The organism is Rudaeicoccus suwonensis (assembly GCF_007829035.1).
GTDB classification, from domain to species: domain Bacteria; phylum Actinomycetota; class Actinomycetes; order Actinomycetales; family Dermatophilaceae; genus Rudaeicoccus; species Rudaeicoccus suwonensis.
Map to the genome: position 1 here is coordinate 1 of NZ_VIVQ01000006.1, position 92,474 is coordinate 92,474.

Below are 92,474 nucleotides of genomic sequence, written 5' to 3' on the forward strand. Positions count from 1 at the left end.
GGCGACCGTGACACCACGCCCGTCGTATCCCTGCTGCAGTTCACTGTCGACGCCGTAGGCGCCGCGGATCTGTGCGGGCTTGTAACCGCAGACCGCGTAGCTCATCGGGTTCTGCACCAGCTTCGGCAGCGTGGAAGCCTTCTTCTGACCGTAGTACGCCGAGCACGGACCGGCGTTCACGAAGGCTGCCGGAGGGCCGGGCAGCGTGGTGTCTGATGTCGCTTTGGCCGGGGCGACGGTGCTCGAACCGGTCCGCAACTGAGCAGTGCTGGTGACCCCGGTCGTGGACGTCGGCGTCGCCTTCTGCGTCGAGTCCAGCCCGACCACACCGGCGACAAGTGACGAAATCGACTGCGGCACAGTCAGAGTCGAGTTCGGTGCAGTCTGTGCGGCGCCATCGAGAGAATACGTCGACATCGTCGTGTGGAACGCGCTGTTGATCTCAGACGTCGTCGCCATCACCTGCAGGTAGCGATGGTTGGCCGGGGTGGACAGGACTTTGATGCCCTGACTCCGCAGCCATCCGCTGACCTGGCTGACCTGCTGATTGGTCGGAGCGAACTCCGAACGCCACTTGGCCGCCGTGACGTACTTACCGTAGGACGGGCTTGACGGGTCGGACACAGCATTGGCAAGCGCCTCGGCACCGGCCTCGTTGCGCATGTTGAGAACGATGCTGAAAGTGTGCTGCTGACCGGCCGCGACGGCGCCACGCTTGAGAGCGTGCGACGTCCAGGTCGGTGTCGCGTTGACGACGTCGCGGCCGCTGCTGGCCGCGTGCGCGGTGCCCGCGCCGACACCGGCGAAGGCGATCGCGAGGCCGCCGGTGGCGGTCAGCGCGATCAGACGAGTTGTATGGCGCATTGTGAAAGGACTCCCCTTCTGAATGGCCTGGCTCCATGCCCGGCTACGGGCATCCTGCCAACAATGTGGAGAGCCGTGGTGGTTTTCTGCAGAAGATCTTCCGAGACGAGTGTCATTGGGTTGTGAGTGGCCTGTGGGGCGGTCGCGGGCTGTGCGCGATCCGTCGCCGACGGCGCAGACGCCGCCATGATCGTCGGCGGCTCTCCGGGACCAGTGCCACCAGCAGCCTCGAACACGATGCGCTCACTGCGCAGCTTCTACGTGGCATTGGGCAATCCCGTATTCCTGCCGAACTCACCTGTTCCACAACAGATTCCAGACGCAAAACGCCTCCAGTCCGACGTGGCCGCGGCTCTGCAACTGGTGACCCCGTGGTTGTTTCGGGCGACACGCTCATAGGCCGTACCTGCGTCAGCGCAGACCGCTGATCTCCGGCCGGAGCACGAACGTCAGACACAGCACCGACATACAGGCCCCGAAGACCAGTGTCGCCGTCGTCACGGACGCATGTCCGGCGAGCGCGCCGAAGACGGGTGTCATCACCGGGATCAACAGCAGGTCGCCGAGCTGACTGACGGAGGACACCCTGCCCAGGTGACTCGGGGCGACGACGCGCAGGAAGCACCCGCTCAGCCACACCGAGGCGAGACCGGAGGTGACGCCGATCAGGAGCATTCCGATTACCAGCGTCGCGCGAAGATCCACACCCACCAGGCCCAGACCCACACCTTGGGTGACCAGGGTCCAGAACGCCCGCCGCGCCAGGAATTGACCCTGCCATCTGATGCCGAGGATGCTGCCGCCGATCGCGCCGCAGGCGAGGGTCGCCTCGGCGATGCCCAGCCATGAGGAACCCCATCCGGAGTGAGACACCCGCAAGGCGACACCCAGCGCTTCGACCGGAGACACGAACACGTTGAGCGCGGCGAGTCCGAGCACGAAGGTGCGCGTCACCGGGGTGCTCCAGATGTAGCGCAGCCCCTCCCCGAGCGTCTTGCGCCACGGCTCGTGGCCGGCCTTCTGCAACCGGAAGCGAGGACGTACGACGAAGATCAGCACGATTGCGACTCCGACGAAACTGACCGCATCCACGGTCATCGAACCGGCCATACCCCCTGCTGCGACGATTCCGGCTCCCAGCGGCGCACCCATCAACCGGGACAGCCGACTGCCGACCTGGAACCACCCGCCGACAGTGACCAGGTCGTCAGCCTGCACCAGTTGCCGCACCAGCGTCGCTGACGCCGGGGCACTGAGGCCGCTGGCGGTGCCGAATCCGATGGCGACCGCGAAAAGCACCACGCCAGAATGGAATCCGCCGCACCAGGCGACAAGTGCCGCAGCAAGCACTCCCACGCGCAGGGCAAGACCGAGCAACATGACTCGCCGGGTGTCGAATCTGTCGGCGATGACACCACCGGCCAGGGTCAGCGCCGCCTGGGGCAGCATGTCCACCCCGACGACGAGACCGGCGAGCACCGGCGACAGCAGGTGCACTGCCGTCCACGCCAGGCCGATCGTGAAAACCGTGTCTCCGCAGTTGGAGACAACACTCGCCAGCAGATAGCCCTGTATGACGCGGTCACGGCCCAGGGCGGGGGGTTCATTGCCGATGAGTTCTGGCCCATCGGCCCCTGATCCGGTGGGCTCTGATCCGATGGCCCTGGGATCATCTACGTCGGGTTCGTTGACGTCAGCTTCGTCGACGTCGGGTTCACTGACTTCGCGGCCACGCATTTCTTCGAGAGACCCCCCGCGATCTCGGCGTAGCTCGACCACTTCTGAATCCGACGAGGTCGACGTCGCACCGGGGCCGGTCACGACGTGCCGCCCGGCTCGCTCGGAAACGCTCTGACGAGAACGCGCACCGAGCGCCTGGGCGCCTCCGGATTCAGTTGCGCATCCTCGCGCACGGCATCGGACCACTCTTGCGTCACCTGCTGCAAACGCTCGGAAAGTTCGCCGAACTGCTCCGGCGTCGCCCGGACCAGGTTGTCGTCGCTGAGTCCGAGATCACGCCATTCCGGTGGCAGGTTCTCCCGCCCACTGATCCACGCGGTGACCGCCCGAGTGTGATGGTCCAGGTTCGCCCACTCCGCGAGTTCTGCCACAGCGCGGGCACCGGATCCCTCGGCATACGCTCTCGTCGACCACGACAGCCGGCGACGCAGCCCGCGCCACCACGACTCGCGGGTGTCGCGTGCCAACTCAGGAGCCGGCTCCACGAAGCCGGCCCTGTGCAGCACCTTGAGGTGATGGCTGACCGATCCCGGCGCCACACCCAGACACGCCGCGAGTACGCCCACCGTCGTCGGATCGTCCTGGGTCAACATCTCGTACAACCGACGGCGGACAGGGTGGTGCAGGGCGACGAGCGCGTCGACAAGTGCGGTGCCCTCGGGTGGCCATACCAGATCGTCGGCGGGGGCGGAGTCGGTGTGCCGCTCTGCGGCGGTTCTGCGTGGCATGCCGTCAAGCCTCGCGGCACCCTGCGTCATACACAAGGGTCCTTGTATAACTCCACCGACTGCGCCCCGTCCGATGCACGAGTCACGGCAACCCCAGGTATGACGAAGGGCCTCAGCCCCGCTGTCGCGGCGCCGAGGCCCTTCGGATCAAGCTGACTTCCTAGCGGAAGCCGTCAGTTCACTTGATGATCTTGGTGACGCGGCCTGCACCGACGGTGCGGCCACCCTCACGGATCGCGAACTTCAGGCCCTCCTCCATGGCGATGGGCTGAATCAGCTCCACCGTCATGTCGGTGTTGTCGCCCGGCATGACCATCTCGGTGCCCTCGGGGAGGTGCACGACGCCGGTCACGTCGGTGGTGCGGAAGTAGAACTGCGGACGGTAGTTGTCGTAGAACGGCGTGTGACGGCCACCCTCGTCCTTGGACAGGATGTAGACCTGACCTTCGAAGTCCGTGTGCGGGGTGATCGAACCCGGCTTCACGATGACCTGACCGCGCTCGACGTCCTCACGCTTGGTGCCACGCAGGAGCAGACCGACGTTCTCACCGGCGCGACCCTCGTCGAGCAGCTTGCGGAACATCTCGATGCCGGTGACCGTGGTCTTGGCCGGCGGGCCGTCGTGGATACCGACGATCTCGATTTCCTCGTTGACGTTCAGAATGCCGCGCTCGATACGACCGGTGACGACGGTGCCGCGACCGGTGATCGTGAAGACGTCCTCGACGGGCATCAGGAACGGTTTGTCGATCTCGCGCTCCGGCTCCGGGATGTTGTCATCCACGGCGTCCATGAGCTCGAGGACCGTCTGGCCCCACTTCTCGTCGCCCTCGAGCGCCTTCAGCGCCGAGACCTTGACGACCGGCAGGTCGTCGCCCGGGAAGTCGTAGGAGGACAGCAGTTCGCGGACCTCCATCTCGACCAGTTCCATGATTTCTTCATCGTCGACCATGTCGGCCTTGTTCAGCGCGACGACGATGTAGGGAACGCCCACCTGGCGAGCCAGGAGCACGTGCTCCTTGGTCTGCGGCATCGGACCATCGGTCGCAGCCACAACCAGGATGGCGCCGTCCATCTGCGCCGCACCGGTGATCATGTTCTTGACGTAGTCAGCGTGACCGGGGCAGTCGACGTGCGCGTAGTGACGCTTCTCGGTCTGGTACTCGATGTGCGCGATCGAGATCGTGATACCGCGCTGCTTCTCTTCAGGAGCCTTGTCGATGTCATCGAACGCGAACTGCGGGTTCAGGTCCGGGTACTTGTCGTGCAGCACCTTGGAGATGGCTGCCGTCAGCGTCGTCTTACCGTGGTCGATGTGACCGATGGTGCCGATGTTGACGTGCGGCTTGGTCCGCTCGAACTTGGCCTTAGCCACTTTGAGGTCCTCCTTCAAGGACGAATTGCTGACGCCGGGGCGGCGTCGGTTTCATTGAATTGCTTCTTTAAACCGGGCTGACTCGCGGCCGTCATCCAAACACATATGCAGGGATGACGGCCAATCGAATCACTCGCCCCGGATCTTCTTGATGATCTCCTCCGCGACGTTCCGGGGAACCTCGGCGTAGGAGTCGAACTGCATCGTGTAGTTGGCGCGACCCTGCGTCTTGGAACGCAGGTCACCGACATACCCGAACATTTCGGACAACGGCACGACCGCTCGCACGACCTTGGCACCGCTGATGTCCTCCATGGCCTGGATCTGGCCACGGCGGGAGTTGAGGTCGCCGATCACGTCACCCATGTAGTCCTCAGGGGTGCGCACCTCGACGGCCATCATCGGCTCGAGCAGCGCCGGGTCGGCCTTGCGGGCCATCTCCTTCAGCGCCATCGAACCGGCGATCTTGAACGCCATTTCCGAGGAGTCGACGTCGTGGTAGGCACCGTCGAGCAGCGTCGCCTTGACGCCGACCAGCGGGTACCCGGCCAGGATGCCGAGCTGCATGGCTTCCTGGATGCCCTGGTCGACCGAGGGGATGTACTCGCGCGGCACGCGACCACCGGTGACCTTGTTCTCGAACTCGTAGAGCTCGCCCTCGTCGGTCGTCAGCGGCTCGATCGACAACTGCACCTTCGCGAACTGGCCGGAACCACCGGTCTGCTTCTTGTGGGTGTAGTCGTACTTCTCGACGGCGCGACGGATCGTCTCGCGGTAGGCGACCTGCGGGGCGCCGACGTTTGCCTCGACCTTGAACTCGCGCTTCATGCGGTCCACCAGGATGTCCAGGTGCAACTCGCCCATACCGCCGATGACGGTCTGGCCGGTCTCCTCGTCCAGGTGCACCGAGAAGGTCGGGTCCTCCTGGGCGAGCTTCTGGATCGCGGTCGACAGCTTCTCCTGGTCGCCCTTGGTCTTGGGCTCGATCGCCACGTGGATGACCGGCTCCGGGAACGACATGGACTCCAGAACGATCTGGTCGTTGGGGTCACACAGCGTGTCGCCGGTCGTGGTGTCCTTCAGACCGATGGCCGCGTAGATGTGACCGGCGACAGCCTCGTCGACCGGGTTCTCCTTGTTGGCGTGCATCTGGAAGAGCTTGCCGACGCGCTCCTTCTTGCCCTTGGTCGAGTTGGCGACCGGGCTACCCGCGGCGATACGGCCGGAGTAGACGCGGATGAAGGTCAGCGTCCCGAAGAACGGGTGCGCGGCGACCTTGAACGCCAGCGCCGAGAACGGCTCGTCAGCACTCGGCGCGCGGGTGATCTCGGCGTCCTCGTCGTTCGGCTTGTGGCCGATCATCGGGGGGACATCCAACGGGGAGGGCAGGAAGTCGACGACCGCGTCGAGCATCGGCTGCACACCGCGGTTCTTGAACGCCGAGCCACACAGAATCGGGTAGAGCTCGGAGTTGACCGTCAGCTTGCGGATGCCGGCCTTGAGCTCGGCGACCGTGAGCTCGGCACCTTCGAGGTACTTCTCCATCAGCGCGTCGTCGGCCTCGGCGACACGCTCGACGAGTGCCTGGCGGTACTCGTTGGCCTTGTCGACCAGATCGGCCGGGATCTCCTGGATCTCGTACTTCGCGCCCATGGTCACGTCACCCTTGGCGTCACCGGGCCACACCAGCGCGCGCATCTCGACCAGGTCGACGACGCCGACGAAGTCGGACTCGGCACCGATCGGCAACTGCAGCACGAGCGGCTCGGCGCCCAGGCGGTCTTTGACCGTCTGCACGGTGAAGTAGAAGTCGGCGCCCATCTTGTCCATCTTGTTGACGAACGCGATACGGGGGACGTCGTACTTGTCAGCCTGACGCCACACGGTCTCGGACTGCGGCTCGACGCCTTCCTTGCCGTCGAAGACGGCGACGGCGCCATCGAGCACGCGCAGCGAGCGCTCCACCTCGACGGTGAAGTCGACGTGGCCGGGGGTGTCGATGATGTTGATCTGGTTGTTGTTCCAGAAGCTGGTGACAGCAGCGGAGGTGATGGTGATGCCCCGCTCCTTCTCCTGCTCCATCCAGTCGGTCGTGGAGGCACCGTCGTGGGTCTCACCGATCTTGTGGTTCACACCGGTGTAGAAGAGGATGCGCTCGGTCGTCGTGGTCTTACCGGCATCGATGTGCGCCATGATGCCGATGTTGCGGACCTTTTTCAGGTCGGTCAGCACGTCCTGTGCCACGGTCTCTGCCTCGTCTCGCAGTCGTCGAACTCGTCGTGTTTCTTAAAAGGTGCTTCGTCGTGCCTGTGCTGTATGTCGCAACCGGCTGCCCGGAGACAGTCGGCTGCGACATACAGCGCTGTGGGAGTCGGGCACGCGGGCGATGTCGCAACGACACCCTTACCCGCGCGACCCGGCGATCACCAGCGGTAGTGTGCGAAGGCCCGGTTGGACTCGGCCATCTTGTGGGTGTCTTCGCGGCGCTTCACAGCGGCACCGAGGCCGTTGCTCGCGTCGAGGATCTCGTTCATGAGGCGCTCGGTCATCGTCTTCTCACGACGCTGACGCGAGTAGCCGACCAGCCACCGCAGCGACAAGGTCGTCGCGCGGCCCGGCTTGACCTCGATCGGCACCTGATAGGTCGCGCCACCGACACGGCGGCTCTTGACCTCGAGGCTCGGCTTGACGTTGTCCAGCGCGCGCTTCAGCGTGACGACCGGGTCGGTGCCGGTCTTCTCACGGCAACCCTCGAGGGCGCCGTAGACGATGCGCTCGGCGATGGACTTCTTGCCGTCGAGCAGAATCTTGTTGACCAGCTGAGTGACCAGCGGGGAGCCGTAGACCGGGTCGACGACCAGGGGGCGCTTCGGAGCGGGGCCCTTGCGAGGCATTACTTCTTCTCCTTCTTCGCGCCGTAACGGGAACGGGACTGCTGACGGCCCTTGACACCCTGGGTGTCGAGCGAGCCGCGGATGATCTTGTAACGCACACCCGGCAGGTCCCTCACACGACCGCCACGCACGAGCACGATCGAGTGCTCCTGCAGGTTGTGGCCGACGCCCGGGATGTATGCCGTGACCTCGATGCCCGAGGTGAGCTTCACGCGAGCGACCTTGCGCAGCGCGGAGTTCGGCTTCTTGGGTGTGGTGGTGTAGACGCGGGTGCACACACCGCGTCGCTGGGGGCTGCCCTTCAGAGCCGGCGTCGAGACCTTGCTGGTCTTGTCCTGCCGACCCTTGCGGACGAGCTGGTTGATTGTAGGCAACCTACTGTCTCCGTAACTGGTCGAATCTGCATCGTTGGCAACGGTTTCGACGCCGCTGCGCAACTCCTTGGGATTGTCCGGGGTCTCGACCCCCGCGGTCGGGAGTGTCGCACCGGCGCCCTCCCCCGCACTTCCACGAAATGAACCTGTCGATGTCGACCGGCCGGCATGCTCGTGACTGCCCGGCGAGAGCGTGTGGTGGTCTGGTGCCACGCCTCCGCTCACGTGGATCGGACTGGCGGGCAGGGCAGAGCCCACGCACGATCCTCAAGTCTACCGGCCGTACACAGAGCCGCAAAATCGGCCAGCGCAGGGTTCCGGAGCTCTGAGCGACTTGGACGACGACGTGGCAGATGCGGGAGCCACCGGCCTGCGCGAGGTGCCCGTAATACGATCCGAGCCGGGCCCGTGAACCGCGCTCGACCATGCTCCCGCTGATACCGAAGGCCGTTCACCAGTGTCGCATCAGACCGCCGAGTCCGACGGCCCGCTGCGCGACGGTGCACGCGGTGGGGTGCTCTCGCCACGGCGATGGTCGCCCGATGCGTGGCTCGCGTTCAGCGTGCTCGCGGTGCTGATGACATTCTGCGGGTACGCGGTCGTCACCGGCCTCCCGTTTGCGGCACTCGTGCGCCTCGGCGTCGTCGCGGTCGTGGTGCAGTGGCTGCCCGGTGTCCTGATCTGGCGCTGTCTGCGACCCTCTCACGGCTGGTTGATGGAAGATCTCGCGTGCGGATTCGCGTGCGGGTTCGCCCTCAGCATTCCGGCCCAGGTGGTCGGAGGTCTGGCGGACAGCGCCGTCCTCAGCGCGGCGATCCCCCTGGTGACCACCGCGATTCTGCTGGGAGTGCGGTCGACGCGTGCGCGGATCCTGGCCGCGCGCTGGTCGCCCACCCCGCGGTGGCTCAGTGCGCTGATCGTCGTGGGTGCGGCGGCCACGGGCCGCGACCTGTTCAGCTTCTTCCGCCAGAACAAGCTGCACTGGCCCGTCGGCACCGCCGGGAAACCGCACGTCGATCAGTACTTCCAGATCGCCATGACCAACGAGTTGCGCTTCCGCGGACCGGTCAACTGGCCGATGATCGCCGGTGAGTCGTTCGACTACCACTGGTTCGCGCACGCCTGGATGGCTCAACTGTCATCGGTTGCGAACGTCTCAGCGACGGACGTCGTGCTGCGCTTCGCCCCGGCCTTTCTGCCGGTCGTGGCGGTCGCCGCGATCGCCGCGGTCGCGCTGCGCATGACCGGCAGCGCGTTTGCGGCAGGCGCATCGGCGCTCATCGCCATGTGGGGCGGCTATGTGGATCTGTGGAACACCGGCCGGGTCGCTGCTCCGTTGACCCCTCTCTCGCCGACGCTCGCGCCGAGCCTGGTGGCACTCATGGCCTTGGCGTCCCTCGTCACGATCCGCCTGCGCGGCGACCGACGGTGGGGCGGCGCTGTTGCTCTGTGCGTCTTTGCCATCGTGGCCGCCGGCGCCAAAGGATCGGCCACCCCGCTCCTGGTGGCAGGACTCGCCCTGGCAGCCGTCGCGGCGCTGCTGTGGAATCGCCGGATGCTGCGCCCACTGCTGGTCGACACCGCCTGCGTGGCGGCGGGGTTGCTGATCTCGATCAAGGTGATCTTCAACGGCTCGACCGATGCCCTGACCTTCGATCCGCCGCAGGCCTTGCAGAGCAGTTGGCCGATCGCCGCGATCGGCGGCACTCACTCCTTCTGGCTGCTCGTCGCGGGCGGCGTGGTCATGGTGTTCTGGGGTATCAGTAAAGCCGTGCTCGGCCTCCCCCTGCTGATGCGACGCGACCACCTGCTCGGTCGCGCAGACCCGGTGGTCTGGGTGCTGCTCGGTGGCGCCGTGGCCGGGGCGTTCGGCCCGGCGCTGTTCGTGCAACCCGGAGTCAGCCAGAACTACTTCCGGATCCAGGCGATCCCGCTGGCCGCGGTGCTCAGTGGAGCAGGAGCCTTCATCTGGCTGCGCGAGCGACGGTGGCCGCAGACCGGGACAGCCCTCCTGGTCGTGGCGATCGCGTCCGTTCTGGCCTATGCCGTGCCGGTCCGACTCATCGCCATACAGCACGGGCACAGCGCAGGTCCCTACCTGGTGTTGTTGATCGGCGCGCTCATCTGCCTCACTGGCGGGGTCGCCGTGGCCCTGTCGTCGCCGACCCGGCGTCGGCAACTCGTGGCCTTCGGGACGATGGCCGTCCTGCTCGGCACCGGGGTTCCCTCGACGGTCGTGGGTCTGTGGCAGTCCGGTGTCGCGAAATTCGGCCCGGTCTCACCCACTTCCGAGGGCGCAGTGACCCAGGGGCAGCTCGACGCGGCGATGTACATCGGGGCACACTCCGCGCCGGACGCGGTGGTGATGACGAATCGCCATTGCACGACACCCCGACCGGTGCATGGGATGTGCGACAGCCGCTGGTTCCTGGTGTCGGCATACAGCGGGCGGCAGGTGCTGGTCGAAGGGTGGGGCTACTCCCCGACGATCACCGCGAGGTACGTGCGCGGCAGCACCTCACTGACGGCGCCGTTCTTCGATCAGCCTCTGCTGCGCCTGAACGACGGCTTCTACACGTCTCCGACCGAGGCGGCAGCACGCGAACTGTGGCAGCGAGGTGTTCGCTGGATCTACGTCGACGCTTTGACAACGCCAGGGGTCGACCTGCGCGGTTATGCGGTCCTCGAATACGACAACCCCGCAGCGTCCGTTTGGCGGCTGAACCGACCCTGACACCAGCGCCTTCCGCAGCCTGTCGCCATCCAGCGAACGCCGAAAGAGCGCACTGTTTGCCCTGATAACCTCCGCGGCGTGAATGCAGCAACCGCCGGAACGGGGTTCGACGGTTTGATCATCGCCGCGATCGTCCCGTGCTACAACGAAGAAGTCGCCGTCCCCCAAGTGGTGACCGACCTGCTCGCGGCGGTCGACGACATCACCGTCTACGTCTACGACAACAACTCCAACGACCGCACCGCCGAAGTTGCGGCCGCAGCCGGAGCAATCGTGCGCACCGAGACGCGCAAAGGCAAGGGCAACGTCGTCCGCCGCGCATTCGCCGACATCGATGCGGACATCTATCTGCTCATCGACGGCGACGACACGTATGACGCATCCGCAGCCCCGCTCATGATCGAGACGCTGCTGTCCGGCCCCTACGACCACGTTCTCGGCGTGCGGACCGAGGAGTCCGACGAGTCGGCATACCGACCGGGCCACGAGGCCGGAAACCGGATGTTCAACAGGCTGATCAGCCACCTGTTCGGTGAGGACGTCACCGACATGCTCTCGGGCTACCGGGTGTTTTCCCGTCGATTCGTGAAGTCGTTCCCGGCACTGTCACGAGAGTTCGAGATCGAGACCGAGCTCACCGTGCACGCGGTCAATCTGCGACTCCCGCAGGTGGAGGTGCCCGTCGGATTCAAGGACCGCCCCGAGGGCAGCGAATCCAAACTGCGGACCTACCACGACGGTTTCCGCATCCTGCGGCTGATCGGGAGCCTGCTGCAGCACGAGCGCCCGCTGGCGCTGTTCTCCACCATCGGCGCGTTCTTCATGGTCGTTGCCGTCATTCTCGGCATACCTCTGTTCTTCACGTATGCCGAGACCCACGCGGTGCCGCGACTTCCGACCGCGGTGTTGGCGACAGGCGTCATGCTCGCCGGGATCATGAGCTTCGTCGTCGGGTTGGTGCTGAACGGCATCCAACGGCAACGGCGTGAGAGCGCGCGACTGAGCTACCTGCGCCTGCCGTCCGTGGCTCGCCCGGACCGCCCCACCAACTCGTGAGCTCCATCGCAGCCGGCCAGGATCCCGGTCACGGCCGAACCACCATCCGCAGGTTCGTTTCGGTCCTGCGTTCTCGCCCGGTGGCGTCTGTGGCATCCGTGCTGCTCGTCATACTGCTCGGAAACGCGTTGTATCTGCTGCAGATTCGCAACAACGACCCGATCATCTACAGCAGCGGACTCGGCACCGCCGCGCGGGGGATCCTCGCCGGCAAGCACACGATCGATCCCAACGACGGCTGGACCGCGCAGGCTCTCGGGCGGCTGGCAGCCGAGTCCTGGGCACACGGTCACGTGCCGCTGTGGAACACCTTCGAGGGTCTGGGTCAGCCGCTCGCCGGTGAGATGCAGTCGGCCGCGCTCTTCGTGCCGTTCATCTTCTTGCAGTTGCTGCCCAACGGCGTCTTCCTGATGCATGTGGCTCTCGAACTCGTCGCGGGGTTGAGCACGTTGGGGTTCCTGCGCACGCTCAAACTGTCGTGGGTCGCAGCGGTGTGCGGCGGGTGCCTGTTCGGACTGAACGGCACCTTCGCGGTGATGACGAACGCGCCGTTCAACCCGATCGCCTTCCTGCCGATGGCGCTGTGGGGTGTCGAGCTGCTGATCGGGGCGGCCCGCAGCGGGCGTCGTCCACGCGCCGGGCTGTGGTTCACTGCGCTCGCAATTGCGTTCATGCTCTTCGCGGGCTTCCCTGAGACCGCCCTGCTCGAAGGCGTCTTCGTCGCGTTGTGGTTGCTGGTCCGCCTCATCGCCATACCGGGACACCGTCGGTCGGCACTCGTCTGGGGCGCGGTCAGTGCGCTTGCAGGGCTGGCGATCGCAGCGCCGATCCTGGTGTGCTTCAAGGACTTCCTCGGATTCGGCTATCTCGCCTACCATGGAGACGCCGTCAACTCGTTGTCGTATCCGTTGCGCCAGGTCAGCTCGCTGTTGTTGCCGTTCGGCTCCGGCGGCCCGGGCAACCCGGTCTTCGGTCTGCAGGCCGGCTACCTGACGCTCCCGGCCGCTTTCATGGCGATCATCGGGTTTGCCGGGCAGCGCGCTCGCTCGGTCAAGATCCTGCTCGCCGCGATCCTCGCGGTGCTGCTGCTGAACATGTTCGGGTTCGAGCCGGTCAAGGTCGTGCTGGACGCCACGCCCGGCCTGCGCAGCATCCTGATCTACAAGTACGGGCTGGCCCTGATCGAATTCGCGGTGGTGATCCTCGCCGCGTTCGGCGTCGACGATCTGCTGCACTCCCGCGTCCGGCGCCGGTCAGCGATCGTCGCGCTGGTGCTCGTCGCCGGCTACCTGCTCGTCAATCTGGGATACCTGCACCACGAGGGCCTGTTGAAGAACTGGTCATGGTCGGCGATCGTGATCGGCTGGACGGTGCTCGGCCTGATCGTGCTCGGGCTGGTGACTCTGCGATCGGGTGTGGCCGGCCGAGCCGCCGTGCTGTCCGCAATCGCGATGGTGGTCGTCGTCGCGGACTGTGCCGGCACCTATGTCGTGCCCCAGCTCGCTGCCAGTTCGCGCACGAGTGTCGATCTGGGTTCGGTGCGCTACCTGCAGCAGCACCTGGGCGCCTCGCGCTTCTACACGCTCGGGCCGATCCAGCCCAACTACGGGTCCTATTGGCAGATCGCGCAACTGAACGCCAACGACCTGCCGGTGCCGCAAAAATACGCGACCTTCGTGATGGGCACCTTGCGCCCTGCGAAGGGGACATCCACCCGTGCGCAGGTGGCCGATCAGTTTGCGGCATACCAACTGGTGCCCTTCGACCCCGACATCTCGCAGCAGCAGGAACTGCTCACGGCATACGGCCAGCGGCAGAGTGCGTTCCGACAGGCCGCGGTGAGGTATGTCGTGACCGCCCCCGGCGTCGCCTCGACGAAACAGGCAGCGCGCTACGGTCTGCGGTTGGTCTATCAGGACAGCAAGACGAACATCTTCGAGGACCCTCGCGCCGACAGCCTCTACTCCACCTCCGGCGCCGACTGCCGCATCCTGGCGCAGGCACCATCGTCGGTGCGTCTGGACTGCACCCGCCCGGCAACACTCGTGCGCCGCAGCCTGACGGCTCCCGGATGGACAGCGACAACCGACGGACGGTCGTTGTCACTGAGCGCAACTCCGAACAGGCTCTACCAGCAGGTGACCGTCCCGGCCGGCACCTCCACGGTGACCTTCGATTACCGTCCGGCATTCTTCGAAACCGCCACCATCGCCTCCCTGGTGGTCGTGGTCGTGATGGTCGTCGACGTCGCTGTCGTCATCCTGCTGCGCCGGCGCAGAGCCACCGACGTCCGGGTCTGAGCGCGCCGATCAACTCCCACGGGACGTTGCTGCTGCCCTGTTATGGTCTGCGGCGTGAATGCGCAGTCCGGGGGCCATGATTCACCGTTCGCCCGGCTGATCCGCAGTCACAGCTTCCGCTCGTTCGCCTGCGTGACCGTTGTCGTGCTCCTGGCGAATGCGGTCTTCCTGCTCGGCATCCGCAGCAACGACGCGTTGTTGTACTTCTCCGGCCTCGGATCACCGGGCAAGGGGTTCTCCGCCGGAGCGCACACCCTCGACGGCAACCAGGGCTGGACCGCCCAGGCCCTCGGCCACTACGCCGCACAGACCTGGCTGCACGGCCACGTCCCGTTGTGGACGAACTTCGAGGGTCTCGGCCAGCCTCTCGCCGGTGAGATGCAGTCCGCCGCGTTCTTCCTGCCGTTCGTTCTGGTGCAGGCTCTGCCCAACGGGTTGTTCCTCATGCAGGTCCTGCTCGAGTTGGTCGCGGGCTTCGGAACGCTGATGTTCCTGCGGTCACTCCGGTTGTCCTGGGTCGCCGCGACCACCGGAGCCTGCCTGTTCGCCGTCAACGGCACGTTCTCGGTGATGCAGAACGCCCCGTTCGCTCCGCTGGCCTTCCTGCCGGTCGCACTCTGGGGCGTCGAACTGATCGCCGAGGGCGCCCGTGACGGCCGTCGATCTCGCGCGGGCCTCTGGGTGACAGCGTGGGCCGTGGCATTCATGATCTTTGCGGGATTCCCCGAAACCGCTTATATGGAGGGGCTGTTCATCCTCGGATGGGCTGTGTTGCGCTTCGTCGGTCTGCGGTCCGGGCGGCGACGGTTCACCGCGCTGTTGTGCGGCGGCGGTGTGCTGGGACTGCTGATCGCCGCGCCCGTGCTCGTCGCGTTCAAGGCCTTCCTCGATTTCGCCGACGTCGCCTACCACGTGGGCGCCACGAACGACTTCTCGTATTCGTTCCGCAAGGTCACCGCCTTCGCGCTGCCGTATGGCGTGGGCCCGATGAACAATGCCGTCTTCGGCGGGATGGCCGGATACCTGACCCTGCCTGCGGTGCTGGTCGGACTCGTCGGCTTTCTGGGACGGCGCCGTCGCGGACTGCAGTTGGTGCTCGGCGTGATCGTCGCCGCGCTGGTGCTGAACATGTTCGGGGTCCACCCGGTCAAGGCCGTCTTCAACATCACGCCCGGCCTGCGGGAGACCCTGGTGGCCAAGTACGGCATCGGGATCATCGAGTTCGCCGTGGTCATCTGCGTCGCGTTCGGCATCGACGATCTGCGCCGCGCCCGTGTCCGCCGGGCCGCGGCCATCGCGGCGGTCGTCGTGGTCGCCGGCTATCTGCTCGCCTCCGTCGTATACGCCGATCGCCGCGGGTTCCTGACCGATCCCACCTGGACCGCCACGGTCGTCGCCTGGACCGCGCTGGCGTGCGGTGGGCTCGCCGCGGTTTTGTTCGCCTTGCGACACCAGCCGCGGCGGGCGAGGCTGCTCGCGACGATCGCCGCAGTCATCGTCATACTCGACGGCGCGGGCACCTACGCCATCCCCCAACTGTCGGCGAGCCCGAGCAGCCCCGTCAACACCGGGCCGGTGCGCTACCTGCAGGACAACCTCGGCACCGCACGCTTCATCACGGCCGGTCCCATCCAGCCGAACTACGGCACGTACTACGGTCTGGCTCAGCTCAACGTCAACGATCTGCCGGTGCCGTCGAAGATGTCCGATCTCATCGCCGAGCTCGCCCCGAGGCCCGGCACGGCAGCGGCTCGTGCGACCAGCCACTCGTTCCGGTCCTACTGGTTCGGCCCCTACGGCGGCTTGGTGAACCAGCGCGGCATGCTGACGGCCTACGTGCAGAAGCAGTCGTCGTACCGCTCGGCGAGCGTGAAGTACGTCGTCCTGCGACGTGACCGCGCCAGTGAGGCGATCCTGACGCGCGCCGGGCTGTCCCGCGTCTACCAGGACGCCACCGTCGAGATCTGGCAGGACCCCAAGGCGGGTCCGGTGTTCTCGACCGCCTCGAGCGCGTGCACCGTGACGCCCCGCACCTTCAACGTGGTCGCCCTCGACTGCCCGGAGGCCACGACGCTGACGCGGCGCACCATCGCCACACCGGGCTGGAGCGTGACGATCGACGGGTCACGTCATACGGTCGCGGTTCCGCCTGCGGGTTACTACCAGCGCGTGGCGGTGCCGGCCGGCAGGTATGACGTGACCTTCGCCTATCAGCCACGGTTCTTCGTGGCCGCGACGGTCGTGTCCTTCGCCGTCGGCGCCCTGATGGTCGCCGACCTGCTGGTGCCACTGGTGCGATGCCGCCACAGCAGGGATCGCCGGCCGGTCGCGTCGGCCTGAGGCACGACGATGCCGGGCGTGGCGTTTGCGAACGAGCGCTGAATCAAGCAGGCCCGCTGTTACCGTTCTGCGTTGTGCAAGCCGACGCGACCGCAGTACTTTCCTTTCCGCAGCGATTGCGTCGGGTCGCCCCGCAACTCAGTCGTTTTGCCGCGATCGGCGGGGTCGGCTTCCTGGTCGACGTCGGCGGGTTCAACCTGCTGCGGTATGCCGGATCAGACGGTCACGGCCCCCTGTACAGCTATGTGCTGGGCGCGAAGCTGATATCGAGCACACTCGGAGTGATCGTCGCGTGGCTGGGCAACCGGTACTGGGTCTTCCGCCATGAACGTCGCGACGAGCTGCACCACGAATTCGCGATGTTCACCATCGTGAGCCTCGTCGGCATCGGCATCGCGCTGGCCTGCCTCTGGTTCTCGCACTACGCGCTCGGGCTGACCAGCCAGTTGAACGACAACATCTCGGCCAATGTCGTCGGCCTTGGCCTGGCGACAGTGTTCCGGTTCTGGGGCTACAAGCGCTTGGTGTTCATCTCCGGTCGTCGCTGACCGGTCAGCGCGCGCCGCGGATCTTGTCGCGTTTCAGCCACATCCGGCCGGTCATCCCCATCATCTCCAGACCGAGTGGAATGGTCTTGCGCAGATCCCCGGTCACCGACGACTCCCCCACGCGCGGCCGGTAGTTGACCGGGACCTGCACCATTCGCGCCCGGGTGATGACGCTGATGAGGAGCATCTCCAGCCCATAGGCCGAACCGTCGAGGGTGGAGCGAGCCAGGATCTCGTCGGCCTGCTGACGGGTCATCACCCGGAACGTGCAGCCGACATCCGACAAACAGGAGGTGTTGTACATCACCTCGATCATCTTGGCGACGGCCCAGTTGCCCCAGCGCAGGAACCACCCCATGTTCGCGCCGTCCCAGATGAAGGTGTTCACCGTCCGGGAACCCACCACCAGATCGCACTCGGGCATGAACGCGAGCAACTTGCGCAGGTCGTCCGGATCGAACGTGCCATCCGGCTCGCACACGACGATGAGGTCGGTCTTCGCTTCCCGCAATCCGCGCTGGATTGCAGCGCCATACCCCTGGGTGGTCTCGATCACCTCACGAGCACTGGTGCCGGCGACCTCCTCGGAGGTTCCGTCCGCCGCGTTGTTGTTGACGACGATGATCTCGTCGACTTCCGAGATCTCCTCGAACGCGCGGATGCAGGCGGCGATGCTGTCCTTCTCGTTGTATGTCGGAAGCACCACGGCAACTGTCTTGTCCTGAATCATGCGCACTTTCCTGGGGTAGCGGCGGCGGGCAACCAGCCGACGAGCGGTTTGATCGATGAGCGTGCTGATCGGAGACGGGCGATGTCACGACACCTGAGGTGGCGCTGACAGTAACACCGTCGGACCGCGAGGCGTTCAGCTAACTCGGGGACAGTCAAATACACTGCCGGACGGCCATCCACCAAGCCGAACCGAGGAATCTGTGTCGACCACGACCGCGTCCCATCCTGTGGCACACCATCCCACGATCTTCCGGCGGATGTCCGGCAGCGTCGCCAATGTCGCGGTGCTGACTGCGCTCCTGTTTTTCCTCGGGTATGTCATTGCCGCCGGCTTGCCGTTCTCCCATGCGGTGCTCGCCACTCTCGCTGTCCTGGTCACCCAGGTCTTCCCGGGCGTGTTGATCTGGCGTTCCATTCGGCCGCGCGACGGGTGGCTGCTGGAAGATCTCGGTATGGGCTTCGCCATGGGCGTGTGCGTCGCGGTGCCCGTACAGGTGGTCGCCGGGCTCATGCACAGCCGTATCCCGGCGATCGTTCTGCCGCTGGTGCTGGCCGCGGTGCTGCTGGCAGTGCCGGTGACTCGGCACCGTATCCGGGAGGCACGCTGGTCGCCGTTGCCCTGGTGGCTCGGGGTCGGAATCGCCCTGAGTTCGGCGGTCTTCCTTGCCCCCCTCATCAACTACTGCCGCACCAACCGCCTGTCGTGGAGCGGCGGCCCCGGCGCGCCATACGTCGACACCTACCTGCACCTTGCTCTTGCGTCCGAGCTCCTCACCCGCGGCCCGGTGGAGTGGCCCACGGTCAAGGGCGCAACCCTGGGATATCAGTGGTTCGCGCATGCCTGGATCGCGCACGTCACAGCTACCTCGAACGTGGGCCTCGATCAGGTGCTGATGCGCTTCATGCCGGCCATCCTGCCGATTGTCGCCGTCGTGACGATCGGGATGCTGGGGCTGCGGTTGTCCGGTAGCCCCGTGGTGGCCCTGGTCGGTGTCATCGGCTCGACCGTGTTCGCCTCCGGAAACCCGTTCGCCATACCGACCATGGCCCTCCCGCTCACTCCGCTGTCACCGACGCTGGGGATGGGCATCCCGACCCTGATGGCGTTGCTGAGCGTTCTTGCGATGCGCTGGCGTGGGCAGACGCTCCCCGGTGCAGTGGTTCTGGTTCCCGTCCTGACCATCATCGCTACCGGCACCAAGGGATCCACCTCGCCGGTGGTGGTCGCCGGTCTGGGTCTTGCGATCCTCGCGATGCTCATGTGGAACCGCAAGATGCTGTTGCCGGTGATCATCGACATCCTGATCATCGGTGTCTCACTCGGCGCGACCATGATCGTCGTCTTCCACGGGTCAGCCGCGGGGCTGACGCTCAACCCGCCGGAAGCCGCCACCCAGACGTTCCTGGCGGGGGCCCTCGGTGGCGCGTCGTCGGCCAAGGTGCAGATCGCGGCACTCGCCCTGGCGGCCGGCACCGGTATGACGCGGTCGTTGTTCGCCTTCGTGCTGCCCTTCCGACGCGACGACCGCAAGGACCCGATGACGTGGGTCCTCATCGGCGGAACGATCGCCGGGTCCTCTGCCGTCGCGTTGTTCTACCACCCGGGCGCGAGTCAGTACTACTTCCAGGCGACCGCGATTCCGATGGCTGCGATCGGCTCAGCGCTCGGCGCGCAACGGCTGTACCACGCGCTGTCGAAGCGCGGACGCCTCGTGATCCTGGGGATCGGCATCGTCGGCGGTGCGCTGTTCTTCACCGGCCCGGCTCGCCTGACCGGTGGCATGGTGCACCATGGCGAGTTCCGGCATGCGATGGAGATCGTGCTGGTCGGGGTGGCGATCGCCCTGATCGGCGGAGTGATCGCCGGCGCGCTGAACCCGTCCCGCCGCATACCCACAGCCGTCGCCACCGTTGCCGCCATCGTGCTGCTGGCCGGACCCTTCGCCTTCATCAAGTCCTACAAACACGACCCCGTCGTCGCGATACCCAAGCCCATCGGGCTGAACCAGGTCGATGCTGTGAGCAACGGCGAACTTGCGGCTGCACGCTACATCCGTGCGCACTCCGGTGTGGAGGACCTGGTGATGACCAATCGTCACTGCACAACGCCGATCGCACCGAACCACTGCGACAACCGGCGCTGGCTGGTGACCGCGTTCACCGAGCGACAGTCGTTCATCGAGGGCTGGACTGCGACGCCGGAGGCCACCGATATCGCACCGCACGGTCGCGACTCGGTGTTCCTCAACTACTGGAAGCCGCAGCTTCTTGCGTTGAACGACGACTTCTACATCACCCCTACCGCGGCTGCGCAACGGGAATTGTGGAACCAGGGTGTGCGGTGGATCTACATGGAGAACACCATGCCGCACGCTGCGACCCTCGCGCCGTACGCGACCTTGCGGTTCTCCGACCCCGACGCGTCGGCCTGGCAACTCAACAAGCCGTAAGCACTTGTATGGCGGTGCTACCACGGCACCGCCATACAAACCCATACCGCTCTCCGGGCAGCGACACCCGCGTCCGGTTCCGCCCGTGACCGCACGATGCTGAGAGTCGACCCCTCGCACACTTCGTCGGCGGACAGCACGCCATGCGCCCCACAGGGGACGGGTGAACTCCGTGTGCGTCGACGAACTCGGCCGGATGAATGAGATCGGCCCCGGCCACGCTTTCGCGTGGCCGGGGCCGATCTCTAGGTGCCGCGTGTCAGGACTCGAAGCCCAGCGAGGCGTCGTCCAGGCGGACGGCCTCACCCGAACCCGGGCCGAAGACCGGGTAGTCGTAGGGCTGGTAGTCCGGCAGGGCGTACAAGGCAGCCTTGGCTTCCTCGGTGGGCTCCACCTTGACGTTGCGGTAGCGCGGCAGGCCGGTCCCGGCGGGGATCAACTTACCGAGGATGACGTTCTCCTTCAGGCCGAGCAGCGGGTCGCTCTTGGCGTGCATCGCAGCCTCGGTGAGCACGCGGGTGGTCTCCTGGAAGGAGGCCGCCGACAGCCACGAGTCGGTTGCGAGCGACGCCTTGGTGATACCCATCAGCTCGGGGCGACCCGATGCCGGGCGGCCACCTTCCGCCAGTGCCCGACGCGAGGCGTCCTCGAACCGGCCACGCTCGGCCAGTTCGCCGGGCAGCAGGTCGGTGTCGCCGGCCTCGATGATGGTCACGCGACGCAGCATCTGACGGACGATGACTTCGATGTGCTTGTCGTGGATCGACACACCCTGCTGGCGGTAGACGTTCTGGACCTCGTCGACGAGGTGCTTCTGCACATCGCGCGCGCCCTGGATACGCAACACCTGCTTGGGGTCGATGGCACCCTGCACGAGCAGCGTGCCGACCTCGACGTGCTCCCCGTCGGCGACCAGCAGACGACCGCGCTTGCTCACCGGGTAGGCGTGCTCCTCGGAGCCGTCGTCCGGGGTGAGCAGGATGCGGCGCGTCTTGTCGGTCTCCTCGATCTGCACGCGGCCGGCGGCCTCGGCGATCGGCGCGACACCCTTGGGCGTACGCGCTTCGAAGAGCTCCACCACACGCGGCAGACCCTGGGTGATGTCGTCACCCGCAGCACCACCGGTGTGGAACGTGCGCATCGTCAACTGCGTGCCAGGCTCACCGATGGACTGGGCCGCGATGATGCCGACTGCTTCACCGATGTCGACGAGCTTGCCGGTGGCCAACGAACGGCCGTAGCACATCGCGCAGGTGCCGACGCGGGACTCACAGGTGAGCACCGAGCGGACCTTGACCTCCCGCACGCCTGCGGCGAGCAGCTTGTCGAGGTTGACGTCACCGAGGTCGGAACCGGCTGCGGCCAGCACGACACCGTCGACCTCCACGTCGACCGCGAGGTTGCGGGCGTAGACCGAGGTCTCGACGTTGTCGTCCTCGACGAGTTCGCCGTTGCTGCCGACCTGGGCGATCGGCAGGGTCAGACCGCGGTCGGTGCCGCAGTTGTCCTCGCGGATGATGACGTCCTGCGACACGTCGACCAGACGACGGGTCAGGTAGCCCGAGTCAGCGGTACGAAGTGCGGTGTCCGCCAGACCCTTTCGCGCACCGTGCGTGGAGATGAAGAACTCCAGCACCGACAGGCCCTCTCGGAAGTTGGCCTTGATCGGACGCGGGATGATCTCGCCCTTCGGGTTGGCCATGAGGCCGCGCGCACCGGCGATCTGACGCACCTGGAACCAGTTACCACCTGCGCCCGAGGACACCATCCGGTAGATGGGGTTCATCGGGTCGAAGTTGTGCTGCATCTCGGTGGCGACCTCGTTGGTCGCCTGCGTCCAGATCTCGACAAGCTCCTGACGGCGCTCGTCGTCGGTGATCAGACCACGGTCGAACTGGCTCTGGATCTTGGCGGCCTTGTCTTCGTGGCCGGCCAGGATCTCCCACTTGCGGGACGGCGTCTGCACGTCGCTGATCGCGACGGTGCAACCGGACCGGGTCGCCCAGTAGAAACCGGCTTCCTTCAACGCGTCCAGCGACGCCGCGACCTGCACCTTGGGATACCGCTCGGCCAGGTCGTTGACCACTGCGGACAACGCCTTCTTGTCGATGTCCTTGTTGAGGAACGGGTAGTCCTCCGGCAACGTCTGGTTGAACAGCACCCGACCAAGGGTGGTGTCGAGCTGGAAGGTCGCCAGGCGACCAAGCTCGTCGGCCTCGACACCCTCAGGTGCTTCGAAACCGGCGGGCGGAACCTGCTCGGTCAGGCGCATGCTGACCAGCGAGCCCAACTTGATCTCGCCACGGTCGAACGCCATACGAGCCTCGGCCGGGGACGAGAACGAGCGCAGCTTGCCCTCGGCGACCTCGGCCACCCCGAACTGGCTGGTGAGGAAGTACAGGCCGGTGATCATGTCCTGGCTCGGCATCGTGACCGGTCGGCCGTCGGCCGGCTTCAGCACGTTGTTCGAGGACAGCATCAGGATGCGGGCCTCGGCCTGCGCCTCGGTGGACAGCGGCACGTGGACCGCCATCTGGTCACCGTCGAAGTCGGCGTTGAAGGCGGTGCAGACCAGCGGGTGGATCTGGATCGCCTTGCCCTCGACCAGTTGCGGTTCGAAGGCCTGGATGCCGAGGCGGTGCAGCGTGGGTGCGCGGTTCAGCAGCACCGGGTGCTCGGTGATGACCTCTTCGAGGACGTCCCACACGACCGGACGAGCACGCTCGACCATCCGCTTGGCGGACTTGATGTTCTGCGCGTGGTCGAGGTCGACCAGGCGCTTCATCACGAACGGCTTGAACAGCTCCAGCGCCATCTGCTTGGGCAGACCGCACTGGTGCAGCTTCAGCTGCGGACCGACGACGATGACCGAACGGCCGGAGTAGTCGACGCGCTTGCCGAGCAGGTTCTGGCGGAAGCGGCCCTGCTTGCCCTTGAGCATGTCGGACAGCGACTTCAGCGGACGGTTGCCGGGGCCCGTGACCGGGCGACCACGACGGCCGTTGTCGAAGAGGCTGTCGACAGCCTCCTGCAACATGCGCTTCTCGTTGTTGACGATGATCTCGGGGGCGCCGAGGTCGAGCAGTCGCTTCAGGCGGTTGTTGCGGTTGATGACGCGACGGTAGAGGTCGTTCAGGTCGGAGGTCGCGAAGCGGCCACCGTCGAGCTGCACCATCGGACGCAGGTCCGGCGGGATGACCGGCACGCAGTCCAGAACCATGCCCTCGGGGTGGTTCTTGGTCTGCTGGAAGGCCGTCACGACCCGCAGACGCTTCAGCGCCCGGGTCTTGCGCTGGCCCTTGCCGGTGGCGATGATCTCGCGCAGCAACTCGGCCTCGGCGTCGAGGTCGAAGGTCTGCAGACGCTTCTGCAGCGCCTGCGCACCCATGCCGCCCTCGAAGTACAGACCGAAACGGTCACGCATCTCGCGGTAGAGCACCTCGTCGCCCTCGAGGTCCTGGACCTTGAGGTTCTTGAAGCGGTCCCAGACCTGCTCCAAGCGCTCGATCTGCTGATCGGCGCGCTTGCGGATCTGGTTCATCTCGCGCTCGGCGGACTCGCGCACCTTGCGGCGGACGTCAGCCTTGGCGCCCTCCTTCTCCAGCTCGGCCAGGTCGGCCTCGAGCTTGGCGGCGCGGACGTTGACGTCGTTGTCGCGGGAGTTCTCGAGTTCCTTCTTCTCGACCTCGATCTGCGCCTCGAGCGAGGGCAGGTCCTTGTGACGCTGGTCGGTGTCGACCGAGGTGATCATGTAGGCCGCGAAGTAGATGACCTTCTCGAGGTCCTTCGGGGCAAGGTCGAGCAGGTAACCCAGGCGGGACGGGACACCCTTGAAGTACCAGATGTGGGTGACCGGCGCGGCGAGCTCGATGTGGCCCATACGCTCGCGACGCACGCTGCTGCGGGTCACCTCGACGCCGCAGCGCTCACAGATGATGCCCTTGAAGCGGACGCGCTTGTACTTGCCGCAGTAGCACTCCCAGTCGCGGGTCGGTCCGAAGATCTTCTCGCAGAAGAGGCCGTCCTTCTCCGGCTTGAGGGTGCGGTAGTTGATGGTCTCGGGCTTCTTCACCTCGCCGTGGCTCCACTGGCGGATGTCCTCCGCGGTGGCCAGGCCGATACGCAGTTCGTCGAAGAAGTTGACGTCCAGCACGTTATGCCTTCCTTCGTTACAGCTTAAAAGTCTGAGTCGAAATTCCGTTGTGTGTCAGTTGGTTTCGTATGTCGGCTGACCCGTTCTGTATGCCGGTGCGTCCCGTGGGAGCACCGCCATACAGAACGAAACGGTCATCAGACTTCTTCGACCGAACTCGGCTCGCGCCGGGACAGGTCGATACCGAGTTCCTCCGCGGCGCGGAAGACCTCCTGGTCGGAGTCACGCAGGTCGATCAGTGAGCCGTCGCTGGAGAGCACCTCGACGTTGAGGCACAGCGACTGCATCTCCTTGATGAGCACCTTGAACGACTCCGGGATGCCCGGCTCGGGGATGTTCTCGCCCTTGACGATGGCCTCGTAGACCTTCACGCGGCCGGTGACGTCGTCGGACTTGATGGTGAGCAGCTCCTGCAGCGCGTATGCCGCGCCGTAGGCCTCCAGTGCCCAGACCTCCATCTCACCGAAGCGCTGGCCACCGAACTGGGCCTTACCGCCGAGCGGCTGCTGGGTGATCATCGAGTAGGGACCGGTGGAGCGGGCGTGGATCTTGTCGTCGACCAGGTGGTGCAACTTCAGGATGTACATGTAGCCCACGGAGACCGGCTCCGGGTACGGCTCGCCGGAACGGCCGTCGAACAGCTGCGTCTTGCCGCTGCGGTCGACCAGACGGACGCCGTCGCGCGTCTTGCGCGTGGAGTCCAGCAGACCAGTGATGACGTCCTCGGACGCACCGTCGAAGACCGGCGAGGCGACACGGGATCCCGGCGGGGCCGAGTGGGCGTCGGGCGCGATCTGCGCCTTCCACTCCGGGTCGCCCTCGATCTCCCAGCCGCGCGAGGCGGCCCAGCCCAGGTGCAGCTCCAGGATCTGGCCGAGGTTCATACGACGCGGCACACCGTGCGGGTTGAGCACGACGTCGACCGGCGTGCCGTCCTCCAGGAACGGCATGTCCTCGACGGGCAGGATCTTGGAGATGACGCCCTTGTTGCCGTGACGGCCGGCGAGCTTGTCACCGTCGGTGATCTTGCGCTTGTTGGCGACGTAGACGCGCACCAGTTGGTTGACGCCCGGGGGAAGCTCGTCACCCTCCTCGCGGTCGAAGACCTTGACGCCGATGACCGTGCCGGTCTCGCCGTGCGGGACCTTCATCGAGGTGTCACGCACCTCGCGCGCCTTCTCACCGAAGATCGCGCGGAGCAGGCGCTCCTCCGGGGTCAGCTCGGTCTCACCCTTGGGCGTGACCTTGCCGACCAGCAGGTCGCCGTCACGCACCTCGGCACCGATGCGGATGATGCCGCGCTCGTCGAGGTCGGCGAGGACCTCCTCGCTGACGTTGGGGATGTCGCGGGTGATCTCCTCCGGACCCAGCTTGGTGTCGCGGGCGTCGATCTCGTGCTCTTCGATGTGGATCGAGGAGAGCACGTCGTCCTGCACCAGACGCTGCGACAGGATGATGGCGTCCTCGAAGTTGTGACCCTCCCAGGACATGAACGCCACGAGCAGGTTCTTGCCGAGCGCCATCTCGCCGCCATCGGTGGCGGGACCGTCGGCGATGACCGAACCCACCTCGAGGCGCTCGCCGCCTTCGACCAGCACACGGTGGTTGTAGCAGTTGCCCGCGTTGGAGCGGGTGAACTTGCTGATCCGGTATGACGTCTGGGTGCCGTCGTCGTTCATCACGACGACCAGGTCGGCGGAGACCTCGGTCACGACGCCGGCCTTCTCGGCACGCACGACGTCACCGGAGTCGAGCGCGGCGCGGTATTCCATGCCGGTGCCGACCAGCGGCGCCTCGGAGCGGACCAACGGCACGGCCTGACGCTGCATGTTGGCGCCCATGAGTGCGCGCGAGGTGTCGTCGTGCTCGAGGAACGGGATCAACGCGGTCGCGGCGGACACCATCTGACGAGCAGAGACATCCATGTAGTCGACCTCGTCGGCCGGGACGTCGCTTGCCTCGCCACCCTTGGTGCGCACCAGGACGCGGTCTTCGGCGAACAGGTTGTCCTCGGTCAGGGCCGCATTGGCCTGCGCGATGACGAACTCGTCCTCCTCGTCGGCCGACAGGTAGTGGACCTCGTCGGTGACATGGCCGTTCTCGACCTTGCGGTAGGGCGTCTCGACGAAGCCGAACGGGTTGATGCGACCGTAGGACGCGAGCGAGCCGATCAGACCGATGTTCGGGCCTTCCGGGGTCTCGATCGGGCACATGCGGCCGTAGTGGCTCGGGTGGACGTCGCGAACCTCCATGCCGGCACGGTCACGGGACAGACCACCGGGGCCCAGCGCGGACAGACGACGCTTGTGCGTCAGGCCCGACAACGGGTTGTTCTGGTCCATGAACTGCGACAGCTGGCTGGTGCCGAAGAACTCCTTGATGGAGGCGACGACCGGCCGGATGTTGATCAGGGTCTGCGGGGTGATCGCCTCGACGTCCTGCGTCGTCATACGTTCGCGGACGACGCGCTCCATACGGGACAGACCGGTGCGGACCTGGTTCTGGATCAGCTCGCCGACGTTGCGCAGACGACGGTTGCCGAAGTGGTCGATGTCGTCGACCTCGACGCGCAGGTCGACTTCCTGGCCGTCGCGGTAGCCCTTCATCGTGGTCTCGCCGGCGTGCAGCATGACGAGGTACTTGATGGTGGCGACGATGTCCTCGGTCGACAGGGTCGAGTTGTTCAGCGCGGCCTGCAGACCGAGCTTCTTGTCGACCTTGTAACGACCGACCTTGGCCAGGTCGTAGCGCTTGCCGTTGAAGTAGAGGTTGTCCAGAAGGTTCTGGGCGGCCTCACGGGTCGGCGGTTCGCCCGGACGCAACTTGCGGTAGATGTCCAGCAGCGCCTCGTCCTGCGTGGCGGTGTGGTCCTTCTCCAGCGTCTGGCGCATGGATTCGTACTCGCCGAACTCTTCGAGGATCTGCGCCTCGCTCCAGCCCAGCGCCTTCAGCAGCACGGTCACCGACTGCTTGCGCTTGCGGTCGACGCGCACGCCGACGGTGTCGCGCTTGTCGATCTCGAACTCCAGCCATGCACCGCGGCTGGGGATGATCTTGGCGGTGTAGACGTCCTTGTCGGAGGTCTTGTCGAGGCTGCGCTCGAAGTAGACGCCCGGGCTGCGGACCAACTGCGACACGACGACACGCTCGGTGCCGTTGATGATGAAGGTGCCCCGGTCGGTCATCAGCGGGAAGTCGCCCATGAAGACCGTCTGGCTCTTGATCTCACCGGTGCCGGAGTTCATGAACTCCGCGGTGACGAACAGCGGCGCGGCATACGTCATGTCGCGCTCTTTGCACTCGTCGATGGAGTACTTGACTTCCTCGAACCGGTGGTCGCGGAAGGACAGGCTCATCGAGCCGGAGAAGTCCTCGATCGGGGAGATCTCCTCGAAGATGTCTTCGAGGCCGGAGCGGTCCGGGACGTCGACGCGGCCGGCCGCCTTGGCCTCGGCCACGCGTGCCTGCCAGCGCTCGTTGCCGAGCAGCCAGTCGAAGCTGTCGGTCTGCAGAGCCAGCAGATCAGGGATTTCCAGGGGTTCGCGGATCTTCGCGAACGACAGACGACCGGAGGCCGTCTTTGCCGAGGAGAGGGATTGGGTCGCAATGCGCGAGGCAGCCAAGGATGGGTCCTTCCACAGGCCTTCAAAGCGGGCGTTCGGTCGACGGCTCGATCTCCGGCCACATCCACCGGTCATCCGCTTCGCCGGCACGAGGACGTGCCGATCTGACTCTCGCCTCGCAAACGACGACCTGCGCCGGGGCATGCGAACTGAGGGCGGACAAATGGTGAAGTGGCTGGATACGGGCAGCGCAAAGCAACAATGTACCCGAAAGATGGCCGCATGTCCACACGCAGCAGCGATCGAACCGCGGACGGCTCCCCATGCCATCGGATTCGACGCCATGAGAGTGCACCCTGAAAGCGCCCGGGTCAAGCAATACCCGTAGGTAACACCCGTGCGTGTCGCGCACGAGCGCTTCGAGGTGCGACCGCGCAGCGGCCAGATCCAGGGTGCGATCCCAGCTGAGTGTGCGCCCTTCTCCGCCCGACGAAGGACAAACCTCACCAGATGTCGCGATTCGTCGCGATACCTCGAGCTATCCGGCAGATCCCGACATCTCGCACGAATGGCCCCACGCGAAACCGGCACATCCCGACACCTCGCACGAACGGCCCCACGCGAAACCGGCGGATCGCGACACCTCGCGAGTGCAGTCTTGATCCGCCCGTGTTCACAGGGACGCGCCGAACAGGTGGTTGTCCCCAACCGGCCGCATCAGGACTCCGCCACTCGCCCCGCATCGCCGATCGTGGCGTCATGGCGCGTCAACCCGGACAACTTCCTCCGACCCTCGGTGCTGCCTTCACCCGGTCCGAGGCCCACGACCACGGAGTGACCGACCGGCGGCTGCGTGCGGGCGACTTGTTCGCGCCCACGTCCGGAGTCCGTATGACACGAGACCCTGGACGCGTCGACGCTGCTCGGGTCTACGGCGACCGCACGCCGGCACCGTCAGCGCGTGACCTGGCAGCGGTGTGCAGAGCGATCTCGCTGGTGTTACCCGGCGATGCTGCGTTCAGTCATCAGACCGCGGCAGAGCTTCTCGGCCTACCCCTGCCCCGACGGCTGCAGTGTGGCGGTTTCGCGACACCCGAGAATGGCGCCGTGCACGTCGTCACGAGCGGCGTGAACATCGTGCGTCGCCATACGGTCATTGGGCATCGCGGGCTCGAAAACCGGTGCATCGCCGAGGGTTTCGGCGTGCGGTGCACCGACACGGTGGACACCTTCCTGGACCTGGCGACCGTTCTGTCGCTGGACGAGCTCATCGTCCTCGGCGACGCGATCCTCGCTCGCGCACCGGAAGCGCAGGGTCACATCATCGAGCGCCTGGCGGCGACTCCTCGGGCTCGAGGACGACGGCGGGCACGAGAGGCATTGCTGAGCATGCGCGCCGGGAGCCGGTCACCGATGGAGACGCTGACCCGGCTCCAGGCGATCCGCGGTGGCGCGACGGAGCCCGAGCTCAACGCCGACATCTACAGCTTCGACGGCGCCTGGCTGGCGAACGTCGATCTCTGCTGGCGCGCGTCCAAGGTGATCGTCGAGTATGACGGCGATCACCACTCCGACACGATCCAACGCGGTCGTGACGCACAGCGCCGTCGTCAACTGACCGCGGCCGGCTGGACCGTCATCGTGGTCACCAGCCGCGACATCCTGCGGCCGCATCCGGAATGGACGCACGACCTGATGACCGCGCTGACAGCGGCGGCCTGACGTGGCGAGTTCGTCGAGTCGTCACCGCTCTCGCAGGCGCTTATACGCTTGCACGCTCGCCCTGCCGCACTACGCGAGATGTCGGTATTCGCCGGATCGCTTGCGACGGATCCGGCGAATACCGACATCTGGTGAGCATGGGGACGCTCAGACACCCAGGCGGTCAGGCACCCAGGTGAATGAGAGCGACGGGTCTCAGGCTCCGGACGTGCTACGGATCCACGAACGGCTCGCGGTCAGATTCGCGTAATTCGAACCTGCATGGATGTCGCTGCCGGGGTCCGCCACGTCGCCGGTCGAGCACACACCGACGATGACACCACCGACGAACAGTGGGCCGCCGGAGTCGCCGTGGTTGGACGCGCCGTTGACGCCCTTGACGTGGATCGCCTTGCCTCCGTACGCATCACTGCTGGTGCCCACGACGTTGACCGTCGCCTTGTTCAGGTGCGTCGGCCGCGCGCCGCCCGCCAGGAGGCCGTAGCCCCACACCGTGCCGGAGTCACCGGACTTCGCCGTGTATGACGTCGCCAGCGGCGCGTAGCTGGACAGCGTCTTGCCCGAGGACAGGTGCACGAGAGCGACATCGCCATACGGCGACGCGACGACCCGGTCGGCGGTGTACTCGGTGCCGGGGCTGGTCACGGAGTTGCCGTAGTAAGCGCTCATCCAGGTGACCCCGTCGATGCAGTGCTGCGCGGTGAGCACCCATTGCGCATTGAGCGCCTCCCCCGTGCAACCCCACGACTGCGAGCTGTCGCCACCGGCGATCTGCACGATATAGGGCGAAGTGCCGCTGGTACCGCCGATGATGTACGGCTTGTTCACGCCGCTGGCGTGGGCCGAGCCTGTGGCGGCGGTCAGAGCAGCTGCTGCCGCGGTAGCGGTTGCGGCGATCCGAAGCATGGTGCGCATGGGTGTTCCTCCGTGTGGAATCCGGTATGACGGGTGACGGTGCCGGCGACCGGACCCTGTGACGGCCCTAAACTCACCGGCTTCAGCAGCTTCACCGGATACACACAAACATTCAATTAACCTGGGAAAACAATGGCAATTTCTTGACCGAACGCAGACGTCGTCAGTGACGTCCATAGGTTTGGCGTACGACGATCCCGGTGATCGTGTCGCTGCCCAGACGGTTCTCATCGCGCGTCTCGCGCGGATCGGGCCAACACGCCGATCTACCCCGTACGAATGCCCCTCGGTCAGCCCGTCCGGCCGTCACGGAGTCAGCGTGGCCGGATCCGTGACCGGACAGCGAAATGTCGGGATGTGCCGGATCACTGGCACTGGATCCGGCGCATCCCGACATTTCGTGGGCAGGACGGGGCAGCAACGCCGCCTGACCGTCAGGCCGGGCGCAGCACCTCGACCTGCTCGTAGTCGCGCAGCGAGGCGCTGAGCCGGGCCAGGTGCCACCGGGTGTCACCGAAGGTGTGCTCGATCGCAGTCAGCCGCGCGGTGTAATGGCCCACGGCATACTCGGCGGTCATGCCGATGCCACCGTGCAACTGGATGGCCTCCTGCCCGATGTGCCGGCCGGACTGCCCCACCTGCACCTTGGCGCGCGACGCGGCTGCGGAGTCGAGCGGGTCGTCGGCCAGGGCCATTGCGGTGAAGAGGACCGTGCTGCGCGCGAGTTCCAGTGAGACGTACATGTCGGCCGCGCGCTGCGTGAGCGTCTGGAAGGCTGCCAGCGGAACGCCGAACTGCTTGCGGGTCTTGAGGTATTCGACCGTCATGGGCAGCGCGGCATCCATCGCGCCGAGCGCCTCGCTCACGACCGCGAGGATCCCGAGGTTGACCGCCGCCTCGATCGCCGCCGGCGCGTCGTCGAGCGACCCGAGTTGTATGGCGGGGGTCGCGTCGAAGTGCACCCGCGCTCCGGACACCTGCGGGTCGGCCACGAGGTAGACACCGGTCCGGTCACCGGCGCGGGCGGTCACGACGAGGTGCGTCGCGACATCGGCATACGGCACGGGCTCCTTGGTGCCGGTGAGGACGACCGAGTCGCCCTCCCCCTCGGCCGTCACGTCGTATGCCGCGAGCGACCATGCGCGACCAGGCTCCGCGAGCGCGGGCACGATCAGCGAACTGCCGTCGAGCAGATCCGGCAGGAACGCCGCCTTCTGTTCGGCAGTCCCCGCGCGGTTGATCAACTCCGCAGCGACCATCGCGTCGGCGTAGGCGGTCACCAACCGGCCACGGCCGAGTTCGGTTGCTGCGAGGCTCAATTCGACCGCGGACGCACCGGCTCCACCGACATCCTCACCGAACGCGAGGCCGAGCAGACCCATGTCGGCGATCGCCGACCACGCTGCCGCGTCGTGTTTGCCCGGCCCGACAGGAACGTCCCCGCCGCTGCTGGCCGGCGTATGGCGCCCGGCGAGGTCTCGCACCGCGTCGCGCAGTGCCTTCTGTTCGTCGTCGAAGGTGAAATCCATGTGCGTTCAGCCTTTCAGTCCGAGGATCGCCGAGGCGATGACACTGCGCTGCACCTCGTTGGAGCCGCCATAGATCGACGCCTTGCGGAAGTTGAGATAGGTCGGTGTCGCGAGCGCGGCCCACGCCTCGGTCTCGCTGTCGTCGCCGCGCTTCCACTCCAGTGAAGCCGGACCGGCGATGTCCGCTATGAGCTCGAGGACGTCCTGCTGCAGCTGGCTGCCGCGCAGTTTGAGGATCGAGGACACCGGGTCCGGCTTACCCTCCTTGGAATTGCCGGCGACGCGCAGCACGGTGAGTTCGAGTGCTGCGACCTGGGATTCGAGCTCGGCGATGCGTGCGGCGACAAGTGGCTGATCCAACAGCGATCCGTTTCCGTCGCGAGTGGCAGCGGCATAGGACTTGGCATCGGCGAGTCGGCGCTTGATGCTGCCGACCGGGGCGACACCGACGCGCTCGTTGCCGAGGAGGAACTTGGCGTAGGTCCACCCCTGGCCGCGCTCGCCGACGAGTTGGTCGGCGGGCACACGGACGTTTTCGAAGAAGACCTCGTTGACCTCGTGGCCGCCGTCGATGAGCTGGATCGGCCGGACGGTGACCCCGGGTGACTTCATGTCGATCAGCAGGAACGAGATGCCCATCTGCTTCTTGGGCGCATCGGGCTCGGTGCGGACCAGCGCGAAGATCCAGTCGGCGTGCTGGCCGAGGGTGGTCCAGGTCTTCTGGCCGTTGACGACCCACTCGTCACCTTCGAGCACCGCCGAGGTGCGCAGGCTGGCGAGGTCGGAGCCGGCGTTCGGCTCGGAGAAGCCCTGGCACCACCAGATGTCGAGATTGGCCGTCGGCGGCAGGAAGCGCTCCTTCAGCTCCTGCGAACCGAAGGCCGCGATGACCGGGCCGACCATGTTGGCGTTGAACGCCAGTGGCGGCGGGACGCTGGCGTCCTGCATCTCCTGCAGGTAGATGTGGCGCTGCAGCTGGGACCACTCCTTGCCGCCCCACTCGACGGGCCAGTGCGGCACCGCCAGGCCGGCTTCGTTCAAGATCCGCTGCGCCTGGCGCATGTCGTCGGCAGACGGCTCTCCGCCCGCTGCCCAGCGCTGACGCAGGTCCTGCGGAACCTGGGTGGTGAAGAACTCCCGCATCTGCTGCTGGAAGGCAGCGTCTTCGGCGGTCAGGTGCAAGTGCATAGGAAACAGACCTTCCTCGTTGAGGGCTTCCGAACCCCAGAGTAGCGCGCTGACTAAGCGCTCGCTTAGTCATCTCGCAGACGATCTGCCGTGAGTACCGGCGGGTCACCCGCAGGGGCGAGGCCATCAGCCGCACAGGTCGAATCGCGCGCCCGACGAGCACTGCGCTCACACGCAAAGAACCGACGCCGAACTCAGGTCAGCTCTGAGTCCGGCGCCGGCGTCCGGTGGGTCCGAGGCCCGGTGAAGTCGGCTACGAACGGCGCTCCCCAACATTCGGCGAAACACTGTTTCGCCGCGTGTCAGCCTTTGCTCGAACCGAGAGAGAGTCCCGCGACGAACTGTTTCTGCAGCACCAGATACACCACCAGCGTCGGGATCGCCGCAATCAGAGCGGCTGCCGCAATCATGTTCTGATTGCTCACGAACTGGCCCTGCAGGTCATTGAGTGCCGAGGTGATCGGCCGCTTGCTTCCGGTCGACATCAGCACGGTCGCCCAGAAGAAGTCGTTGTAGATCCACGTCGTGAGCAACGTCGCCAGCGCGGCCAGAGCGGGTCGGCACATCGGCAGGGTCAGCCGCCACCACTGGGTGAACAATCCGGCGCCGTCGACCCGGGCGGCTTCATACATCTCGGCCGGGATCGACTTCATGTAATTGCTCAGCACGAAGGTGCAGAAGCCGAGCTGGAAGGTGACGTTGATGATGATCAGCCCGAGGTAGGTGTTGTAGAGAACACCGGACGAGCTCAGAAAGGTCGGCACCTCCAACTGGGTGTAGATCCAGTACAACGGCGTGATGATGGCCTGCTGCGGCAAGAGGTTGCCCGCCGTGAACAGGATCAGCAGCGCAATGCTGCCGCGGAATTTGACCCGGGTCAGGATGAAGGCGACCGCCGATGCCATCGCCAACGTCAGGATGACCGCCGGCACGGTGATCCACACCGAGTTGAGGAAGTAGTGCACCATCTGGCCCTGCGTCCAGGCATTGGTGAAGTTGCTCAGGGTGAGCCCGCCGTGCGGCAGCGAGACGTAGCCGTATTTGGACGTGCTCGCGATAGGACGCAGCGCGACATACAGCGCGAACAGGATGGGCACGATCCACAGGACAGTCATGACGATCATGAAGATCGTCGAGGCGAGCTGTCCCCGGTTGCGCCGCTTGGCAGGGGCCGCCGGGATGCTGGCCGCGGTCATGCTGCGTCCTCCTCGCGGAAGTTGGTGTAGAGGAAGATGCAGATCGGCACCAGCGACACCAGCAACAGCACGACGGCCAGCGCCGACCCGTAACCGATGCGCTGGGTCTGACCGATGATCCACTCGGTGACCAGCATCGAGAGCATCTCCAGGCCCGGCAGGACGGTGTTGCCGCCGGAGGTGATGTAGACGAGGTCGTAGGCGCGCAACGACTCGATGACCGTGATGACCAGGATCACGATGTTGATCGGCTTCATCACCGGGAAGATCACCTTGCGGAAGGTCATCCACGCTCCGGCACCGTCCATCTGCGCCGCTTCGCGCAGTGTCGGGTCGACCGCCTTGAGTCCGGCCAGGTAGAGCACCATGACGTATCCCGCTTGACGCCAACTGGCCTCCACCAGCACCGCCCACAGGTTGGTGTGGGAGTTGCCGAGCCAGTCGATCGCGTCGTTGTTGCCGGTCCGCCCGATGATGCTGTTGATCAGACCGTAGTTCGGTGAATAGATCAGCTCCCAGATGATGCCGATCAAGGCGAGCGAGAGCATCACCGGCAGGAACAGCACGCTCTGATAGATCCTGCTGCCACGGATGTTGCGGTCGATGATGACGGCGAACAGCATGCCCAACGGGGTCGCCACGCAGACGAACACCAGCAGCCAGATGATGTTGTGCTCGACTGCCGGCCAGAACTGTGGGTCGGTCTGCGCGGCGAACTTGTAGTTCGCCAGGCCGGTCATCTTGATCGAGCTGAACCCACCGAGATTGTCCCAACTGGTGAAGGACAAACCGACGGTGGCCACCGCAGGCAGCCAGATGAACAGCAGGTCCGCCGCGAGCGGGATCCCCAGCATCAACGCGACAAGCACCTTGTCCCGCTTCGACAGCGCCGCGATGCGACGCCCCCGCGGGAGCTTGCGACGGGCCGGCGATGCTGACTTCGCCGGACCGTCGAGAGAGCCTGTGGTCATCAGGAGGCGAAGACCGTCTTGGCTTGCGCCTCGAGGCTGGACTGGATCGACTTGGCCTCGCTCATCGTCGGGTTGTTGATGAACGTGTCGAAGGCGGCGGCCACCGTGTTGTCGGCGAAGCCGCCGTCACTGTCGCGGTCCATGAACTGCGAGACCTGCTTGCACTGGCTGATGACCTCGACGGACTTCTTCTGGATCGCGTTGTATGACGGAACCGTCGCGTCCTTGGCCACCGCGACGTCCCACTGGTCGTACTTCAGGTAGGCCGACTCCGCGGCACCGGTGCCGATGTATTCGAGCAGCTTCTTGGCGGCGGTGACGTTCTTGGCCTTGGAGGAGATGCAGAAGCCGTCCGCCGGGGCATCCATGTAGTCCTGGCCCCACTGCGGGTTGATCTCGGGGTAGACGAAGAAGTCGAGAGCCGACAGATCGGCATTGTCGGCGACATACTGCGCGGCGACCTGGTTGGTGCCCTGGAACATCATGGCGGCCTGCCCGGACTCGAGCGTCTTGGCCGCGTCCTCCCAGATGCGCCCGGTGGCGCCGGCCTGGCAGTAGGGCAGCAACTCCGCCCAGTGCTCGAAGACCGTCGTGACTCGCGGGTCGGTCCACGGCACCTGATGCCGGCACAGCTGCATGTGGAAGTCGTATCCGTTGAGCCGGAGGTCGAGGATGTCGAACGTCCCGAGGGCCGGCCAGCCGTCCTTCTGTGCGAACGCGAACGGGATCAGGCCGTCCTTCTTGATCTGCTTGCACAGCGTGATCAACGAGTCCCAGGTCGTCGGGACCTCATAACCGTTCTTCTTCCACACGGTCATGTTCTGGAAGACCACCCACGGGTAGTTGTAGATCGGCACGAGGTAGTAGTGCCCGTCGGCGCCCTTGGACAGGTCCTGCACGGGCGCGGAGAAGTTGCTGCCGATCGTGTCCCAGACGTCGTCGATCTGATCGATCAACCCCTTGCTGGCAAAGGTCTGCAGGCGGTAGCCGGCGAACCAGGTGAACAAGTCGTCAGGGGACCCCTGCAGATAGGAGTTGATGTTGTTCTGAAAGGTGTTGTGGTCGGTGGTGTTGATCTTGACCTTGACACCGGTGCTCTTCTCCGCAGCGGAAATCAGCGCCGCAAAGGCTTCCTTCGGAGCGGGGTCGGAGTAGTTGGAGCCGAACGTGACGGAGTTGCCGCCACCACTTTGCTTGCCCGTGCTGCCGCCACTGCCCTTGGTGCCACAGGCTGCGAGCAACCCGGCGCCTGCGGTGACGGCGGCGGATTTCAGGACGGTCCGCCGGCCGATCGGAGCGCCCATTCCAAGGCGCCGAGCGATGTCCTGAGCAGGGGTCGAAGGTGCTGACTTGACCATGTTGGCCTCCCAATGAATGCGCCACAGCGCCGTGGCGATCCGAGCAAATCGAACATATTCGCTCGCGATCGATCATCGGAATCAAACCACTTCAACATTTCTTGGTCAATCGATATCAGCAAATTGGCAGAAATTTTCGCGTCCGGCGCGGCCGGGAACGACGAAAGCGTGCCCGGCCCGTGAGGGCTGGACACGCTTTCGGCAATGCTGCAGCGGTCAGGCGACCGCGTGGCTCACTTGAGTTCGACGGTCGCGCCGGCGCCCTCGAGCTGCTCCTTGGCCTTCTCGGCCGCAGCCTTGTCGACCTTCTCCAGGACGGGCTTGGGGGCGCCGTCCACGAGGTCCTTGGCTTCCTTCAGGCCGAGGGAGGTCAGCGCGCGGACCTCCTTGATGACCTGGATCTTCTTGTCGCCGGCAGCGGCGAGGATGACGTCGAACTCATCCTGCTCCGCGGCCTCGTCGCCACCGGCAGCGGCGCCGCCGGCCGGAGCAACACCGACGGCCACGGGGGCCGCGGCGGTGACGTTGAAGGTGTCCTCGAACTCCTTGACGAACTCGCTGAGCTCGATCAGGGTCATCTCCTTGAAGGCCTCAAGGAGCTCTTCAGTGCTGAGCTTTGCCATGGTTGGCAACCTTTCGTTTCGTTAACGACCGAGGTCGTATGCCGTGAGTGGCGTGGGTGCTTCTGATCTGTCGAACATGACGCTGTGCAGCGTCAGTTCTCGTCGCCACCCTCGGCGACGTCGGTGCCTGCCTCGGCCGGGGCCTCGGCGGGGGTCTCTTCGGCGGAAGCGGCCGGGGCGTCGGCGGTGACCGGGCCCTCGGTCTCGACCTTGGCGCGCAGCGCGTCGACGACCCGAGCGGTCTGCGACAGCGGCGCGGCGAAGAGGTAGACCGCCTGGCTGAGCGACGCGTTCATCGCGCCGGCCAACTTGGCGAGCAGGGTCTCGCGAGACTCGAGGCTCGCAAGCTTGGTGATGTCCTCCGATGACAGGGCCTTGCCGTCAAGCACGCCGCCCTTGATCACCAGGAGAGGGTTTGCCTTGGCGAAGTCACGCAGCACCTTGGCCGCCTCGACCGGTTCCCCGGTGATGAAGGCGATCGCGGACGGACCCTGCAGCTGGCCGTCGAAAGCCGTGACTTCGGCTTCGGCGGCGGCGCGCTTGGTCAGCGTGTTCTTCACCACGGAATAGGTCGCGTGCTCACGCAGAGAGTTACGCAGCTCGGTGAGCTGGGCCACGGACAGACCGCGGTACTCCGTCAGCACGGCCGCACCCGAGTCACGGAACTGTCCCGTGAGCTCGGCGATGGCAGCCGACTTGTCGGACTTGGCCATGCGGACCTCCTTGATCGGTGAATGATGAGGAATCCCACCGGCCATCCAAGGTCCAGCAACAAAAAGCGCCCCGGTCGCAGATGCGCCGGGGCGTGAAACGACCGGGCGGCATACGAGCTGTATGCCGTGGCTGGTCGTGCAGCCGTGCTCACCTGCGCGGGTCGCCCGCTCGCTGCGGGACCTTCGGCTGTCGGCGCGCGAGCGCGACGACAGTGACCTGCGGTCTTCGGTACCCCAAGGGTAGGGGAGCACCCGCATGGCGGCCAAATCGACGCACCCTCGAACCCGGCGGACGCCGACCGATCAGACCGTCACGACCTCAGCAGGCACCGCAGCGAGATACAGCCGGCCCGGACCGGTAGCCGTCACGCCATCGGCTCCGGCATCCAAAAAGCACGACTGACCCGGCGCCAGCACGACCGAGCCCTCAGCGGACGAAACCGTCACCTCGTCGTCCAGAGCCAGCGCGATGCGCGGGGCGCCGGCGCCGGGCAGCGCGACCGGCCCGGCTCCCCCTCCGACCACGTGCAACTGGAAGTGCTGGGTCTGCGCGGGAAAGGAGTGCACCCGGTCGCCGGTGCCTTGCTGCGGGACCATCGCCTGATCGACGTCGACGATGCGCAGCAACTCCTCGATGTTGATCGCCTTGGGAGTCAGGCCTGCCCGCACGATGTTGTCGGAGTTGGCCAGGATCTCCACGCAGGTGCCTCGGACATAGGCGTGCAGCACTCCTGCGGGCAGGAAGACGTAGTCGCCGGGTCGCAGGATCCGGTGGACCATCGTCAACAAGACCACCAACCCGATGTCCCCGGGAAACTGCTGCGCGATCCGAAGCACCGCCGCCACGGTGGTGTCGGTGTCCGAGTGCTCGCCGATGGCGTCGACGACTTCGGCAACCAGGGTCGCTCGCGCGTCGTCGCTCGTCTGCAGCAGGCTCGCCAGCAGCGCCTGCGCGGGCTGCGGCGCTACGTCGCAGTGCGCCAGTACGGCGTCCATGCGTGACAGGTTCAAAGAACGCAGGAAGGCCGCGGTCTCGGCATACGGCCGCAGACCGACGAAGATCTCGTAGTCGGTGACCGCGATGAGCGCTTCCGGCTTGGGCCACCGGTCGCCATACGTGCCTGACGGGGCGTCGATCGCCTGTTGCGCGTTCGGGTGGCACTGGATCGACAGCGCGCGTTCGGGCGCCAGGACCTTCAGCAGAAAGGGCAGCCGGCCGCCGAACCGCTGCGCGCACGCCGCGCCCAGCACTCCGACCGGGTCGGCGGCGATCACCCTGTCGAGGGTCGATCCCGCGATGCCGGCGGGCGCCGCTTCATGGGCGCCCATCCACAGTTCCGCCTCGGGCGCAACCGTCGGCCCATTGCGCCCCGTGAGAGCAGCGAGCACCGTGTGCGAACCCCAGGCGTAGTTCTGGATCCGCGGTTCGAGCCGTTCGATCACGCCAGGAACTCCCCGATGAGCGATCGCACCAGCGGCCGATGCGACCACAGGATGCCGCCGGGCGGAAGGACTTCCAGCCGGGCATGCGGCAACAGCCGCGCGAGCTCTTCCGCCACCCACACCGGGTGCGCCGGATCGTCCTGCTGCGCCAGGATGAGTGCAGGCGCGGTCACACCGCGCAGCACCGACCGATCGGCAAGGGCCACCTCGTGCGGGATGCTGCGCAGCGCCCGACTCACATCGGTGCGCACGATCGTCGCGGCCTGGTCATGGCACCATCCGCGGACCTCGGGCCGGTCGCGCATCGCGGCCGGTTGTTCCTCGAGCATGAGTTCGGCTACGGCGTCGACGTCGCGGTCCTGCGCCAGTTCGCCCATCCGGATCAGGCGGTCGAGGGCGGCATCGGTGCGCGGGGTGTCGAGCACCGCCGGTATGACGAAGACCAGTCGCTCGAAGCGGTCCGGCGTCTCGCCCAGCAGGTGGCTCAGCGCACCGGCACCCATTGAGACGCCGAGCGCTCGCGAGGCTTCGACATGGTCGGCGACGGCGCGCAACTCACCGGCGAGCGCGGCATACGTCCACGGGGTCTCGGGCGAGGAGGACGCGCCGTGTCCGCGGAAGTGGAAGAACGCGCGGGATCCGGCGACGGACGATCCGAATGGTCGGGTCGTCGCAATGGAACCGGCAAGGCCGTGACCGAAAACAGTTGTGGGAGAACCAGATCCGGTGACGAGATATTCGAGGGCGCCGTCGCGGGTCGGCAGCAGCGAGGTGCGGGGCGCGAGCGTGCGCAGACCGGAGTCCGAGCTCACCACGGACCGTAGGGGCCGTTCTGGTTGCTGCGTGCGTTCCCCAGAACCCGCTGTATGGCGGGGCGTACATCGGCCAGATAGACCGCCGCGCCGACGACTGCGACGATCTCGAAGATGCTCAGCGGAGCCTCGATCGACAAGAACCCGAGCACCATTGCAACACCGGTGATCGCCAGCCACGCGGGCTTGCTCAGCTTGCCCGCCGCGGTGAAGGCGTCGCTGCGGCGCCGTAGGCAGTCGATGAAGGCGAACACCTGCATCGCGAACAGGATCACGCCGAGCACGAGCCCGACGTAGGCCTGCAGGTGGAAGAACGTTGTTCCCATGGCGGTCAGCCTAACCGTCAAACATCGCCGGCCATCCACGATCAGTCAGGTGCCACCTGTGAGGCCGCCACCCACGACTCCTGACCCCGCGAGTCAGATGCCGATGGCGCGCACCGCGCCGACCGGTGCCCCATGCCCGAGGATCTCGCTGTGCGCGAGCGCGTCGACCGCATCGCCGTCGATGCCGGCACGCCGCAACAGCGCCGCCATCACGACCGGCCGGGCTCGCTGTGAGCCGTCGGCGATCTTGACCGCCAAACCGCGTCCGTCCGCCAGACCGACTGCGTAGACCGCCTCGGCGCCATCCTTGGCGATGAGACCGTCGACTCCGCGGATCAGCGCGGTCACGTCGCGTCGGGTGCCACCCAGATACTCCGGCCGCTCACGTATGGCGTCTCGCACCCTCGCCTCGTCGGTTCCGTCGGCCGCACCGGCGATCCGGCCGAAGGCCCGTGCGAGACCGCCCGGCGAGATGGCCATGACGGGTGCGCCGCAGCCGTCGATACCGGTGGCCGCGACCGGTTCTCCGGCGAGGTCGGCGAGGGTCTGAGCCATCAGCTGCTGCAGCGGATGCTCAGGGTCGCGGTAGGTGCGGGTGTCCCAGCCGGCGGCCACGCAGGTCGCGAGCATCGCGGCGTGCTTGCCGGAGCAGTTCTGCGCAAGTGAGGTGGCGTCGCGCCCGCCGCGCAGCCATTCCCGGCGAGCCTGCTCGTCATACGGCAGGTCGGGGGTGTTTTGCAGGTCGGTCTCGGAAAGGCCCGCGCCCGAGAGGATTTCGAGCACGCCGGCGAGATGGAAGTCCTCACCGGAGTGACTCGCCGACGCCAGCGCGAGCAGTCTCGGGTCCCCGAGCGTCAGCCCGGCGCGCAGCATCGCCAGCGCCTGGATCGGCTTGTTGGACGAGCGCGGGAAGCAGGGAGCACTCGCATCGCCGGCGGCGAACTCGACGGATCCGTCGGGGCCAGTGATGACCGCGACACCGTGGTGCACGGACTCCACGAAACCGTTTCGGTCGACCTGGGCAAGGACAGGGGCCGCGGCGAGGGCATCAGCAGAACTGGTCACCGGGCCGACGATAGGGGGCCACCAGACGTACCCGGTAGTCGGCTCCCCGAGTCGGCTGTGCGGCGACAACTGCGGTCGCATGATGCGGCTGCTGCCGCGGCGATGCACAGCCAAAGACGCGCTGCCGGTCCCACGAGTTCGTGGGACCGGCAGCGCGCCGATCAGGTGCAGTCGGTCAGAACTGCAACGGGAGCGTTCAAGCCTGCTCGGACGCCGCAGCCGGAGTGGCCTGCGCCGAGGCAGCCGGCGTGGTCTGAGCGGACTGCGTGCTCTTGGCCGGACCAGCCTTCTTGGCGGTGGTCCGCTTCGCCGGAGCCTTCTTGGCCGGCGCCTTGGCGGTGGTCTTGGTGGCAGTGGCCTTGCCGGCGATCGTCTTGCGGGCCGGCTTGCGACCGGGCTTCTTGGCGGTCGGCTTGGCGGCGCCCTCCTTGGCGGCGCTGCTGCGGGCCGCGGTGGCGGCCTCGGCCTCGACCTTGCCGGCCTGCGAGCCGACCCGGCCGGCCAGGCTGGCGACGTTCTTGGCGGCTTCCTTGCGGGCTGCGAAGGCGGTGCTCACAGCGGTCCCCTGAGTGTCGCGCGCGGTCTTGCGGGCGGACTTGACCGCGGAGCGGCTCTGGTCGACCGCACTGTCGACACGCGAGGACAGTTTCTGCGCGACCGGCTGACGGCGCAGTTCGCCGATGACCTTCTCGCCACGCTCGGCGAAATCGAGGTAACCGTCGGAGAGTTCGTTGTAGGAGCTCTCGAGGTCGCCGGTAACGGCCTCGTAGCGCTGCGTCGCCCGCGACGGCAGGGACAGCGCCTGATCACGCACGTCGACGACCGCGCCGGAGATGCGGGTCTGCACGTTCTTCGGCGACAGTTCGGTCAGCGCAGAGCCGGCGCGCTCGCCGACTCGGGTGAGCGCGTCACGCACGCCGGACACTGCGACGTCCGCCGCACCGACGAGTGCGTACAGCGGGGTCGCGTCGAGGTTCTTGCGGAGCTGGTCGGTGGCGGCCATGGCCGGTCCTTTCGTGGTACTTCGGTTCGCTTTGGGCAACAACATTTCTCGTGCACAGTCGGCGATAACCGCCTGTGCGACTCCTGCGTCAGTCCTCGACGAAAGAGTCGTAGACATCGAGCAGCACCTTGCGCTGCTTGTCCGTCAGGCGTGGGTCCAGCCGGATGGCCGCTCGCGCATCGGCCTGGGTCTCGGCGGCGTCCGGAGACGCTTCGAGAATCCCGGCATGCACGTACAACTGCTCGGCCGAGATCCGCAACCCCTTCGCGAGGGCCTGCAGGATCTCGGCGCTCGGCTTCTTCAGACCGCGTTCGATCTGCGAGAGATACGGGTTGGAGATTCCGGTGCGTTCGGCGAGTTGCCGCAAGGACAACTGCGCCTGCTGACGCTGGTCCTTCAGGTAGCTACCCACGTCACCCACCGGATTCGGACTCACGAGTAACATTATGCTTGCTGTAGTTAGCAAGTTGCAAGCCATAGTTAGCGTGACCTCGCTCACAAGCCCTTGACAACCGCCGTTCCTGCAGTCGCAGGGTCGGGTGGACTACGGCTCGACGATGACCGTCTGGGCCGCCGACACGGGACCGGCATGCAGCACTGCCTGCGGATCCGTGGAGCGCTTGACCACAGCGAGTGCGACAGGACCGTCCTCCGCATGGCGAACCACGGACGTGATGCGGCCGACCGGCCGCTCCCCGTCGGCGATCACGAGCTCGGCCCCGGCATCGGGCAGCACGTGCCCTGAGCCGTCGAGGTGCAGGAACACCAGCCGGCGCGGCGGCCGGCCGAGGTTGTGGACCCGCGCGACGGTTTCCTGGCCGCGATAACACCCCTTGTGCAGATGAACCGCCGTGCGCAGCCAGTCGAGTTCGTGCGGAATCGTCCGGTGGTCGGTGTCCAGGCGCAGACGTGGCCGCCAGGCCACCACCCTGAGGGCTTCCGCTGCCCAAGTGCCTGCCAGCGGGCGGTCGCCCACCTCGGCATCCAGTTGGGCACGGGGAACGATGAGCTCGCGCCATACCCGCGATTCGCCGGGGTGGGGGTTCGCCGCGGCATACGTCGCAGTGTCGGGCCCGAGCCCGGGCCACGGGTCACGCCAGGCGATCACGCCGCGGCTGCTCAACTCCGCTGCGGTCGACTCAGCATCGATCGGCTCACCGAGGACGGCGTACCGGTCGGAGACATCGGCCACCTCGACGCGCAACATGAACTTCATCCGCTCCAGCCAGGCGACGAGCGCATCAGCGGTGCCGGGCTCGACCGACAGCCACGTCGTCGTGCCGTCGTCGACGACGTGCAGCGCGTGCTCAATGTGGCCGTGCGGGCTGAGTACGAGCGACTCGGTCGAGGTGTATGCCGCCAGGCCGGTCAGCTGCTGGGTGGTCATCGAGTGCAACCAGGAGAGTCGGTCGGGCCCGGTGACGGTGACGACGCCGCGGTGCGACAGGTCGACGACGGCCAGGCCTTCGGACAGCAGTCGTTGCTCGCGCATCGGGTCTCCGTAGTGCGCTGCGACCCCGGCATCGACACCATCGCCGGACACCGCGCCGGGTCGGGCGAGCAGGGCGGAGGAGGTGTCGGCGGTCACCGTTTCAGCGTACGTCGCGGCCGGACATTCTCCATCCAGCGGGCATCCCATCTACACTCCCGGCCATGACGCATGAGGAGCCAGGCGCCGAAGACCACACCCAACCGGTGCCCGTCGACGCGGGTACCGACGCCGCTGCAGGGGGCGATTCGGACGATGTGAGCGAAGGGGGCGCAGCCGCAGGAACGGTCGGTGGGCGAAGCCGTCGCCCGAAGAAGAAGGCCGGCTTCCTCAAAGTCACCCTGCTGAGCCTGCTGTCGATCATCGTGATCATCGCCGTGGCCGTCGGCGGATTCGCGCTCTATCTGAACCACATCCTGGATCGCAACCTCACGCACGGCGTCGCCCTGCCCAAGAGCACCGTTCCCCCCGCCGCCGACGCAGGCAACTCGCAGAACATCCTGCTCATCGGTACCGACACGCGCTCCGGGTCGGTGACCGACGTCTCGGCGGGCGCGCGTTCCGACGTCATCCAACTCGTGCACATCAGCAAGGGCTACAAGACCGCCCAGGTCATCCACTTCCCGCGTGACCTGTACGTCGCCATACCTGGCCACGACAAGAACAAGATCAACGCCGCCTACGCCTTCGGTGGGCCTGCGCTGCTCGCGGAGACGATCTCCGACCTGCTCGGCGGCGTCACCATCAACCGCTACGCCGTCATCGACTTCCAGGGCTTCGCGGATCTGACCAACGACCTCGGCGGTGTCGACATCTACGTGCCACAGGCGTTCGACGAGCGCGGTTTCGGAGATTTCTCCCAGGGATACCACAAGATGAACGGCCAACAGGCACTCCAGTTCGTGCGTGAACGTCACCAGTTGGCCGAGGGCGACATCGATCGCGGCCGCGACCAGCAGGAGTGGATCAAGGCGGTGCTGAAGAAGACCCTCAGCGCGGGCACCCTGCTCAATCCGATCAAGCTGGCCGAGACCGTCAACGACCTGACGAAATACATGCAGGTCGACGCCGCAACCTCCAGCAGCGACCTGCGCAATCTGGCGTTCAACCTGCGCAACGTGCGCTCGAGCGACATCACGTACTACACCGCGCCGTTCAGCGGATTCGGCAGCAACCCTGTCGCCGGGTCCATCGACATCGTCAACACGACCCAGATGAAGGCACTGGGTCAGGCGCTCTACCACGACAAGATGTCGACCTACACCTACGGAAAGAACGACATCCACTGATCGAGGCAACCGATACCATCGCTCAAGTGCCGTTCGAACTCGACCTTGACCTGCCTCGTGACCTCGCTCCCCTCGCCTGGCTGATCGGCCGCTGGGAGGGAGCAGGCGTGGTCGGCTATCCCACGATCGAGTCGGCGAACTTCGGCCAAGAGGTCATCTGCACCCATGACGGCAGGCCGTTCCTGCGCTGGGAGTCGCGCACGTGGTTGCTCGACGACGCCGGCGAGAAGGTGCGACCGCTCGCGACCGAGTTGGGTTTCTGGCGTCCGCTGCCGGACAACGAGGTCGAACTGCTGTTGACCCATCCGACCGGCATCGTCGAGCTGTACTACGGCAATACCTCTCCGGCGAAGATCGAGTTACGCACCGACGGGGTGCTGCGCAGCCCGGCGGCCAAGGAGTATGCCGCCGCGTCCCGTCTCTACGGCTACGTGAATTCGAACATGATGTGGGCGATGGACATGGCCGCCATGGGTGAGTCGCTGCAGAGCCACGTCTCGGCCGAGTTGAAGAAGGTCGGCAAGGAGTAGCAACCGGGTCCGCTGACCACGGCCGTGACCGGTCAGTGCGCCAGGATCCACACCGCGGCATACGCGCAGATGCCCGGCGCGAGGATCGCCGCGGCCCCGTAGGCCACTGTCGCCGCAGTCGTGGTGCCGTCGGCGTCGACCACGCGACGCACGGCCGCCGCCACTGCTGCAGCGATCAGACCGGCCAGCAGCAGAATGTTCCAGCGGGTGCCGGACGACAGACCCACGACGAGTCCGAGCACGGCACCCAGCGCGAGACTCACCGGCACCGACCATTCGGCTGCGTGCGTCCGCCCCAAGGTTCCGTGGACGAGCAGGCCGAGGCACGCCGCGCCCGCCGTCACCGCGACGGCTTCGGAACCGTGATGGTGGAAGGCTGCGGCGGCGTAGGTCGCACCACTGGCCAGAAACGCCAGTCCCAGACAGGTGCCGGCGATGGACAGCACCAGCGACGCGCGCCCGTCGGTGCGCACCAGTTCGTGCAGGAACGCCAGCACCAACGCCACCGCCAGAACGGCGCTCAGGGCGCGCATTCCGTCGTGGTGACCCGAGAGCAACAGAACCCCCGTCATACCGACCGTGCCGATCGCCAGGACGATCGAACTGCCCGCGGGCCGCGGCGCATCGATCAGGACCGGCCAGCCCCACGACAGTCCCAGCCCGGCGACGGCGAAGACGTAGGCGGTCACGTGGTGTCCGGCGATCGCGCCGACGATCAGGGCCGCGGCGACAACCACTCCGGCGACCAGGCTGACTGCGCCGAGCGAGATGGCGGATCGGGTGGCAGGTGCGGCGGTCGAGGGTTCGGACACAACGCGCATCCTTGCATCACCCACCGGCGAACGGCGGGAGGACCTCGACCGTGCACCCGTCCGGCAACGGCGCCTCGCCCTCGACCCGTCGGCCGTCCACCAGCACCGACGCGACAGCGAACACGGGTGCCAGAGCAGGGTGTGCTTCAACAGCGGCCGACCGTAGTTGCGCCGCAGTGCTCGCCGTGACGGACTCCTGCGTGACGCCGGCCGCAGCAGCTGCCGCCGCCCAGTAGCGCACCGTGATCCGTGCCATCGCGTCTCCGTTTGTCGAATGTGGCGCGGCTCACGCCCGCGCCGGAACACGTCGAGGTTACGACGTTGTACCCGTATTGTTTTAGGGCATGGCCCGCCTGCTGCTCCTCACCGACTCGCCTGGCGCGAGCATCGAGGTGCTTCCAGCGCTGGGCCTGCTGGGGCATCGGGTGCGGATCCTGCCGACAGATCCACAGGCTCTGGTCGATCCACCGGACTGCGACGTCGTGCTGCTGGATGCCCGTCGTGACCTGGCGAGCGCCCGCGGGCTGTCGCGCGTGTTGCGTAGTTCCGGTCTGTCAGCGCCCTTGGTCGCTGTCTTCACCGAAGGCGGGCTGGCCGCACTCACCGCGGAGTGGCAGGTCGACGACGTGGTGCTCGACACTGCCGGACCCGCAGAGGTCGAGGCGCGGTTGCGTCTGGCGTTGAGCAGGACCAGCACCGACGAGGACGACGAGCCGACCCGCATCACTGCCGGCGAGCTCACGATCGACGAAGAGGCGTATTCGGCCCGGATCCGCGGGCGCACGCTCGACCTGACCTACAAGGAGTTCGAGTTGCTGAAGCATCTGGCGGCCCACCCGGGCCGGGTCTTCACGCGAGCGCAGCTGCTGCAAGAGGTGTGGGGTTATGACTACTTCGGCGGCACCCGCACCGTCGATGTGCACGTGCGACGCCTGCGCGCCAAACTCGGCGCCGAGCACGACTCGTTGATCGGCACCGTGCGCAACGTCGGCTACCGCTTCGTCGGCGCGGGCGAGCTGCGGCACCAGGAACAGACCACCAGCGCCTGACGGGCTTCCCGCACCGGTGGACGAGGCCGGACCGAAGATTCGGCAGCGCCATACAGCCCGCGCGGGGTTGTTTCCTGCCACCCTGAACAGCCTCGGGATCACTACCAGGAGGCAGCAACCGTCATGTCAGCAAGAACCCGTCACACCCGCACAACCCCCATCATCGCCGGCGCTGTGCTCGCCGTCGCCGGCCTGGTCGGCGGCAGTATGGCGAACGCCGATGCGCACGCCGGCCGCCCGCCGGGCACCCCGCCGCACGTGACCACCCGCGGCGACAGCATTCCGAACGTCACTCTCGTCGAGGACGCCATCACGGCGTACTACGGCTCGACCACGGTCGCGGCGCCGGCTGCACTGACCAGTTCGCTCGGGCTCACCACGCTCACCGAACCGTCGCCGACCGGCGCGTACGCCAAGGAGATGAAGGGCATCGAGTCCCGCCTGCAGAACCAGCTCGCGCACTGGCACGCGGGCAGGGGCGAGAAGGGCAAGCCTGCCGTCGTCTTCGACATCGACGACACGACGCTGAACACCTATAACTACGAGGTGTATTCGCAGTTCGGTTATGTGCCGGCCACCAATGCGGACTTCGTCAATGCCGAGGCATTCCCGGCCAACCCCGGCATGACCAGCCTGGTGAACTGGGTCAACACCCACGGCTACACGGTCTTCTTCATCACCGGCCGTCCGGAGACCCAGCGGGGCGCAACCGTCGGCAACCTGCAGAAGGTGGGCTACACCGAGGCCATGGGCCCGGACCGGTTGTTCCTGAAGAACAAGACCAACCCCCCGGCGTACCTGACGTGCGGGTCGACGTGCACGACGATTCAGTACAAGTCGGGCACACGGAAGTACATCGAGTCCGAGGGCTACAACATCGTCGCGTCGGTCGGCGACCAGTACAGCGACCTGGAGGGCGGCTACGACGACCTGCAGATCAAGCTGCCCAACCCGATGTACTACCTGCCCTGACCGGGCACCGATCCGTCACCTGACACCGCCCGGCGGCGGCGAGTGCGGCAGCATGGCAGGGTGCTGACTCCCACCCAGTTCCTCGCCATCGCTGACCGCGCCGCCGCCGCCGACGGTGTCGACCCGCTGTCCGAGACGACCAGGCTGAGCCTGCGCCGAGATGGCGCATCGGTGGTGGGCGCACCCCGCGGGGAGGCCGGCGGGGCGTTCGTCGCCGACGACGGATCGGTCGAGCTGTGCGTCGACCCGGACATGCGTCGACGTGGACTCGGCTCGGCGATCGCGGCCGAGGTACTCGCACAGCACCCCGGGTCGAAGTTCTGGGCGCACGCGAATCTGCCTGCTGCGCAAGCACTCTCGCGATCTCTGCAACTGACCGTTGTGCGCAGCCTGTGGCGGATGGGCCGCCCCGTCGACGGTGAGCCGGCCGTCACGGCGCCGGTGCTGCCGGACGGTTTCACTGCCCGGCCCTTCGAGGTCGGTCGCGACGAGGACGCCTGGCTAGCGGTGAACTCCGCGGCATTCGTGCACCATCCCGAGCAGGGCCGGATGACCCGCGCCGACCTGGCTGAACGGATGGCGGAGCCGTGGTTCGACCCGAACGGCCTGCTGCTGATCCAGGACAGCTCCACCGGCGCCCTGGCGGCCTCGCACTGGACCAAGGTCGAAGCCGGACAGCGCGACGAGGGCGAGGTGTATGTCGTGGCCGTCGCCCCGGCATACCAAGGGCGTGGGCTCGGGCGTGCCGTCACAGCACTCGGGCTGGAGCATCTGAAATCTGTTGGTGTGCAAGAGATTTCGCTATATGTCGAAGGCGACAACACGGCGGCGGTGGCGACATACAGTCGCCTCGGCTTCACCCGGACGGGCATCGACGTGATGTATGCGCTCCCGAGTGGTGCGCATTGACGCGGGCTTTGCAACGATAGGCGCATGGACGAGCCCGAGCACTCCATCTCCCAGTTCGACTCCCACCGCAGCGACACCCACGGCCAACCGGTCACCGGTGGGCCTTCGGAGAACGAGCCCGGCACGTCCGGCGATGACGACCTGAATGACCTCGTGCACGAGACCGCCGCCAGCGAGGCGTCGCTGGTGCGGCTGCAGACCCGGGCGGCGCAACGCGCACGCGGCGCCAACGGTCGGTTCATCCGGGTCGCGCCCGAACTCGGCACCGACGACGACACCGGCGACCTGCCGGACGACCGGTTCCTGGACCGTGAGATCTCGTGGCTGCAGTTCAACGAGCGCGTCCTGCAGTTGGCAGGCGACCCGTTGATTCCGCTGCTCGAACGCACGCGTTATCTGGCGATCTTCGCCAGCAACCTGGACGAGTTCTTCATGGTGCGCGTGGCCGGGCTCAAGCGCCGCATCGCCACCGGACTGGCTGTCCGCTCCGCGTCCGGGCTCGAGCCGCGTGAGGTGCTCGACGAGATCAGCCACGCCGCGCACGAGCTGATGCAGGTGCACGCCAAGGTGTTTCAACGGCACATCCGCCCCGCCCTCGTCGATCAGGGCATCTGCATCGTGCGACCGAGCGAGTGGACCGACGCCGATCGCGTGCACCTCAACGACTTGTTCCGGTCGCAGATCTATCCGGTGCTCACGCCGCTGGCGGTCGATCCGGCACACCCGTTCCCCTACATCTCCGGACTGTCGCTCAACCTGGCCGTGATCCTGATCAACCCCAAGACCGAGCGCGAGCACTTCGCGCGGGTCAAGGTGCCGCCGCTGCTGCCCCGACTGATCCAGCTGCCGACCGGCGAGAACGACGACAAGTTGTATGACGCGCGTTTCGTCGCCATCGAAGACGTCATGGCCGAGCATCTGCAGTTCCTCTTCCCGGGGATGGAAGTGCGCGAGCACTTCACCTTCCGGGTCACCCGCAACGAGGACCTCGAGGTCGAGGAGGACGACGCCGAGAACCTCCTCACCGCCCTGGAGAAGGAGCTCACCCGGCGCCGGTTCGGTCCGCCGGTGCGACTCGAGGTCGCCGACGACATGGACGACCACGTCATGGATCTGCTGGTGCGCGAGCTCGGCGTGCGCGACGACGAGGTCTACCGCCTGCCCGAACCGCTGGACCTGCGCGGGCTGAACGCTGTCGCCGACCTCGACCGCTCGGAGCTGCGCTGGCCGCCGTATGTCGCGACCGCCCACCCCGAGCTGGCACCGGTGGAGCGTGCCGCCCAGTCGGATGTGATGGCCGCGATGCGCGCGGGCGACATACTGCTGCATCACCCGTACGACTCGTTCGCGACGTCGGTGCAGGCCTTCCTGGAGCAGGCGGCCGCCGACCCGCAGGTGCTGGCGATCAAGCAGACGCTGTATCGCACCAGCGGCGACTCGCCCATCATCGACTCGCTCATCGACGCGGCGGAGGCCGGCAAGCAGGTGCTGGCCGTGGTCGAGATCAAGGCCCGCTTCGATGAGCAGAACAACATCTCGTGGGCCCGCAAACTGGAGCGCGCGGGCGTGCACGTGGTCTACGGCATGGTCGGCCTCAAGACGCACGCGAAGCTGTGCCTGGTGGTGCGGAACGAGGGCGGACAGATGCGTCGTTACGCCCACGTCGGCACCGGTAACTACAACCCCAAGACGGCACGGCTCTACGAGGACCTCGGCCTGCTCACCTGTGACCCTGACGTCGGCGAAGACCTGTCGCGGCTGTTCAACCAGCTGTCGGGCATGGCGCCACGCAGCAAGTTCAAACGGCTTCTGGTTGCTCCGCGTTCGGTGCGCAGCGGCCTGCTGGAGCAGATCGAACGCACCGTCGCCGCAGCCGAGTCCGGCCGCGCCGCGAGCGTGCAGATCAAGGTCAACTCGCTGGTGGACGAGCAGATCATCGACGCGTGCTACCGCGCCTCACAGGCCGGTGTCGAGGTGGACATCTGGGTGCGTGGCATCTGCGCCATGCGTCCGGGTGTCGAGGGGCTCTCGGAGGGCATCCGGGTGCGGTCGATCCTGGGCCGGTTCCTGGAGCACTCGCGGGTGTTCCGCTTCACCGTCGAGGGCGAGGACGATGTCACCTTCATCGGCAGCGCGGACATGATGCACCGCAATCTGGACCGCCGGGTCGAGGCGCTGGTCCGCATCGCAGCGCCCAAGCAACTCGAATCCCTCGCCGGGCTGCTGGACGAAGGCATGTCGCCGGACACCTCGTCGTGGCACCTCAACCCCAACGGCAGCTGGCAGCGGCACCACCTGGATGCCGAGGGCAACCCATTGCGCGATCTGCAGGCGGACCTGCTCGCGACCTATGCCAAGCGCAAGCGCAAGGCGCGTCGCCGGTGACGTCGAATTCCTTCCTGCGGCGCCCGGACACGGTGCCGGCAGCCGGAGCCGTCCTGTGGCGCCGCAAAGCCGGGCAGTTGCGCGTGGCGCTGGTCCACCGGCCGAAGTACGACGACTGGTCGTGGGCGAAGGGCAAGCTCGACCCGGGTGAGACCTGGGCCGGCGCAGCTGCACGAGAAGTGTTGGAGGAGACAGGTTTTCGGCCACGGCTCGGCATTCCGTTGCCCCGCTCGGTGTATTCGATGCAGCGCGGCCAGCTCAAGGAGATCCGCTACTGGGCGGCCAGCATCATGGGTGGCACGGGCGAGCTCGTCAACGAGATCGACCAGCTCGCCTGGCTGACTCCTGCCCAGGCGCAGGGCCGGTTCAGCTATGTGCGCGATGCCCTGCAGCTCAACGCTGTCGTCGACGCCGATGCCCGCGGATGGCTGGACACCAGACCGTTCGTCATCGTGCGGCACGGCGAGGCGCTGGCACGCAAGGAATGGCGCGGCGAGGACGCCGACCGACCTCTCAACGACGCCGGTCGCCAGCACGCGAAGGCGCTCGTGCCGATCCTTGCGGCATACGGCATCGAACGGATCATCACCTCACCGTCGGCACGATGCTTCACCACGGTGCAGCCGTATGCCGCAGCTGCCGGGCTGACACTGCGTCCGCGTAAGGGTCTTTCGGAGGAAGGCTTCGCCGAGACTCCGGACAAGGCCGCGCGGCACACCGTCAAGGCACTGCAGCATCCGCAGGTGACGGCGCTGTGCACCCACCGACCTGTGCTGCCCGCCGTGCTCGACACCGTCCGCCGATTCACCGCACCCGACGCTCCCGCCGCCGCCGTGCTTGAGCAGGTGTCGTCAGCCGGGCTGGACAAGGGTGAAGCGCTGGTCTGCCAGATCGCGGGCAACGGTGACGAGCCGCAGGTCGTGAGCATCGAGCGCCACCGACCCGCCGAATCGCTCATCGGCTCGTCGTAGCGAGTTCACCCGGCGTTCACCGATCAGGTGGTAGCTGGACATGCACCCTGCCTACCTTCGGGCAGGACGGGCGTCCGACCCGCACTCCAGACCTGCCCTTCCTGAAAGGCCACCTCGTGAAGATCACGCGTATCGGCAGCGCCTCCGGCGTCGCCATCGTCGCCGCGGTTGCGCTCGCTGCGTGCGGTAGCGCCAGCAACGCCAGCAGCTCGCCGAGCACGTCCGGCGGCGGTGCCCCCGCCGGCACGGCGTCGGCAGCTGCCGCAGGCAACTGCTTCTCCGGCAACCTGAACGCCGAAGGTTCCACCGCCCAGCAGAACGCGATCCTGCAGGCGATCTCGGCATACCAGTCGAAGTGCTCCGGCGCGAAGATCTCCTACAACGGCACCGGATCCGGCGCCGGCATCACGTCCTTCATCGCCAAACAGGTCGACTTCGCCGGATCGGACTCCGAACTGAGCCCGGCCAAGGGCGAGCCGGCCAAGGCGTCCGCTGCCTGCGGCTCGACGGCCCTCGACATCCCGATGGTGACCGGCCCGATCGCGATCTCCTACAACCTCAAGGGCGTCTCCAAGCTCAACCTCACGCCCACTCTGATCGCCCAGTTGTTCTCGGGCAAGATCACCAAGTGGAACGACCCGGCGATCGCCGCGGCCAACCCGGGCGTCACATTGCCCGACGAGTCCGTCTCGGTGTTCTTCCGCTCGGACTCCTCCGGCACGACGGACAACTTCACCAACTACATGCACACCGTCGACCCCACCGACTGGGTCGCACCGCACGCCAAGAGCTGGACCGGCAAGGTCGGCCAGGGCAAGGCCAAGACCGCCGGTGTCGCGGCAGCGGTCAAGGCGACGCCGGGCGGCATCGGCTACGTCGAGTGGAGCTACGCCCTGCAGAACCAGCTGCCGATGGCCAGCGTCAACGGCGTCGCCCTCACCGCTGAGTCTGCGGGCAAGGCTGTTGCTGCCGCCCAGATCATCGGCACCGGCAACGACCTGTCGCTGAAGCTGGACTACAAGACCACCGCACCGGGTGCCTACCCGATCATCCTCGTGACCTACGAGATCGTGTGCTCGAAGTACTCCAACGCCTCGACTGGCACCGCCGTCAAGGACTTCCTGTCCTACATGGCCTCGCCGACCTTCCAGAACACACTGGAGTCGGTGGGCTCGGCACCGCTGCCCCCCTCGATCCAGGCCAAGGTCGTCGCAAGCCTGAACACGATCTCCTGATCACAGATCACTTCGTGAGTATGTCGACGACACGGTGACGAACCGAGTCGTCGACATACTCACACCTGCACCACCTGCTGCACCCGACACCTCCCCCACCACACCGCTGAGGCGTAGATGACTTCGACAACCGGCGCATCCGTCGCCGACGAGTTCCCCGGCCCGGAGGGCCGCCCGCCACTGACGGGCGACGGCGCTTCGACGGGCCGCGTCGGCGACCGCGTCTTCAAGTGGATCGCCTACGGCTCCGGTTTCGTGGTCGTGGTCGTGGTCGCGCTCGTCGCGATCTTCCTGGTCGTCCAGGCTGTGCCGGCGATCGCGCAGGACAAGGCGAACTTCTTCACCTCCACGCAGTTCTCGACCTCGCCGCTGGCGTTCGGCATCGCGCAACTGCTGTGGACCACCGTGATGACTTCGCTGGTGGCGCTGGTCATCGCGGTGCCCTTTGCCATCGCGATCTCGTTGTTCCTCACGCAATACGCACCCAGCTGGCTGGCCAAACCGGCGGCAGCTCTCATCGACCTGCTGGCCGCGGTGCCCTCGATCGTCTACGGCCTGTGGGGTGCTTACATCGTGGCGCCGAAGTTCGGGCCGGTGCAGCACTTCTTGCAGGACGTCTTGGGCTGGCTGCCGTTGTTCAAGCCGGTCGCGACGGTCACCGAGCAGGCCAACATCTTCTTCGTCGGAGTCATCCTGGCGATCATGATCCTGCCGATCATCACCGCCATCACCCGCGAGGTCTTCGCTCAGACCCCGGCGACACACAAGGAAGCGGCATACGCGCTCGGCGCCACCCGGTGGGAGATGTTGCGTATGGCGGTGCTGCCCTTCGGCAAGCCGGGCATCATCAGCGCCTCGATGCTGGGCCTGGGGCGCGCGCTCGGTGAGACCATCGCGGTGTACTACATCCTGTCCACACTGCCGGACGGTTCGAAATTCATCGTCTCGCTGTTCAACGGCGGTTCGACCTTCGCCTCGCAGATCGCCGGGAACTACGCCGAGTTCACCGGTGGCACCAGCACCGGCGCCTACATCGCGGCAGGCCTGGTGTTGTTCGTGCTGACCTTCGTCGTCAACGCCGTCGCCCGAGTCATCATCGAGCGCAGGAAGGCCTTCAGCGAATGAGTTCTCAGACCTCGACCTCGCAGTCGTCCGAGGCCGGCACCGTGACGCCACCGGTCGATTTCACCGTCGGCAAGTCCGGTGCTCGCGCGGCCAAGAACACTGCTGCGACCGTGCTGGTGTGGCTGGCTTTTCTCATCGCACTGATCCCGCTGGTCTGGATCCTCTGGCTGGTGATCAGCAAGGGCTTCCACACGATGCTGTCGATCACCTGGTGGCAGAAGGACCAGTCCGGTGTGGGCGCAGCCGGCTTCGACAAGAACATCCGCGGTGCCCGGCACGCCATCGTCGGCACCCTGCTGACCGCCCTGGCGACCTCGGTCATCGCAGTGCCACTGGCAGTGATGACGGCGGTCTACCTGGTGGAATACGGTCGCGGCCGCATCGCCAAGCTGGTGAGCTTCATGGTCGACATCCTGAGCGGTGTGCCCTCGATCGTGGCAGCGCTGTTCATCTACGCCGTCTGGGTCAGCTCGTTCGGGCTGCGCCTGATCCCGCTGTGCACGTCGTTCGCGCTGGCCATGCTGATGATCCCGGTGGTGACGCGCTCCACCGAGGAGATACTCAAGCTGGTGCCGAACGAACTGCGCGAGGCGTCCTACGCCCTCGGCGTGCCGAAGTGGAAGACGATCACCCGGATCGTGCTGCCGACCTCGCTGTCGGGGATCGTCACCGGTGCGCTGCTGGGTTTCTCCCGCGTCGCCGGTGAGACCGCTCCCCTGCTGATCCTCGCGGCATACACGCCGTATCTCAACCAGAATCTGTTCTCGGGGAGTATGGCGGCGCTGCCGACCTTCATCAACAACAACGTGCAGTATCTCGCCAGCGACCCGATCAGCGCGGACCGCGTCTGGGGCGCCGCGTGCACGTTGCTGCTGCTCGTCTTCGTCATCAACATGCTCGGCCGTCTGATCGGGCGCTTCGCCCGCGTCAAGTCCTGACCTGCACCCGCCGCCCGACTCCCATCACAGGAAGCAACACATGAGCAAGCGCATCGACGTCAAAGATCTGAACGTCTACTACGGCAGCTTCAAGGCGGTCGAAGGCGTCACGATGACTGTCGAACCACGGTCGATCACCGCCTTCATCGGGCCGTCCGGATGCGGCAAGTCGACCTTTCTGAGGACGTTGAACCGCATGCATGAGGTGATCCCGGGCGGGCGCGTCGAGGGACAGGTGCTGCTGGACAACGAGGACCTCTACGCCCCCGGCGTCGACCCGGTCGGGGTGCGCCGCACCGTCGGCATGGTCTTCCAGCGCCCGAACCCGTTCCCGACCATGTCGATTCGCGACAACGTGGTCGCGGGCCTGCGACTGAACGGTGTCAAGAACAAGAAGGTGCTCGACCAGAAGGTCGAGGAGTCGCTCAAGGGCGCCAACCTGTGGAACGAGGTCAAGGACCGGCTGAACAAGCCCGGCGCCGGGCTGTCCGGTGGTCAGCAGCAGCGGTTGTGCATCGCCCGGGCGATCGCGGTGGAGCCGCAGGTGCTGCTCATGGACGAGCCGTGTTCGGCGCTCGACCCGATCTCGACCCTGGCGATCGAGGACCTCGTGACACAGCTGAAGGAACGCTTCACCATCGTCATCGTCACGCACAACATGCAGCAGGCATCGCGCGTGTCGGACAAGACGGCCTTCTTCAACCTCGAGGCCACCGGCAAGCCGGGCAACCTCATCGAGATGGACGACACCCAGCAGATCTTCAACAATCCCAGCAAGAAGGCCACCGAGGACTACATCTCGGGCCGCTTCGGCTGATCCGGGGTTCGTCAGCAGGGCTGCACCGACTACGGCATCATGGACGGGTGGCCAAAAAGAAGACCGATCGCGGCCCCCGTTTCCTGGCCCGCAAGGGCGACAAGCTCAAACTCACCGATGCCAAGGGCCACAAGCACACAGCCCAGGTCGTCGACCTCGACGAGGACCTGACCAAGGAACAGGGCAGCTTCACCTTCGGCTACTGCAAGAGCTGCGACTGGACCGGCCGAGCACGACGTGCGCGTGACAAGGCTCGCAACGACGCCCGTGACCACCGCAAGGAGTGCGAGGGTAAGGGCAAGATCATGCTGGGTGTGACCGACCACCGCGACTGATGGTGTGATCCGGCCGGACATCACCCGGTCGTACGCCTGTCGGGAACAACTGCACCGGACATGCCGTTAGGCTTCGTGTTGCGTCGGGCCGCGGCAGCCCCGGGTCCCAAAATACGCCGCTACGAGCGGCCGTGCGCCGTGAGGCGCTCCCGGCCCGACGCATCGCGACGTGGCTCAGCCCGGTCCGATGACACCGTCATCGGACCGGGCTGAGGTCGTTCGCGGTTGTTGTTTCCGATGGAGGTCAGTCGAGCTGACCGGCCCGCCAAGCGGCGGCTGCCCGTGACAGATCCTGGGCGGTGCTGAGCAAGGCCGAGGCGCTGTGGGTTGCGGCTGAGGCAGCGGCTTCGTCATATCCGTCGTCATCATCGGCACGATGCGCCCGACCGATCGAGATCACCCGGCAGAATGCCGCAGCGCGATCCAACGCCACCGCCAGATCGCCGTCGAAGACACCGGTGAGGATCGCGTCGACCAATTCGCGCAGGGCCTCCGGCGACGGCGGCTCAGCGGCTCCGGCGACGGCGTGCGAGACATCGGCATGGTGGCGACCGACGTCGTAATCCATTGCGGCGCCTACCGAATCGCGCTGGACCCACTCGCGGATCGTGTAGAGCCGCCAGAGCGCGCCAGGCAGACTCACCGGCGCACGATCGGCCCACAGTTGGGCAATCGTGGACATGCCGAGTTCGTCGACGAGCTCGACCAACCGCCGGGTGAGTTCCGGGTCGTCGGCGGCGCGACCCGCACCGACCAGTACCGCGGCGGTCTCGTGCGCGACCTCGCTGACCTCGGCCGGATCGAGGCTGCTGGGCTGGGAGTCCATCTCGCGCGGCGTCATCATCGCGGGGCGCCGCGGTCGTTTGGGGGCACCTGCCGGATCCTGCGTCATACGCACTCCTTCATGGTCCTTCGCCGACTTCGAGGGTAAGCCTTCAATCCATGCGGTTGAGGCCGAGCACGACGATCACGGCCTGACCGGCGGCGTCACTGGCGCGCAGATCGACCTCGGCGTCGATCCCCCAGTCGCGGTCATCGGCGGGATCGTCGATCACCTGCCGCACCTCCCACTTGCCCTTGCCCTCGGTGATGCGCAGATAGGCCGCACCCCGGGCACGCGCGCCGGTCTGGATCTCGTCATGGTCGGCGAAGTATGCCGAAAGGTCCTCGTGCCAGGCGTTTTCGTCCATCACCACCTCGGTCGGCGGCTCCGTCGACGCGGCCACGTCGCGTTCGATCGCAGCCAGCGCGACGATGTCTCGACGCGCCGCACATTGCAGACGGCGGAACATCCCATTGCGCACCTGCACCCGGAACGCCTTGGCGTTGGCCGTGATCGGTCGAGGCGCCTTGGGGGCAGCTGTGACTTCTTCGTGAAGTGTCGGGTTGGCGAGTTCTTCCCACTCGTCGAGCAGGCTGGAGTCGGTCTGGCGGATGACCTCGCCGAGCCACTCGACGAGATCGTTCAGCTCCTCATTCTTCTGACTCTCCGGCACCGTCTGTCGCAGCGTGCGATAGGCGTCGGTGAGGTAGCGCAGCACGATGCCCTCGGACCGCGCAACGTCATACTGCTTGACCAGATCTCCGAAACTCCATGCATTGGAATACATTTCGCGTACGACAGACTTCGGCGAGAGGGCATCCTCGACAACCCAGGGCTGACGGCTGCGGTAGGTCTCGAAGGCCGCCTCCAGCAACTCGGCGAGCGGCTGGGGCCAGCTGATGTCCTCCAGCAGCTCCATCCGCTCGTCGTATTCGATGCCGTCGGCCTTCATCTCGGCGATCGCCTCGCCGCGCACTTTGCGCCGTTGTGCGAGCAGGATCGGTCGCGGGTCCTCCAGGATCGCCTCGATGACCGATACCACGTCGAGGGTATAGGTCTCGGACTCCGGATCCAGCAGGTCAAGCACCGCGAGCGCGAACGGCGCAAGCGGTTGGTTGAGCGCGAATCCCGACTGCAGATCGCTGATCAGGCGCACCTGCCGGCCGTCCGCCATCGGTTCCGGCAGCCGCTCCACGACGCCTGCGGTCAGCAACTCGCGTGACAGCGTGATGGCACGTCGCGCCAGTCGGCGGCGGCGGCGTTCGTCCTCATGGTTGCCACGCACCAGATCACGTATGGCGACATACGGGTCGCCTTCTCGCGCAATGAGATTCAGCAACATCGAGTGAGTGATGCGCATCCGCGACTGCAGCGCCTCCGGCTCTGCGGCGACCAGGCGCTCGAAGGTTTCCTCGCTGTAGTTGACGAAGCCCTCCGGCGGCTTCTTGCGCTGCACCTTGCGTAGCCTCTTGGGGTCGTCGCCAGCTTTGGCTACCGCGCGGGCGTTCTCGATCAGGTGGTCCGGCGCCTGCACGACGACCGACCCGCTCGTGTCGAAGCCGGCCCGCCCGGCCCGCCCGGCGATCTGATGGAACTCGCGCGCCTTGAGCAGTCGTTGCCGGCTACCGTCGAACTTGGTGAGGCCGGTGAACAGCACAGTGCGGATCGGCACATTGATTCCGACACCGAGAGTGTCGGTGCCACACACCACCTTGAGCAGACCGTCCTGCGCAAGAGTTTCGACGAGCCTGCGGTACTTGGGCAGCATGCCCGCGTGATGCACGCCGATTCCGTGGCGCACCAAGCGATTCAGCGTTTTGCCGAAGCCTGCCGAGAAGCGGAATCCAGCGATCACCTCGCTGATGCGCTCCTTGTCCGGCTTGCTCAGCATGTTGATGCTCATCAGCGCCTGCGCCTGCTCGAGGGCAGCGGCCTGGGTGAAGTGGACGACATACACCGGCGCCTGACGGGTTTGCAGCAGTTCTTCGATCGTCTCGTGCAATGGCGTCATGGACCAGGTGAAGCTCAACGGTACGGGTCGCTCGGCGGTCGCGACAGTCGCGGTCGGGCGACCGGTGCGAACGGTCAGCTCTTGCTCGAACAGGCTGACATCACCCAAAGTTGCTGACATCAAAAGGAATTGAGCTTGTGGCAATTCCAACAGCGGCACCTGCCAGGCCCAGCCGCGTTCGGGTTCGGAGTAGAAGTGGAACTCGTCCATGATCACCAGGCCGACGTCGGCGCTACGGCCTTCGCGCAGCGCGATGTTGGCCAGTACCTCCGCCGTGCAGCAGATGACCGGCGCGTCCGCGTTCACCGACGCGTCACCGGTCAGCATTCCGACGTTGTCCGCGCCGAAGATCTCGCACAGCGCAAAGAATTTCTCCGACACCAGCGCTTTGATCGGCGCAGTGTAGAAACTGACGCGGTCGTCGGCGAGTGCCGCGAAGTGCGCTGCTGTCGCGACCAGTGACTTGCCTGACCCGGTGGGCGTAGCCAGGATGACGTTCGCGCCGCTGAGCAGCTCAATGACTGCTTCCTCCTGGTGCGGGTAGAGCGTCAGCCCACGGTCGTTCACCCAACCACCGAATTCGGCGAACAGCCGGTCGGGGTCGGGGGTGGGCGGCAGGCGGTCGTAGAGGTTCATGGCGGGTCGATCCTGCCAGGCTGAGCCGACCGGCCGGAAACGCGCGTCACGCCGGCAAGGCCCGGTTCCGAGACCTCACCGATCGCGGAAGGGTCAGTCGGTTCCAACAACCGGCTTGGCGGCACGGAGCCTGCGCTCGGTGGCGGTGATCGGTCCGGGGTGCGGGTTCGGCGACTGCCCGGTCGTATGACGCAGGCCGGTCCGTGGCGCACCGGTCCCGCCGGCAGCCGACGGGGAGAAAGCGGGGAAGCTGGCGCCCAGCCACTGAAGTGCATACGGCATGGCGGCGATCCACACATCCATGCGGTGACCCATATCCGGCCAGGTCATCGACGTGACCGACATCGGCGCCCGCGCATTCTCGGCGAACTGCTTGCTGACCTTGCCCGACAGGACGTCCTTGCCAGCGATCTGAACCCACGCGGCGATACGCGGCGGGTCGGTCCGCTCCCGCTGCAGCAGGTTGTACTCGGCTGGGATCCCTGCCTTGCCGAAGGGATTGCCGGTGCCGAACAGGGGGCTGAAGTAGCCACCGAGAATGATCGCGGCGCTGTACCGCTGTGGCGTGGTCATCGCTGTCACCGCCGAACACCACCCGCCGGCGCTGAGGCCCATCGTCGCCCAGGAGTTGCGGCTGCTCTGCACGCGGAAGTGGCTGATGACCCAGTCGGGCACGGTCTGCGTCAGCCAGGTGCCCATGGTGGAGCCTGGCGCGTTGACGCACTCGGTGTCATCACCGTCAGGCGTGTAGTTCGGCGCGACGATGATGGGCGGGTTGATCTCACGTCTGGCGGCGAGCCGGCTGACGATGCGCCCGATGTCGATCGGGTGGCGCCAGTCGCGCGGTCCGCCGGGGATGCCGTGAAAGACCTCGATCACCGGATAGGTGCGATTCGCCTGCGACGCGTCGGTGTAGCTCTGCGGCAGCCAGATCATCACTGCGCCGCCACGTCCGTCAGACCGCGGCACCCGGACGTCGACATACTGCCCGGCCGCACCGGGGTTTGCTTTCAGTCGCAGTTGTTGCTGGGTGAGAGCGCGGGTCGCGGCGAACTGCACAGCCGTCTGATCTGCGCCCGGCGAATGCGTCGACAGGACGTCTGCCGGGTTCGCCCCGTTCGTCTGCTCGACGCCCTTGCTGGCATTGCCACCGAACATGTCGTGACCGAGGTCACCCCACCCGGCATACCAACCGTTCTGCTGGTTCAGGGTTGCAGCGACGGCGACGATAGCGAGAACCGTTGCGAGCGCTTGCATTCCGGCCCGGCCCACGACCGCCCATACGTTGCGTGCCGCCAGCCTCGGCCACACCAGGACCACTCCGGCAAAAGCGGCCACGGCAAGCAGCCAGGCCACGAGCACCGTTCCTGCACCATTTGGTTCCACTGCGGTCAATCCCCCGGACACTGAGTCCAGCGGACTCACTTCATCGTGCGTTCTGTCTCCATGGTGACGCCGCAGCCTGGATTTTGGTTGGACGACCGTCGAGCGAGCCGTCGGCGGCGCTCGTGGCAGTCGAGGCGGTCGAGGCGACCGGGACGCACCGGCGCAGGCCCGGTCGGCCCGATGTGCTCGACCGACCGCCGGAGGCTAGGCTTGCCGAGCGCTGCGCACGTATGACGGGGGTCTCGCCCCGGTCGGCTGTGCCGCAGACATCAGGGCCTTTAGCTCAATTGGCAGAGCTGCGGACTTTTAATCCGTAGGTTGTGGGTTCGAGCCCCACAGGGCCCACCCGACGACGCGTGACCGAAACCGTGGACTGCCACGTGTTGCTCATCGTCACGAGTCACGACGCTGAGGAACTCAGTGTTCACGAAGACCCGCTCTCGACCCGCGTTGCCTCAACCAGAAACGCAGCCGTCTCCACCTGCGTTGAATTTCATGGAGATAGTTACCACATCCACCGGATCGGTGACATCTCATAACATGTTCGCTCGCATCCCGCCGCGAACACCGAGCCTGCGACGGATCGCGGCGCGAGAGGGGTCGGACCGCCAGTCACCACCGAGACGCACCAGCAGGCGTCAGAGAAATTCAGTCGCGCAGCGGTGAACCGACCACCCGGAAACGCAAACCGCCCATCTTCCCGGACAGCAACGGCATCGCTTCGCTGATCGCGGCGCGCACGCTGTCCAGTTGCAGTGAGGCAGTGTGCGCGTCCTCGGACTCCCACAACTCGACGACGAAAACCGCATCAGGCTCGGCCTCGTTGATGCCGACTTCATACAGCTGACAACCGATGTCGGCGAGCACCTGACTGCGTCGCGTCAGGATCGCCACCAACTCGTCTCGCTTACCGGGCAGAACCCCGAGCGTCCCCACATTCACGAACGTCATGCTCGAACCGTAGCCGCGAGGTATGTGAAGCGGCACGTTGTCGCGGCGGCGACACATAGCAAGGGCGCGCGCTCCATGGCTGGTAGCTTCGGCCATCGACAACGCCAAGAGCAGAATTACGGCGATGAATATGCCTTGGCGTAAGGCACGCTCTGGCCCTTCGCATTGATAGGCACAAGCGGGTTCGTCGAGGGAAACTGAAGGTCTTCGGAGGGAGAGGCTGGACTGTATGTCCAGTACTTCACGATCTTTCCCCCGAACACGCTCTTGCTGACCGCTGTCGCACGGATGATCTTTGCCCCGATCTTCACCGCGACAGCCGACGGAGGCAAGGGGCCGAAATACACCGGCATCACATCCGATGGGGTATCGCCAGAACCATTAGCCATATCCAGGTACGCAGCGTTGTGTGCGTCCGCGAAGGCGCACCCGGCATACGAGTTTTGATCGTTCTCGATCTCAAGAGCAGTGAATGGCCGGGACGACGACGGTGCGGAGTCCCAAGCAGCGCACAGTGACCCGGCTTCGACCCACGCCGCCACCTCCACTCGATAGCCGTGGTTGATGCTGGATGCAACGAGCACCGGCTTGGTCGTCACGTCCGAAGACGTGCCGCATCCCGCCAGTGCGGAGCCGCACACAAGTGCGACGAACGACACGATCAGCTGTCGAATTTGGTGACCAGGCATACGGTTCACTTCCGATGCGTAACCCGATCTCTGTCGCGAGATCGTGATCATGCGGACTCTATAGCCTTCACGTGCTGCGTTCGACCACTCAGCCTTGTCCCTGGTCACGTACTCGCCAGCCTGCAGGCGTGCGAACGAAATCAAAACTCCACGGTTCAACACCGGCCTGGAGTGAATGGTCGGGGAAGGCAGTGGTCTTCATGGTGAAGGTGACCAGCTCCACACTGGCGCCAGCTTCGCTCGCGGGTACGAACATCGGCGCCTGAACGTCCTTGTAGCTGAGCATCTTCGGATCGTGGCACCACGCGAATGTCGTGTTCTCCCAGTGGTACGTGAGCGCCTTCGTCATCGCGCAGTCGCCGGTGGTCGCCGCGTGCAAATAGACCAACGCCGTGTCAGTCACCGACATACCCGGCCCCGGCACCGGGCCGACCGGCCGTGCCTGCGTAGCTGACCCGACCCCATGAGTCGCGACAACAGCGGCGCCCGCCACCACAGCAGCGGCCACCGCGACCGCCAGGCCACGACGTCGCCGACGGGTCACCGAGGCAGGTTCAGGTTGACGGCCAGAACGGCTTTCTTGCCAGACGCCTATTGCATGGCGTGTTCGTCGTAGGTGTAACTCGCCATCTTGTCCTGGTTCAGCGCCTGCCCGAGCAGTTTCATCTGCGGCATGTTCACCGTGTCGACATCACCGTCGACATTGGTGGCGAATCCGCTCCACGGAGCGGTGTAGTACGAAACGTCCGAAGGGTTCAGCTGCGCCAAATTCACGGCCAGGTTGTCCAGATACGACACCGTCATCGTCTGATCGACGGTGGCATTCTTGGTCAGGTCGTTGGTCGCCTGCACCAGTTTCACCGGGTTGAGCAGCACCGACGGCGTCAGCATCTTCTTGACGATCGCGTGGATCCATTCCTGCTCATCGACGCCTCGGTCGATGTCGCCAAGAGTCAACTGGTGACGCTCTCGCACGAATCCCAGTGCCTGATCCCCGTTCATGTGGTGCCAGCCCTTGGTCCAACTGCCGAAACCGATCGGGTTCTGCGTGCCGGCGCTGATGCCGCCCTCGCTGTACCCCTGCGGCACGTAGACCTCGACACCGCCGAGGTCGTTGGTCAGATCGGCGAATCCGGTGAAATCGATCTGCGCCACGTGGTCGATGTGCACGCCCAGCAGGTTCTGCAGCGTCTCGACCAGCAGCGGCGCCCCACCTCGGGCGTAGGACCAGTTGATCTTGTTCATCGGGTAACCCGGGATGGCGACATACAGGTCGCGGGGGAAGTCGATGACGGAGATCTTCTTGTCACCGTTGCTGATGTGCACCAGCTGGATGACGTCGGAATTGCCCTGCAGGTTGTCGATCGTGCCCGACCGGGTATCGGAGCCGATCAGCAGGATGTTCTGCGCATTTCCGGCCACCGGATTGCGCGTGACCGAGCCGGGTTCGTCCGGCAGCAGACTCGCCTTGGTGATGTTGTGGCTCAAGCCGTACTGCAGATAGAGGAAGAGCCCGCCGACAGCAAGCACGATCACGCAGACGATCGTCCCCAACGAAATGAGGAACGCCTTCAGAAATCGCGGCCTACGGCGCTGAGTCGGCATGGCCGGACCGTATGGCGGAAATCTGAACATCCGCGGTATCCCGCATCAAAGTTGGCCGATACCCAGCTCATTTCGGGCTGCGAGTCACCTTTGGCGCACGTCTGTGCGCCGAATCAGACCGCCCCGATCGCGCACGTGGCGCGCCAGATGGCGGGGCGCGACGAGCACGTATGACGTGTGAATCCAGTCCTCGATCTCCTGCCGTCGTGCAGCCGATGGCCTGGATCCCAGATCGACCCGCAGGCTGTCCGACGTCTTCGAATGCTTCGATCCGTGCTGTGCGCGACAGTCCAACGTCTCGGGCCCGGCTGGACAGTTCAGGACCGGGCACGGGACTTGGGCATGATGGGGGCCATGCGTCGACACGTGACCGGCACCTACCGGCTCCAGCTCCATGCCGACTTCACCTTCGCCGACGCCGCGCGCAGAGTCGGCTACTTCGCGGATCTGGGTGTCTCACACCTTTACCTCTCGCCCATCCTGCAGGCGGCGCCCGGCTCGATGCACGGATACGACGTCGTCGACCACTCGCGCATCAGCAACGACCTCGGCGGGCTGACCGGTTTCGAGGAACTCGCCGCCGCTGCCCACTCCCGCGACCTCGGGCTGATCGTGGACGTCGTGCCCAACCACATGGCCTTCGTGGCGCCGGAAAATCTCAATCGCCAGGTCTGGCAGGTGCTCAAGGACGGCCGCGATGCGGAGACGGCGCACTGGTTCGACATCGACTGGAAAGCAGGAGGCGGCCGGATCGGCATACCTGTGCTCGGTGACACCCTCGACGCAGTGCTCGAGGCCGGCGAAATCACCCTGGACACGCTCGACGGCGAGCCGGTGCTGCGCTACTTCGATCACGTGTGGCCGGTCAACCTGGGGACCGAGAACTCCACCGACATCAGCGAAATCGTGCAGCGACAGCACTACCGGCTGACGTCGTGGCGTGACAAGGACGACGCGCTCAACTATCGCCGCTTCTTCGAGGTGGACGAACTCATCGCGGTGCGGGTCGAGTTGCCCGATGTCTTCGACGAGACGCACCGCCTGCTGCTCGAACTGCACCACCGCGACCTCATCGACGGCTTCCGCATCGATCACCCGGATGGCCTGGCCGACCCCACCGCCTATCTGGAACGTCTCGCCGATCGGTGCGAGCGTGGCACACCGATCTGGGTGGAGAAGATCCTCGAGCCCGGTGAGCAACTCCCCCGCAGCTGGAAGGCCGCGGGCACCACCGGGTATGACGCGCTGCGCGTCATCCAGCTGAGTCTCGTCGACCCGACTGCGACCCCGACCTTGGTGCAAGCGTGGGAAGAGTGCGGCGGGGACGCGTCATACGACCGCGTGGTTGATCAGGCCAAACGGCAGGTCGTTGCGAAATCCCTTGGCCCTGAGGTGGATCGGCTCACACGGCGTGCTCGCGAGGCACTGCCGGATCTGGACCCGGAGCGTCTGCGCGACGCGGTTGTCGAGCTGCTGGTTGCAGGTGAGGTCTATCGCGCATACGTCCGCCCCGACCACCGGCTGAGCACGATCGCACGCAAACGGCTGACGGACGCGTTCAGCGGCGCGGTCCATGCCAGGCCCGATCTGCGTGACGAGCTGGAGGCGCTGATCCCGCTGACCGTGCTCGCCGAAGACGACGCAGCCGCAACGGATTTCGCAATCCGGCTGCAACAGACCTGGGGGCCGGTGATGGCCAAGGGCATTGAGGACACGACGTTCTACCGCTGGCACGAATTCATCGCGCTCAACGAGGTCGGGAGCGACCCCAGCGCCGTCGGCGCGGCGTCGCCGCTCGAGTTGCACGAGTGGGCCGCCGAGCAGACCGAGCACTGGCCACGCACGATGACCACCCTGTCCACTCATGACACCAAACGCAGCGAGGATGTGCGCGCGCGACTGCTCGCGATCGGCGGCGATCCGCTGTCGTGGCAGTCGATTTCATCCGCGACGTATGCCGCAGCGCAGGGCGCCGGCGTCGACGGACCCACCGCACATCTGGTCTGGCAGACGCTCGTGGGTGTCGGTGACATCTCGGCGGAGCGGCTCACCAGCTATCTGCAGAAAGCACTGCGGGAGGCGAAGCTGCACACCGCCTGGGTCGACGGAGATCAGGAATACGAACAGCGGGTCATCGACTTCGCCCTCGCCGCCGCTGCAAGGGGCCCGGTGCGGAACGCCATCGACGCGGCGCTGGCACGCAACGCACGCGCTGTGCGCGCCACCGTGCTCGGCGCCAAACTACTGCAGCTGACCGCGCCAGGGGTTCCCGACACCTACCAAGGCTGCGAGGCAGTGAACCTGTCACTGGTCGACCCGGACAACCGGCGGCCGGTCGACTTCGACCACCTGTCATCGGCCCTGGCCGCGGATTCCACCGATCCTGTCGCCGACCTGTCGGCTGCGAAGCTGCACGTGACCACCACTGCGCTTCGGCTGCGGCGGGCACAACCGAACGCCTTCGGCCCCGAATCGTCATACCGCTCAATCCCTTCCAGCTCCGAGCACCTCCTCGGTTTCGAACGCTCCGTCCAGCCGGGCCGCATTGCCGGCGCACTCGGCCGCGGCAATCGCGCGACGATCGCAGCCCTTGCGACCCGGGCGCCAAGCCGGTTGAGCCGCGACGGTGGCTGGGCCAATGCGACGCTCGAACTCGAGCAAGGCCAATGGCACGACCACATCTCCGGCACCACCCACACCAGTGACGGACATCTGCTGGTCGCGGACGTCCTAGGAGCTTGGCCGGTCGCACTTCTGGAAAGGTCTTCATGACAACCGAATTCAGCGTCTGGGCGCCCACAGCAGAGCACGGGGTCGAGCTGGTCAGAGGTGATGTCCGCACGCCGATGAAGCGCTTCGACGCGGGCTGGTGGCGCAGCGATGTGACCCCGAGCGCCGGCGAGCGGTACGCCTTCAGCGTCGACGGGAGCGACCCACGGCCGGATCCGCGCTCACTGGCTCAGCCGGACGGTCCGCACGGACCCTCTGCCGTCGTCGATCTCAACGCGCACGACTGGACGGACGCCTCCTGGAGTGGCACTCGCCTGGACGGCGCGGTCATCTACGAGCTGCACGTCGGCACCTTCACCGATCGCGGCACCCTCGACAGCGCCATCGATCGGCTGGATCACCTTGTGACACTTGGTATCTCGCTGGTCGAACTGATGCCGCTCGCAGACTTTCCGGGTGATCGTGGCTGGGGCTACGACGGGGTTGCGCCATACGCGGTGCACAAGACGTATGGCGGTGCCGCTGCCCTGCAACGGTTCGTGGATGCCTGCCACGCGCGGGGACTCGGCGTGTGCCTCGACGTCGTCTACAATCACCTCGGCCCCAGCGGCAACTATCTGCCGGTCTTCGGGCCGTATTTCACCGATCGCTATCAGACCCCCTGGGGCTGGGCCGTCAATCTTGATGGGCCTGGAAGCGAAGAGGTACGAGCGTATTTCATCGACAACGCGCTCATGTGGTTGCGTGATTTCCACCTCGATGCGTTGCGCCTGGATGCCGTGCACGCGCTCATGGACGAGCGGGCGGTGCACTTCCTCGAAGAGTTGTCTGCGCGGGTGGATGCTCTCTCGGAGGAGCTGGGTCGCCCGCTCAGCCTCATTGCCGAGTCCAATCGCAACGACCCACGCACTGTCGCGCCGCGCACCACCACCGGCTCGGGCCTCGGTCTGCACGGCCAGTGGGCAGACGACGTACATCACGGCCTCCACTCGGCGCTGACCGGCGAAAAGCAAGGCTATTACGCCGATTTCGCCGATCCCGGCGCACTGCCGAAGGTGCTCACGACGCCCTTCTTCCACGACGGGACGTATTCCAGCTTTCGGGGACGCCACCACGGTCGGCCGGTCGATCCGCAGGTCATGCCCGGCTGGCGCTTTGTCGCGTCGCTGCAGACGCACGACCAGGTCGGTAATCGCGCGACCGGCGACCGGCTCGCACAGTTGGTGACGCCGGGCCGCCTCGCCTGTGGGGCTGCTTTGCTGCTCACCAGCCCCTACACACCGATGCTGTTCATGGGTGAGGAGTGGGGTGCCTCGACGCCGTGGCAATACTTCACCGACCACCAGGATCCGGATCTCGCAGCCGCGGTCTCGAAAGGCCGGCGAGAGGAGTTCGCCGATCACGGTTGGAGCGCGGAGGTGCCTGACCCACAGGCGGTGTCGACCTTCGATGCCAGCAAGCTCGACTGGTCCGAGGTGCACGAGGGTGACCACGAGCGACTGTTCGAGTGGTATCGCCTGCTCATCGCGCTACGTCGCGCTCAGCCGGACCTCTCCGACGCTCGGCTGAGCGCGTCGGTGGTGCGTCGGGAGGGTGCGACCGTCCGAGTGCGACGCGGCGCTTTCCAGATCGTGTGCAATCTCGGCACGTATGACGCGGCCCTTCCCGGCACGATCACCGCTGCTTTCGGCGCGGTCACCCGCGACGAGGCGGGGATGGTCACCGTCGGGCCCGACTCGGTGGCCATCATCAAAAGCGCCTGACATCCAACGCAGCTCGTCGTTGGTGGAAAGCCACCATTGCGGAAGCGATGATGCCTGCGCAGACAGGTCCCAGCGCAGCTGGTCGTGGGATGATCGTCGGGATCAGAGGCCGCCGGTCGTCATACGTGAGGCAGCTTCGTCGTGACCGGACTGCTCGTAGGCGGCACGGACTCCGGCCCGGTCTTCGTCGGATCTGTTCTGGCTCCACTTCGCTTTGGCATCAACGGTTTCCACCGTTAGTTCGACACCGACAATCGCCCGCAGCTGGCCTTCGACATACTTCTCGGGAGCATCGTCGACGTGCCATGGCGTGTCACGAAAGTCTTCGCGACGGTTGGTCAGTGTCTCGACGACGTCGCGCACCCAGTCCGGGTCGTCGTGCACGGTGACCGGCCCGCGTAGCTGCACCGCCGAGTAGTTCCAGGTCGGCACCACCCGACCGTGCTCGGCCTTGGTGGCGTACCAGCCAGGAGAGACGTAGGCATCGGTCCCCTGCACGACCACCAACCCCGGTGCGCCGGCCACGATGCGGCGCCAGTGCTCATTGGCCCGGGCGAAGTGCGCGACGACCTGATCCAGTTGCCACGAGATCGGGAGCAGCGTGGCATCCGGCACGCCGTCGGTGCCGGCGGTGATAAGAGTGGCCACGCCGATCTGGTCGACGAACGCCCGCGCCTGGTCGAAGTCATCGACGCGGTTGAAGTGCGGCACGTACATGCCGTCAGGATATTGCTCGCTGGCCACCACACCTCAGTCACGAGATGTCAATCCTGGTCGGTTTCCACCTTCGGGAACCGGCAAAAACCGACATCTCGCCACCGCGCCGCCGTCGGGAACCGACACAAACCGACATCTCGCCACCGCGCCACCGTCGGGAACCGACAAAAACCGACATCTCGCGACCGTGCCACCGTCGGGGACCGGCACAACCTGACATCTCGTGACCGCTCCACCCCCGGGGACCGGCACAACCTGACATCTCGCGACCAACACCCCTCAGAAACTCGCCGATTCGGCGAGTTATGTATGAGTGCGCGCTGCGAAACGCCGACCACCACCCCTCAACCACGAGATGTCAATCCTGGTCGGTTTCCACCTTCGGGAACCGACACAAGCCGACATCTCGTGACCAGCGCCCCTCAGAAACTCGCCGATTCGTCGACTTATGTATGGCTGCGCGCTGCGAAACGCCGACCACCACCCCTCAACCACGAGATGTCGATCCTGGTCGGCTTCCACCTTCGGGAACCGGCAAAAACCGACACCTCGTGACCGCGCCACCCCCGAGATCCGGCACAACCCGACACCTCGTGACCGCGCCACCCCCGGGAACCGGCAAAAACCGACACCTCGTGACCGCGCCACCGTCGGGAACCGACACAACCCGACATCTCGCGACCAGCGCCCCGCAGAAATTCGCCGATTCGGCGAGTTTTGCATGAGTGCGCGCTGCGAAACGCCGACGATCAGCCGCGGAATGTCGATCCGCGAGCGCCGAAATCGGTTGCGCCCATGCAACCCGCTCGCGTTGAGTGGCGGGTATGACGACACCTTCTGTGACCGTTGCCGACGCCGATCCGATCCGCGCTCTGCGCACCGAGCAGCTGGTGTGGTTCGGGGAGGAGGATCCGCGACCGGTGCAGACCCTCATCGACCTGGCACCGGCCGAACTCGTCGCGGCATCGATCGCCGACGAGCCCGATCAGGGCGCCTACCAGGGGGTCTACGGCGTGTGGCCGCTGCAGGTCACCGTGCCTGGGCCGGTCGCCCTCGACGTCGCCGGCCTGACGTGGGTGGGCGTGCACCCCGATCATCGCCGCAAGGGGATCCTCACCGCGATGCTGCGTGACCACTTCGAGCGCGTGCATGCGGATCCGGCGCTGCACCTGTCCGTCCTGCAGGCGAGTGAGCCGGCGATCTACGGCCGTCACGGATACGGCATGGCGGGCACTGAGCTGGCCGTCTCGCTTGGGCGAGGCACCACGCTCACCGCGCCTGGCTTGGAGCCGGATGCCGAGCGCATCCGGACCTCACTTGTCACGATCCGCGACGGCAATATCGCAGAGCGGCTGCAGTTGCTCGAAAAGCGAATCGCTGCAACGCAGCTCGCGTCCGTGGTCGGCGACGCAAGGTTCTACCGGGATGTCACCACCCAGTCGCCGGAGGACCTTCGCGGCACCGAACGCACCCAGGCATTGTTCGCTCAGGTCGACGGCGAGGATGTCGGTGTCGCGACCTTCGACCGCAAGCACAAGTGGGAACTCGGCCGACCGGCCGGTGAACTCACCGTCCACCGGCTGATCGGCACGCCTGCTGCCCGATTCGCGCTGCTGCGCCGGCTGGTCGACTTCGACCTGATGAGCACGATCAGGTTGCAATGCGCCGATCAGCTGGTCGTCGACTGGGTCGGTGGCCCTCGACGCACCTCCAGTCTCACCACCCTCGACGGCATCTGGTTCCGGCTGGTCGATCTCGCCGAGGGCCTCGCCCAGCGCCGGTATGCCACGTCATGCGATGTCGTCGTCGACGTGACCGACAAGGCCTGTCCGTGGAATGCCGGCACCTGGCGGATCACCACCACTGCTGACGGATCCGCCGAGACCACCCGTTCCGGGCAAGAGCCCGACATACATCTCGATGTCGCGGCACTCGGCGCTGCCTATCTGGGTGCGGGCAGCCTCGTCACGATGCTGCGGGCCGGGCTGATCAGCGAAAAGACACCCGGCGCTGTCCACCGACTATGGGGCGCGATGCGCTCCGATGAACCGCTCGTCGCGGGACGCGGCTTCTGACCTGCCCCTTGTCCGGTATGCCGCACGTCGTCAGCTCAGCGCGCTGACGACCGCGGCGTCCAGGGCGGCCCGGAACTCGCGCTGCCCGGAACGTGCAATCGGTATCTCGCACACGCGAATTCCTTTGGCATGTGAGCTGATTCGCTCGCGCAAGACGTCCTCGTCGATGACGATCTCGTGCGCGATGCCGTGCGCTTCGCAGAGGGCCGCGATGCGGGTGTCCGTCGGAGTGCCGAAGATGCGCTCGTATGGCGCGGCCAGCGCCTCCCGGCCGGGCTCCAGCGTGCCGAAGATGCCTCCGCCGTTGTCGTTGATGACCACGATCGTGAGATCCGGGCGCGGCTCCGACGGACCGATCAACAATGCGTTCGTGTCATGCAGGAACGTCAGATCGCCCATCACCGCGATCGCCGGATGCGGCGCACGGGACAGCGCCATACCTATTGCCGACGACACCACACCGTCGATACCCGCCAACCCTCGGTTGCCGACCGAGACGACCCCGCGGGCGATGTCACGGGGGTCGCGGCACAGATCCATGTCACGGGCGATGTTGGACGACCCGAGATAGATGCCGGTGTTCTCCGGCATGCTCTGCGCCACGATGTGCCCGACGGCCGGGCCGCTCGGCCACGAGCCGGTGATGATGGGCGTGACCGCCTCCGCCACCGCGAGGCCGGCGGCGCGCCATCGCGCCGACCACGCCCGGTCGACACATGCTGCGACGACGTCCCGGCTGCGCTCGATGTCGTCCCAGCCGTGCACGCGGCGCACGACGTGACCCGGATCCGCCCACGAGGTCAGCGGCGTGACCGCCTCGACCGTGACGGCCGGGTTGCGCATCAGTTGCGCAAGACTGCGATCAAGGGTGACGCGGCCGCCGATCAGAATGCGCTCCGGCAGGTTGTCCGACAGCCAGTCGGCGCCTCGCAGCAGCAACGGCCCGTGCGGTGTCACCCGGCCCCGGCGGTACGACCCGAAAGGCTCGGCGATGATCGGCCAACCGGCGGCATCGGCCAGTTCTGCGAGTTCGGCCACCGCTGCCGGATCCGGCAGATCGCCCAGCACGACGAGCGTGCGAGGCACGGGCGCGATGCCTGCGCCACCGGCAATCTCCTTGCGGGTGCGGGAGTTTCGCAGGCTGAGCCACGGCTCGCCGTGCGGCCGGCCGGCCAGCGGCTCCGGCCAATCAAGCTCGGCGGTCGACATGCCTGAAGCGGCGGATGTGTCCGTCGGAGCGCCGGCAGCGGTGGCCTCGGTCGCCGTGCTGACCTCGGCCGACCAGCCCAGGTCGTCGGATTCGGCGGCCGAGGCGTCGATCGAAAGGTCACTCAGCTGGTCCGGCACGAGCGGCTCGCGCAGCGGAACGTTGAGGTGCACCGGGCCGGGGTCGCCGGCAGGATGCCCCTGCGCCTCGGCCATCGCCCGACCGACGACCGACCGCCAGATCGCTTGCTGGCCACCGCGCCGCTCCGGCGTGCCGAATTCGTGGAACCAGCGCGCCGCACTGCCGAAGATCTTGACCTGATCGGTGGTCTGGTTGGCACCGGTGCCGCGCAGCTCCTGCGGTCGGTCGGCGGTGAGCACGATCATCGGCACATATCCCTGTGCCGCCTCGAGCACCGCCGGGTGCAGATTCGCGACGGCCGTCCCGCTGGTCGTCACGACCGGCACGGGCACGCGGGTGACCTTCGCCAGCCCCAACGCGAGGTATGCCGCAGAGCGTTCGTCGACCCGCACGTGCAACCGCAAGCGGCCCTCGCGGTCGGCGGCCTCGAGCGCGTACGCGAGCGGAGCCGATCTCGATCCGGGGCACAGGACGGCTTCGCGGACGCCCTGCCGGATCAGCTCGTCGATCAGCACGGTCGCGATGGCGGTGGACGGATTCACCCCAGCATCTTCCCGCATCCGGCCTGTTCGGACCTGTGCGCCCCGGCTGCGAGCACCACGTCAGTGCCCTGGGCCGGAGTCGACGAACATCACTCAGGCGAGATGCCCCAACTGCCCTGCCAACGCTCCTCTGGCTCGAGCACGATGAGACCCTCGCCTGTCGCGAACGCACCAGCCGGACATGTCATCGGTTCGACCGCGACGCCCGAGCGGCGACGCTGCTGCTCGGGCAGGGTGTCCGCGGTGAACACCTGCGCATACGGGAAGGTCGCCGCCTCGGCCCAGAGGGTGGCGCTGATGCCGTTGTGCGCCAAGCGAATACGCCACTTGCCGTCGTCGTCGGCGAGCAGGTCGGTGTACGGCTGATCGAGCACCACACCGTCAACCGGGTGCGGTTGACGGAAGTCGGCGTCGGTGCCCGCCACGTCCGCATGACCGGTCGGCAGCAGCCGGTCGTCCAGCACCAGTCGGGAGGCCGCGGGCACGTGCAGCGTGAGTTCGTCGACGGACTGCTCGCCGGTGGTGAGATACGGATGAGCACCGAATCCGAATGGAACCGGGCGGGAACCGCGATTGACAGCTGACGGTGTGACGGTCAAACCGCCGTCGTCCAGCGCATACGTGACGTCGAGGTCGAGGATGCCGTCCCAGCCGGGTTGCGGCATGAGCCGGAAGGCGACCCGCAGCGAACTCTTGTCGCGCTGGACCAGTTGCCAGGACTCCCAGCGGACAAGGCCGTGCGAGGCGTTGTGCTTGGCCGGCTCCGTCAGCGGCAACTGTTGGCGTTTGCCGTCGAATTCGTAGACACCATCGGCGATGCGGTTTGGCCACGGGACCAGCAGCTGGCCTCGGCCGGCATCAGCTTTGGCATCCTCGGGGTACCCGTGGATGACGGGACGACCGGCGACGTCATACGTGCGCAGGCCACCGCCGATCTGCACGACAGTCACCGACTGGTCGGCATACGTGATCGTCCATTGCTCGCCGCTTGGCGAAAGTGCTGTGCTGTCAGGCACTTCCGAGGATCTCCTTTGCTTGCTCCCGCATCTCGACCTTGCGGATCTTGCCGGTCACCGTCATCGGAAAGGCGTCGGTCACGTGCACGTAGCGCGGGATCTTGTAGTGCGCGAGGCGACCCTGGCAGAACTCCCGCACCGCGTCGGCATCAAGAGCAGGCTGACCCGAACGCATGATGATCCACGCCATGAGTTCTTCGCCGAACTTCTGGTCCGGCACCCCGACGACCTGCACATCCGCGATCGCCGGATGGGTGTAGAGAAACTCCTCGATCTCGCGCGGGTAGACATTCTCACCACCACGAATCACCAGGTCCTTGATCCTTCCGACGACCGCGACATAACCGTCGTCGTCCATCGTGGCCAGGTCACCGGTATGCATCCAGCGCGCGGAATCGATTGCCTCTGCGGTCTTTTCGGGCTGCTCCCAGTAGCCGAGCATCACGCTGTAACCCCGGGTGCACAACTCGCCCGTCGCTCCGCGTTCAGCGGTGAGACCGGTCACCGGGTCGATGACCTTGACCTCGAGATGTGGCATCACGCGACCGACAGTCTCGGTACGCCGGGCGAGGTCGTCGTCGTGACGGGTCATCAGTGACACCGGTGACGTCTCGGTCATGCCGTAGCTGATCGCGACCTCGCTCATGTTCATCTCGGCGATCACGCGTTTCATCACCTCGACCGGGCACGGCGATCCGGCCATGATGCCGGTGCGCAACGTGCTGAGGTCGTATGTCGCATCACCGCTTGCGGAGCCCAGCAGAGCGAGTTCCGCGATGAACATCGTCGGGACTCCATACAGCGACGTACAACGTTCGACCGCAACGGCTTTCAGCGTCGCAGCTGCCTCGAACGACGGTGCCGGGATGACCATGCAGGCTCCGTGCGAGGTCGCCGCGAGATTGCCCATGACCATGCCGAAGCAGTGGTAGAAGGGCACCGGCAGGCAGATCCGGTCGTGCTCGGTGTACCGCACGAGCTCGCCGACGAAGTAACCGTTGTTGAGGATGTTGTGGTGCGAGAGCGTGGCACCTTTGGGGAATCCCGTCGTGCCAGAGGTGTATTGAATGTTGATCGGGTCGTCACTGGACAACTGGGCTTCACGTTGCGCGAGCTGTTCCGCCGCGACCGAGCGCCCGCCGTGCACGAGCTCGTCCCAGCTGGCGTCGTTGATGTAGACCACATCGGTGAGATCGCGACAGGCGGGCCGGACGGCCTCGACCATCGACCGGTAGTCCGAGGTCTTGTGCGTGGTCGCGCTCACCAGCATGCGCATACCGGACTGCTTGACCACGAATTCCAGCTCGTGCGAGCGGTATGCCGGATTCACGCACACCAAGACCGCTCCGACGCGTGCGGTGGCATATTGCAGGATCGTCCACTCCGGACAGTTCGGCGACCAGATGCCGATGCGGTCGCCCTTGCCGACACCGCCGGCGAGCAGCCCGCGCGCGACCTCGTCGACCGCGGCGTCGAACTCTCGATAGGTCCATCGGCGACCACTGGGCACATCCACGAGGGCGTCACGATCGGCATACAACTCAGCGGTGCGGCGGAGATTTCCGGCGATGGTGTCCCCGAGCAGCGGCTTCTCGGACACTCCACTGGCGTATGACGGCAGGTTGGTTGTGGACATCGAATCTCCTTGGTGACCGGCGACACGTCCACCCTAGTGAAGTGCTCTGCGGGCCGACCCCGAATCCGGGATCCGCCGGACCACACCGCAGAGCACGCAGGTCCCGACGAGCTCTGCGGTGCCCCACATCCTGGGGCAGTGCAGAGCCTGCGCGGACTACCCTTGGCCGGTGGCCCATGCTCGCAGTCTCGCTGACGACATCCGTGCGCGCAGCGACGCGCAGTTGGCGGACCTCCTACGCGCCCGGCCCGATCTCGTGCGCCCCGCTCCCGCAGACCTGGGCGCCCTGGCGAGCCGCGCCGCGACCGTCTCGAGCACCCGTCGTGCCCTGGAGTCGCTGCGCGCTGACGAATTGCGCGTTCTTGAGGCGGTGGTCGTCGTCGGCGCCGACGGCGCTGCAGCCGCGCTCGGCGCATCGGCTCGCGCAGTGAAGCCACTACTGACGTCACTGTGGGCCGCCGCCCTGTTGTGGCGCAGTCCCGATGGCCTTCGCCCCTCGCGCGGCATCTCCGATCTGCTGGCCCAACCGGCACGGCTCGGCCCGACAGCCGCGTCGCTCGGGGCACCCGACCGCTCCGCCGACGCCGCAGATGCCTACGGCCGGCTCTCGCAACCGGCCCGCACAGCCGTGGACCGACTGCTGTGGGTCTATCCACGGGCCACCCTCGACGGTGCCGCCACCCGTGCCGTCGGCGACGAGATCATCGCCGCCGGACTGGCAGTTGCTATCGACGGCGGATTCATCGTTCCCCGCGAGGTCGGGCTCGTGCTGCGTGGCGGCCGGCTCTATCAGGACGGGCTCACGGCGCCGACGGCGCCGGCAGCGCGTTGGTCGGCGGACGACGTCAACTCCGCCGCGGCCGCCGAGGTGCTCGAACTCCTGTGGCGCGTCGAAGAACTGGCGCACCTGTGGGAGCACAACAGCCCACGCCTGCTGCGATCCGGCGGACTCAGCGTGCGCGACCACCGAGCGGTCGCAACCGCCCTTGACGCAGACCTCGAACTGGCGGCCTTCGTGCTCGAGATCGCGTATGCCGCAGGCCTGGTCGGCCCGAGCGACGACTTCGAAGCCACGTGGTTGCCGACACGCGCCTACGACGAATGGGCGGCCGCCGACCCCGCCGAACGCTGGCAGACGCTGGCAGTCGCGTGGCGGGACACAACGCGTGCGCCATCCCGCGCGGGTGCACCCGGCGAACGCGGAGTCATCAACGTGCTCAGCGACGACGTCGCCTGGCCCTTCATGCGGCAACGCCGCCACGACATCCTCAGCGTCCTGTATGACGCGCCCGAATTCGCCTCTGCCGACATCGAATACGTCGATTCCGCGCTGCGCTGGCGTCGCCCGATGCGCCTACAGGAAGGAGTGCCGACGCACGCGGCGGAGGTGCTGCGGGAGGCTGCCTGGCTCGGCATCACCGGACGCGGCACCTTGTCAGCACCGGGCAGGGCGATCGCCGACGGTTCCGACGCTGCCGCGGCAATGGCGGCCACCTTGCCGGAGCCGATTGATCACGTGCTGGTGCAGGCTGATCTGACCGCCGTCGCTCCCGGTCCGCTGACCGAGGACCTGCGCCGCCTCATGCAGTTGGCCGCGGTTGTCGAATCCCGAGGCGGGGCAACGGTGTACCGCTTCACCGAGACCAGCATCCGGCAGGTGCTCGACACCGGACTGCCTGCAGCCCAACTCCTCGAATCGCTGTCGCGCGCGAGCCGCACCCCGCTGCCGCAACCGCTGGAATACCTCATCGCGGATGTCGCGCGCCGGCACGGCCAGACACGCATCGGCGCCGCCGGGTGTTACCTGCGGAACGACGACACCGGTGCGCTGGATGCCCTTGTCGCCGACCGCAGCCTTTCGCCGTTGCAACTGCACAAGATCGCGCCCACCGTCGTCGTGTCACCGGCGCATCCCGGCACGGTGCTGGAGATGATCCGCCAGCACGGTTACTCACCTGTCGTCGAGGGGCCGGACGGTCACATCGTGCACGCGGGCCGTGAGCATCCACGAGCGCCCAACCTGCGACCGAGCCCCGGCATACAGCTCGCTCGCGTCGACGAAGGCGTCGCGGCGGCTCTGGTCGCCCGCCTGCGCGTCAACGAATCACGAGCTGCCGCAACGGCATCCGAGCGCGAGGGCCCCCGCATCCCCGAAACCGACCCGACCGAGACGATGAATCTGTTGCAGGACGCGGTCGGCGAAGGACTACCCGTGTGGATCGGATATGTCGACTCCGACGGTGAACCACGACGAGCGTTGTTCCGGCCCAACCGGGTCGAGGGAGGCCGCGCGATCGGGTCGATCGGCGACAGCCAGCAGACCCGCACGTTCGTGATCCACCGGATCTCGGGAGTGGTGCCCGCCTGAGGATGCGACCTCAGGCGGGCGGTCGCGGCATCAGAAGATGCGCACCTGGTCGGTCTCCGCGAGATACATCCCGTCGTTTTCGCTCACCTCGAAGGCCTCGGCGAACTCGCGCAGGTTGCGCGCGACATTGGCGCGGGCGTCGGTCGGCGAGTGCGGGTCGATGGTCAGCAGCCGCTTTGCCTCAGCCTCGCGCGCCTTGCCGCACCAGACCTGCGCCCAGCCGATGAAGAACCGCTGGTTGCCGGTGAAGCCGTCGAGCTCCGGCGACGGCGTCTGCTCCTGCGCGATCTGGAAGGCCTTGTAGCCGATGGTCAGCCCGCCTAGATCGCCGATGTTCTCACCGATGGTCAGGGCACCGTTGACCTTGTTGCCCGGCGCATCGCGCGGCTCGAGCTGATCGAACTGCGCAATCAGCTTCTGCGCCAACGCATCGAAGGCAGTGCGGTCCTGTTCGGTCCACCAGTCGGTCAGGTTGCCGTCGCCGTCGTAGCGCGAGCCCTGGTCGTCGAAACCGTGGCCGATCTCGTGTCCGATCACGCCGCCGATGCCGCCGTAGTTGACGGCGTCCTCGGCGTCCACGTCGAAGAACGGCGGCTGCAGGATCGCTGCCGGAAACACGATCTCGTTCATCACCGGCATGTAGTAGGCGTTCACCGTCTGCGGGGTCATGAACCACTCGTCGACATCGATCGGGTCGCCCACGCGCGACAGCATGCGGTCGACCTCCCAGGCGGTCGCGGCGGCGATGTTGCCGATCAGGTCATCGGCGCGAATCGCGATGGAGGAGTAGTCCTTCCACTGCTTCGGGTAGCCGATCTTCGGTGTGAACGCGGCCAGCTTCTCCAGCGCCTTCGCACGGGTCTCCTCGCCCATCCACTCCAGTGTCTCGAAGTCGCGCCGGTAGGCCTCGACCAGGTTGGCGACCAGCTGCTCCATCCGAGCCTTGGCGTGCGGCGGGAAGTGCTGCTCGACATACAGCTGACCGGCCGCGTCGCCGATGAGCCGCTCGACGAGGCCGACGCCACGCTTCCACCGCTCCTTGTTCTCCGGTATGCCGGACAGCGTCCGGCCGGCGAAGTCGAAACGCTCGTCCACCATCGCCTCATGCAGGAACTGTGCACGCTCCGAGACCAGTCGCCAGGTCAGCCACGATTTCCACGCCGAGATCGGTTCATCGCGCAATGCCTCAGCGAATCCTGTGAGATACGAAGGCTGTTCAATGTTTGCCGGCTCAAGGATCCGAGCCTCTCCACCGACGCCGTCCAGCCAGGCATCCCAGTCGACACCGGGCGAGAGTTCTTCCAACTGCGCACGTGAGAGCTTGTTGTAGGTCTTGACCGCGTCGCGGCAGGCGACCCTGTCCCAGTGCGCGGCAGCCAGCCGGGTCTCCAGCGCCATGACGGTCTCCGCCTGACCACCGTCGACGCCGGCGAGGCCGAGCAGGCGGGTCATGTGCTCGACATACTTCGCGCGCAGCTCGGCGTGGTCGTCCTCGCGGTAGTACGACTCGTCCGGCAGGCCGATGCCGGCCTGCATGACGTAGAGGATGTTGTGAGCCGAATCCTTGGCGTCTGCAACCGAATAGAAGTCGACGAAGCCGTCGACGCCGCGCCTGGTGAGCTGACCGGACACCCGCAGCAGATCGGGCGCTGACGCGATGCCGTCGATCAGCGCCAGGTCGTCCGCGAGCGCGCCGGCACCCAGCTGCTCGATGCGCTCGGTATCCATGAACGAAGCGAACAGATCGCCCACCTGGCGCTTCGGGGAACCCTCCGGCGCGGAGGTCGCCGCAGCCTGCTCGATCAGCTCGTGCACCGCCGCCTCGGCGGACTCACGCAGCTTGTCGAAGGAACCGAAACGTCCTCTGTCCGAAGGCATCTCGGTGTTCTTGACCCAGGTCCCGTTGACGAAACCGAACAGGTCGTCCTGCGGTCGCACGGACCGGTCGAAATTTTCGAGGGTGACACCGGACTTCATGGTTGCTCCTTGTCGTTGCTGACGTTCGCGTGACGACGCTGCGCCGCGCGGGGTTGTGCTGTCCGTCGATCGGTCAGTCGCTCGCGCCGCCCAGAGCACGCACGACTCGTGAGGGCGAGGGACGGTGCAGCTGTTGCGCCATCCAGGTCGAGGTCTGCACCAACTCATCGAGATCGACGCCGGTCTCGATGCCGAGACCACGGCACATCCACACCAGGTCCTCGGTGGCGAGATTGCCCGTGGCCGACTTGGCGTAAGGGCATCCGCCCAGACCGCCGGTGGCAGCGTCGACGACGGTCACACCCTGCCCGACGGCAGTGAGCGTGTTCGCCAGCGCCTGACCGTAGGTGTCGTGGAAGTGCACGCCGGTGCGCTCCGGCCCGATTCCCTGTGCTGCCAACGCATCCAGCAGCTGTATGACGTGCCCAGGCGTGCCGACACCGATCGTGTCGCCGATGCTGAGCTGGTCGCAGCCGAGGTCCATCAACCTGGCCGCGACGTCGACGACCTGCTCGATCGGCACCGGGCCCTCCCACGGGTCGCCGAAGCACATCGACAGATAGGCGCGCACCCACAGGCCGGCCTCCCGGGCACGCGCGACGACCGGCGCGAACATCCGGACCGACTCCTCGACCGAACGGTTGAGGTTCTTGCGGGCGAAGGTCTCGGTCGCCGAGCCGAAGATCGCCACCGCGCCGACGCCTGCGGCGAGAGCGTTGTCGAGACCGCGCTCGTTGGGCACCAGCACCGGTCGCTTCGGCCCGCGGCCCTCGTCGCCGAGTTCGGCCAACAGAGCGGACGCATCGGCGAGTTGCGGGATCCAGGACGGCGGCACGAAGGAGGTCGTCTCGATCGTGTCGAGCCCGGCCGCGGCCAGCCGCCGGATGAACTCCGCCTTGACCTCGGTCGGCACCACCGACTTCTCGTTCTGGAGTCCGTCGCGCGGGCCGACCTCGTAGATCGTGATGCGCGGGGGTAGCGAGTCCATCGACGCACGCTGTGGCAACTGCATACCGCCATCGTCGCACCGCCCGGCGTGGCGGTATGACGCAGGCCACATCGCGCCGCACCGGTCGCGCCGGTGAAGGAGCCGGCTGCGGACCACCACAACCGGTCACTTTCGGACGGCCGCTCCCCCGCGACCGCCATCCGGCATACGTGCGCTTCAGGAAGGTTTCGGCAGTGTGCGTCGTTACCCTGCTGGTGCCGATGCGAGAGGGAACCACGTGACCGACGGACCGCTGATCGTCCAGAGCGACAAGACCGTGCTGCTGGAGGTCGACCACCCCCTGGCCGGTGAGGCCCGCCGGGCGATCGCGCCGTTCGCTGAACTCGAACGCGCCCCCGAACACATTCACACCTACCGGGTGACCCCGCTCGGCCTGTGGAACGCGCGCGCAGCGGGGCATGACGCCGAGCAGGTCGTCGATGCGCTGATCCGCTACAGCCGCTACCCGGTGCCGAACGCGCTGCTGATCGACGTGGCCGAGACGATGGACCGCTACGGCCGGCTGAGCCTGACCAAGGACGACGACGGCCGGCTGATTCTGGCCTCGACCGACCAGGCCGTGCTTACCGAGGTGTTGCGGCACAAGAAGATCGCACCGATGATCGGCGACCGTGTTGACGAACAGTCGGTGCTGGTGCATCCGTCCGAGCGGGGCGCCATCAAGCAGCAGCTGATCAAGATCGGCTGGCCGGCCGAGGACGACGCCGGTTATGTCGACGGCGAGGCGCACCCCATCGACCTACGCGAAGACGGCTGGTCGCTGCGCCCGTACCAGCAGCAGGCGGTCGACGGTTTCTGGCACGGCGGTTCGGGAGTCGTGGTGCTGCCTTGCGGCGCCGGTAAGACGCTCGTCGGCGCCGCGGCGATGGCACAGGCGAAGGCCACGACGCTGATCCTGGTCACCAACACCGTGTCGGCACGGCAGTGGCGCGACGAGTTGCTCGCCCGCACCACCCTGACCGAGGACGAGATCGGCGAATACAGCGGCGCCCGCAAGGAGATCCGGCCGGTCACCATCGCGACCTACCAGGTGCTCACGCACAAGCGCAAAGGCGTCTTCCCGCACCTCGAACTGCTCGACGCACGCGACTGGGGACTCGTGCTGTATGACGAAGTGCACCTGTTGCCGGCGCCGATCTTCCGGATGACCGCGGACCTGCAGGCACGCCGCCGGCTGGGCCTGACTGCGACGCTGGTCCGCGAGGACGGCCGCGAGTCGGACGTCTTCTCGCTGATCGGCCCCAAGCGTTTCGACGCGCCCTGGAAGGACATCGAATCGCAGGGCTACATCGCGCCTGCCGACTGCGTCGAGGTGCGTGTCACCCTCAGCGACACCGACCGTATGGCGTATGCCACCGCCGAGGCCGAGGACCGCTACCGCTTCGCCTCGTGCGCCGCAGTCAAGGACGGCGTCGTCGAACAACTGGTCGCGCGGCACACCGGTGAACCCACCCTCGTGATCGGACAGTACCTCGACCAGCTCGAGGGGCTGGCCGATCGGCTGAATGCGGATCTGATCACCGGCGAGACGCGAGTCGCCATACGGCAGAAGCTTTTCCAGCAATTCCGTGACGGCGAGATCAGCACGCTGGTCGTGAGCAAGGTGGCGAACTTCTCGATCGACCTGCCCGAGGCGAGTGTCGCGATCCAGGTGTCGGGCACCTTTGGCTCGCGGCAGGAGGAGGCACAACGGCTGGGCCGAGTGCTGCGACCCAAGGGCGACGGTCGAACGGCGCACTTCTACACCGTGGTCACCCGCGACACCGTCGACGCCGAGTTCGCCGCGCACCGGCAACGCTTCCTGGCCGAGCAGGGCTACGCCTACCGCATCGTCGATGCCGACGACCTGAGCCAGCGCTGAGCCGGAGCCGAGCCCGCCCACTGTTTCGGCGGCCGCTCTCGGCGGCCACCCCGCGCTCGCTCTGCACTGCCGCACATAACGGGGCACCGCACAGCCACCCTCAGAACAGCCGTCTGAGTGCAACTGCTGGAGTCGGACCGGTCGGGATGGAGTGTCCGGGTGATCCCCCGGGCCGAGGCCCCCTTCGCAGACTGCTCGCTCGGCAGTCTGCGATCCCTGGCTCTACCCTTGCGATGTGAGCAACGCTGAGCATGTCGAGCCCGCAGAGCAGTCCGGCACGATGCCCTCGCCCGTGCACGTCGACGTGCTGCGCGTCCAGCAGATCGGCATCGTGATCTGGGTGGTGGCGCTCGTGGTTGTGCTGGCCGTCCCGAGCCTGCACCGTGGCGATCACCACTGGTGGCCCTGGTGCTGCGTTGCCGGACTCGTGCTCGGACTCATGGGATACGCCTACGTCCGTCGCGGCCGGGGCAACGCGAGCGCCGCCTGATCGATGGGCGTGTCCGGCCGCCGTCGACGGTGACCACCATCCAATACATTAGATTCTGGCCATCACAACATTCACTTATACTTGGTGGGTGCGCGATCTCATCAGCTTCCCCAATCCGGTCAACGAGAAGGCCGCCCGCACGGTCGCGGCTGTCGTTGCCGCGACCGCGATCCTGACCCTCGCAACCGGATGGTGGTGGCTGCTCGTTCCGCTGGCGTACGGATTCATCGCCCGCGCTCTGACCGGTCCCAAACTGAGCCCGCTCGGCGCGCTGGCCATGCGAGTGGTCGGCCCACGGTTGGGTGCGCCGAAGCTCGTCCCAGGTCCACCGAAGCGGTTCGCGCAGACCATCGGTGCGGTTTTCTCCACCGTCGCGGCCATCGCTGCACTTGCGTTCGGCTGGACAACCCTGGCCTTCGTGCTGATCGCGATTCTGACGGTCTTCGCGCTGCTCGAATCCGTCGTCGGCTTCTGCGCCGGCTGCTTCGCGTTCGCGCAACTGATGCGCCTGGGCGTCATACCGCCCGAGACGTGCGAAGCCTGCGCCGACATCCGATTGCGTTCCGCCGCCTGAGGACTCGGCCCACCGGCTGCGGCATACCTCGGCTGGACCCTGCTTCCCAAATGCGGTCGGGCACGCCAAGGTTGGGGCATGGACAAGGCGACCTCCACGACCATCGTGCTCTTCGGAGCGGCAGGCGACCTGGCCCGTCGCAAGCTGCTGCCGGGACTGTTCCACCTGTTCGACACCCGCCTGCTGGGTGACCTGCGGATCGTCGGCACCTCGCTGGAGGAGATGACCACCGCGGAGTTCGTCGATTTCACCCGCAAGGCGATCGACGAGTTCTCCACCCACGACGTGCCACCGCGGGTGTGGGAGAACTTCGCCGGCCGGCTGCACTACGCACCCGGGTCCGCCGGTCCCGCGGCGCTGAAAACGTTGTCGCAGAAGCAGAGTCCAGCCTCGAGACACCCAGTCAACGGCTGCACTATCTCAGCGTTCCGCCCAAAGCGGCCCTCGACGTCATCGCCACCCTCGAAGCCGCCGATCTCGTGACGGGCAGCCGGGTGATCATGGAGAAGCCGTTCGGCACCGACCTGCGGTCCGCGGTGCGCCTCAATGCCGAGTTGCACAAGGTCTTCGACGAGGAGCAGATCTTCCGCATCGACCACTTCCTCGGCAAGGAGGCGGCGCTGAACATCCTGGCGTTCCGCTTCGCCAACGGCCTGTTCGAGCCGATCTGGCATCGCAACTTCATCGAGCACGTGCAGATCGACGTGCCCGAATCACTGGGCCTCGAGGGGCGCGCCGGTTTCTACGAGGGCACCGGGGCTTACCGCGACATGGTGGTCACGCATCTGTTCCAGGTCCTGGCGTTCACCGCGATGGAGCCACCGACGTCTCTTGAGCCCGCAGCGATCACCGAGGAGAAGAACAAGGTCTTCCGGTCGATGCAGATCATCGAGCCGAGCGACGTCGTGCGCGGGCAGTACCAGGGCTATCGCGACGAGCCCGGCGTCGGCGACGAATCGGAGACCGAGACCTTCATCGCGCTCAAATGCCGCATCGACAACTGGCGTTGGGCCGGTGTGCCGTTCTATCTGCGGACCGGCAAGAAGCTGGCCGAGGGCCAGCGCATCATCTCGATCGCGTTCAAGGAACCGCCCAAGTCGATGTTCCCCCAGGGCTCCGGCGTCGGCCAGCACGGCCCGGACCACCTCACGTTCGACCTTGCCGAGGCGGGACGGATGTCGCTGTCGTTCTACGGCAAGCGGCCGGGCCCGGGATTCCGCGCCGAGAAGTTGTCGATGCAGTTCGCGCTGCAGGACACCGACTGGGCGGGCTCGGTGCTCGAGGCCTACGAGCGCCTGATCTATGACGCCGTCCGCGGCGACCACACGTTGTTCACGACGGCGGAGGGCATCGAGCGCCTCTGGGAGATCAGCCAGCCGCTGCTGGACAACCCGCCGCCGGTGCGGCCGTACTCCCCCGCGTCGTGGGGCCCGAACCAGATCCACCAGCTGATCGCACCGCACGCCTGGCGGCTGCCGTTCGAGCGCAAGTGGCGCGAGACCCCGACCGTGGTCGGCAAACCCTCGTAGCTCATCCACGTCGCCGACCGTGCTGTATGCCGCAGCCGGCCGTCCGCGCGACCGCCCGTGGTGCGTGCACGCGACCGCCGCAATAGGTTGACCTGGCAGTAGGGGTCGTTATCCGATTCGGATAACGACCCCTACTGCCAGGTCAATGCGGCCTCGGACGTCAGCTGCTGACGTCGACCGCGAATTCGTCGAGGCGCGGGCTGTCGGTGGGCTCCACCGAGGGCAGCACAAGGTCGGTCTCGCTGTGCGAACCGCAGCCGTGGTCCAGCGACACGACACTGCCGTCGGATGCCGACCACTCGTTGGCGCACACACCGAAGACCTGTCGCAGCGCGCCGGGCATCGGCACGAGGTAGCCGCACGACGCGCAGTGGTCGCTGGCCTGTTCGGCAATCTCGCCCCGCGGACCATTCGCGCCGTCATACCACCGCTGAGCCGCTGCGGCGCGGCCCTCCGCCGACAGCACGCGCGACCGGCCGAGGCCGAGCTCGAAGAAGGCCATCTGGTCGACGTCCTCGTCGCCGGTGGCTTCGAAGCCGGGCTCGAGGTTGGGGTCGTCCGCGATGTACGGCCGCTCGTCACCGGCACCGATGTCGCCCGGGGCGAGACGCTCGGCATACGGCAGCCACTCCGGTGCGAGCACTGCAGCGTCGGTCGGCAGCAGGTTGGTCTCGCAGACCGTGGCGACCTTGCCACGCGGGGCCCGCGCCACCGAGATCGCCCAGTGCCAACCGACGTAACCCCGGCTGGTGCATTCGAAGTAGTGCATGGCGAGGCGCTCGCCCAGCATGACCGCGCCGACGTGGGCGCCGACCGCGCCGGGCTCGGCGATGCCGATCGCCGCCTCGCGGGCCACGTCGACTGCACCGAGCAGCACCTTGTCGGCCTTGAACCGCTCGACCTTGGGCTTGTCCGCCTTCGCCATTGCGCTCACACCTCGAGATCGTCGGCGACAGCGCGCAGCACCGCCACCACCTTGTTCGCGTGCCCCTTGTCGGGATAGCGGCCGCGTCGCAGGCCGTTGCCAAGGTCGTCGAGCAGCTTGATCACGTCTTCGACGATGACCGCCATGTCGTCGGCGGGCTTGCGGTGACGAGCCGCGAGCGACGGCGCGGCATCCAGCAGCGTCACGCTGAGCGCCTGAGCGCCACGACGGCCTTCGGCCACGGAGTATTCGACACGTGTGCCGCTCTTGACCGCGGTCGTGCCGGACGGGAGGGCACTGGAGGGCAGGAAGACATCCTGGCCGTCGTCGCCGGAGACGAAACCGAAACCCTTGTCGGAATCGAAGAACTTGACCTTGCCGGAAGGCACGCGCCACCTACTCGCTCGCTGGGATGAAGAACAACTGTGGGGCACCACCACCGGGGCGCCGACTGCCGACGGCGCTGCTGCGTGACTCGTCGCGCGGATGGTGTGTGCAACCTCGAAAGGTTAACGCGTCGGGCCGACCAATTCGAATCAGTTACCGCACGCTGGACGGCGGCGCCGTGCGCAGATCAGGCAACCGTTCCAGCAGGTCGCTCAGCGCCGGGATCACCAGGTCTGCACCTGCGGTTCGCAGCGTCTGCTCGTCGTGCGGGCCGGTGGTGACGCCGATCGCGAAGGCGCCCGCAGCCGCAGCGGCATACATGTCGCCGACGTGGTCGCCCACATAGACGTCGGCCTCGTGCCGGCGCAGCGGACCAGCCTTGTCGTGCGCGAACAAGTCACCGACGACCACGTCAGGGTGGATGTCGACGTGATCCAGCACCGCCTGCACAGCGACCGGATTCTTGGCGCTGACGACCATCACGACACCGCCGAAATCCTGTATGCCGTGGACGAGTTCGGCCGCTCCCGGCATCGCGGTCGTCACCTCGACGGCATGGATCAGGTATGCCGCGCGGTAGTCCGCCGCGGCGGCTTCGACCTGATCGGCCGGCAGGAAGAACGCCAGGTTGTCCAGCAGCGGCGCCCCCATGAGCGGCCACAACTGGTCCTCGCTCGCGTGGACGCCACGTGCGGACAACGCCCGCTGCATGCAGTCGATGATGCCGCGACTGGAATCCACCAGCGTCATGTCGAGGTCGAAACCGACGACCTGGGACTTGTGAGGGTCGGCATCGCCCAGGTCGGCCGCGGCGTCACGAGAGTCGGCCGTCATCCTCCATAGCCGCCCTGCGGCGGGGTCGGTCCGCCATACGATCCGGGGCCGCCGTTGTAGGGGCCACCGCCATACGGACCGGAGTACGGGCCGCCGGGGCCACCCTGCCCGTAGAACTGTGCGTTGCGACGCTCGCGGCCGGAGCGCACAAGCTTCACGATGCCGACGATCAGCAGCACGATGCCCAGGATGCCGACAACGGCCGACCCGCCGAAGGCGAGGAAGATCCGCAGCACCACGCTCTTGATCAGCCCGTCCACCGCCGACTTGCTCAGCACCTTCGTCGGCGAACCGCAGTCGATCGTGTAGTTGCCCGCCGCGGTCGCGTCGAATTCTTGGGTGGCGGTGTAAGTCTCGCCGTTCTGCGACGACGTCGCCGAATTCGAGAAATCGGTGACGGGAATCTGCGATCCGTCCGGTCCGGTCACCATGCACCCGTTCCGGCCATTCGTGACGTCACCGTTGGCGTCCGACTGGACCATCAGCACATAGGTGCCGGTCGTGGTCGCATCGAAGGTCGATCCGGCAGCAACCACAGGCGCCTTGTTGAAGGTGTCGACGGTGCTCTTGACGCCGAAAATGATCGTGACGCCGAAGATCGACGGCGCGATGATCACCGCAAGCACTGCCCCAATGATTGTGAGTGCGAGTCCGCGTCGTGCCGGCATCGTGATCCCCCTGCCTCCTGGCCGCCTCGTGTGCGGCATCAATGACCCCTGGCGCATGAGGTTCGTCAGCGAAGACTCTGCGTGTGGGTATGTCGCGGCAACTGTAATGCGCAGCGCCGCTCCGCCAGCGCTTTCCGGTGGTCCGCAATGTCTCGGAATCACGATGCTGGGAGGCGTGGCGCGCCCCGCGCGAGTCGGAACGGCGACGCTGTGCGCTGCCCCACCATGCGGGGCAGCGCAGAGGGAGCGACATGACGATCGAACGTGCTGACGTGCGCGATCAGGTGGCTGGGCTCCGAACGCTATGCGCTGACGCGCTCCTGGGCGTGGACGAGTTCGGCATACCGTCCGTCGCGCTCGAGCAGTTGCTCATGCGTGCCGCGCTCGACGATGCGGCCGCGGTCGAGCACGACGATCAGGTCTGCGTTGCGCACTGTCGACAGGCGGTGCGCAATCGTCAGCGTGGTGCGGCCGCGACTCACCTCGTCGAGCGCGAGCTGCACGGCCCGTTCGGTCGTGTTGTCCAGGGCGCTGGTGGCCTCGTCGAGCACCAGCACCGCCGGATCGCGAAGAATGGTGCGCGCCAACGCGATTCGCTGCTTCTCGCCACCGGAGAACCGGTAGCCGCGAGCGCCGACGAGAGTGTCGTACCCGTCGGGCAACCCGACGATGAGGTCGTGCACCTGGGCGGCGCGAGCCGCCGCCTCGATCTGCTCGTCTGTCGCGTCGGGCCGGGCGTAGCGGAGGTTTTCGCGGATCGTCGTGTGCAAAAGGTAGGTCTCCTGCGAGACGACGCCGACGAGGGAGCCGACATTCGCGAGCGTCATGTCGCGCAGGTCGACCCCGTCGATACGCACCGATCCTTCGGTCGGGTCGTTGAGGCGCGAGACCAGGCTGGCGAGGGTCGACTTGCCGGAGCCGGTCGCCCCGACCAGAGCCACCTGCCAGCCGGCGGGCAGCTCGAGTTGTATGTCGCTGAGCGCGGCACGGTCGCTGCCGGGGTAGTTGAAGCTGACGCCGTTGAGACGCACCTCACCGCGAGCAGTCGCCGGGTCGACAACGACCGGGTCGGTCGGATCGTCGATGTCAACGGGCATGTCGAGGTATTCGAAGACCCTGCTGAACAATGCCATCGAGCTCACGATCTCGGCGCCGATGTTGAGCACGCCGAGCACCGGCCGGAAGAGCGCCGCCTGCAAGGTGGTGAAGGCGACGAGAGTGCCGATCGACATACCGCCGCTGGTGGCGGGCAGTCCGGCGGCCAAGTAGATCAGGGCGGGAATCGCGGCGAAGACGATCGCCATCGCGCCCATCCGCCAACGGCCGGCCAGTTGCGACTGCACCTCGAGTTCGGTGAGTTCAGTGGAGGATTCGTGGAAGCGCGTGGCCAACGCCGGGCCCGAGTTCACAGTCTTGGCGAGCACGACACCGGAGATCGACAGCGACTCCTCGATCTGGGTCTGCATGTCCGCGAGCGCACGCTGGGCGCGGGCCTGGATCGTGCGGCGCAGCCGGGCCACGCGGCGGGTCAGGATGATCGCCGGCGGCAGGATGATCAGGCTGAGCAGCGACAACCGCCAGGACAGCACGGCCATGGCGATCGCGGTGCCGACCGCGGTTGTCACATTGGTGGCGATCGAGGTGGCCGAGTCGGTGACGACGGTCTGCATCGCGTTGACGTCATTGGTCAGCCGGCTCTGCAGCTCACCGCCGCGGGTGCGCGTGAAGAACGCCAGCGGCATACGTTGCAGGTGGGCGAACAGATCGGTGCGCAGGCCGTGCATGACCCGCTGGCCGATGCCGGTCGACAGCCAGGTCTGCACCACACCGAGCGACTGCGTGACGACCGTGACCGCCAGCATGCCGCCGACGAGTTCGAGCAGGAGCGCCACATTGCGCTCCGGGATTGCGATGTTGATCAGGTCGCGCGTCAGGAACGGTGTGATGAGGCCGACCGCCGAACTCACCACGATAATCGCGATGACGATCGCGAGGGGACGGCGGTGCGGGCGGAACAGCCCAGCGATCCGGCGGAAGGTCACCGGGTGTTCGCGCAACTGTTCGAGATCTGCAGGGTCCTTCTTCTTGGGGCCGCGGGCGCCGGGCGGTGGACCGCCGCGCATTCCGCGAGCTCCCGGATTTCCGAGCATGGTGGGGGTGGCCGTCATAGGCATCACCTGCCCTTTCTTTCAGTGCAATTGCTGCAGTGGTAAGCGTCTGAGTTGTATGTCGTAGCTGGCCTTCGTCACTGCCGGCCACGGGATCGGCGCGGTGGTCAGGACGTCCGGCGGTGCAGCGGCGGAGTAGTCCACGGTGAAGAGTCTGTCCGCTGCACTTCACGATTTAGTGAGGT

At 66.4% G+C, this 92,474-nt stretch carries 72 protein-coding genes, 1 tRNA gene and 1 pseudogene; 28 read left to right on the forward strand and 46 right to left on the reverse strand.

The genetic code is table 11. The features are described from left to right. From BKA23_RS16975 to rpsL, 7 genes are all read right to left on the reverse strand, one after another. A partial coding sequence (locus tag BKA23_RS16975; RefSeq protein ID WP_211841781.1) for a protease pro-enzyme activation domain-containing protein occupies nucleotides 1–864 on the reverse strand: 864 nt, incomplete at its 3' end. A gap of 411 nt (nucleotides 865–1,275) precedes the next feature. Then, nucleotides 1,276–2,601 (reverse strand): MFS transporter, encoded by a 1,326-nt coding sequence (locus BKA23_RS16980; protein WP_145230720.1) that lies wholly within the window; start codon nucleotides 2,599–2,601, stop codon nucleotides 1,276–1,278. A gap of 80 nt (nucleotides 2,602–2,681) precedes the next feature. Next, nucleotides 2,682–3,332: an ArsR/SmtB family transcription factor gene (locus BKA23_RS16985; protein WP_170226687.1), complete on the reverse strand. Its 651-nt coding sequence runs from the start codon at nucleotides 3,330–3,332 to the stop codon at nucleotides 2,682–2,684. Nucleotides 3,333–3,510: 178 nt separating this feature from the next. Further along, nucleotides 3,511–4,707, reverse strand: a complete 1,197-nt coding sequence (gene tuf, locus BKA23_RS16990; protein WP_145230724.1) for an elongation factor Tu — start codon at nucleotides 4,705–4,707, stop codon at nucleotides 3,511–3,513. A gap of 129 nt (nucleotides 4,708–4,836) precedes the next feature. Continuing rightward, complete coding sequence (fusA, locus tag BKA23_RS16995) at nucleotides 4,837–6,951, reverse strand: elongation factor G (protein WP_145230726.1); 2,115 nt, start codon at nucleotides 6,949–6,951, stop codon at nucleotides 4,837–4,839. A gap of 179 nt (nucleotides 6,952–7,130) precedes the next feature. Further along, nucleotides 7,131–7,601 (reverse strand): 30S ribosomal protein S7, encoded by a 471-nt coding sequence (rpsG, locus tag BKA23_RS17000; protein WP_145230728.1) that lies wholly within the window; start codon nucleotides 7,599–7,601, stop codon nucleotides 7,131–7,133. After that, entirely contained in the window at nucleotides 7,601–7,975 is a 375-nt protein-coding gene (gene rpsL / locus BKA23_RS17005; RefSeq protein WP_145230845.1) for a 30S ribosomal protein S12, read from the reverse strand. The genes rpsG and rpsL overlap by 1 nt, the downstream gene beginning before the upstream one ends. Before the next feature lie 457 nt (nucleotides 7,976–8,432). Here rpsL and BKA23_RS17010 point away from each other — a divergent pair, with 457 nt between their 5' ends. The 5 genes from BKA23_RS17010 (at nucleotide 8,433) to BKA23_RS17030 (ending at nucleotide 16,953) form a co-directional block, all read left to right on the forward strand. Continuing rightward, nucleotides 8,433–10,709 carry a hypothetical protein gene (locus BKA23_RS17010; protein WP_145230731.1) on the forward strand — a complete coding sequence of 759 codons (2,277 nt, stop codon included), beginning with the start codon at nucleotides 8,433–8,435 and terminating at the stop codon, nucleotides 10,707–10,709. 78 nt (nucleotides 10,710–10,787) lie between these two features. Then, the gene (locus BKA23_RS17015; protein WP_246104716.1) at nucleotides 10,788–11,765 is read left to right on the forward strand and encodes a glycosyltransferase; all 978 of its coding nucleotides are present in this window, start codon (nucleotides 10,788–10,790) and stop codon (nucleotides 11,763–11,765) included. A gap of 89 nt (nucleotides 11,766–11,854) precedes the next feature. After that, entirely contained in the window at nucleotides 11,855–14,065 is a 2,211-nt protein-coding gene (locus tag BKA23_RS17020) for a hypothetical protein (RefSeq protein WP_145230733.1), read from the forward strand. Nucleotides 14,066–14,119: 54 nt separating this feature from the next. Next, nucleotides 14,120–16,405: a glycosyltransferase family protein gene (locus BKA23_RS17025; protein ID WP_170226690.1), complete on the forward strand. Its 2,286-nt coding sequence runs from the start codon at nucleotides 14,120–14,122 to the stop codon at nucleotides 16,403–16,405. 74 nt (nucleotides 16,406–16,479) lie between these two features. After that, nucleotides 16,480–16,953 carry a GtrA family protein gene (locus BKA23_RS17030; RefSeq protein WP_211841782.1) on the forward strand — a complete coding sequence of 158 codons (474 nt, stop codon included), beginning with the start codon at nucleotides 16,480–16,482 and terminating at the stop codon, nucleotides 16,951–16,953. 4 nt (nucleotides 16,954–16,957) lie between these two features. On the opposite strand, the gene BKA23_RS17035 is transcribed toward BKA23_RS17030, so the two are convergent. Next, complete coding sequence (locus BKA23_RS17035; protein ID WP_145230738.1) at nucleotides 16,958–17,683, reverse strand: glycosyltransferase family 2 protein; 726 nt, start codon at nucleotides 17,681–17,683, stop codon at nucleotides 16,958–16,960. A 259-nt stretch (nucleotides 17,684–17,942) separates the two neighbouring features. Between BKA23_RS17035 and BKA23_RS17040 the strand changes: the two genes are divergently transcribed. Further along, nucleotides 17,943–20,135 carry a hypothetical protein gene (locus tag BKA23_RS17040; protein ID WP_145230740.1) on the forward strand — a complete coding sequence of 731 codons (2,193 nt, stop codon included), beginning with the start codon at nucleotides 17,943–17,945 and terminating at the stop codon, nucleotides 20,133–20,135. Nucleotides 20,136–20,394: 259 nt separating this feature from the next. Here the strand turns inward: BKA23_RS17040 and BKA23_RS17045 are convergent, their stop codons facing one another. Then, on the reverse strand, nucleotides 20,395–24,288 hold the full coding sequence (locus tag BKA23_RS17045; protein ID WP_145230742.1) for a DNA-directed RNA polymerase subunit beta': 3,894 nt from the start codon (nucleotides 24,286–24,288) through the stop codon (nucleotides 20,395–20,397). 137 nt (nucleotides 24,289–24,425) lie between these two features. Continuing rightward, nucleotides 24,426–27,911, reverse strand: coding sequence for a DNA-directed RNA polymerase subunit beta (gene rpoB, locus BKA23_RS17050; protein ID WP_145230744.1), 3,486 nt, complete (start codon nucleotides 27,909–27,911; stop codon nucleotides 24,426–24,428). Between the two features lie 699 nt (nucleotides 27,912–28,610). On the opposite strand from rpoB, the gene BKA23_RS17055 reads away from it, so the two are divergent. Beyond that, nucleotides 28,611–29,573 (forward strand): endonuclease domain-containing protein, encoded by a 963-nt coding sequence (locus BKA23_RS17055; RefSeq protein WP_170226692.1) that lies wholly within the window; start codon nucleotides 28,611–28,613, stop codon nucleotides 29,571–29,573. A 195-nt stretch (nucleotides 29,574–29,768) separates the two neighbouring features. On the opposite strand, the gene BKA23_RS17060 is transcribed toward BKA23_RS17055, so the two are convergent. The 15 genes from BKA23_RS17060 to ygfZ form a co-directional block, all read right to left on the reverse strand. Then, the gene (locus BKA23_RS17060) at nucleotides 29,769–30,488 is read right to left on the reverse strand and encodes a S1 family peptidase (RefSeq protein ID WP_246104717.1); all 720 of its coding nucleotides are present in this window, start codon (nucleotides 30,486–30,488) and stop codon (nucleotides 29,769–29,771) included. 434 nt (nucleotides 30,489–30,922) lie between these two features. Beyond that, nucleotides 30,923–32,017, reverse strand: coding sequence for an acyl-CoA dehydrogenase family protein (locus BKA23_RS17065; RefSeq protein ID WP_145230748.1), 1,095 nt, complete (start codon nucleotides 32,015–32,017; stop codon nucleotides 30,923–30,925). A 6-nt stretch (nucleotides 32,018–32,023) separates the two neighbouring features. Continuing rightward, complete coding sequence (locus BKA23_RS17070) at nucleotides 32,024–33,205, reverse strand: acyl-CoA dehydrogenase family protein (RefSeq protein ID WP_145230750.1); 1,182 nt, start codon at nucleotides 33,203–33,205, stop codon at nucleotides 32,024–32,026. 302 nt (nucleotides 33,206–33,507) lie between these two features. Then, nucleotides 33,508–34,401: a carbohydrate ABC transporter permease gene (locus BKA23_RS17075; protein WP_145230752.1), complete on the reverse strand. Its 894-nt coding sequence runs from the start codon at nucleotides 34,399–34,401 to the stop codon at nucleotides 33,508–33,510. Next, nucleotides 34,398–35,372, reverse strand: a complete 975-nt coding sequence (locus BKA23_RS17080) for a carbohydrate ABC transporter permease (RefSeq protein ID WP_145230754.1) — start codon at nucleotides 35,370–35,372, stop codon at nucleotides 34,398–34,400. Before BKA23_RS17080 ends, BKA23_RS17075 begins: the two co-directional genes overlap by 4 nt. Continuing rightward, nucleotides 35,372–36,730: an ABC transporter substrate-binding protein gene (locus BKA23_RS17085; RefSeq protein ID WP_211841784.1), complete on the reverse strand. Its 1,359-nt coding sequence runs from the start codon at nucleotides 36,728–36,730 to the stop codon at nucleotides 35,372–35,374. Before BKA23_RS17085 ends, BKA23_RS17080 begins: the two co-directional genes overlap by 1 nt. 233 nt (nucleotides 36,731–36,963) lie before the next feature. Continuing rightward, nucleotides 36,964–37,353 (reverse strand): 50S ribosomal protein L7/L12, encoded by a 390-nt coding sequence (gene rplL / locus BKA23_RS17090; protein WP_145230757.1) that lies wholly within the window; start codon nucleotides 37,351–37,353, stop codon nucleotides 36,964–36,966. A 92-nt stretch (nucleotides 37,354–37,445) separates the two neighbouring features. Next, the gene (gene rplJ / locus BKA23_RS17095; protein WP_145230759.1) at nucleotides 37,446–38,066 is read right to left on the reverse strand and encodes a 50S ribosomal protein L10; all 621 of its coding nucleotides are present in this window, start codon (nucleotides 38,064–38,066) and stop codon (nucleotides 37,446–37,448) included. A 303-nt stretch (nucleotides 38,067–38,369) separates the two neighbouring features. After that, the gene (gene manA, locus BKA23_RS17100) at nucleotides 38,370–39,509 is read right to left on the reverse strand and encodes a mannose-6-phosphate isomerase, class I (protein ID WP_170226694.1); all 1,140 of its coding nucleotides are present in this window, start codon (nucleotides 39,507–39,509) and stop codon (nucleotides 38,370–38,372) included. After that, on the reverse strand, nucleotides 39,506–40,321 hold the full coding sequence (locus tag BKA23_RS17740; protein ID WP_170226696.1) for an alpha/beta fold hydrolase: 816 nt from the start codon (nucleotides 40,319–40,321) through the stop codon (nucleotides 39,506–39,508). The genes manA and BKA23_RS17740 overlap by 4 nt, the downstream gene beginning before the upstream one ends. Continuing rightward, complete coding sequence (locus tag BKA23_RS17105; RefSeq protein ID WP_145230763.1) at nucleotides 40,318–40,647, reverse strand: DUF2516 family protein; 330 nt, start codon at nucleotides 40,645–40,647, stop codon at nucleotides 40,318–40,320. The genes BKA23_RS17740 and BKA23_RS17105 overlap by 4 nt, the downstream gene beginning before the upstream one ends. A 93-nt stretch (nucleotides 40,648–40,740) precedes the next feature. Next, on the reverse strand, nucleotides 40,741–41,712 hold the full coding sequence (locus BKA23_RS17110) for an asparaginase (protein WP_246104718.1): 972 nt from the start codon (nucleotides 41,710–41,712) through the stop codon (nucleotides 40,741–40,743). 196 nt (nucleotides 41,713–41,908) lie between these two features. Next, a complete protein-coding gene (locus BKA23_RS17115) occupies nucleotides 41,909–42,715 on the reverse strand; it encodes a hypothetical protein (RefSeq protein WP_145230767.1) in 807 nt (268 codons plus the stop codon). 88 nt (nucleotides 42,716–42,803) lie between these two features. Further along, nucleotides 42,804–43,151 (reverse strand): helix-turn-helix domain-containing protein, encoded by a 348-nt coding sequence (locus BKA23_RS17120; RefSeq protein WP_170226698.1) that lies wholly within the window; start codon nucleotides 43,149–43,151, stop codon nucleotides 42,804–42,806. A gap of 108 nt (nucleotides 43,152–43,259) precedes the next feature. Next, entirely contained in the window at nucleotides 43,260–44,303 is a 1,044-nt protein-coding gene (gene ygfZ, locus BKA23_RS17125; RefSeq protein WP_246104719.1) for a CAF17-like 4Fe-4S cluster assembly/insertion protein YgfZ, read from the reverse strand. A gap of 65 nt (nucleotides 44,304–44,368) precedes the next feature. On the opposite strand from ygfZ, the gene BKA23_RS17130 reads away from it, so the two are divergent. Then, entirely contained in the window at nucleotides 44,369–45,493 is a 1,125-nt protein-coding gene (locus BKA23_RS17130; RefSeq protein WP_145230772.1) for an LCP family protein, read from the forward strand. A 26-nt stretch (nucleotides 45,494–45,519) separates the two neighbouring features. Further along, a complete protein-coding gene (locus tag BKA23_RS17135; RefSeq protein WP_145230774.1) occupies nucleotides 45,520–46,023 on the forward strand; it encodes a heme-binding beta-barrel domain-containing protein in 504 nt (167 codons plus the stop codon). Nucleotides 46,024–46,055: 32 nt separating this feature from the next. Here BKA23_RS17135 and BKA23_RS17140 read toward each other — a convergent pair whose 3' ends face one another. Beyond that, nucleotides 46,056–46,835, reverse strand: a complete 780-nt coding sequence (locus BKA23_RS17140) for a hypothetical protein (protein WP_145230776.1) — start codon at nucleotides 46,833–46,835, stop codon at nucleotides 46,056–46,058. A gap of 16 nt (nucleotides 46,836–46,851) precedes the next feature. Further along, a complete protein-coding gene (locus tag BKA23_RS17145) occupies nucleotides 46,852–47,091 on the reverse strand; it encodes a MoaD/ThiS family protein (RefSeq protein WP_145230778.1) in 240 nt (79 codons plus the stop codon). A gap of 88 nt (nucleotides 47,092–47,179) precedes the next feature. Here BKA23_RS17145 and BKA23_RS17150 point away from each other — a divergent pair, with 88 nt between their 5' ends. The 10 genes from BKA23_RS17150 (at nucleotide 47,180) to BKA23_RS17195 (ending at nucleotide 57,571) form a co-directional block, all read left to right on the forward strand. Beyond that, on the forward strand, nucleotides 47,180–47,884 hold the full coding sequence (locus tag BKA23_RS17150; RefSeq protein WP_145230780.1) for a winged helix-turn-helix transcriptional regulator: 705 nt from the start codon (nucleotides 47,180–47,182) through the stop codon (nucleotides 47,882–47,884). A gap of 123 nt (nucleotides 47,885–48,007) precedes the next feature. Further along, the gene (locus tag BKA23_RS17155; RefSeq protein WP_145230782.1) at nucleotides 48,008–48,856 is read left to right on the forward strand and encodes an HAD family acid phosphatase; all 849 of its coding nucleotides are present in this window, start codon (nucleotides 48,008–48,010) and stop codon (nucleotides 48,854–48,856) included. Between the two features lie 60 nt (nucleotides 48,857–48,916). Continuing rightward, entirely contained in the window at nucleotides 48,917–49,765 is an 849-nt protein-coding gene (gene mshD, locus BKA23_RS17160) for a mycothiol synthase (protein WP_246104720.1), read from the forward strand. 24 nt (nucleotides 49,766–49,789) lie between these two features. Beyond that, a complete protein-coding gene (locus BKA23_RS17165) occupies nucleotides 49,790–52,150 on the forward strand; it encodes an RNA degradosome polyphosphate kinase (RefSeq protein WP_145230786.1) in 2,361 nt (786 codons plus the stop codon). Beyond that, nucleotides 52,147–53,121, forward strand: coding sequence for an NUDIX hydrolase (locus BKA23_RS17170; protein WP_246104721.1), 975 nt, complete (start codon nucleotides 52,147–52,149; stop codon nucleotides 53,119–53,121). Before BKA23_RS17165 ends, BKA23_RS17170 begins: the two co-directional genes overlap by 4 nt. A gap of 116 nt (nucleotides 53,122–53,237) precedes the next feature. Further along, entirely contained in the window at nucleotides 53,238–54,356 is a 1,119-nt protein-coding gene (pstS, locus tag BKA23_RS17175) for a phosphate ABC transporter substrate-binding protein PstS (RefSeq protein WP_145230788.1), read from the forward strand. Nucleotides 54,357–54,473: 117 nt separating this feature from the next. Beyond that, entirely contained in the window at nucleotides 54,474–55,481 is a 1,008-nt protein-coding gene (pstC, locus tag BKA23_RS17180; RefSeq protein ID WP_145230790.1) for a phosphate ABC transporter permease subunit PstC, read from the forward strand. Next, entirely contained in the window at nucleotides 55,478–56,419 is a 942-nt protein-coding gene (pstA, locus tag BKA23_RS17185) for a phosphate ABC transporter permease PstA (RefSeq protein ID WP_145230792.1), read from the forward strand. Before pstC ends, pstA begins: the two co-directional genes overlap by 4 nt. A 40-nt stretch (nucleotides 56,420–56,459) precedes the next feature. After that, nucleotides 56,460–57,236: a phosphate ABC transporter ATP-binding protein PstB gene (pstB, locus tag BKA23_RS17190; protein WP_145230794.1), complete on the forward strand. Its 777-nt coding sequence runs from the start codon at nucleotides 56,460–56,462 to the stop codon at nucleotides 57,234–57,236. 47 nt (nucleotides 57,237–57,283) lie between these two features. After that, nucleotides 57,284–57,571 carry a hypothetical protein gene (locus BKA23_RS17195; RefSeq protein WP_145230796.1) on the forward strand — a complete coding sequence of 96 codons (288 nt, stop codon included), beginning with the start codon at nucleotides 57,284–57,286 and terminating at the stop codon, nucleotides 57,569–57,571. 244 nt (nucleotides 57,572–57,815) lie between these two features. On the opposite strand, the gene BKA23_RS17200 is transcribed toward BKA23_RS17195, so the two are convergent. The 3 genes from BKA23_RS17200 to BKA23_RS17210 form a co-directional block, all read right to left on the reverse strand. Then, nucleotides 57,816–58,463 (reverse strand): hypothetical protein, encoded by a 648-nt coding sequence (locus BKA23_RS17200; protein WP_145230798.1) that lies wholly within the window; start codon nucleotides 58,461–58,463, stop codon nucleotides 57,816–57,818. Between the two features lie 43 nt (nucleotides 58,464–58,506). After that, a complete protein-coding gene (locus BKA23_RS17205) occupies nucleotides 58,507–61,041 on the reverse strand; it encodes a DEAD/DEAH box helicase (RefSeq protein WP_145230800.1) in 2,535 nt (844 codons plus the stop codon). A 93-nt stretch (nucleotides 61,042–61,134) separates the two neighbouring features. Beyond that, complete coding sequence (locus BKA23_RS17210; protein WP_145230802.1) at nucleotides 61,135–62,397, reverse strand: alpha/beta hydrolase; 1,263 nt, start codon at nucleotides 62,395–62,397, stop codon at nucleotides 61,135–61,137. Nucleotides 62,398–62,699: 302 nt separating this feature from the next. Here BKA23_RS17210 and BKA23_RS17215 point away from each other — a divergent pair. Continuing rightward, a tRNA-Lys gene (locus BKA23_RS17215) sits at nucleotides 62,700–62,772 on the forward strand. A 303-nt stretch (nucleotides 62,773–63,075) separates the two neighbouring features. On the opposite strand, the gene BKA23_RS17220 is transcribed toward BKA23_RS17215, so the two are convergent. From BKA23_RS17220 to BKA23_RS17235, 4 genes are all read right to left on the reverse strand, one after another. Next, nucleotides 63,076–63,378 (reverse strand): putative quinol monooxygenase, encoded by a 303-nt coding sequence (locus BKA23_RS17220; RefSeq protein ID WP_145230804.1) that lies wholly within the window; start codon nucleotides 63,376–63,378, stop codon nucleotides 63,076–63,078. A gap of 116 nt (nucleotides 63,379–63,494) precedes the next feature. Continuing rightward, nucleotides 63,495–64,118 carry a hypothetical protein gene (locus BKA23_RS17225; protein ID WP_145230806.1) on the reverse strand — a complete coding sequence of 208 codons (624 nt, stop codon included), beginning with the start codon at nucleotides 64,116–64,118 and terminating at the stop codon, nucleotides 63,495–63,497. 37 nt (nucleotides 64,119–64,155) lie between these two features. Further along, on the reverse strand, nucleotides 64,156–64,470 hold the full coding sequence (locus BKA23_RS17230) for a hypothetical protein (protein ID WP_145230808.1): 315 nt from the start codon (nucleotides 64,468–64,470) through the stop codon (nucleotides 64,156–64,158). A gap of 188 nt (nucleotides 64,471–64,658) precedes the next feature. Next, nucleotides 64,659–65,672: an LCP family protein gene (locus BKA23_RS17235; RefSeq protein WP_170226700.1), complete on the reverse strand. Its 1,014-nt coding sequence runs from the start codon at nucleotides 65,670–65,672 to the stop codon at nucleotides 64,659–64,661. 354 nt (nucleotides 65,673–66,026) lie between these two features. Here BKA23_RS17235 and treY point away from each other — a divergent pair, with 354 nt between their 5' ends. Then, on the forward strand, nucleotides 66,027–68,444 hold the full coding sequence (gene treY / locus BKA23_RS17240; RefSeq protein ID WP_145230812.1) for a malto-oligosyltrehalose synthase: 2,418 nt from the start codon (nucleotides 66,027–66,029) through the stop codon (nucleotides 68,442–68,444). Beyond that, nucleotides 68,441–70,165 (forward strand): malto-oligosyltrehalose trehalohydrolase, encoded by a 1,725-nt coding sequence (gene treZ, locus BKA23_RS17245; protein WP_145230814.1) that lies wholly within the window; start codon nucleotides 68,441–68,443, stop codon nucleotides 70,163–70,165. Before treY ends, treZ begins: the two co-directional genes overlap by 4 nt. Nucleotides 70,166–70,267: 102 nt before the next feature. Here treZ and BKA23_RS17250 read toward each other — a convergent pair whose 3' ends face one another. Further along, a complete protein-coding gene (locus tag BKA23_RS17250) occupies nucleotides 70,268–70,882 on the reverse strand; it encodes an FMN-binding negative transcriptional regulator (RefSeq protein WP_145230816.1) in 615 nt (204 codons plus the stop codon). An 824-nt stretch (nucleotides 70,883–71,706) separates the two neighbouring features. On the opposite strand from BKA23_RS17250, the gene BKA23_RS17255 reads away from it, so the two are divergent. Beyond that, the gene (locus tag BKA23_RS17255) at nucleotides 71,707–72,957 is read left to right on the forward strand and encodes a GNAT family N-acetyltransferase (protein ID WP_145230818.1); all 1,251 of its coding nucleotides are present in this window, start codon (nucleotides 71,707–71,709) and stop codon (nucleotides 72,955–72,957) included. Nucleotides 72,958–72,987: 30 nt separating this feature from the next. Here BKA23_RS17255 and menD read toward each other — a convergent pair whose 3' ends face one another. The 3 genes from menD to BKA23_RS17270 all read right to left on the reverse strand — a co-directional run bounded on the left by menD (nucleotide 72,988) and on the right by BKA23_RS17270 (nucleotide 77,499). After that, nucleotides 72,988–74,847 carry a 2-succinyl-5-enolpyruvyl-6-hydroxy-3-cyclohexene-1-carboxylic-acid synthase gene (gene menD, locus BKA23_RS17260; RefSeq protein WP_246104722.1) on the reverse strand — a complete coding sequence of 620 codons (1,860 nt, stop codon included), beginning with the start codon at nucleotides 74,845–74,847 and terminating at the stop codon, nucleotides 72,988–72,990. A gap of 89 nt (nucleotides 74,848–74,936) precedes the next feature. After that, nucleotides 74,937–75,863 (reverse strand): aldose 1-epimerase family protein, encoded by a 927-nt coding sequence (locus BKA23_RS17265; protein ID WP_145230821.1) that lies wholly within the window; start codon nucleotides 75,861–75,863, stop codon nucleotides 74,937–74,939. Further along, nucleotides 75,856–77,499: an AMP-binding protein gene (locus BKA23_RS17270; protein ID WP_145230823.1), complete on the reverse strand. Its 1,644-nt coding sequence runs from the start codon at nucleotides 77,497–77,499 to the stop codon at nucleotides 75,856–75,858. Before BKA23_RS17270 ends, BKA23_RS17265 begins: the two co-directional genes overlap by 8 nt. 169 nt (nucleotides 77,500–77,668) lie before the next feature. Between BKA23_RS17270 and BKA23_RS17275 the strand changes: the two genes are divergently transcribed. Further along, nucleotides 77,669–79,867, forward strand: coding sequence for a helicase-associated domain-containing protein (locus BKA23_RS17275; protein ID WP_145230825.1), 2,199 nt, complete (start codon nucleotides 77,669–77,671; stop codon nucleotides 79,865–79,867). Nucleotides 79,868–79,897: 30 nt separating this feature from the next. On the opposite strand, the gene BKA23_RS17280 is transcribed toward BKA23_RS17275, so the two are convergent. Together BKA23_RS17280 and BKA23_RS17285 are read right to left on the reverse strand one after the other, a co-directional pair. After that, nucleotides 79,898–81,844 carry a M13 family metallopeptidase gene (locus tag BKA23_RS17280; RefSeq protein ID WP_145230827.1) on the reverse strand — a complete coding sequence of 649 codons (1,947 nt, stop codon included), beginning with the start codon at nucleotides 81,842–81,844 and terminating at the stop codon, nucleotides 79,898–79,900. 73 nt (nucleotides 81,845–81,917) lie between these two features. After that, complete coding sequence (locus BKA23_RS17285) at nucleotides 81,918–82,856, reverse strand: hydroxymethylglutaryl-CoA lyase (RefSeq protein WP_145230829.1); 939 nt, start codon at nucleotides 82,854–82,856, stop codon at nucleotides 81,918–81,920. A gap of 214 nt (nucleotides 82,857–83,070) precedes the next feature. Between BKA23_RS17285 and BKA23_RS17290 the strand changes: the two genes are divergently transcribed. From BKA23_RS17290 to zwf, 4 genes and pseudogenes are all read left to right on the forward strand, one after another. Then, nucleotides 83,071–84,714, forward strand: coding sequence for a DNA repair helicase XPB (locus tag BKA23_RS17290; protein ID WP_145230831.1), 1,644 nt, complete (start codon nucleotides 83,071–83,073; stop codon nucleotides 84,712–84,714). Between the two features lie 235 nt (nucleotides 84,715–84,949). Further along, complete coding sequence (locus BKA23_RS17295; RefSeq protein WP_246104723.1) at nucleotides 84,950–85,204, forward strand: DUF2530 domain-containing protein; 255 nt, start codon at nucleotides 84,950–84,952, stop codon at nucleotides 85,202–85,204. An 88-nt stretch (nucleotides 85,205–85,292) separates the two neighbouring features. Next, on the forward strand, nucleotides 85,293–85,778 hold the full coding sequence (locus BKA23_RS17300) for a DUF4395 domain-containing protein (protein ID WP_145230833.1): 486 nt from the start codon (nucleotides 85,293–85,295) through the stop codon (nucleotides 85,776–85,778). A 78-nt stretch (nucleotides 85,779–85,856) separates the two neighbouring features. Beyond that, a pseudogene (gene zwf, locus BKA23_RS17305) lies at nucleotides 85,857–87,307 on the forward strand (glucose-6-phosphate dehydrogenase). Nucleotides 87,308–87,467: 160 nt separating this feature from the next. Here the strand turns inward: zwf and BKA23_RS17310 are convergent. The 6 genes from BKA23_RS17310 to BKA23_RS18165 form a co-directional block, all read right to left on the reverse strand. Then, nucleotides 87,468–88,232, reverse strand: coding sequence for a DUF3027 domain-containing protein (locus BKA23_RS17310; RefSeq protein ID WP_145230835.1), 765 nt, complete (start codon nucleotides 88,230–88,232; stop codon nucleotides 87,468–87,470). Between the two features lie 5 nt (nucleotides 88,233–88,237). Beyond that, entirely contained in the window at nucleotides 88,238–88,621 is a 384-nt protein-coding gene (locus tag BKA23_RS17315; protein ID WP_145230837.1) for a cold-shock protein, read from the reverse strand. A 151-nt stretch (nucleotides 88,622–88,772) separates the two neighbouring features. Beyond that, the gene (locus BKA23_RS17320) at nucleotides 88,773–89,453 is read right to left on the reverse strand and encodes an HAD family hydrolase (protein WP_145230839.1); all 681 of its coding nucleotides are present in this window, start codon (nucleotides 89,451–89,453) and stop codon (nucleotides 88,773–88,775) included. Beyond that, nucleotides 89,450–90,079: a hypothetical protein gene (locus BKA23_RS17325; protein WP_145230841.1), complete on the reverse strand. Its 630-nt coding sequence runs from the start codon at nucleotides 90,077–90,079 to the stop codon at nucleotides 89,450–89,452. Before BKA23_RS17325 ends, BKA23_RS17320 begins: the two co-directional genes overlap by 4 nt. A gap of 344 nt (nucleotides 90,080–90,423) precedes the next feature. Then, the gene (locus BKA23_RS17330; RefSeq protein WP_425473787.1) at nucleotides 90,424–92,289 is read right to left on the reverse strand and encodes an ABC transporter ATP-binding protein; all 1,866 of its coding nucleotides are present in this window, start codon (nucleotides 92,287–92,289) and stop codon (nucleotides 90,424–90,426) included. Between the two features lie 21 nt (nucleotides 92,290–92,310). Continuing rightward, nucleotides 92,311–92,433: a hypothetical protein gene (locus tag BKA23_RS18165; RefSeq protein WP_281287581.1), complete on the reverse strand. Its 123-nt coding sequence runs from the start codon at nucleotides 92,431–92,433 to the stop codon at nucleotides 92,311–92,313. Nucleotides 92,434–92,474: the final 41 nt, after the last annotated feature.

Excerpts from the sequence above, each read along its gene's own strand:
- BKA23_RS17040 (WP_145230740.1), top strand. The coding sequence starts at position 17,943 with ATGTCCGGCAGCGTCGCCAATGTCGCGGTGCTGACTGCGCTCCTGTTT.
- BKA23_RS16985 (WP_170226687.1), bottom strand. The coding sequence starts at position 3,332 with ATGCCACGCAGAACCGCCGCAGAGCGGCACACCGACTCCGCCCCCGCC.
- BKA23_RS17105 (WP_145230763.1), bottom strand. The coding sequence starts at position 40,647 with ATGGGAACAACGTTCTTCCACCTGCAGGCCTACGTCGGGCTCGTGCTC.
- BKA23_RS17060 (WP_246104717.1), bottom strand. The coding sequence starts at position 30,488 with ATGCGCACCATGCTTCGGATCGCCGCAACCGCTACCGCGGCAGCAGCT.
- BKA23_RS17130 (WP_145230772.1), top strand. The coding sequence starts at position 44,369 with ATGACGCATGAGGAGCCAGGCGCCGAAGACCACACCCAACCGGTGCCC.
- BKA23_RS17165 (WP_145230786.1), top strand. The coding sequence starts at position 49,790 with ATGGACGAGCCCGAGCACTCCATCTCCCAGTTCGACTCCCACCGCAGC.
- BKA23_RS17085 (WP_211841784.1), bottom strand. The coding sequence starts at position 36,730 with ATGGTCAAGTCAGCACCTTCGACCCCTGCTCAGGACATCGCTCGGCGC.
- BKA23_RS17075 (WP_145230752.1), bottom strand. The coding sequence starts at position 34,401 with ATGACCGCGGCCAGCATCCCGGCGGCCCCTGCCAAGCGGCGCAACCGG.
- BKA23_RS17310 (WP_145230835.1), bottom strand. The coding sequence starts at position 88,232 with ATGGCGAAGGCGGACAAGCCCAAGGTCGAGCGGTTCAAGGCCGACAAG.
- BKA23_RS17225 (WP_145230806.1), bottom strand. The coding sequence starts at position 64,118 with ATGATCACGATCTCGCGACAGAGATCGGGTTACGCATCGGAAGTGAAC.
- pstB (WP_145230794.1), top strand. The coding sequence starts at position 56,460 with ATGAGCAAGCGCATCGACGTCAAAGATCTGAACGTCTACTACGGCAGC.
- BKA23_RS17235 (WP_170226700.1), bottom strand. The coding sequence starts at position 65,672 with ATGCCGACTCAGCGCCGTAGGCCGCGATTTCTGAAGGCGTTCCTCATT.
- BKA23_RS17330 (WP_425473787.1), bottom strand. The coding sequence starts at position 92,289 with ATGACGGCCACCCCCACCATGCTCGGAAATCCGGGAGCTCGCGGAATG.
- BKA23_RS17255 (WP_145230818.1), top strand. The coding sequence starts at position 71,707 with ATGACGACACCTTCTGTGACCGTTGCCGACGCCGATCCGATCCGCGCT.
- BKA23_RS17035 (WP_145230738.1), bottom strand. The coding sequence starts at position 17,683 with ATGATTCAGGACAAGACAGTTGCCGTGGTGCTTCCGACATACAACGAG.
- BKA23_RS17270 (WP_145230823.1), bottom strand. The coding sequence starts at position 77,499 with ATGTCCACAACCAACCTGCCGTCATACGCCAGTGGAGTGTCCGAGAAG.
- BKA23_RS17145 (WP_145230778.1), bottom strand. The coding sequence starts at position 47,091 with ATGGCACGGATCACGGTGCGCTACTGGGCGGCGGCAGCTGCTGCGGCC.
- BKA23_RS17250 (WP_145230816.1), bottom strand. The coding sequence starts at position 70,882 with ATGTACGTGCCGCACTTCAACCGCGTCGATGACTTCGACCAGGCGCGG.
- BKA23_RS17220 (WP_145230804.1), bottom strand. The coding sequence starts at position 63,378 with ATGACGTTCGTGAATGTGGGGACGCTCGGGGTTCTGCCCGGTAAGCGA.
- BKA23_RS17320 (WP_145230839.1), bottom strand. The coding sequence starts at position 89,453 with ATGACGGCCGACTCTCGTGACGCCGCGGCCGACCTGGGCGATGCCGAC.
- BKA23_RS17115 (WP_145230767.1), bottom strand. The coding sequence starts at position 42,715 with ATGGCCGCCACCGACCAGCTCCGCAAGAACCTCGACGCGACCCCGCTG.
- pstA (WP_145230792.1), top strand. The coding sequence starts at position 55,478 with ATGAGTTCTCAGACCTCGACCTCGCAGTCGTCCGAGGCCGGCACCGTG.
- BKA23_RS17155 (WP_145230782.1), top strand. The coding sequence starts at position 48,008 with ATGTCAGCAAGAACCCGTCACACCCGCACAACCCCCATCATCGCCGGC.
- pstC (WP_145230790.1), top strand. The coding sequence starts at position 54,474 with ATGACTTCGACAACCGGCGCATCCGTCGCCGACGAGTTCCCCGGCCCG.
- BKA23_RS17205 (WP_145230800.1), bottom strand. The coding sequence starts at position 61,041 with ATGAACCTCTACGACCGCCTGCCGCCCACCCCCGACCCCGACCGGCTG.
- BKA23_RS17055 (WP_170226692.1), top strand. The coding sequence starts at position 28,611 with ATGGCGCGTCAACCCGGACAACTTCCTCCGACCCTCGGTGCTGCCTTC.
- treZ (WP_145230814.1), top strand. The coding sequence starts at position 68,441 with ATGACAACCGAATTCAGCGTCTGGGCGCCCACAGCAGAGCACGGGGTC.
- rplL (WP_145230757.1), bottom strand. The coding sequence starts at position 37,353 with ATGGCAAAGCTCAGCACTGAAGAGCTCCTTGAGGCCTTCAAGGAGATG.
- rpsG (WP_145230728.1), bottom strand. The coding sequence starts at position 7,601 with ATGCCTCGCAAGGGCCCCGCTCCGAAGCGCCCCCTGGTCGTCGACCCG.
- BKA23_RS17070 (WP_145230750.1), bottom strand. The coding sequence starts at position 33,205 with ATGCACTTGCACCTGACCGCCGAAGACGCTGCCTTCCAGCAGCAGATG.
- BKA23_RS17285 (WP_145230829.1), bottom strand. The coding sequence starts at position 82,856 with ATGCAGTTGCCACAGCGTGCGTCGATGGACTCGCTACCCCCGCGCATC.
- BKA23_RS17080 (WP_145230754.1), bottom strand. The coding sequence starts at position 35,372 with ATGACCACAGGCTCTCTCGACGGTCCGGCGAAGTCAGCATCGCCGGCC.
- treY (WP_145230812.1), top strand. The coding sequence starts at position 66,027 with ATGCGTCGACACGTGACCGGCACCTACCGGCTCCAGCTCCATGCCGAC.
- BKA23_RS17280 (WP_145230827.1), bottom strand. The coding sequence starts at position 81,844 with ATGAAGTCCGGTGTCACCCTCGAAAATTTCGACCGGTCCGTGCGACCG.
- BKA23_RS17065 (WP_145230748.1), bottom strand. The coding sequence starts at position 32,017 with ATGGATTTCACCTTCGACGACGAACAGAAGGCACTGCGCGACGCGGTG.
- BKA23_RS17150 (WP_145230780.1), top strand. The coding sequence starts at position 47,180 with ATGGCCCGCCTGCTGCTCCTCACCGACTCGCCTGGCGCGAGCATCGAG.
- rplJ (WP_145230759.1), bottom strand. The coding sequence starts at position 38,066 with ATGGCCAAGTCCGACAAGTCGGCTGCCATCGCCGAGCTCACGGGACAG.
- BKA23_RS17200 (WP_145230798.1), bottom strand. The coding sequence starts at position 58,463 with ATGACGCAGGATCCGGCAGGTGCCCCCAAACGACCGCGGCGCCCCGCG.
- BKA23_RS16980 (WP_145230720.1), bottom strand. The coding sequence starts at position 2,601 with ATGCGTGGCCGCGAAGTCAGTGAACCCGACGTCGACGAAGCTGACGTC.